Source organism: Sinomonas sp. B1-1 (assembly GCF_050474465.1).
GTDB lineage: Bacteria > Actinomycetota > Actinomycetes > Actinomycetales > Micrococcaceae > Sinomonas > Sinomonas flava.
The window spans coordinates 1-114551 of record NZ_JBCHVF010000007.1 but is presented as its reverse complement, the minus strand read 5'-3'; the positions used below and the strand labels follow the sequence as shown (position 1 = coordinate 114551).

The following is a 114551-nucleotide window of genomic DNA, read 5'->3' as shown; positions in this document are numbered from 1 at the left end:
AAGGACGGCGCCCAGGTCGGCGAGGTGACGTCGGGCCAGCCCAGCCCCACCCTCGGCTACCCGGTCGCGCTCGCGTACGTCGACGTGGAGCTCTCCGCTCCCGGCACGAAGCTCGACGCCGACCTGCGCGGCAAGGCCGAGCCCTTCGAGGTCGTCGAGCTCCCGTTCTACAAGCGCCAGAAGTAGCGCTCCACGCTTTCCCTTCAGAGAAGAAAAGGAAGACCACTATGAGCAAGGTCCAGACCGGCCTCCGTTACTCCGAAGAGCACGAGTGGCTCGACACCGACGGCGGCGCCGCCGCCAAGGTCGGCGTCTCCCAGGTCGCCGCTGACGCGCTGGGCGACGTCGTCTACCTCGACCTGCCGGAGGCCGGCAGCGAGGTCACCGCGGGCGCCACCTGCGGCGAGATCGAGTCGACGAAGAGCGTCTCCGACCTCTACTCGCCGGTCTCCGGCACGGTCGTCGAGGTCAACCAGGAGGCCATCGACAACCCGGCCCTGGTCAACGAGGACCCGTACGGCGCCGGCTGGCTCTTCACCGTCCAGGTCTCCGAGGAGGGCCCGCTCATGTCGGCCGAGGAGTACGCGGAGAAGAACGGCGGCGAGCTGTGAGCGCCCCCGTGCAGGGCGCAGCGCAGTTCGAGCAGGTCCGCTCGGAGTCGCTCGACGCCGACCTGGCCGCGCTCGACCCGGAGGTCGCCGCGAGCATCAACGCCGAGGCAGCCCGCCAGCGCGGCGGCCTCGAGATGATCGCCTCCGAGAACCACACCGCTGTGGCCGTCATGCAGGCGCAGGGCTCGGTCCTGACCAACAAGTACGCCGAGGGCTACCCAGGCAAGCGCTACTACGGCGGCTGCGAGCACGTCGACGTCATCGAGACGCTCGCGCTCGAGCGCGTCAAGGCCCTCTTCGGCGCCGAGTACGCCAACGTGCAGCCGCATTCCGGCGCTCAGGCGAACGCCTCGGTCATGCACGCCCTCATCAAGCCGGGCGACACGATCATGGGCCTGAACCTGGCCCACGGCGGCCACCTCACCCACGGCATGCGGATCAACTTCTCCGGCAAGCTCTACAACGTCATCCCGTACCAGGTCCGCGAGGACGACCACCGGATCGACATGGCCGAGGTCGAGCGCCTTGCCCAGGAGCACCGGCCGCAGCTCATCGTGGCCGGCTGGTCCGCCTACGCGCGCCAGCTCGACTTCGCCGAGTTCCGCCGGATCGCCGACTCCGTGGGCGCCTACCTCATGGTGGACATGGCCCACTTCGCCGGCCTCGTGGCCGCGGGCCTGCACCCGAGCCCCGTCCCGCACGCCCACGTGGTCACGTCGACGACGCACAAGACCCTCGCGGGCCCGCGCGGCGGCATCATCCTGACGAACGACCCGGACATCGCCAAGAAGGTCAACTCCGCGGTGTTCCCCGGCCAGCAGGGCGGCCCGCTCGAGCACGTCGTGGCCGGCAAGGCCGTGGCGTTCAAGATCGCCGGCTCGCCGGAGTTCAAGGAGCGCATGGAGCGTGTCCTGGCCGGTGCGAAGATCCTCGCCGAGCGGCTCACGCAGGATGATGTCAAGGCCGCCGGCATCGGCGTCGTCTCGGGTGGCACCGACGTCCACCTCGTCCTCGTCGACCTCCGCAACGCCGCCCTCGACGGGCAGCAGGCCGAGGACCTCCTCGCGGCGATCGACATCACGGTGAACCGCAACGCCGTCCCGTTCGACCCACGGCCGCCGATGGTCACCTCGGGCCTGCGGATCGGCACGCCGGCGCTCGCGACCCGCGGCTTCGGCGAGGCGGCGTTCCGCGAGGTTGCCGACATCATCGCCGAGGCCCTCATCGCCGGGCCCGAGGGTGACCTGTCCGGCCTCAAGGCCCGCGTCGAGGCCCTCGCCGCGGCGCACCCGCTCTACCCGGGGGTCTCCGACCTGGCGTGACCCCCCTGCGTGGGCCCGGCCATCCCGGGCCCACGCACCCCGAACTCTTTCAGGAAGGATCCCCGACATGGCCGTCGGCGTCTTCGAACTGTTCTCCGTGGGCATCGGCCCCTCCAGCTCCCACACCGTGGGTCCCATGCGCGCGGGCGCCGTCTTCGCACGCGAGCTGCACGAGAAGGGCATCCTCGATCGCGTCGCCTCGCTGCGCGTCGACCTCTACGGCTCGCTCGCCGCGACGGGCCACGGCCACGGGACCTTCACGGCCGTGCTCCTGGGCCTCGAGGGCTTCGAGCCGGAGGAGATCCTCCCGCACCAGGTCGAGGAGCGTCTCGCCGCGATCGACGAGACGGGCAAGCTCAACCTCGCGGGCGGGGCGCTCCTCGAGTACGGGGTGAAGGACATGGTCCTGCACCCGCTCACGGTCCTGCCCCGGCACACCAACGGCATGAAGTTCCAGGTGTTCGGCGCGGACGACGCCGAGGGGTCGCCTGAGCTGCTCCACGAGGCCACGTTCTTCTCCGTGGGCGGCGGCTTCATCGTGCGCGAGGGCGAGGAGGACTCCGCGCAGAAGGAGCTCGACGAGTCCAAGAAGGAGCTCCCCTTCCCGTTCCGCACCGCTGCCGAGCTGCTGGGGCGCTGCTCCTCGAAGGGCCTCTCGATCAGCGACATCATGCTCGTCAACGAGAAGGCCTCCCGGTCCGAGGACGAGATCCGCGACGGGCTCCTCCACATCTGGGCTGTCATGGAGGGCTGCGTCGAGTCGAGCCTCAAGCGCGAGGGGCTCCTTCCCGGCGGACTGAAGGTGCGCCGTCGGGCGCCTGACTGGCACGAGCGGCTGCTGAAGGAGGACAAGGACCGCGATCCCAAGTACTGGCAGGAGTGGGTCAACCTCATCGCCCTCGCGGTGAACGAGGAGAATGCCTCCGGCGGCCGCGTCGTGACCGCGCCGACCAACGGCGCGGCCGGGATCATCCCCGCCGTCCTCTACTACGCGCTCAACTATGCCCCCGGCATGGACAAGGCCACGCAGGAGGACAAGGACGACGTGGTCGTGAAGTTCCTCCTGGCCGCCGGCGCCGTCGGTGTCCTGTACAAGGAGCAGGCCTCCATCTCCGGCGCGGAGGTGGGCTGCCAGGGCGAGGTGGGCTCGGCGTCGTCCATGGCCGCCGCCGGTCTGGCCGAGGTGATGGGCGGAACCCCCGCCCAGGTCGAGAACGCGGCCGAGATCGCCATGGAGCACAACCTCGGCCTCACGTGCGACCCGATCGGCGGGCTCGTCCAGGTGCCCTGCATCGAGCGCAACGCGATCGCCGCCGCCAAGGCCATCAACGCCGCCAAGATGGCGCTCTGGGGCGACGGCACGCACCGCGTCTCGCTCGACGAGGTCATCGTGACCATGCGTGAGACGGGCAGGGACATGAGCCACAAGTACAAGGAGACCGCCATGGGCGGCCTCGCGGTGAACGTGGTGGAGTGCTAGGGGCCCAGCGGCTGAGAGCGTGCCGGGCCCCTGGGGGCGGCGCTCCTACCTGTGCTGGCCCTCGGCGATCTCCTCGAGCATCTTGCTGCAGAAGGCCTCGAGGTCGCCGGGGTTGCGGGAGGTCGTGAGGCCGTGGTCTGTCACGACCTCCTGGTCGACCCACTGCGCGCCCGCATTGGTGAGGTCGGTCTCGAGGGACGCGTAGGAGGTCATCGTCCGGCCCTTCACCACGCCCGCCTCGATGAGGACCCACGGGCCGTGGCAGATCGCGGAGATGGGCTTGCCGGCCTCGGCGAAGGACTTCACGAACGGGACGCCCTCCTTCTCGAGGCGCATCCTGTCCGCGTTCACGGTTCCACCGGGGAGCACGAGCGCGTCGTAGTCGTCCGGGTTGGCCCCGGAGAGCGGGACGTCGACAGGGAAGGAATCCCCGTGGTCCCAGTCGCCCTTCATCGCGGTGATCGTTCCGGATTCAGGGGAGACCAGGACCGGCTGGCCGCCCGCCTGCTCGACGGCCTTCCACGGCTCGGTGAGCTCGGCCTGCTCCACGCCGTTGGTCAGGAGGAACGCGATCTTCTTGCCGGTGATGTCATGTGCCATGCCTACCGGTTGCCCGATCCGCCGGGAGCGCAAACCGGCCCCGAGGGGAGGGCAGCAGCGCGGACTGACTAGACTGGCAGAGGCCCGCAGCCAGACCGAAGGGATCCCGCTTCCGTGACCAGCCACACTGTCACCTTCACCGCCCGCTTCGCGAACGACACCGAGATCGAGAACTGGGACAAGCACGTCACGGCCAACCCCAATGGCGGCAACCTGCTCCAGTCGGCGGCGTTCGCGGCCGTCAAGAGGAACTTCGGGTGGGACGTCCGGCACCTCGTGCTGGAGCCGCGCGGCAGCCACGGGGGAGAGGCCGGCGAGCATGAAGCACAGCCGAGCTACAACCTCGTGCTGGAGAAGTCCGTCCCCCTGCTGGGCCGCTTCTGGTACCTCATCAAGGGCCCGGACGTCGCGGCCGCCGAGCAGGTCCCCGCGGCCCTCGCCGCCGTGAAGGAGTTCGTGCTCCGGGAGCGCCTCGGCGTGTTCGCCGTCAAGATCGAGCCGGACATCGTCGACTCCGACTCCTCCCGCGCGCTCCTGGCCGGGGCCGGCCTCGTCAAGGTCCCCAACCTGCAGCCCAACGACTCGACGGCGATCCTCGACATCAGCACCGAGCCCCGCCTCATCCTCAAGAGCCTCCACTCCCGCGGCCGAAACGCCGTCCGCCGCGCCGAGCGCGAGGGGGTCGAGGTGGTCGAGGCGGAGCCCACGCTCGAGAACTACCGCACCATGCACGCGCTCATGACCGGGACGCTGAACTCCAAGTCGCGCACCGGCGTGCAGGTGCGCAGCTTCGACTACTACCGCCAGTTCTGGACCGAATTCACCCAGCGCGGCCAGGGGCGGCTCTACTTCGTCTACGAGAACGGCCGGCCCTCCGTCGGAGCCTTCGTCATCAACTACGGCCGCAAGGGCACGTACAAGGACGGCGGCTCGCTGCAGAAGCGGACCCAGTACGGCGACTCCCACCTCGTGCAGTGGACCGCGATCAACCGCGTCAAGGAGCTCGGCTGCACCGAGTACGACTTCTGCGGCACGCCCCCGGCGGACCGCCTGAAGGACACCTCCCACCCGTTCCACGGCCTGGGCCTGTTCAAGACCTCGTTCACCAAGACCGTGACTGACTTCGTGGGCTGCTGGGACTTCGTCATCGACCCGCTGCGCTACAGGGCATGGACGACGGCGGGCGAGCGGATCGCGCGCCAGCTCTATACGCGCCGCACGGGCCAGCAGTTCTACTGATCCACGAAAGGGTCCCGGGGGAGGGATACGCATGGCGGAGTCCGAACGCGCGGAGGGGCCCGGCGGGGACATCCCCGCCGGCGTGATTCCGCAGATCACACCCATCGCCTTCACCGACGCGCCTGCGGCGGCATCGGACAGCTCGGCGACCACTGCCGCCGGGGAACGCACGACGGCGGGCGGCCACGCGCCGTCGTCCGTCCCGCCCGCGCAGCACGCACCCACGCCGGCACCGGTCGCCCCGGTGGCCGTCACGCCGACGCCGGTCGCGCCCCCGGCAGCCGCTCCCGCGGTCGCACCGCCGCCCGCGGCGCCGGGGAACCCGGCCACCCAGCCGATCAGCGCCTCGCAGGTCCGCGCCAACGCCGCCGCGAAGCGCGTCCTCGCGCGGTTCATGCGGGGCGAGAACCCGCCCACGGCTCCGATGAGCATCGTGGACCGGCTTGCCGGCAGCCCGTACGAGAACCTCGCGATCCCATCCGGGCCCGACGAGTCTGCCCGGCGGACCCTCGACTTCGCACTCCTGCTGGCCGAGACGATGTTCCGCTACGGGGCAGGCGCCCTCGAAGTCGAGACCTCCATGATCGCTTCGACGGCCGCCCTCGGGCTCCGGCACATCGAGGTGGACATCACGAACCAGTCCGTGGCGATCAACTTCGCGCCGCAGGACGGGACGCCGATCACGCTCATGCGCGTGGTCCGCTCGTGGACGAGCAACTACGCGGGCCTCGTGCTCGTGCACCAGCTCGTCACCGAGATCGCCGCGGGCGGCGTCGGCCGCGACGAGGCGATGCGCCGGCTCCAGAGCATCTCGCGGCGCGCCAAGCCGTTCCCCAAATGGTCGGTGACCTTCGCGTTCGGCGTCTTCGCGGCGGCGTTCGTGGGAGTGATCGGCGGGGGCCAGCTCGCGTCCCTCATCGCCTTCGGCTCCAACCTGCTGATCTCGGTGGTGGCGCGGGTGATGGGCCGGTGGAGGATCCCGGACTTCTTCGTCACGCTCGCGAGCTCGTTCGTGGTGACGATGGTCGCGCTGCTGATGTTCGCCGCGCAGCTGCCGATCGCGCCGGCCATCGTTGTGGTGGGCGGCATCCTCCTGCTCCTGCCGACCGCCCGGCTCGTCTCCGCGACGCAGGACGCCATCAACGGCTTCCCCGTGACGGCCGCCGGCCGGTACCTCTCGGCGTTCCTCACGTTCGCCGCGCTCGTGGCCGGGATCGCCGTCGCCACGGCCGTGGGGGAGCTGCTAGGGATCGAGCGGATCGACGTCACCGAGACGTTCCCGCCCGCCTACCCGTACATCGTCCAGGTGCTGCTCATCGGGGCCGCCGTCGCCTCGATCGCCATCACCGAGCAGACCTCCCGGAGGCTCGTGCTGCCGACGGCTGCCGTCGGCGTCGTGGGGTACCTCGCCCTGACCGGGGTGGGGCTCCTCGGGGTCGGGGACAGGATCGCGCCCGCAGTGAGCGCCGTCGTCATGGGGTTCCTCGCGCGGATCGTGGCCCTCCGGCTCGGCGCGCCGCAGCTCGTGGTCGCGGTCCCGGCGGCGCTCATCCTCCTGCCCGGGCTGACGATCTTCCGCTCCATGTACATCGCGACGGTCGACGCCGAGCAGATCACCACGGGCGCCGGGGGCATGCTCACGGCGATGGCCATCATCCTGGGGGCGGCGGCCGGCGTCGTGCTCGGAGACAACCTCGCGCGGCCGTTCACCCGTGGTGGGGCCTCCCTCGAGCGGCGCCGCCGCTCCCGCCGGAGGTGACCCCCGGGAGGTGACCCCCAGAGTTACCCCGTGGGTGTGCCCCCGGGACGCCGGTTCAGATCTGGCCGATGGGGAGCTTCTTCTCCGCCTGGAACTGGTCCTCCGCTCGGCCCAGGGCCCAGTAGCCGGAGAGGGACAGTCGTTCGCGCGGCACCTCGCGCTGCTTGAACACGGCGCGGAGCTCCTTCATGGCCCCCCGCTCGCCATGGGCGAACACGTGGGGGATGCCCTCCGGCCACGTCGACTCGGCGACGGCCTCGGCGAGCACCAGGGTCTCGCCCGCGGGGAAGCCCTCGCGGGAGAGCCAACGGACATCGATCCCGGAGGGCGCGCGCAGCTCGATGACGTCGTCTCCGCTGCCGACTTCGAGGAACGCGATCCCGGTCGCGTCCGCCGGGAGGGCCTCGAGGGCCGCCCCGATCGCGGGAAGCGCGGACTCGTCTCCGGCGAAGAGGTACCACGGCGCGTCCGGGGCCGGGGAGTAGGCGCCACCGGGGCCGGTGCACACGAGCCGGTCGCCCGGCTGCGCGTTTGCGGCCCACGGCCCGGCGAGGCCCTCGTCGCCATGGACCACGAAGTCGATCGCGACCTCTCTGGCCGCAGGGTCGAACCAGCGCACCGTGTAGGTGCGGGACACGGGCCACTGCGCGCGCGGGAGGGACTCCTTGAGCGCCTGCAGGTCCACGGGCCCGTCCGGCCAGCGGCCCCCGGGCAGCGCCGTCGGGAAGGCGATCTTCACGTACTTGTCGGTGAAGCCGTTGTCCACGAAGGCGTCGAACCCGGGCCCGCCCACCACGACCCGGACCATGTGGGGGGTCAGCTGTTCGGTGCGCGCGACCACGAGGTCGAGCGTGGGCCGGGCCCTCTTCGCGGGGGCGGCGGCGGGTCCCTGCGGCGCTGGGCTCTCGGCGGGCGAAGTCATGCGCCCCAGACTACCGGGTGGCCCGCGCCGGCCCGGCTCCCGTGACGCGGGGCCTGGGTCAGGCCCAGCGGACGGGAGCGGCGCCCTGCTGGGCCAGGAGCTCGTTCGCCCTGCTGAACGGGCGCGAGCCGAAGAAGCCCCGCGACGCGCTCAGCGGCGAGGGGTGCGCCGAGGCGATGGTCGGCGTCGCTCCCAGGAGAGGCGCGACCGACTGCGCGTCCCTGCCCCACAGGATCGCCACGAGCGGTGCGCCGCGGGCGACGACCGCCCGCACCGCCGCGTCGGTGACCTCCTCCCAGCCGAGCCGGCGGTGCGACCCGGCCGCGCCGGCGCGCACCGACAGGACCCGGTTGAGCAGCAGGACGCCCTCCTCGGCCCACGGGGACAGGTCGCCGTCACTGGGGGCAGGCACGCCGAGGTCGGCGGCCAGCTCCCGGTAGATGTTGGCGAGGCTGCGGGGGAGGGGCCGGACGTGCGCGTCGCATGCGAAGGAGAGGCCGATGGCGTGGCCGGGCGTGGGGTACGGGTCCTGGCCGATAACGATCACCTTCACCTCGTGCAGCGGGCGGGCGAAGGCCCGCAGGAGGCGCGCGGGGGCTGGGAGGATGACGGCGCCGTCGTGCGCCTGGCGGGCCAGGGCGGAGAGCGCGGCGCGCAGCGTCGGCTCGCAGGGAGCGAGGGCCACCGCCCACTCGGGGTGCACGAGCTCGGCGAGCGGGGCGGCCGCCATCCGCTCGAACTCGCGGGCGGCCTCCTCGGACGACGCCGCGGGGTCGGCGGCGGGGGACCCGCCCGCTGCGGGGGCCGGCAGGTCGAAGAGGGGTTCGGCGTCCATCATCCACGCCAGTGTGCCAGAGGGAGCTCGGCGGCGCCCGGGAGACTACGCTCTGGGCGCAGCGCCGGGCGCGCCGGAATGACACTCCTGTAGTTCCCTCTTAAACTGGAACCCATGTCGGCAGCAGCGCACCAGACCCATGTCAGGGCCCAGGATCTCGAGCGGGCGGCGGCAGGCCGCCCCGTGGAGGGGCTCAGCGAGCGGGACGTGAAGATGCTGGCCCTCGAGCGCGGGTGGTGGAAGTACGCGGGCGCCAAGGAACAGGCCATCCGCGACCTCTTCGACCTCTCCGCCACGCACTACTACCAGCAGCTCAACACCCTCATCGACACCGAGGCCGCCCTGGCCCACGATCCGATGCTCGTGAAGAGGTTGCGTAGACTGAGGACGTCGCGGCAGCGCGCGCGCACCGCCCGCCGGCTCGGTGGGGGCGCCTGACGCTGCCCGCTGTCCCCAGCAGGCCACCGACAAGGACCCTGACCCAGGCATGAGAACGTACCCCCGCGACGAATTCGATGCAGTACCCGAGTCTCCCCGCAGGCAGGGCGTGCACAGGACGCGGGAGGGGGAGGAGCCGCAGCGGCGGTCGGGCCTCGGGTGGATCCTCGCCGCAGGCATCCTCGCCCTCGTGATCGGGGCGGTGGCCTTCTTCCTGCTCCCGCGCCTCGGGATCAGCGGCTCCGAATCCGCCGTGGCGTCGGCGCCGTCGACCTCGCAGGCCGCCCCCGAGGGCTCCCAGCCCGCGGCCTCCGCGCCTGCCCCGGCGCCGACTTCAGCGGCGCCCACCCCCACGCCTACCGAGAGCGCCAACAAGGCCCTCGAGGTGGGCGTGTACAACGCGACCGGCACGGCCGGGCTCGGCAACCGCGTCGCGACCACCGCTCGCACGGCCGGCTGGACGGTCACGGACGTGGGCAACTGGGCCGGCGCCCCCGTCAACTCGTCCGTGGTGTACTACCGCTCCGCGGCCGACGCCGGGTCCGCGAAGGCCCTGGCGGCGGACCTCGGGATCCAGACCGTGCTCGAGGCGCCGGCGCTCGGGCTGCCGCTGGCCGCCGTGGTGGGCCCCGGGTACGCCGGGTGAGGTGCCGCGGCACCGCACTGCCACGGCTTGCTGCCGTGGCCACCGCCGGCCTCGCGTCTCTTGCCCTTGCGGCCTGCGGCCCCAGCGGCGACGCGCGCACCGCCCAGCCGGCGCCATCCGGCGACGGCGTCCTGAGGCTCGGCCTCATCCTGGACTCCGCCGGCCAGTCCGCCTACCTGAACGACGCCCAGCGCGCCGCCGTCGTGCTCGCGGTGCAGCAGGCGAATGCCGCCGGCGGGTTCAAGGGGAAGCCGGTCGAGCTGCTGGACGCAGCCGTCGGCGAGGACGCGGGCAGTGGAGCGAAGCGCCTCGCGGAGGCCGGCGCCGACGTCGTCATCGGGCCCACGGATTCGAGCCGCGCGCCCGCCGCCATCGACGCGCTCGCCGCCGCAAAGGTCCCTCTCATCTCCCCGGCGGCAGCCGCTGCCAGCCTGAGCGACTACCGGAGCGGCGGCTTCTTCTTCCGCACCGCCGCGCCCGAGGGCGCCGAGGGCGCCGCCCTCGTCGAACTCGCCAAGCGCACCGGAGCCCACCGCATTGCGGTGCTGCACGAGGACAGCGCATACGGGAAGGCTGTCGCGGCCGGCGCGGCGGGAGCGGCCTCGGCCGCCGGGCTCGAGGAGTCCGGCAGCGCCGAGTTCGGACGCGGCGACGTCCGGTCCAAGGCCGCGGGAGCGAAGGACGCCGACGCCGTTCTCGTCGTCGCGCGCTCGGACGGCCGGTCGGTGCTCACCCAGCTCGCCGAGGCCGGGATCCCCGGGAGCAGGCTCCTGCTCTCCGACGGGCTCGTGGACCAGTACGGCTCGGCGCTCGCGAACGGCGTGCTCGACGGCGCCCACGCCGCCGTCCCGGGTGCCTTCCCGAGCATCGACTTCCAGACCGCGGTCCTCGAGCATGAGCCCGGCCTGAAGGACATGACTTTCGCGGCCGAGGCCTACGACGCCGCCGCCCTCGCGATCCTCGCTGCCGGTGCGGCCGGCGACGACGCCGGCGCCTCCATCGCCTCCGGACTGACCTCCGTCTCGGGCGGGGAGGCCGCCGGGCAGGGGCCGGGCCAGGCCGCCGGACGCGAGAAGTGCTCGGGCCTGGCCGCATGCCTCGCGGCGCAGGGCCGCGGGACCGCGGTGGACTACGAGGGGGAGTCCGGGCCCATCGACTTCGACGGGCACGGGGACGTCACCACTGGCCGGTTCATGGTGCTCGCCTTCCATGCGGACAACCTGCCCGCGCACGACGGCGAGGTGACCGTCGCGCGGTAGCCGCGCGCGCCGTCGTGCGCTGGCCGCGAACACGCCGGCGCGGGAGCGTCCGGGACGGGCTGTGCGCTTGCACTCGGGTGGGTCGAGTGCTAAACATTGACCTAGCACTCCCACGCTCTGACTGCTAACGCTGTCAGGCGCGGGGGACAGGAACACCTCGCTGGGGTGAGGCCTCCGCGGTCCGTCCATACGGGCCCGGGAGCCGGCCGTCGCGGGCGCTTCAGCAGGGTGGCCCACCGACAGACACGTCCCGAAAGGACCGAAGCCGTCATGGCCAAGATCATTGCATTCGACGAGGAGGCCCGTCGCGGCCTCGAGCGCGGCCTCAACCAGCTGGCCGACGCCGTCAAGGTGACCCTCGGCCCGCGTGGCCGCAACGTCGTCCTCGAGAAGAAGTGGGGCGCCCCCACGATCACGAACGACGGTGTCTCCATCGCCAAGGAGATCGAGCTCGACGACCCGTACGAGAAGATCGGCGCGGAGCTCGTCAAGGAGGTCGCCAAGAAGACCGACGACGTCGCCGGCGACGGAACCACCACCGCCACCGTGCTCGCCCAGGCGCTCGTGCGCGAGGGCCTCCGCAACGTCGCCGCCGGCGCCGACCCGCTCTCGCTCAAGCGCGGCATCGAGAAGGCCGTCGCGGCCGTCACCGAGGAGCTCCTCTCCTCCGCGAAGGAGATCGAGACCAAGGAGGAGATCGCCGCCACCGCGTCCATCTCCGCCGGCGACACCCAGATCGGCGAGCTCATCTCCGAGGCCCTCGACAAGGTGGGCAAGGAGGGTGTCATCACCGTCGAGGAGTCCAACACCTTCGGCCTCGAGCTCGAGCTCACCGAGGGCATGCGCTTCGACAAGGGCTACATCTCGGCCTACTTCGTCACGGACGCCGAGCGTCAGGAGACGGTCCTCGAGGACCCGTACATCCTCATCGTGAACTCCAAGATCTCCTCGGTGAAGGACCTCGTCGCGGTCCTCGAGAAGGTCATGCAGACCAACAAGCCGCTCCTCATCATCGCCGAGGACGTCGAGGGCGAGGCCCTGGCCACGCTCATCGTCAACAAGATCCGCGGCACCTTCAAGTCCGTCGCCGTCAAGGCCCCGGGCTTCGGCGACCGCCGCAAGGCCATGCTGACCGACATCGCCATCCTCACCGGCGGCCAGGTCATCGCGGAGGAGGTCGGCCTCAAGCTCGAGAACGCCACGGTCGAGCTGCTCGGCAAGGCCCGCAAGGTCGTCGTGACCAAGGACGAGACCACGATCGTCGAGGGTGCCGGCGACGCCGACCAGATCGCCGGCCGCGTGTCCCAGATCCGCGCCGAGATCGAGAACTCCGACTCGGACTACGACCGCGAGAAGCTCCAGGAGCGCCTCGCCAAGCTCGCCGGCGGCGTGGCCGTCATCAAGGCTGGCGCGGCCACCGAGGTCGAGCTCAAGGAGCGCAAGCACCGCATCGAGGACGCCGTCCGCAATGCGAAGGCTGCCGTCGAGGAGGGCATCGTCGCCGGTGGTGGCGTGGCCCTCATCCAGGCCGGCGCCAAGGCCTTCGCGAACCTCCAGCTCGAGGGCGACGAGGCCACCGGTGCCAACATCGTCAAGGTCGCCATCGACGCCCCGCTGAAGCAGATCGCCTTCAACGCGGGCCTTGAGCCGGGCGTCGTCGTGGACAAGGTCCGCGGCCTGCCCGCCGGCCACGGCCTCAACGCCGCCACCGGCGTCTACGAGGACCTCCTGGCCGCCGGCGTCAACGACCCGGTCAAGGTCACCCGCTCGGCGCTGCAGAACGCCGCGTCGATCGCCGGCCTGTTCCTCACCACGGAGGCCGTCGTCGCCGACAAGCCCGAGAAGGCCGCTCCGGCCGGCCCGGGTGCCGACGACATGGGCGGCATGGGCGGCTTCTAAGCCCCCCGTCTCGGGTACGGACAATCCGCGTATCTGACGTTTCGGGTACGCGGAGTGTCCGCCCGGCCACCCCACGCACGACGGCGGGGTCCCCACTTCTGTGGGGACCCCGCCGTCCGCGTTTCTGTCTCGGGTACGCGCGGTGCGTGCCTAGGAGCAGCCGTCGCCAGCGGGATTGACGTTGCAGTCGTCGGCGTAGCGTTTGACCTCCGAGCGCCAGATGCTCAGCGTGCGCGGGAGCGAGGGGACCTCGGCTGTGCCGACGATCGCCTGGAACGGGCCGCCGTTGACCGAGTATTCGCCGGTGAAGATCGTTGTAAGTCCGACGGCGACGGTGCCGGTAGCTGCGTAGGCGTGGCTAGTGACGGTCTTCTCGCCCCAGCGGCTCTCCGGGATGGGGCCACCCGGCGCTGTGGTGGTGAGGGCTGCGCCGTCGCCGTACGTCCACCGGTATTCTGCCGGACGGGCCCTGATGACGAAGCCATGGCCTGCGAGGGTGAGATTGAACGTCTGATCCTTGGCATCGGCGTAGATGTTGGTCTCAGCGCCCTTGAGCGTGTGCCGGCCGGGCTGGGACCCGATGGCCGCGGCGGCCAAAGGCAGCTCGCGGAACTCCTTCTGGGTGAAGGCAGGAATCGCAGCCGGTCCCTGCACCGGCACCGGCTGGTCCGGGAACTGGCATGTCGGGGCGCCCGACTTCGCATAGCGGGTGGGCGTTGTCCCCGGAACGGGCACCATGAGCTGCATCAGCTCACCATCTCCGCCGCAGCGATCCTGCTGAGGAAGGCACTTCGTGGCCACCTCGTTCGGGTCAGTCAGACACGCTCGGTCCCAGTAGGGTTGGGGGGCTTGAGGGCCCTCCACCATGCCAGCTGACCTTACTGACTCGCTCGAGCGCTCATCTCGACGAGAAAGCGCGCTAGACGTCTCATTGTCAGCTTCGGCGATGATGCTCCCACCACTGGCCCCGGCTCTGGTAGGGGGGCCGGTTGGATCAGGTGCCGGACGTTCCAGAGAAGCAGCGCGTGCCATCGTTATCGACGTCGGCGCCAAGAGACTAAGAGTGAGAGCTGTCGCGAGAACGGATGGACGAAATCGGCGCCCCATCATTTCTTTGCACCTTTCGGGGTGCCTAGGTCGAACATTCGCCATGCTCCCTCAGTGAACTCGCCGCGTGCGACTAACCCCTTCAATGGGCTGGGAGAAGTAGTTGCGAGTGGCCCGGTGGGTGCGTAATCAACGTAGGGCGCTTGGGTAAGCGAGAGGTATGCGAGCCAGATTGAGTCAATATCTGGAGACGCGTCGACAGAAATTTCTGAAGCCTGAAGCCTTCCCCCGACCAGCCAAGACTGGACACTGATAGTGCTGGCGTCCTTGGTTATCGTGTTGCACATATTGCAACCCGGGTCTGCCACCGCGAGGGCCGGCTTCGTGTCCCCGGTCTGGTAGGCGTAGTCCAGAAGGTCGATGTAGTGCCGGACGAAGGCTTCGAATCCCTCCCGCGTGTTCTGCTTCGCAGCTTCCGGCAGTGCAGGGACCGGAACGTTGCGTGCCGGTGCGGTGGAGCTTGCCGGCGTCGGCCGAGGGTCAGCTGTTGCGGCCTCTGAAGAGGGCCCTCCGGTCGGGCTCGGTCCGGCTGTTGCGCCGCCTCCGCAGCCTGAGACGAGTAGCGAACCGCTGAGAAGCAGCGCGGGCAGGGCATAACGAAGTGCGCGATGGTGCGCCATGGACATTCCCCCGAAGTCGTTGGTCGGCCGCCACACGGGCGACCGGTGCGATGGGGCCAGTCTATAGGCCTATGACACCGCCCGTCGCAAGTTATCCACAGGGTTAATCAGAGGCGTCTTTGGCGTACCCGAGATTCCCGAGCGGAAAGTTTGCCGTACCCGAAAGGTGGGTGGGAGGGGAATAGCTGTACCCGAAACCAGGGTGGGGAGGGCGGGGAGGGGAAGGGGCTCAGGATTCTGGGGTGCCCTGATGGAAGCGGAGGCGCCACCGGTCGTCGCTGCGCTGCCAGAGGGAGCTCCTCAGAGTCGCCCCCGCCGCCCCGACGGCGCGGTAGAGCACCTGGATCGCGTCCTCCGAAATGGGGGACGCGTCGATGAGCTCAAACCGGACCTGCAGGTCCGGCGCATCGACCAGTTCCTCGATCAGCTCCTCTCGGCCCCAGATCCGGCCAGACGAGCCGATCTCCCGATATTCCGGGTGGAGGAGGTAGGCGAGCTGGCCGTAGTCGGCCCGGACCTCCGGGTTGAGCAGTTCCTGCTCGAGTTCTACGACTGCGGTGACGTCACGGTCGTCCCCGCGGTCGGCCGGTTCGTCGTCGGGGCCGGCGAAGAGCTCGGGCTGGTCGATGGTCGGAGCCGCGGAGGCCGTAGCCTCCGGGCGGCGTGCAGCGGCAAACCCCGGCCCCTCAGCCGGTTCCGCTCCCGACTGGTAGGCGAGGGCAACGGCCCGCGCGCGCCCGTCGGCGGCCTCGTTCAGCTCGTGCCCGGCGTGGCCCCGCACCCACTCGAAGGTGTACTTCCGCCCGACCAGCTCGGCGTCGATCTGCCGCAGGAGGTCGACGTTGAGCACAGGCTTCCCGTCGGCCTTCTTCCAGCCGCGCCGCTTCCACCCCGGAATCCACTTCGTCACGCAGTTGATGACGTACTGGCTGTCGCACAGGACGTGGAGCGGCTCGTCCGGGACGTGGGCCGTGGACCGGAACAGGTCTAGGACGGCCATGAGCTCGCCCTGGTTGTTTGTCCCGTGCGGCCAGCCGCCCGCGTGCCAGCGCTCCTCGTCGATGTACCAGGCCCAGCCGGCCGGGCCGGGGTTGCCGAGGGCGGAGCCGTCGGCGGCGGCGGTGATGGTCATGGCCTCCATCCTGCCAGACACGGCCGACAGCCCGGGCGGCCCGTCCCCAGCTGTGGAGCGGGCCGCCGCGGAGGCAGGATCAGCCGGCGAAGCGCCGCGCGTTGTCGGTCTCGATGGTGCCGTAGGCCGACCCGGCGCTGCGCAGCGCCGCGCCGATCTGGCCGAGGGACGTCTCGACCTGCGCCTGGGTGCGCGCCCAGTCCCCGGCCAGGATCTGGAAGCTGTTCGACGCCTGGCCCTCCCAGCTCCCACGGAGGGCCTCGAGGTTGTTCCGCAGGGCCTGGACCTCCGCCCTCACCCGCTCCGAGGTCGCCAGCACCGTCTGGGCGCTCGAGTCGATCGCCTCGGTGTCCACCTTCATGATCGCCATCTCACTCCGCCTTCCGTCAGGATCCGCGGCCCTCGCCGCGCCTACCCTGCCGAGCCTAGGAAGGCCTGCCACGGGAGAGCAGCCCAAGGGACTCCTATGTGGACAGATGGGGCGAGCCCGGGCCTGTGGAGGACCAGTGGGAGGCGCGCTATGCGCCCCGGCTGCCACCCGCCGTCGTGCGCGGCGCCGTCCCGGGGCTGCCGCCCTCCTCGCGCGCGCCGCCGGCGGTGGACGTCGGCGGCTCGGCGGGGCGGTCGGGCACGACGACGTACGGCAGTTCGACCACGAACGTGGCACCGCCGCCGGGGGTGTCCTGATGCCGCACGGAACCGCCGTGCGAGGCCACGATGGCGGCGACGATCGCGAGCCCGAGGCCGGTCCCGCCGGTGTCGCGCGCCCTCGAGGTGTCGGCCCGGTAGAACCTCTCGAAGATCTTCGCGGCGTCCTTCTCGGCGATCCCGGGCCCGTGGTCCCTCAGCTCGACGGCGGCGACGTACCGGCCGCCGGTCGCACGTGTGCCGACGGCGATCTCGAGCGGCGAGCCGCCCGGTGTGTACCGGAGGGCATTCCCCACGAGGTTCCCGATGACCTGGCGGAGCCGTGCCTCGTCGCCCAGCGTCGGGGCGGCAGCCGGCCTCGCGCCGTCCTCGAGCCCCACGAGCCGGATCGCGCGCTGGCGGGCGGAGGCCTGTGCGTCCACGACGGCGTCGTGCGCGAGAGGCAGGAGGTCTACCGGGCGGAGCTGGAGCGGGCGCTGCTCGTCGAGGCGGGCGAGGGTGAGGAGGTCCTCGACCATGGTCCCCATGCGCTTCGCCTCGCTCTCGATGCGGCCCATCGCGGTGGCCACGTCCTCCTCCTTGGCGAGGGCCCCATGGCGGTAGAGCTCGGAGAAGCCGCGGATGGTCACGAGGGGCGTGCGCAACTCGTGGGAGGCGTCGGAGATGAAGCGGCGCATCCGGGCCTCGGAGGCCATCCGCGCCTGGAAGGCCACCTCGATGTGGGACAGCATCGCGTTCAGCGACGAGGAGAGCCGCCCCAGCTCGGTGCCGGGCGCCTCCTCGTCGACACGCTGCGAGAGGTCCCCCGCGGCGATCGCGGCCGCCGTCTTCTCGACCCGCCGTAGCGGCCGGAAGGCCCGGGTCACCGTCCAGGTAGCGATCACGAACGCCGTCGCAAGCGTGATGATCCCGACCCCCGCAGTGAGCGAGAGCGTGTGCGCCACGGCCTGGTCGACGCTGGTCAGCGGCAGGCCGATGATCATCGCCGCGGGCTGGTTGGTCTCGATGATCCGCACGGGGATTGCCGTGTAGCGCCAGTCGATGGAACGGTCGGTGCCGCGCGTCTGCAGCACCTGCCCCGACTTCTGGATGGCTGCGGCGTCCGCGACGCTCATCGCGGGCACGTCGGGCCGCCCCTCGGTGTTCTCAGGCTGGATGTACGTCTGCGGAGACCCGCCCTCAGGGTAGAGCACGAGGATGTAGTCCTGCGGGATGAGGGGGTTGACCTCGGTCAGGAGCTGGATGTTCTGGTTGTCCCGCGCGAACCCGGAGGCGGTAGCGAGCTTGAGGTCCAGCTGGCCGATCAGGTAGGTCTTCAGCTGCGTGACGGTGGCCGCGGCCGTGAAGAAGATGGCGCTCGTGAGCAGTACCATCATGATCGCGACGAGCTGCGTGCGCAGCGACGTCCTCTTCCACACGGCCAGCACAGTCAGCGCTTCTCCGCCGTCCGCAGCACGTACCCCACTCCACGCTTGGTCTGGATGAGGCTCGGCCCGTTCGCGTCGACCTTGCGGCGCAGGTAGGAGATGTACGACTCCACGATGGAGGCGTCGCCGTTGAAGTCGTACTCCCACACGTGGTCCAGGATCTGGGACTTGGACAGCACCCGGTTCGGGTTGAGCATCAGGTAGCGCAGGAGCTTGAACTCGGTGGGGGAGAGGTCGATCGTGACACCGCCGCGGCGCACCTCGTGGGCGTCGTCGTCGAGCTCGAGGTCGTCGACGCGGAGCACGGCGTCGTCGTCCAGCAGCGGCTGGGTGCGGCGGAGGACGGCCCGGATGCGCGCGACGACCTCGTCGAGGCTGAACGGCTTGGTGACGTAGTCGTCGCCGCCGACGGTGAGCCCCTGGACCTTGTCCTCCGTCTCGTCCTTGGCGGTGAGGAACAGGACGGGCACGTGGCGCCCGGCCGCGCGGAGTTTCCGTGTGACGGTGAAACCGTCCATGTCCGGGAGCATGACGTCCAGCACGACGAGGTCCGGAGCCTGCTCCTCCGCCGCGGTGAGCGCCTCCCGGCCGTTGCCGGCGGCGATGACCTCGAAGCCAGCGAAGCGCAGGGAGGTGGACAGGAGCTCGCGGATGTTCGGCTCGTCGTCGACAACGAGCAGCTTCGCCTCGGGTTCGGTCTTCTTCACGCTTCCCATGGTGCGTTCAGTTTCTGAGAATTTTCTGGATGCCCGCTGTGTGCTGATTGCGACTGGCCTAGGCGGCAGGTGCCGGCGGCGCCGGCGCTGCCGAGTTCGGCTCGGCGGGCGACGGCGCCTGGCTGAGGGCGGCGATCTCCTCGAGGGCGGCGCGCATCGCCGTGTACCGCTCGGCGCCGATCGACGCGCTCCATGCCGCCTCGATCTCGGCGACGGCGGCGAGGGCGTTCGACGCGATGCGGCGTCCCGCGGGCGTGCGGCGGACGATCTTGGCCCGGGAATCGGCGGGGTCGGCGAGGATCTCGACGAGCCCCTGCTCCTCGAGCGCGGCCGCGAACTGCCCCGCCCCGGCCTTGCTCATGCTGGCTCGGGCCGCCATGTCGCCCACCCTCACGCCGTCGTCCGGAACGAGGGTCAGGTAGCGCAGCTGCGACGACCTCAGTCCGCTGCGGTCCCTCGCGTAGAGCTCGGCGCGGAAGGCTTCGAAGACCGCCCCCAGGAGATTCGCGATGTTCTCGGCCATCCCCCTAGTGTAGGGGAAAGTAAACGTGCTTTACTTTCGGCATGGACGCCTCCCAGGAGGCTCAGGCGGCGAAGTTGGGCCGGGCACAGATCGACCTCGATGAGCTCGCGGCCATAGCGGCCCGCGCGGCGGGGACGCACGACGGCGCGCGGCAGATTGAGCGGCTGACGGTCGAGCCCGTGCCGGGCGAGGTCTACAACATGACCACCGAATGCCTCAACCGAGTCAGCGGGACCGTCGACGGACTCCCGTTCTCCCTCATCGTCAAGGTCTGCCGCAGCCCGCTCTACTGGTCCGGCATCGCACAGGTCCCCGAGGCTCTCCGGGCGTATCTCGCCAAGGTGATCAACTGGCGGACTGAGCTCGACGCCTATAACGGCCAGTTGGCCGCGACCCTCCCGGAGGGCATGGCCATGCCCGTCATCTATCTGGTCCGCGAACTGCCCGGGGAGTACGCCGCGATCTGGATGCAGGACGTCCTCGACGGTCCCGAGCCGTGGGAGGAGGCCCGTTTCGCCCGCGCCGCCTACCTCCTGGGCCGCTTCGCCGGCAGCCCCGACGTGCAGCGCCCACCGGAGCGGCCGCTCCGGTTCTTCTACGAGGGCGCGGCGCGGCACGTGTTCATCCCACGGCTCCTCAGCCGGGAGCCGGAGGACAACCCGGTCATCGCCCAGGCCGCCGACCCGGCGCTCCTGGCGGACCTGCGCGCCTTCGCACTCCGCGCCGAAGACTACCTCGCCGAACTCGAGGCCCTGCCGCGGCTCCGCGCGCATGGGGACGCCAGCCCGCAGAACCTCTTCGCGTCGGACGGCTCGATGACGGCCATCGACTGGGGCTCCTACTCGCTCCAGCCGGTGGGCTTCGACCTCGGCCAGCTGCTCGCGGGGCGCATCAACAGCGGCGAGCTCGGACCCGATGCCCTCCCGGCACTGGCTCCTCTCGTCCAGGACGAGTACGCCCGCGGGCTGGAGGATGCGGGCGCGAGGATCCCGCGCGCCGTCGTGCGCCGCGGCCACGTGCTCTCGATGGCGATCTTCAACTGCCTCTCCGCGCTCTCGCCGCGCGAGCTGGCCGACGGCGACTCGCCCGCCCTGCGCGAGCGCCTGCGCACGCGCGCGGGGATGGCCCGGTTCCTCCTCGACGCGGTGCGCGAGACCGCGTAGGCCGCGGCGCGCACTACTCCGGGCGGTTCGCGGAGCCGGCATCGTGCCGGAAGGGGGTCTCGACGCCGTCGTAGGCGAGGTGGAAGACCATCCCCTCGCGGGCGTGCTGCAGGTTGTGGCAGTGGTCCATCCAGATGCCGGGGTTGTCCGCAGTGAGGAGGACGGTCCAGATCTGGCCGGGCCGGACGTCGAGGCTGTCCATCCGCAGGTCCGCGGCGACTGCGCGGCCGTCGATGCTCAGCACGCGCACGTGGTGGCCGTGCGGATGCATCGGGTGGACCTCGCTGCTGCGGTTGACGACTGTGACCTGGACGCGCTCGCCCTCGCGGACCACCAGGGGCGGGATGTTCGGATACACCGCGCCGTCCACCGTGAACGCGAACCGGGGGACGCCGTCGACGAAGCGCAGGAGCCGGTCCACCGTGTAGGCCACGGTGCGGTCCGGTGCGGGTGCGGGCTGTGCCGCGGGCGCCCCGTACCCGGCCAGGTCGATCTCAGGCCCCTGGACGAACCGGGGCACGGAGGCGGGAGCCGGCGTCCCGTCCGGTGCGAGCACGAGGGCGCCGCCGCGTGATCCCTCCACGGCCATCTGGACCGGGTGCTCGGGCATGGTGAGCACGACGTCGTAGCGGCCTCCCGCTGCGAGCGGCAGGACCGTCTGGGCCAGCTCCGCGCCGCCGGGGAGTTCGCCGCCGTCGACTGCCGCGAGCCGGAAGGCGGCTCCCGCGACGCTGAAGCGCTGGGTGAGCTGGTCCGTGTTGATGAGCCGGACGCGCACCTGGCGGCCTGCAGCGACGGTCTCCGTCCACACGCCGGCATGGCCGCCGAACAGGGTGGCCCCGCCGATGGTGTGCACAGGAACGGCGAGGTCGGCGACGGAGGGGTCGCGCCCGTCGGCAGGGTCGACGACGAGGCTGCCGTAGAGGCCGAGCGGCTCGTTCGCGGCCGCGTTCTGGTGCGTGTGGTACCAGTAGGTGCCGGTCTGCACGGCCGGGAACTCGTAGGTGAACGACTGGCCCGGCATCACGGCGTCCTGCGTCACGCCCGGTACACCGTCCATGGCGTTGGGGACGTCGTAGCCGTGCCAGTGGAGCGTCACGCCGTCGGGGACGCTGTCGTTGACCAGGGTGACCCGGACCGTGTCGCCTTCGGTTGCGCGCAGTGCGGGGCCGGGGAGGGAGCCGAACGTGAGGGCGTCGACGGTCTGGCCGCTGTCGAGGGTGACCCGCTCGCTCCTGGCGTGGAGCGTGTAGTCGCGCACTGGCCCCTGCGGCGCCCCCGCGCGGAGTGTGTCGACGCCGCGCGGGGTTGCATCCGTGGATGTGGTGGTGGAGGCAAGGGTCGAGTGATGGGACCCGGCATGGAAGGCCGACGGCGCGGCCGCGCGGCTGTCCATCCACGCCACCGCGAGCGACCCGGCGATGAGGGCCACGCCGAGGACGCCCGCGGCCTTGATGGCGCGATGCCGCCAGCCTCGTGCGAAGCCCGTGGCCGCGGCGGCCGCGCCCAGGAGTGCGACCGCCGCCAGAACGGCGGCCGGAAGCCAGCCGGCCGGCGTCCCGAGTGTCACGACGGCGAGGAACCCTGCCGTCGTCAGGGTCGCCGCCAAGGCCAGGGCAGGGAGCTTCAGCTGCGGGGCCCACCGGGGGATCAGCGGCGGAAGCACGACGGCGGCGAGGCCGGTCAGGCAGCCCGGTGCGGTGAGCGCCGTCGCGCCAAGGAGGCGGTCGCCCACGAGCGCCGGGACGGCGGCCAGCAGGAGCCCGACACGCACCGACCCGAGGGACATCCCGAGAGCGGCGGCACCGGCCGAGGCCCAGGCGGGGAGCCAGCCCGGCGCCGTCGGGCTGCGTCTGAGCACCGCCGCGGCCAGCGCCCCGATCCACGCCGCCGCGCAGGCGGCCGCGAGGATGAGGTCGATGCCGAGGACGGCCGATCCGGCCATGGGATGCCTCCTGGTGCCGCCGGTCAGGCGGCGGCTGTCTCGGCGGGCGTGGCGGCCGGCCGAGGCGTGGCTCCCGTCTTGTCGAGACGGCGGGCCCGCAGCAGCAGCCAGTAGCAGCAGAAGATGATCAGCAGGCCCGTGACCGCGTGGGTCGCGACGGCCCACGCGCCGGCGATGGTGGGGTTGTCCGGGCCGGCGCCGGTGAGCAGGCCGCCGACGATGAAGACCAGCAGCTGGACCCAGGTGAGTGCGAAGATCCCGACGGTGAGCCAGATGGTGTTCTTGCCCGCCTTCGCGAGCGCGGCGCACAGGATCGCCACGAGTGCCAGGAGGCGCAGGACGACTTGCCCGTTGAACGCGTGGTAGTCGAAGGACTCGTGATTTGGGATGAGGTCCAAGGCGAAGGTGCCGAACGCGGCGAGGTAGAGCTGGGCAATGGTGTCGAGGAAGAGCAGGGCGGCGACAACGAGGAATGCCTTGCGCATGGGAGGCTCCAGGGGAGAGTGCGAGTGTCCGGTATGGGCCGTCGGCCGAGGCCTCGCGCTCCGGCCAGAGCGCTCATGACGAGGCCTCAGAACATTCCCAGCACCTTCAGGGTAGGCCTGCGGGTGCACGTTGTAAAGATGGTTTAGCTAATCGATTGAAGAAATGCGCTCGGCATGGCGGAGGCCCCGCTGCGGACAGCGGGGCCTCCTGGAGATCGAGACCTTCACGCTCAAGGCGCTATCACTGCGGAATCGTCACATTGCCGTCGTGCGAACCGTAGTTCCTCGGGCTGAACGTGGCTCCGCCGAGGCCGCACAGGTCGGCCTCGGTGACACCCTTCGCCGCCAGGGCCGAAGGCACGTCACTGATGGACGTCTTCTGATCCGGGCTGAAGGTGACACTGCTCCCGTAGAGCGAGTTGTCTGCGTTCTTGCAGACGAACGCGATGATCGTGAACTGCCGCGGATCGGTGAACGTCAGCGGCACGGTGGCCCCCGAGCCCACGGTCACGGCCTGCGGGGCCGCTGTCGTGTAGCCAGAAGGAGTCGTCGTCTCGACCACCCAGTACGCGCCCGGCACAACGTTCGTGAACGAGCAGTCGCCACTCGCGTTCGTCGTGCATGTCGCCCCGGTCGAGGTGTCCTCGGCGCCCGGAGCGGCGCCTCCGACGGGAGCGGCATCCGTGTAGAGAGTGAATACCGCGCCGGCCAGCGCTGCTGCGGGGCTCGAGTCATCCTGCTTGTGAACGTTGATCGTTCCGCGCTGACGGTTGGTGAACGTGCACGTCACGTTCTCGCCGGGCTGCAGGTTGAACGTCGCGGATGCGGTCGCGGTGTTCACGGTGCTCGCACCGCTGGTGTCAGTCTGGTCAGTGCAGGAGATGCCGGTCAGGTCCCACCCGCTCTTGGCGGTTTCGGACCATGTGTAGGTTCCCGGCGACAGGTTGGCCCTGGTGACCGGCGTGCCGCCATTCGTCGTCGAGCCCGAGTCGCTGTTGGGTCCGGTGAAGCTGAACGAGGTGGTCGTGTCGGTGGCTGGGTCAGTGACCTTGGCGATGTTCAACGTGGCCTGTGCAGTGTTCGTGTACGTGCACGTCACGTCGCCCTGGCCGACGAGGTTGACCGTAGCCTTAGTCCCGCTGTAGCTGAACGAGCTGACGGGCTTGTTGGCCGCGTTGGTGCAGGCGAGACTCGTGAACGTCCAACCGGTCGGGAGTGATGTCTCATCAAAGGTGTATGTGCCGTTGAAGAGGTTGGTGAACGACGTGCTCGCGGTGTTGTTCGTCGTCGTGAGGCTGAAGGTCGACGAGTTCGGAGCGGGCAGGCCGGTCGCGGTGTACCCGAACGTGCCGTTGGCGCCGACCGTGTTCTTCACGATCGTGATCTTGCCGCACTTGTTGAAGTTCACGGCGATTGGGGCAACGAAGTCCTTCAACGCGGACGTGAACGAATCGGACGAGCGGCTCTTGAGGTAAGCCTGGCCGATGCTCGTGCACGTGCCTGATGGAATGATTCCCGAGTCAGTGAGGTTGATCGCAGCTTCGCCGAAGGTGAACGGGTCAAGGCTCCTCGGTGCTCCCGGATTGATTGGATCGACAACTACTCCGGTAGTCGGATTGTCGGTCGGGTTGTTGACCGCAGCCTCGACGATCGTGCTTCCCTGAAGCGTCTGCTTGGACCCCCAGCATGGGTAGCTGTTGTTCTGCTCACAGGCGCCTTGGGATGCTGCAGTGCGCCAGATCGAGTACGAGATCGTCGGATGAGTACCGCCCTTCGACAGGTCGTACTGGATGAGGTAGTCGCCCGCAGTCCGCACAGGGGTCACGTTGTTGGTCGACTTCTGGGTCGATTGGTTGAGCTCGAAGTCCATATTGGTCGTGCCCGACGGGGCCTGGACGCGCTCCCACGCGAGATAGGCGTAGTCCTTGCCGTTCGCCTCAGTGACGATCTTCGCGTAGAAGCGTGTGAGGTCGCTCTTGTTCGGGGGGATGGATCCGGAGTCGATGACGGGCACCGCAGTGTCCTCGCTCGTTCCTTGCGTGAAGGAGTCATCAGCCGAGCCGCTGGCCTTGTCGAGGCCGCAGTAGGTGATCCCGGGCGGGTCGGTACAGCTGACGCCGGCGTTGGCCCAGTCTCCGGCCGGATCGGCGACCAAATTGCCGTCTGCGGCATTGATGGTCCCGCCGCCTAGCGTTGCCTGCGCTGATGTCGCGCCTGCCATGACCAGAGCTGCCACGGCCACGGCTGCACCCCACCGGGTGCGGTGAATGAGTTTCATGGGGGATGTGCTTTCGCGGTTGTCTTCACGAGAAGCAGTTCGGCCCCAGCCACCGTCCGTAGGACCGCCGAAGCGGTACGTCCCAGCCATCGGCCATCATACTCACCTGTGACGCAGCTCACAATGAGCTGGGAAAACGCCTGTTATGCAATCTCTCCGGCGTCGAGGATCCGGTAGGCGTACCCCTGCTCGGCGAGGAAGCGCTGCCGCTTCGCGGCGAAGTCTGCATCGAGGGTATCCCGTGCGACGAGCGCGTAGAACCGGGCGCCGCGGCCGTCAGCCTTGGGCCTCAGAAGCCGCCCGAGCCGCTGCGCTTCCTCCTGCCGCGACCCGAACGAGCCCGACACCTGGATCGCCACCGACGCCTCAGGCAGGTCGATGGAGAAGTTGGCCACCTTCGACACCACCAGCCGCCGCTCCTCGCCCGCCCGGAACGCGTCGAAAAGCCTCTGCCGCTCCTTGACACTGGTCGCCCCGGTGATCACGGGCGCGCCGATGCGCTCGCCGATCTCCGCCAGCTGGTCCAGGAACTGCCCGATCACGAGCAGCTGCTCGCCCTCGTGCTTGGCCACGAGCCGCTCGACGACGTCCGTCTTCGACTCGCTGGCTGCGCAGAGCCGGTACTTGTCCGCCTCCTCCGCCATCGCGTACGCCATGCGCTCGTCGCGCGGCAGGTCCACCCGCACCTCGACGCAGTCCGCCGGCGCGATGTACCCCTGGGCCTCGATGTCCTTCCACGGCGCGTCGTACCTCTTCGGGCCGATGAGGGAGAACACCTCGCCCTCGCGCCCGTCCTCGCGCACGAGCGTGGCCGTGAGGCCCAGGCGCCGCCGGGCCTGGAGGTCCGCCGTCATCCGGAAGATGGGCGCGGGGAGCAGGTGCACCTCGTCATAGACGATGAGGCCCCAGTCGTTCGCGTCCAGCAGCTCGAGGTGCGGGTAGAGGCCGCCGCGCTTGGCGGTGAGCACCTGGTAGGTCGCGATCGTGACCGGCCTGACCTCCTTCACCGCGCCCGAGTACTCGCCGATCTCGTCCTCGGTCAGCGTCGTGCGCTTGAGGAGCTCGTCCCGCCACTGCCGCGCCGAGACGGTGTTGGTCACCAGGATGAGCGTGGTCGTCGAGGACTGTGCCATCGCGGCCGCCCCCACGAGGGTCTTCCCGGCACCGCACGGAAGCACGACGACGCCGCTGCCGCCCGCCCAGAAGTTCTCAGCAGCCACCCGCTGGTACGGCCTGAGGGACCACCCGCCGCCCGCACGCGCGGACGACGCCGGCGACCCGCCGCCGTCGTGCGTCCCACCGGCGGCGTCGGTGCCGGGGGCGGCCGGCACGGTCTCGGTGAGCGCGATGGGATGCGGGGTCCCGTCCACGTACCCGGCCCGGTCCTCGGCCGGCCATCCGAGCTTGAGCAGCGCCTGCTTGAGCGCGCCGCGCTGGGAGGAGTGCACCACGGTGGTCTGGGGGTCGATCCGCGGGCCCAGCATGGGGGCGATCTTCTTGGCGCGGTGGACCTCCTCGAGCACGGGGAAGTCATCCGAGCGGAGCACGAGCCCGTGCACCGGGTCCTTCTCGAGCCGCAGCCGCCCGTAGCGCGACATCGTCTCCTCGACGTCGATGAGGAGGGCGTGCGGGACGGGGTAGCGCGAGAAGCGCAGGAGCGTGTCGAGGACCTGCTCGGCGTCGAGGCCCGCCGCGCGCGCGTTCCAGAGCCCCAGCGGCGTCAGCCGGTAGGTATGCACGTGCTCGGGCGCGCGCTCGAGCTCCGCGAACGCCGCGATCTCGTGGCGCGCCTCGGTGGCCTGCGGGTGGTCGACCTCGAGGAGGATCGTCTTGTCGCTCTGGACGATGAGCGGTCCGTCGCCCATGCGGGCCTCCTTCCGGCGATCGCGGCGGCGGCCCGGCGCCCGCGGCCGGTCAGGCCAGCTCGACGTCGATGATCCGGTGCACGCTCAGCACGCGTTCGGTCTCTCGTTCTGGGTCGAAGACGCGCACGCGGCCAGCAGAGATCGACACTGGCCGGAGCTCCTCGACGCTCGAATTGCCGAGCGCGTCGACGATGTTCAAGCGTACCGCCCGCTTGAGCCGGATCGCTTTCTGGAGCGTCTCGATGCCCATCAGCGGAGCTGCCTCGTCCCCGTTGAGGCCGACCGGGGACTGCGTGCGCAGGATCGCGAGCTGGGCCTCCACGGTTTCGCTGTCCGGCTGCTTCGGACGCGGCGCGGGCGTGGGGAGCGGGCTCACCGCGGTCCGGCGCCGCAGCCGGACCACCGGGTCCAGCGACGCGTCGACGGCGGGGGAGAGCCCCAGCTCGCGGAGCACCGCGGCGACCTCGCTCGGTGAGGCGTTGCTCACGACGACGGTCGGGGCGATCTGCGTCAGGCCTAGCGGGCGCGCAGCCGGGTCGGCGAGGAGGCCCGCGAGGGCTGCCTCGTCGTCACTGGCGATGAAGCTGCCCGCACGGCCGACGCGGATCCGCCCGTGGCGCGCTGCCGTGTCGTCCACGAGGTAGGCGAGGGGCTGGGGGACCGGGGTCGACGAGTGCTCGGCGAGGAAGGCGTGGATCGACGCCGCGTCCTCGCCCGCGTCGAGGGCCCGGCGCAGGCTCGCAGCAGAGAAGCGGTAGATCGTCGCGGGACCGCGTCCCTCGGGCACCGCCAGCAGCGCGAGGCGCCGCGCGAGGACGGGGTCGAGGTAGCCGGGCGCCACGGCGGTGAGGTCCGCCTGCAGCAGGACCTTGTCCACCCCGGCGGGCAGGAACTCCTGGAGGCACTCGCGTGCTGCGTCGAAGTCGTCCCGGAGCACGGCCTCGCCCACGGACGTGAGCGCTCCAGAGCCGGTGAAGCCTAGGAGCGCCGCCTCGCCCAGGACCATCTCGAGCAGGCCGCGCAGCCTGCGCCCCAGCCGCGGCTGGAGCCAGTCGATCCGCTGTCGCAGGGCCTCCGGCCCGGCCACCGTGCACCGGCCCCTGGCCTGCGCTGTGCCGCGCGCACCGGACTCGGCCGCGATCTGCGCCATGACCTCGAGCACGCGGCGCCGCACGACTGGGGCGTCCGGGCGCTGGCCCTCCCCGGAGAGCGGGGAGAGCTGGTCGCTGCCCTCGGCGGACATCGCGAGGGAGGGCACCCGGTGCGTGTCGAGCCAGACGGTCGCAAGGATGAGCCACTGCTCGGGCCGCGGCAGCGCGAGCCACGCCTCCGCGCCCGTGGCACGCCACGTCGAGGTGTCCGGATCGAGGCTGAGCACGCCGGCCTCCGAGGCGAGCTCGAGGGCGAACACTGCGGGGTCCGGATCAGTGCGCAGCGCCGTTGCCAGCCGCCGCAGCTCCCGCGTGCCGACACCGCCGGCGCGGAGTGTCTCGATGGGGCGCTCGGAGGCCTCGACCGCGAGCGCGCTCACCGTCCGCAGGACGTCTCCGATGGCCCCGAGGGCGGCGTTGCGGCGGAGCGCCTCGGTCGTGGTCGCGGTCTCCACGGGAGGCGGCGTGAGCGAGAGCCCGGGGACGATCCTGCCCCCGCGCAGCGCGAGGCCTACCGGGCGCGGAAGCTCCACGTGCTCGTCGTCGAGCGGGACCAGGAGGCCGCGGGAGAGGAGCCAGTCCACCGGGTTGTCGGTCCGGCGGCCGGGGCGGATACGGGCAAGCGCGTGAGGCACCGCGCCCACCGGCCAGTTCTCGAACTTCGCCAGGACCTCGGCGGTCCGCGGCGGAGCGCCCTCGAGGGCCTCCGGAAGCCCCGCCCACCGCTCGAGGGCGTACGCGGCCGCGATGTGGTGTTCCACAGGCTGCTGCTGGACGGCCCCGGGGATTGCGTTCACGATCGCGGCGGCCCGGTCCGAGAACAGGGCCGACGCCGTGGTCAGGTCCGTGTAGGAGCGGCCGAGCCCGGCCGGGTAGCTTCCGAGCACCTCACGGATCCTGGCGACGGGCAGGTAGTAGCGGCGCCGGCTCCCGGAGGCCGAGTGGATGGTGTCCGGGGGGTCCGCGCGATAGATGAGGGCGAGCTGGGAGAGGGCGGCCAGGACGGACTCGAGCGTCCCCAGCGTCGCGTTGCCCACGGCGTGGCGGAGCTCGACGGCGCTGCCGCTGCGGCCTTCGTCCTCGTTGGTGGTCAGCACGAGCGCCTCGAGCACCTGAAGCTCGGGCTTGGACAGCGCTTCGAGGGCGCGCTGCAGGCTGACCCTCGCGCAGGCCCGCGCGGCGAGCGCTGCGAAGTCCGGCACCCCGGGCATGATGAGGTCCGGCCGTGCCGCGAACAGGTGCCTCAGGGAATCGTTGCCCCGTGCGGAGAGCTCTTCGGCGAGCGCGCGGATCGAGGACATCTCAGCGCCGCTTCCTCTCGAGGACCGTCCAGACGACGGCCGCGGCCATGATCAGGAAGGCGACCGGCAGCCCGTACAGGGCGACCGACGCGACCCAGGCCGGCGCCGCGCTCCCGGACGCCGCCAGGCCGAGGGTCACCGCCCAGGCTCCCAGTGAGACGACCGCGAGGACTCCGCCGACCACGGTGAGGAGACGCAGCCGTCCGCGCACGTCGTCGTGCATTCCCGGGCCCGCCCCTGCCGGTCTGTCGGCGGGTCCCCCGTCCGAGTGAGAAGGCACCATGGCCTAAACCTAACAGTGAGTTGCCCGGCCGACGGGCAAGGGGCCTACTTTGCGCGCGTGAGCCAGTAACCTAGGAGCAGTACAGCAAGCGCCCGTGACGGGCCAGGGCAGGCCTCTGCGCCCGCCGACCCGCCGTGCCACGGCGGCGCTTTCCTTCGAGTCCTCATAGATGGGGGTTGTGGCAGTGCCCACTGGCAAGGTCAAGTTCTTCGACAAGGCGAAAGGCTTCGGCTTCATCGCCGGCGACGACGGTCAGGAGGTCTTCCTGCCGGGGTCCGCCGTGCCCGCCGACGCCGAGATCAAGACCGGGACGCGGCTCGAGTACGGCATCGCCGACGGCCGCCGCGGCCCGCAGGCGCTGTCCGTGAGGGTCCTCGAGAAGCTGCCGTCCGTCGCGCGGGCCAAGCGCATGCCGGCCCGTGAACTCGCCCCGATCGTCCAGGACCTGGTCAGCGTCCTGGACAACCTCTCCGGCCAGCTGTCCAAGGGCACGTACCCGGACAAGGGTGCCTCCATCGCCGCCGTGCTCCGCCGGGTCGCGGACCAGCTCGAAGCGTAGACATGGCCGACGCGAGGAGAACCGCCCCGAAGGGCCTGCCGACCACCGCCGATGGCATCCCGATCTGGCGGATCGGCAAGCCGGATGCCTTCCTGGCCGCCGCCGTGGGTGAGGCGCGCGCGGCCCTCGCCGACGTGGCCCGTCCCGAGGACATCGGGGATCACGTCGCGGCCAAGAGCGAGGGCGAGCGCGTGGTCACCCACCTGTTCGAATCGCTGCTGCCGGGCTACCGCGGCTGGCAGTGGTTCGTGACGGTCGCGCGCACCTCCCGCTCCAAGGTGGTCACGGTGAGCGAGGTCGGCCTGGTCCCGTCCAAGGACTCCGTCCTCGCTCCCGAGTGGGTGCCGTGGGCGGACCGCGTGCGTCCGGAGGACCGTGCCCGCGCCGAGGCGGAGGCCGCGGGGGCTGCCCCGGCTCCGAAGGAGCACGACGGCGGCGGCTCGCCCCAGACCGAGGGCTCGCCTGCCGCGGCCGGACCGGAGGGCGGCTCCGAGGAGGCCGCGCCTGACACCGAGGACTGAGCGGCCCCTACCCCGACGGACGGCGGGCCTCCACCTGCGAAGGTGGAGGCCCGCCGTCGTGCGTCGGACGGTGCTCAGCCCTGGAGCTGGCCCACGACCCAGTCGATGGACTGGGTGAGCTTGGTGACGTCGTCCGGCTCGATCGCCACGAACGTGGCGATGCGCAGCTGGTTGCGGCCGAGCTTGCGGTACGGCTCGGTGTCCACGATCCCGTTGGCGCGGAGGACCTTGGCGACCTGCGCGGCGTCGACCGAGTCGTCGAAGTCGACGGTCGCGATGACGTTCGAGCGCTCCTCGGGGTCGGCCACGAACGGCGTGGCGAAGGCGGAGGCGTCGGCCCAGGAGTAGACGCGGCCCGCGGAGTCAGCAGTGCGCTTGGCGGCCCAGTCGAGGCCGCCCTGGCCGTTGAGCCACTCGACCTGGGCGTTCAGGCCCACGAGGGTCGTGAGGCTGGGCGTGTTGTACGTCTGGTTCAGCTTCGAGTTGTCGATCGCCGTCTTGAGGTCCAGGAAGTCCGGGATCCACCGGCCGGAGGCCTTGACCTCCTCCGCGCGCTCGAGCGCGGCGGGAGAGAACAGCGCGAGCCAGAGCCCGCCGTCGGACGCGAAGTTCTTCTGCGGGGCGAAGTAGTACACGTCGCTCTCGGAGACGTCGACGGCGAGGCCGCCCGCGGCGCTCGTGGCGTCGATGACGACGAGCGAGCCGGCATCGGCGCCCTCGACCCGCTTCACGGGGGCGGCGACGCCGGTGGAGGTCTCGTTCTGCGGCCACGCGTAGACGTCGACGCCGGCCTCGGCCTTCGGGGAGGGGCGCGTCCCCGGCTCCGAGGTGATGATCGAGGAGCGCTCGAGGAACGGCGCCTTGTCCGTGGCCTTGGCGAACTTCGAGCCGAACTCACCGAAGGAGAGGTGCTGGGCCTTGGAGCGGACGAGGCCGAAGGAGGCGACGTCCCAGAACGCAGTTGAACCGCCGACGCCGAGGACCACCTCGTAGCCCTCGGGCGCCGAGAAGAACTCCTTGAGGCCCTCGCGGACGCTGCCGACGAGGTTCTTGACGGGCGCCTGCCGGTGGGAGGTGCCGAGCAGCTTCTCACCCGCCGCCGCGATCGCGTCGACCTGCTCTCGGCGCACCTTGGATGGACCTGCTCCGAAGCGTCCATCGGAAGGGAGGAGCTCGGCGGGGATCTGAAGCTGGCTGGATTCGGCCACGGTGAAGCCTCCTTGTGGGTCAGGGTGGAGGCGGAGGCCGTGCCCTTCGCCCCGGGTCAAGTCTGCCGCACCGGCATTGGTGTCGCGAACCATTGCGCCCGGGAGTCCCGTCTAATCTGAGCGGTTCAAAATAAGCTAGAATTGCGGCAGCGACGCCGTCCGCACCGCCCCACCGCCCGAGGAGCTCGAAGCACCGCATGTCCGACCTCATCGACACCACCGAGATGTACCTGCGCACCATCCTCGAACTCGAGGAGGAGGGCATCACCCCACTGCGCGCGCGCATCGCCGAGCGGCTCCGCCACTCCGGCCCCACCGTCTCCCAGACCGTGGCACGCATGGAGCGGGACGGCCTCGTGGTCGTCTCAGGGGACCGGCACCTGCAGCTGACCCTCGACGGCCGCAGGCGGGCGGTCGAGGTCATGCGCAAGCACCGCCTCGCGGAGCGCCTCCTCTCCGACGTGATCGGGCTGGACTGGCCCTACGTCCATGACGAGGCGTGCCGCTGGGAGCACGTCATGAGCGAGCGCGTCGAGCGCCGGCTGTACGAGCTGCTCGGACGGCCCACGGAGTCGCCCTACGGGAACCCCATTCCCGGCCTCGAGGCCCTCGGCGGCACCCCCTCCGAGGGGTTCGCCGACGGCGTCGTCACGCTCGTGGAGGCGATGGACACCTATGCCCCGGGTTCCCGGGTCGTGGTGAGCCGGCTCGCCGAGCCGATCCAGGTGGACCCGGAGCTGCTGGCACAGCTCGATGAGGGCGGCATCCGTCCGGGCGCCAAGGTCGCCCTCGAGCGGGTGGGGGACTACATCTCGGTGCGCGTGGCAATGGTCGACGGCGCGCTGGAGCTGCCGGTCGAGGTTGCGGCGCACGTCTTCGTCTCGGTGGCATAGCTGGCCCGCGAGCCGCGTAGTTACCGGGGAGTCGCACAAGGCCTCACACAAGAGGACAAAACCTCTACTCGGTGGAGTAACCCGCCAGACGCCAATTTGGCGTGAGCTTCCTCTCACTAAAGGTCACGAAAGCGTTACATCGGGTTTGAGTTCCTCTATGCTGGAGGACAAGCGCCGGGACTTCGGCGTGATCCCAGCCGCACGCCGAGCTCTGCCAGCGGACCGGGATGCAGCAATCCAAGGCAGAGGCGGGGGAACCACCAGCGGCGGCCGAGGCCGCCTTGGGGTGAAGCCCGCAGCACGCTCGGGACACTGGCACGCAGGATCCATCCGTGGATACCCGTGTGCCCAGACCCGCGCGGCTGGGCCGAGTCCGGACTCTCTGGCTCGAACCCGACAGCTAACTTCGCAGGCGCTTGACGAGAGAGGGAATTCGCTTGAGCCAGCAAGCTGTCCGCGGTCGACGTCGCGCCCAGTCGCCGTCGTTCGCCGATGTCGACCATGCCGCGGGCCTCCGCCCCCGAGACGCCAGCAGGCGCGGCCGCCGCGCCGCCGAGCGCCAGAGCCCCGTCCGCCAGCTCGCCGAGATCGCCTCGGTCGCCGGGGTCGGGCAGAAGGCCGGGGTGGCACTCGCCGCGACGGGCCTTGTCCTGACCGTGACGGTCCCCACCGCCACCGGTGCCATCGAGGCCGGCGCCGCCTCGAAGGCCTCCCAGGTCGTCGACACGGCCGTCCTGCCCGAGGTCACGGCGCCCGAGGACGCGTCCGTCGCCTTCAGCCGGGCCTCCGTGGGCAGTGCACTCAACCCGGACGGCCAGCTCCAGCAGATGCTCACGGCCGAGTCTGCCAAGGGTGTCACGCCGGCCCAGGCCCAGCACTCCCTCGGCGCCCCCCTCGACTCCATGGAGAAGACCTCTCCGTTCGGCTACCGCGTGAGCCCCATCAGCGGGTGGGCCGGCGAGTTCCACCGCGGGCAGGACTTCGCCGCCCAGTGCGGGACCTCCGTCAAGGCGGCCGCCGGCGGAACCGTGACCTTCGCCGGATGGCACCCCTACGGCGGCGGGAACCGGGTCGTGATCGACCACGGCAACGGGCTCGAGACCACCTACAACCACCTCTCCTCGTTCTCGGTCTCGGTGGGCCAGAAGGTGGACCGCGGGGCGCTCATCGCCCTCAGCGGCACGACCGGTGCCTCCACCGGCTGCCACCTCCACTTCGAGGTCATGGTCAACGGCGACGTCGTCGACCCCAACGGCTGGCTCTGAGCCGCGTTAGCGGCCCTCTCCAGCCCTCCAGGGCGCGTGCTTTCGGGCGCGCGCCCTTCGTCGTGTCCTTTTCGTGATCCTCGATAAACACACCGTGATCCGAATGTGACATATGGTCCGGTGTCCTGTAGGGTCGTTCCTGTTCCAGCTCCTACCAAGTTGGAACATTCGGAGAGAATGCCTAGCTCTGCCACTCTCCGAAGCCGTTCGCACACACCGCTTGGCAGAGGCGGGGGAACCACTTCTGGTCCTCCTCAGGGAGGGCCTTGGGGTTAAGCAGCCCGGCGCGAGCCGGGAGGCCGGATACTTCCAATCCGAACCCGACAGCTCACCTCGTAGGCACTGGGAGAGGCTACTTCTGTGTCGTCACGCACCATGACTGCGCGCCATCGCGCCGTACCGGTCCGCACCCGTCCGCTCGAAGCTGTCGCGCAGGCAGTGTCCGACAATGCAGGCACCATCGGCCGCCAGGCGGCCGTCATCGCCGCGGCGTCCGGGCTGATCATCAGCGCCGGGCTCCCCGCGCAGGCTGCAGAAGCCCAGCGCGAGGCTTCCGCCCTCTCCGACGTGGCCAGCACTGCTGTGCCGAGCGTCGTCGCGTCCACCGATGCCCAGGTCTCCTTCGAGCGCCCCGCCGTTGAGTCGGTCGCCGCGCCCGTCGTCGAGCCCGTCAAGACCCAGTCCACCGCTCCGGCCGCGCAGACGCAGACCGCTACCGCGCAGGCCGCGGTCGCGACGAAGTCGTCGCCCGCTGTGGACGCCACCGTGAACGCCGCCGGCTCGAGCCTCGCGGCGATCGCCTACACGGGCATCGGCCACCCCTACGTCTGGGGCGGCACCACTCCTGCTGGCTGGGACTGCTCGGGTTTCACCCAGTGGGTCTACGCCCAGGCAGGCATCAGCATCCCGCGTGTCCAGGCATGGAGCATCATGCGCCAGACCGCCACTCCGGCCCCCGGTGACCTCGTGGTCCAGAACGGCGGCGCCCATGTTGGCATCTACGTCGGCAACGGGATGATGATCAGCGCGCTCAACCCCTCGCAGGGCACGCTGCTCCACGCCGTGGCCGCGACCGGCTCGTCCGTCTTCTACACCCTCAGCTGAGAACCATCCACTTCCGGGCGCGGCGGTGACCCCCGCTGCGGCGCCTTCCGAGGGCCGTCCCCCTGCGGCCTGAGGGACACGAGAGAGAGAACTCACCCGTATGACCACCCGTGCAGGAATCGGGCGCCACCGCGCCGACAACACCTCCTCCCTTGCCATCATCGCCAAGGCTGTCACCGAGAACGCCGGCGGTGTCGGCCGCCAGGCCGCCGTCATCGCGGCTGCCAGCGGCCTCGTCCTGACCAGCGGCGTCGCCGCCAACGCTGCTGAGGTCTCGTCCCAGCGCGAGGCGTCGGCCCCGGTTGCCCTCGAGGTCGAGAGCGCCGTCCAGGCGCCGATCTCGGCCGAGACGACGGCCGCCGTCACCTTCGAGCGTCCCGCCGTCGAGTCCGTTGCCGCCCCGGTCGTCGAGAAGCCGGCCCCGGCCCCCGTCGCCCAGGCCGCCCCGCAGGCCCAGGCTCCGGCTCCCGCCAAGGTGCAGGCCGCCGCCAGCACCGCTGTGCAGGCTCCCGCCCCGGCCCCCGCCGCCGCGAGCGGCCAGGGTGCCGCCATCGCCGCCGCCGCGTACGCCCAGCTGGGTGTCGCCCAGGACTGCACGATGCTCGTGACCAACTCGCTGGCCGCCGTCGGCATCCACTACCACGGCTGGCCGGCCGGCTACCTCTCCCTCGGCCGCACGGTCAGCGCCGCCGAGGCCCAGCCCGGCGACCTCGCCTACTACGCCAACGGCGGCATGGGCCTGGCCCACATCGCCGTGTACGTCGGCAACGGCATGGCCGTCCACGGCGGGTGGAACGGCGGCACCACCGCGCTGTTCAGCGTGAACGTGGGCTCCGGCCCGGTCTTCATCCGCGTCGGCGGCTGATCCACACGACACCGCCCTCCCGGGCACTGCGAACGGCCCCGGGAACGCGCGCCTCAGGCGCCCCATACCGCGAGGAATGGGGCGCCTGAGGGTTTTAATCCGCGCCGGTCAGAACATGACGCGCGCGTGAACTTCGGCCGACGGTTGGGGCGCCGCATCCCGCCTGTTCGTTTAATCACTCAACCGTTCAGTACTCTTGGAGAGTCGATCCAGCCCGGCTACGCACAGGGCAGCCGGCCCTGTGCCCCTGACCGGGTGCGGCCGTGAAGAGGAACGCGCATGCGCACACTCGTTCTGAATGCTGGTTATGAACCGCTCGCGGTGGTCACGTTCCGCCGCGCCCTCGTGCTGGTGCTCGCCGGGAAGGCGAGCGTCGTGGCGGAAGACGGCGATCCAGTCGTCGGACCGCGCGAAGTGCTGGGGCGCCCGTCCGTGATCCTGCTGAACCGGTACATCAGGCCCCGCCGGACCTACACGACCGCCGTCAGCAGACGCGGAGTGCTCCGAAGGGACGCGCATGCCTGCGCGTACTGCGGCAAGTCAGCCCACACCGTCGACCACGTGCTCCCGCGCTCGCGCGGCGGAGCGGACTCGTGGGAGAACCTCGTGGCCTGCTGCCTGCGGTGCAACAACGTCAAGGGCGACCACACGCCCGCGGAGATGGGGTGGAAGCTGCGCTTCAGCCCCTCTCCGCCGGTGGGCGTGGTCTGGCAGATCAAGGAACTCGAGAAGCCGGCAGCCCAGTGGAGCCCGTTCCTCGTCCCGGAGTCGGCGGCCTGAGCCAGGAAGCCCCTCCGCCGTTCGACGCCGTCGTCCTCGCCGGCGGCCGCGCCACGCGCCTCGGCGGCTTCCCCAAGCCGCTCCTGGTGTTCGAAGGTGCCAGTCTCCTCGAGCGCGCCCTCGCGGCGGTCGCCGGCGCCCGGCAGACCGTCGTCGTGGGCCCCGGCCCGGGCGCCGACGGCGCGCCGCCGGCCGTGCGCTACGTCCTCGAGGAGCCGCGCTTCGGCGGCCCACTAGCCGCGCTCGGTGCGGGTGTCGAGGAGCTGGGGCGAGGCTCGCCGGACGGGGCGCCGTGGGTGGTCGTGCTCGCGGTCGACGTCCCCCGGTCCGCCGATGCGGTGCCCCTCCTCCTCGACGCCGCGGTGGGCTTCGCCCGGGCGGCGGCCGCTGCCGAGGGCGGGCGGGGGCCGGACGCGATCGTCGCGGAGGACGACGCCGGGCGCCTCCAGCCGCTCCTGGCCGCCTACCGCCGTGGGCCCCTCACGCGTGTGCTCGCGGGACTCGACTGCGAGGGCGGGCTCACCGACCGGCCGATGCGGGACCTCGTTGCTAGGCTGGACCTGCTGCCCCTGCGCCTCCCAGCAGGCCTCTCCGACGATGTCGACACGTGGGACGCCGCGGAGCGCTGGGGCATCGGACGCCCGGATGCCCCGGGCGGGACGGCACGGCAGGAGGACCTGTGATGACTGAGCCCTCGACAGCGGGCGGGCAGGAGGGCGGCCGCCAGGACGGTGCCCCGGACCAGGACGCCGTGCTGCGGACCTGGTGCGCCGAGCTCGCGCAGGCGCTGGGGCTCGAGATCGACGTCGACATCGATGCCGTGCTCGGACTGGCCGGGGTCGCGGCGCATTCGGTCGTCCGCCCGGCCGCGCCTCTGACCACGTACCTCGTGGGCTACGCGGCGGGCCTCGCCGCCACCAGCGCCGATGCCGAGCTGGGCCCGGAGGCCGAGACCCCCGGTGAGATCGCACTGCGGCTGGCCAAGGCACACGGGACGGCCGGGACCGAGGGATGACGCCCGGCCCGCAAGCGGCCGATCCCCACCACGCGCTCCAGCACTCCTGGGCCGAGGCCCGGGCAGCCGCGGCCGCGGCGGCAGGCCCGCTCCCGCCGTCGTCAGCCCCCCTCGCACGGGCCTCGGGCCGCACCCTCGCCGGGGACCTGGTGGCGCTGCGCGACATGCCGCACTACGCCTCGTCCGCGATGGACGGGTGGGCCGTGTCCGGCACCGGCCCGTGGATCCTGGCCGAGCCGGGCGAGCCGCTGCACGCGCACCAGGCGAGCACCATCGTGACCGGCGGCGCGCTCCCGCCCGGTGCGCGCGCCGTCCTCCGCCGCGAGCACGGTGAAGTGGCCCCGGATGACGACGGCCTCCCGCACCTCCGTCTCGGCCCCGCCGCGCCGCCCGGCTCGCCGACCGGCGGCGCGGACATCCGGCCCGCGGGGGAGGAAGCCCGCGAGGGCGAGGTGCTCCTCCGCTCCGGCACAGATCTCGGCCCGGCGCAGGTCGCGCTCGCCGCGCTCGCCGGCTACGATGAGGTCCCCGTCACGGGCCGTCCCCTGGTCAAGCTCGTGCGCACCGGCGGCGAGGTCACCGAGGCGGGCCTGCCCGGCCCGGGCCGTGTGCGGGACGTTTTCAGCTATCTCATCCCACCCCTTGTCGAGGCCTACGGCGGGATCCTCGCCGCCCACGAGAAGATCGGCGACGGCGCTGACGAGTGGGCGGCGGCGATGGCCGACACGCCCTCCGCCAGCGGCGCGCCCAGTGGGCACGACGGCGACGCCCCGCCGGCCGACGTCGTGATCACCACGGGCGGCACCGGGCTCGGCGGCTCGGACTACTTCCGTGCCACGGTCGCCGAGCTCGGCGGCCGGCTCCTCATCGACGGCGTGGCTATGCGTCCGGGGCACCCCACGGTCCTCGCCGAGCTCCCCGACGGCCGCTTCTTCCTTGGCCTGCCGGGCAACCCGCTGGCCGCCGTCGTCGGGCTCGTGACGGTCGGTGAGCCGCTGTTCGCCGCGCTGTGCGGGCGGGAGCCGCTCGCCGCCGTCGAGCTTCCCTCGGGGGAGGCGTTCGAGGCGGAGCTCAAGCGCACCCGGGTGCTCCCGTTCCGCCGGATGTACGGCATGGCCTCTCCGGCCACCGGCATCGGCTCGGGCATGCTGCGCGGGCTCGCGCGCGCGGACGGCTTCATGGTCGTGCCTCCGCACGGGCTCGAGCTCGCGGAGCCGGTGGCATGCCTGCCCCTGCCGTGGGGCCGGCCCCTCGACACGCCGGCCAAGCCCGCGGCTGCGAAGGGCAGACGGCGCTCCGCGGCGTCGAAGGAGCCCGTCGACTGGAGCGGCCTGGACGCCTGAGCGTGCCGCTGCCCGCATCGTGGGCTGCGATTCGCCTTCTCCTGTGGCGTACAGCACGATGGTGCCATGACCCACGACTCGCCGGTGACGGACATCAACGAGGATTCCCTGCACGTCGAGGCCCCCGAGACGGCGGCCGCCGGGCTGAAGGCGGTGACGGTCGCGCTCCAGCGCGGGCTCGAGCAGGCCGGCCCATGGCGCACCGCCCGTTCGCTGCTGCGCATCAACCAGCGCGGCGGGTTCGACTGCCCGGGCTGCGCCTGGCCTGAATCCGACGGCAAGCGCAAGACCGCGGAGTTCTGCGAGAACGGGGCGAAGGCAGTCGCGGAGGAGGCGTCGGTCTCCGCTGTGACCCCCGAGTGGTGGGGATCCCACCCGATCGAGACGCTGCGCGACAAGACGGACTACTGGCTCTCCAAGCAGGGGCGCATCACCGAGCCCGTCGTCCTGCGCCCGGGCGACGACCGCTACCGCCGCATCTCCTGGACCGAGGCGTTCGACCTCGTGGGCGAGCACATCCGGGCCACGACGCCCGACCGCTGCGTCTTCTACACCTCGGGCCGGACGGCGAACGAGACCGCCTTCATGTACCAGCTCTTCGCCCGCAGCCTCGGGACGAACAACCTCCCCGACTGCTCCAACATGTGCCACGAGTCGTCCGGCTCCGCGCTCAACCCCACCATCGGGATCGGCAAGGGCACGGTATCCCTCGAGGACATCCACGAGGCGGAGCTCATCCTCGTCGTGGGGCAGAACCCCGGCACCAACCACCCGCGCATGCTGTCCGCCCTGGCCGAGTGCCGCGCGAAGGGCGGGAAGGTCGTGGCCGTGAACCCGCTGCCCGAGGCCGGCCTCCTGCACTTCAAGGACCCGCAGAACCTCTCGGGCTATGTCGGCGAGGGCGCGACGATCTCGGACGAGTTCCTGCAGATCAAGGTCGGCGGCGACCTCGCGCTGTTCCAGGCCCTCGGCCACCTCCTCCTGGAGGAGGAGAAGCGCGCGCCCGGGACGGTCGTGGACCACGCCTTCATCGAGGCGCAGACCGAGGGCTTCGAGGCGTACGCGGCCGCGCGCGCCCAGATCGACTGGGATGAGACGGAACGGGCCACCGGCCTGTCCCGCCTCGAGATCGCCACGGTCGCGAACCTCCTCGCCAAGTCCAGGGCCACCGTGGTGTGCTGGGCGCTCGGCCTGACGCAGCAGCCGCACTCGGTGGACACGATCCGCGAGATCATCAACCTGCTCCTCCTCCAGGGCAACTTCGGCAAGCCGGGCGCCGGCGCGTGCCCGGTCCGCGGCCACTCGAACGTCCAGGGCGACCGGACGATGGGCATCTGGGAGAAGCCCAAGGAGTGGCTCCTCGCGGCGCTGGACAGGGAGTTCGGGATCGCCTCCCCGCGCGAGCACGGCTTCGACTCCACGGAGACGCTGCACGCGTTCGAGAAGGACGAGGTGGACGTGTTCGTGGCGCTGGGCGGCAACTTCGCCCAGGCCAACTCGGACACCGAGGCGCTCGAGGCGGGCATGCAGCGCGCCGGCCTCACCGTGCACATCTCGACCAAGCCGAACCGCTCCCACGTGGTGCACGGGAAGACCTCGCTGATCCTTCCGACGCTCGGCCGCACCGACCGCGACGACAAGCACCCGAAGGGCCGCCAGTTCCTCTCCGTCGAGGACTCCATGTCCATGGTCCACGCGACCCAGGGACGGCTCGAGCCCATCTCGGACCACCTGCTGGCCGAGCCCGTCATCGTCGCGCGCATGGCCGTCGCGGCCCTCGGCGAGGACCATCCCGTGGACTGGCGCGCCATGGCGGAGGACTACGACGTGATCCGCGACCACATCTCCCGCGTGCTGCCCGGCTTCGAGGACTTCAACGCCAGGATCCGCACGAAGAACGGCTTCGTCCTGCCGAACCCCCCGCGGGACACGCGGACGTTCGCCACCGACGCCGGCAAGGGCCAGTTCACGGTGAGCCCGCTCGAGTACCTCGAGGCGCCCGAGGGGCACCTGGTCCTCCAGACCATCCGCAGCCACGACCAGTACAACACGACGTTCTACGGGCTCGACGACCGCTACCGGGGCATCCGCGACGGACGCCGCGTGGTCCTCGTCCACCCCGAGGACCTCGCGGAGCTGGGCTTCGCGGACCGCGAGCTCGTCGACGTTGTGAGCGTGTTCCGCGGCGAGAAGCGCAGGGCCGAGCGGTTCCGGCTCGTCGCCTACCCCACCTCGAGGGGCTGCGCGGCGGCCTACTTCCCCGAGGCGAACGCGCTCGTGCACCGCGACAACGTGGCCAGGGAGTCCAACACGCCGGGCTTCAAGGCCATCACCGTCCGCTTCGAGCGCCACGCGGCTGCTGAGGACGAGGCACGCGCGGGACAATTGAGCTGACGCCGCCAGAACCGAGCTAGGAGGCCGTGATGGGCCGGTTGAGCCAGCGCCGCAAGGTGCACAAGTACGTCCTGGGCAGTGAGCACCCCGTGCGCCACAAGGAGGACGTGCTCGCGGTCGAGGAGCCGCTCGAGATCCGGCTGTCCACGCCGCTGGGCGGCATGACCTACAGCGTGACGATGCGCACGCCCGGGGATGACTTCGACCTCGTGGCCGGCTTCCTCGTCTCCGAGGGCGTCGTGTGGGAGTCCGGGCAGCTCGTCTCCGAGCGCTTCTGCGCGGGGGAGGACGCGCAGGGCCGGCAGACGTTCAACGTCGTCGACGCCCAGCTGCGCCCCGGCGTGCCGCTGCCCGCCACCGGCCGCAACGTGTACACGTCGAGCTCGTGCGGGATCTGCGGGACCGAGTCGATCGAGGCGGTGCGGCGCTCCTCCCACCACAGCCCCGCGGGCGACGGCGTGCGGCTGCTCCCCGAGCTCGTCGCCGGCCTGCCCGCCCGCCTGCGCGCGGCCCAGGCGCTCTTCGACCGGACCGGCGGGGTGCACGCCGCCGGGCTGTTCTCGGTCGGCGACGACGGTACCTCGGCTGAGCTGCTCTGCCTCCGCGAGGACGTGGGACGCCACAACGCGGTGGACAAGGTCGTGGGCTGGGCCCTCCGCGAGGGCCGGCTGCCGCTCGCCGGGACCGTCCTGCAGGTCTCCGGGCGCGCCTCCTTCGAGCTCGTGCAGAAGGCGGCGATGGCCGGTATCCCGGTCCTGGCAGCCGTCAGCGCTCCGTCGACGCTGGCGGTGGAGCTGGCCGAAGAGTCCGGGGTCACCCTCATCGGCTTCAGCCGTGGGGACGGCTTCAACGTCTACGCCGGACACGAGCGGCTGGTCGCCTCCTAGTGCCCCTCGGATCTGTACCGAAATGAGACCGGCCGTCCGTTCCACCGCGGGATACGGCGGAGTAGCTTTGATGTCCACAGGTTTGTCAACTGATTGGATATTCCGTGCATGACGACCGCCGGATCATCGAGGCGCGCATCGACAGGTTCATCCGGGAGCGCCTGCAGCGCGCCCTCTACCGCCGCTCGATCCCCCTGACGGCCGAACGCTGGGATGCCCCGGGCGAACCTGTGCCCGCCGCGCAGGCCCTCCGGCAGGCCTTCGTCCCGGTCGCAGAAGGAGCCCCGTGGGGTCCGCCGTGGAGCACGACATGGCTGCGCCTCACCGCCGAGGTTCCACCGGGGTGGGGAGGCCCGGGCACGGACCTCGAGGCCGTCGTCGACCTCGGATTCACCACCGAACTGCCCGGCTTCCAGTGCGAAGGGCTCGTATGGCGCGCCGACGGCACGACCGTCAAGGCGCTGAACCCGCGCAACCACTACGTTCCGCTCGCAGCGCTGGGAGGAGGGCGCGACGTCGAGTTCTACGTCGAGGCGGCGGCGAATCCTGACATCGCCCAGGGGTGGACGTTCCAGCCGACCCCGCTCGGCGACCCCGCCACTGCCGGCACCGAACCCCTCTACCGGCTCGGCCGCATGGTCCTCGCAGAGCGGGACATCACCGCGTGGGAGCTCCTCCAGGACGCCTCGGCCCTCAACTCCCTGATGCATGAGCTTCCCGACGACCGTCCGCGGCGGCACCAGATCCTGCGCGCGCTCGAGCGAATGACGGACGCGGTGGACCCCTCCGACGTCGCAGGCACGGCGCCCGCAGGACGCGACGCGCTCGCCGGCGTCCTCGCGCAGCCGGCGACGGCGAGCGCCCACCGGATCGTCGGCACGGGCCACGCCCACATCGACGCGGCCTGGCTGTGGCCGGTGCGGGAGACGCAGCGCAAGTGCGCCCGCACGTTCTCCAACGTGGTCGCGCTCATGGACGAGGACCCGGACCTGGTCTTCGCCTGCTCGCAGGCCCAGGAGCTGGCCTGGATCCGCGACGGCTACCCTCAGCTGTTCGAGCGGATCAAGGAGAAGGTGGCCGAGGGGCGCTTCGTCCTCGTCGGAGGAATGTGGGTCGAGTCGGACACGAATATGCCGGGCGGGGAGGCCCTGGCCCGCCAGTTCCTCGAGGGCAAGCGGTTCCTGCTCGAGGAGTTCGGGGCCGAATGCGAGGAGACCTGGCTCCCCGACACCTTCGGCTACTCGGCCGCGCTCCCGCAGATTGCCCGCTCGGCGGGCAACCGGTGGTTCCTGACCCAGAAGATCTCGTGGAACCAGGTCAACCGTTTCCCCCACCACACCTTCCTCTGGGAGGGGATCGACGGGACCCGCGTGTTCACGCACTTCCCGCCCGCGGACACCTACAACTCGGACCTGCGCGCCTCTGACCTCGCCCACGCCGAGCGGAACTTCCGCGAGCACGGACGCGCCACGGTGTCCCTCCTCCCGTTCGGCTACGGCGACGGCGGCGGCGGCCCCACGCGGGAGATGATGGCGGCCGCGCGGCGCTGGGAAGACCTCGAGGGCTCACCCCGCTTCGAAGTGGCCTCTCCGCGGCGGTTCTTCACCGAGGCCGAGGCGGACTACGCGTCTCCGCCTGTGTGGGTGGGGGAGATGTACCTCGAGAAGCACCGCGGCACCTACACCGCCCAGGCGCGCACCAAGCGGGGGAACCGGCGCTCGGAGCACCTCCTGCGCGAGGCCGAGCTGTGGTGCGCCACGGCGTCTGTCCGGGTGGGTGCGCCCTACCCGGCGCATGAGCTCCAGCGCCTGTGGCGGCTCACCCTCCTGCAGCAGTTCCACGACATCCTCCCGGGCAGCGCGATCGCATGGGTGCACCGCGACGCCGAGCGGAACTACGCCGCGATCGAGCGCGGCCTCGAGGGACTCATCGCGAGTGCGGCGGAATCGCTCGTGGGCGCGGGGGACCGCGAGATCCTGCTCAACGCCGCCCCCCGGGCCAGAGCGGGTGTCCCGGCTCTGGCCGCGGGCGCCGTCGTGCGCCCCGAGCGGCCGGCGACCCTCGCCGCGAGGGGCGGGGGCTGGGTCCTCGAGAACGGCGCGGTGCGCGCGGAGGTCAACGGCGAGGGGTTCCTCGTGGGCCTCGTGGACGCGGTGTCGGGGCGTGACGCGATCGCCCCGGGGGCGCGCTCGAACCTGTTCGAGCTGCACCGGGACACCCCCAACGAGTGGGACGCCTGGGACCTGGACGAGTTCTACCGCAACAGCGTCGAGGCGATCACGGGCGCGGACGCGGTGGGGCCGGGAGACGGGGCGGAGGGGGAGGCGGTGCTCGTGGTCGAGCGGTCCTTCGGCGCATCGCGGGTGCGCCAGCGCCTTGTGCTCGCCCCCGGCGCGACGTCCCTGCGCATCGAGACCGAGGTCGACTGGCACGAGCGCCAGAAGCTCCTCAAGCTCGGCTTCGCCCTCGACCTCCGCGCCGAGCAGAGCTCCTCGGAGACGCAGTTCGGCCATGTGCGGCGGCCCGTCGCGGTGAACACGTCGTGGGACGCGGCCAGGTTCGAGATCTGCGCGCACCGCTGGATCCACGTGGGCGAGCCCGGCTACGGCGTCGCTCTCGCGAACGATGCGACCTACGGCCACGACGTCACGCGCACGGTCCGCAGCGACGGGGGCACGACGACGACCGTGCGGCTCTCCCTGCTGAAGTCGCCGCTGTACCCGGACCCGGCGGCTGATTCCGGACTGCACCGGTTCACGGTCGTCCTCGCGCCGGGGGCGGGGATCGCCGACGCGCTGCGCGAGGGCTACGAGGTCAACCTGCCCGAGCGGACGGTGCGGGGCGCGCGCGACGTCGAGGCGCTAGTGTCCGTCTCGGAGTCCTCGCTCGTGGTGGAGGCCGTGAAGCTCGCCGCCGACGGTTCCGGCGACGTCGTCGTGCGGCTCTACGAGTCCCTCGGTGCCAGGGCGGAGGCCGAGGTCGCGGCGGGGTTCGAGTGCGCGGCGGTCGATGCGGTCGACCTGCTCGAGCGACCGCTCGCGCCGGGAGCGCCGTCGCCCATTGCGGGCGGGGGCGGCGGGACGGCCCGGCTCAGGGTGCGGCCGTTCGAGCTCGTCACGCTCCGCTTCCGCCGTCCGTGAGGCGCGGGTCCCCGTGTGAGCCTGCCCTGCCCTTAAATGGCTGAGTGGTGGCGGCCCGAAGGCCGCCGCCACTCATCCCCCCAATGAAGAACCACCCTGTCCCCCTGACAGGCCGTGTTCACACAATCATGATTGTGGCATGTCCTAATGAAAATGTGAATTCAGTTCCTCAAGGGGCTGGATTTTTACCTTGTGAGACGCCGCGGCGCGGATGCGGCACGTCGACGGGCCTGCAGGCTGGCGACCCAGATCACCGTCAGGCCGGCGAAGAGCAGCAGGAGCACGGAGTAGTTCATCGTCTGCATGACGGGCACCCAGGAGAGCGGCATGAGCGGGAAGAGGTTCGTGAAGATCAGCAGGGTGTAGCCCGCGCCGATCAGTCCGGCGGCAACGCGCAGCGCCGGCAGCGCAGCGCCGACCGTTGCCCGGAAGAGCGAGGGGATGAGCACCACGCCGGTGAACGTGGGGTACACGCGCCCCAAGGCGGCGTAGACGCCGAACCAGACCTCGTCGGTGCCCTCGTGCAGCCCCACGCTCGAGGGCTGCAGGCCCATCAGGAGGAAGGACGCCACCGTCCCCGCGGCCACGACCCCCAGCGCGCCCAGGCCCCAGGGGCCGTACAGGGCCGCCTCGGCCCCGCGGGACCCGAAGGCCCGCGCGATCCGCACGGCCAGCAGCAGGCACACGGCGTAGATGAAGAAGCGCAGGAGGAGGTTGGCGAGGTTCACCCCGCCGAGCAGGGCGTCGATGGCCAGGTAGGGCCGCTCGATGCTGAGGAGGATGGTGGCGGCGAACAGGGTGAAGAGCCACATCATGAGGCGGTTCTCCCCGCGGAGGGCGGCGGGGATCCGCACGACGGCGAGCAGGACGGCGATGCCGAACGTGATCCAGGCGAGCCAGGTCATCCGAGGTGCTCCCAGACGCGCGTCGCGGCGCGCTCGTCGGTGGCGGCGCGCCGCAGGTTCTTGCCCAGGGCCGCGAGCCGCTCGGAGGCCATGAGGACGAGCTCGGCGTCGGGGAGCCGCCTGAGCGCGCCCTCGGTGGCCTCGGGCGGCCATCCCGCCTCGCCTGCCGTCACCAGCCCCGTGACCACGAGGCCGTTGCGGAGGCCGACCCCGGCCTCCCTCGCCGTGCTGACGGCGAGCTCGGGGCTCAGGCGGTTCGCGCTCAGCTGGGCCGAGAAGTTCTGGGGGGCCACGCCGGAGGCGATGCTCACACGCTGGCGCAGCTCGCCGTCGTCGATCGCCTCGACCCACTGGCGCACTGCCGCGTCCGGATGGCCCGCCGCGCCCGACGCCGGGTGCGTGCCGTTGGGGGCCAGCTCGCCGCTGCGGACCAGCAGCTCGCGCAGGAAGCGGGCCGTGGGGACCTGGCTGAGAAGCTCGGCGTCGGTCGGAGGCGCGGTGCTCGCCGCGAGCTCGCGGTACGGGTCGAAGCGCGCGAGCCCGAGGACGGGGTTCTGCCCGTATGCGCGGGCGACGGCGACGACGGTCGCCTCGGGGACCTTCCCGCGGACCAGCTGCTGGGCGAGGGTGCTCCGCTTGACGCCTGACCTGCGGCAGATGTCGGCGGCGGACTTGCCCGGTGCGAGTTCCTGCATCCAGTGGCGGAAGTCCAACGCTGAGACAGGCACGGAACCCCTCCTTCCATTTCAGCCGCGCGAGAGCTCCCCGGGCGGGCGGCTTGGTCCTGCGTGTCGATTTTACGTTGTCCGGGGGCTGCCCTATGCTGGTCTTAGCCCGCCGGCTCGCGCACCCCCCAATCGCGAGTCGGCGGGTCTTTCACTTTCTCGGGAGAGTTCATGAGCAGCATGTACAGCGCGGCGTGGAGCTCGCTGCATCAGATCACGCGGGCCACGGACGGCAGGAACCCGTTCAACCGCGAGACCCTCCGTCGGGTCCTCGGCTTCGCGAGGCCGCACCGCGGGCGGCTGGTCGCATTCGTGCTCGCCTCGGTCGTCGCGGCAGTGCTCGCGGTGGCGACCCCGGTCCTGGCCGGGCAGGTGGTCGACGCGATCGTCGCTCGCGAGGACGTCTCCACCGTCGTGTGGCTCGCCGTCCTCATCGCCGTCGTGGCGGTGGCCGACGCCGGGTTCGGGCTCCTGACGCGGTGGCTGTCCGCGACCATCGGCGAAGGCGTGATCCTCGACCTCCGCCGGGCCGTCTTCGACCACGTGCAGAAGATGCCCATCGCGTTCTTCACCCGGACTCGCACCGGCGCGCTCGTGAGCCGGCTCAACAACGACGTCATCGGGGCCCAGTCGGCGTTCGCGGGCACCCTCTCCGGCGTCGTCAGCAACGCTGTCGCCCTCGTCCTCACCGTCGCCGTCATGGCACAGAAGTCCTGGCTCGTGACGGTCCTCGCGCTCATCCTCCTGCCGATCTTCCTCGTCCCCGCACGGCGCATGGGCGGCCGGGTCGCCGACCTGCGGCGCGAGGCCGCTGCGCACAACGCCGCCATGAGCACGCAGATGACCGAGCGCTTCTCCGCCCCCGGCGCCACGCTCATCAAGCTGTTCGGCCGCCCCGACGAGGAGTCCCGCGAGTTCGCCGTGCGCGCCAGGCGCGTGCGGGACATCGGGATCCGCTCCTCGATGCTCACCTTCACGTTCATCACCGCGCTCACCCTGGTCTCCTCGCTCGCCCTCGCGCTCGTCTACGGGGTGGGCGGCTGGCTCGCGATCGGCGGACAGCTCGCGGCGGGCGACGTCGTCGTGCTCGCCCTGCTCCTGACCCGCCTGTACGCGCCGATCACCAACCTCTCCAACGCGCGCGTCGAGATCATGGGCGCGCTCGTGAGCTTCGAGCGAGTGTTCGAAGTGCTCGACCTCGCCCCGCTCATCACTGAGAAGCCCGACGCCAGGGCGCTGCCCTCCGGCGCGGTGCCCGTCGAGTTCGACGATGTCCGCTTCGCCTACCCGAGCGCCGAGAAGGTCTCCCTCGCGTCCCTCGAGGAGGTCGCGGTGCTCGACACGCGCGGCGGCGAGGAGGTGCTCCACGGCATCTCGTTCCGGGTTGATCCGGGGCAGACGGTGGCGCTGGTCGGCTCCTCGGGCGCGGGCAAGTCCACGGTCGCCCAGCTCTTGGCCCGGCTGTACGACGTCGACTCGGGCGCCGTGCGCATCGGCGGCGTCGACGTGCGGGACACGACCTTCGAGTCCATGCGCGGCACGGTCGGGATGGTCACCCAGGATGGGCACCTGTTCCACGAGACCATCGCCGAGAACCTGCGGCTGGTCCGCCCCGGTGCCTCCGACGAGGAACTGTGGGAGGTGCTGCGCAGGGCGAGGCTCGAGGCCATGGTGCGCTCGCTGCCCGACGGCCTGGGCACGATCGTCGGGGAGCGCGGCTATCGGCTCTCCGGCGGCGAGCGCCAGCGGCTGACGATCGCGCGGCTCCTGCTCGCGGCGCCGCACGTCGTGATCCTCGACGAGGCCACCGCCGCCCTGGACTCGACCAATGAGGCCGCCGTGCAGGCGGCCCTTGCCGAGGCGCTCGAGGGGCGCACCGCCGTCGTGATCGCCCACCGGCTCTCGACGGTCCGGGCCGCGGACCAGATCCTCGTGGTCGAGGACGGCCGAATCGTGGAGCGCGGGACGCATGCCGAACTCCTCGCGGCCGGCGGCCGCTACGCCGAGCTGTACACGACCCAGTTCGCGGAGGCATCCGCGGTGGCGGACGAATTCGCGCAGTAGCCCCGGTTGAGGGGTCATGTCCCTGCGCCGAGGGCCATCGCCCTGCGCCGAGGGCCATCGGATAGTCTCTGACTGTGCCTGCCCGGATCACCGTCTCTGCCGTGTGCGTCTACTCGCCGGAGGGGCGCCTCCTGACCGTCCGCAAACGGGGGACCGACCGCTTCATGCATCCGGGCGGAAAGCCCGAGCCGGGCGAGTCCGCGGCGGAGGCCGCGAGCCGTGAGCTGTCCGAAGAGGTGGGCATCGACGTCCCGGCCGAGGACCTCGTGCTGCTGGGCGCCTGGACTGCGCTCGCCGCGAATGAAGCCGCCACCGACATCGAGGCGACGGTGTTCACCGCGCCCGGGGAGCACAATCCGAGCGAGGTCCATCCCGCTGCCGAGATCGAGGAGCTCCGCTGGATCGATCCCGCCGCCGAGCCGTCGGCGGATCTGGCGCCGCTCCTGACCGACCACGTCCTTCCCCTGCTCGTGCGGCAGGGACGCGACCCCTCAACGCAGGGACATGACCCCTCGACGCGGCCAGCCTCCTGAAGCTGGGAGCAGCGTGGGAAGTCGGTGAACCAGACGTGAACACTCGTTGAAGTCCGGCGCCCTACGTACTACCCGGCGGTAACTTGGTGGGCCGTGACCACTACCCGCCGCAGCTTCCTCTCAGCAGCGTCCCTCGCCGCCCTCGGCGCCGCCGCCCTCACCGGGGCCGCCGCGCCGTCCGCCGCCCGGGTCATCGCGCCTTCCGCCCTGCCCGCCGACCCTGCCGCGTCCGGGATCGACCACATCATCGTCGTGATGATGGAGAACCGTTCCTTCGACCACTTCCTCGGATGGCTCCCTGGCGCCGACGGGAAGCAGAGCGGTCTCACCTACACCGACCGCTACGGCATCCCGCACGGCACGCACCACCTGGCCGACTACCAGGGGTGCAGCCACCCCGACCCCGACCACTCGCAGGAGGGCGGGCTGATCGAGTTCAACAACGGCAGGTGCGACGGCTGGCTCCGGGCCGGCGACAACGACGACTTCGCCATCGGCTACTACACGGACGCCGACCTCGCGTTCTTCGCCCAGGCCGCGCCCGGCTGGACCGTCTGCGACAACTACTTCGCTGCGGTGATGGCAGAGACGTACCCGAATCGCTTCTACCAGCACGCCGCCCAGACAGACCGCATCCACAACTCCTCCGCGAACGCGACCATCCCCACCATCTGGGACCGTCTCGCTGCCGCCGGGGTCAGCGGGAAGTACTACTACTCCGACGTGCCGTTCCTCGCGCTGTGGGGGACCAAGTACATGCCGATCTCCTCGCCGTACTCGGCGTTCCTCAGCGACTGCGCCGCCGGCACCCTGCCGTCGGTGAGCTTCGTCGACCCGCGCTTCATGGACGAGGGCTCGGGAACGTCCGGCGACGACCACCCCCACGCGGACGTCCGCTCGGGAGAGCTCTTCCTCAACGAGGTCTACCGCGCCGTGACGACGTCCCCGGCGTGGTCCCGCACCATGCTCGTGGTCAACTTCGACGAGTGGGGCGGCTTCTACGACCACGTCGCGCCGACCACGGCGCCCGACACCAGCCAGACGACGGCGCTGCGAGGCTTCCGCGTCCCGGCCCTCGTCGTCTCGCCCTTCGCCCCCCGTGGGGCCGTCGCCTCCGGCACCTACGACCACACCTCGGTCCTCAAGGCCATCGAGTGGCGCTGGAACCTCCAGGCGCTCACCCCGCGCGACGCCAACGCCGCCAACATCGCCGAGGTCCTCGACTTCGCCTCGGCGCCCAACCTCGCCGCCCCGGCCTACACGGTCCCTCCCTTCGCCGCCGGCCCACCCTGCACGCCCCTCCCCGGCGGAGACCCGGAGGACGAGTGGCACCCGCTCAAGAACCGCGCCATCGCGGAAGGATGGAAGCTCGCATGAACCGCCCACAGCTCGCCCCTGCCGCCCCTGCCCTCTCCGCACGACGGCGCCCGCTCGCCGTCGTGCTCGCAGCCCTCGCCGTGCTGGTGCTCGCCGCCGTCGCGCTCGTGCGCACCGGAGCAGGCCAGGAGGCCAGCGCGGCCGACACCGCTCCCCAGTACCTGCCCTCGAGCTCGCACGTGTTCGTCATCAACCTCGAGAACAAGGGCTACGACGAGACCTGGGGCCCGTCCTCGCAGGCGCCCTACCTCTCGCAGACGCTGCGCTCGCAGGGGGTCCTGCTGAACAGCTACTACGGCACCGGCCACAACTCCCTGGACAACTACATCTCCCACATCTCGGGCCAGGGCCCGAACAGCCAGACCCAGGCGGACTGCCAGACCTACTCGCCGTTCGTCCAGACCGGCACCGCGGCCCAGGGCCAGGCGGTGGGCAGCGGGTGCGTGTACCCGTCCGGCGTGCCGACGGTCGCGGACCAGCTCACCGCGGCCGGCAAGACGTGGAAGGGCTACATGGAGGACATGGGCACGCCCTGCCGCCATCCTCAGCTCGGCGCGGTGGACGACACCCAGAAGGCCCGGGTCGGCGACCAGTACGCGGCGCGCCACAACCCGTTCGTGTACTTCGCGGGCATTACCGGCTCCCTGGACTGCGCCAAGAACGACGTCGACCTGACCGCCCTCAGCGGCGACCTCGCCTCGGCCTCGACCACCCCGGCAGTCTCCTTCATCACCCCCAACCTCTGCCACGACGGGCATGACTCGCCCTGCGTGGACGGCCAGCCCGGCGGCCTCGTCTCGGCCGACGCGTGGCTCAAGCAGTGGGTGCCCGTCATCACGAACTCGTCCGCGTTCACGAAGGACGGAGTGCTGGTCATCACGTTCGACGAGTCGGACGGCCCGCAGCAGGACGCGAGCGCGTGCTGCGGCGAGGGCCCGGGTCCCAACGCAGCACTGCCCGGCATCACCGGGATGGGCGGCGGCCGCGTCGGCGCGCTCGTGCTCTCGCCGTTCACCGCCGGCGGCACGTGGTCCACGACCCCGTACAACCACTACAGCCTGCTCGCGAGCATCGAGGACCTCAACGGCCTGCCCTACCTCGGGTACGCCGGCACCCCGGGCCTCAACCGCTTCGGGCTCGACGTGTACAACAAGGGCGTCTGAGCCCCTCAGCGTGAAGGGACGGCAGGCTCAGCGGGTCCGGCGCAGGACGCTCTCCAGGAGCAGGTCCTTCGCCGGGCCCGTGACGTCCCACGTCCAGCGCAGCTCGTCGGGGCCCGCCGCCTCGTAGCGCACGCGGTAGTCGTCGGGGGAGCACCAGTGGGTGCCGTCGGAGGCCGCGCCGGTGAGGTCGACCGAGTGGAAGGGCCGCCCGTCGGGGAAGAAGACCTCCATCGCGCCCGGGTGCGCTCCGGGCCGCCATACGTACTCCCGCGTCGCCGGTCCCTCATGGGCACCCCAGCGGACGGTGCCCTCCTCGCGCTGCTGCAGGGCGCCGTCGTCCGCATCGGTGCTGAGGGGGGCGAAGGTGACCGTGCCCGAGAAGCGGCCCCGCGCGCCGGTCGCGCGGTCCAGCATCGTCCGTTCGACGGACCACGTGCCGCGGAGGAACGCGTGCAGGTCAGGCACTGGATACGACAAGTGCCCCCGACCGGAATCGAACCGATGGCCTGCCCTTTAGGAGAGGGCCGCTCTATCCTACTGAGCTACGGGGGCCCGCCCGCGAGAGCGGGCACGCACCAGCATACAAGGTCGTGAGGCTAGGCTGGCGACGTGGCACAGGCACGGTCTCGGCAGGATTCGGGCGACGGCGGCCGGACGGAACGCATCCGGCTCTACCTCGGCGCGTGGTCGGCCGTGAGCGTCGTGCAGTTCTTCGCCGCCGAGGCGGCCACGATCGCCCAGTGGGCCGGACCCGCGCCGTACAGCCGCAGGCTCGGCTTCATCTCGGACCTCGGCCAGGTCAGCTGTGGCCTCCACGGCACCCGTGAGATCTGCTCGCCCCTGCACGCCCTCATGGACGTCTCCTTCGTGCTGCAGGGGATCGGCATGGTCATCGCCGCGCTGCTCCTGACGTCCCCGGTGCTCCGGGTCGCCGCTGAATGGCCGGCCGTGCTCGCCGAGCGCCGCCTCACCGCCGCCCTGATGCGCACGACGCCGTCGCCCGCCTCCCACGCGAGGGTCGCCGTCCCGCGGCTCGCCACGCTCGCGGTCCGGCTCCTGCTCGGGGCCGCGGGGATCGGGGTGGCGGTCGTGGGGCTCTTCCCGCAGGATTCGGTGGAGGCCGTCCATCTGGCGGGCGCCACCGCATACTTCCTGGGCGGCTCGTGCGCGCTCGTGGTCCTCGGACTCCTCTGGCTGCGCCGCACGGCCGCCGCCTGGCCGGTCCTGCTCCTGGGCGCGACTGCGCTCACCTCGACCCTTGTGGGCGGGGCGCTGCAGATGCGTGTGCCCGAACCCGGCACGCTCGAGCGGCTCATGGGCTACCCGGTCACGATCGGCATCGCCCTCGTGGGGGCCGTCCTCGCGTGGCGGCTGGGCGTGCCCGCCCGGGCCGCGCGGGCGCTCGCCAGAGCCCGCGCCTGAGGTGGCCGGACCGCGGCGCCGGGATCACGCCGTCGTGCGCTGCCTCCTGGCCAGCAGGACGGCCGCGGCGGCCGCCGCGAGCATGAGGACCAGCAGCACCCACCCGGCCACGACGAGCACCGACGCGAGCACCGCCGCCCCGGTGTCGGTGGGTGAGCCCAGGGCGGTGTCGATGGCCACGTTGCCCCCCAGGCGCACGACGACGAACGCGGCCACGAGCGCGAACGCGGACCACCGCCGGGCCTTGGCCTTGAGCCAGGAGCCGAACACCAGCAGGAACGTGAACCCGGCCGCGAGCGGGAAGATGGTCCCCGCGGTCTTGTGCACGTAGTTGAGCTGGCCGAGGGCGTCGTCGTCCATCGCCCCGCGCAGTTGGGAGATGTAGTCGGGGGAGAATCCGCCGATGAGCGAGTCCGGCATGGCCAGGCCGCCCGAGAGCTGGGTCATCTGCGTCAGGGTCAGCAGGTGCAGGTACCAGAACATGAAGACGCTCGCCACGAGGCCTGCGATGATGATGAGCTTCGCGTTGCCCTGGGCCTGCTCGGGCGTCCGCTGGGTCGTCGGGTTCACGGGCTGGCCGGCACGGGCGCCCGGCGCGGCCGCAGCCCGGTCGCCGTGCTTGCGTGCCCGCTGGGCGGGGGTCTTGGACATGGTCCCATTATCGCCTCCCGGGGGGCGGCGGACTGGGCGCCGGTAGGCTGGGGCCCGTGGCTGAGATGAGCGAGCACCTCGATTCCCTTCCCGACCTCGACCCCGGTCTGAATGACGCGGACCTGGCTTCCGCCCTCGTGCGGGCCGCCGGCGGCCTGGCGCTGCGGATGCGGCAGGACGGGCTCGACGCCGAGCGCAAGACCTCCGTCTCGGACATCGTCACCGCAGCCGACAAGGCCGCCGAGGCCTACGTCCTGGCCCAGCTGCGGCGCTGCCGCCCTGACGACGGCGTGTTCGGCGAGGAGGGGGCCCAGGTTCCCTCGGCCTCGGGGCGCACGTGGGTGATCGACCCCGTGGACGGGACGCTCAACTTCTTCACGGGCTCGAGCTACTGGTGCTCGGCGCTCGCCCTGCGGGGCGAGGCGGCCGACGGCGACGCCGACCCGGAGTCCCTCCTCGGCGCGATCTACCAGCCCCAGGAGGACAAGCTGTGGGTGGGGGGCGACGGAACGCCGGCGACCCTCAACGGCGAGGCGCTCGCCGGGCCGGCCGACGCGCGGCTCGGGCTCCTCGGCGCGGCGACGTCCATCCAGCCGCGTTGGCTCGAGCAGCCTCTGTCTGCGATGCCCTGGCACGCCGCGGCCGTCCAGGCCGCGTCGATCCGCATCCTCGGCTCCGGCTCGTGCGACCTCGCCCGGGTCGCCACCGGCGAGATCGGCGTCTGGTTCCAGCACTCCTGCCCGCAGTGGGACTGGCTGCCTGGCAAGGCGATCGTGACCGCGGCGGGCGGCTCGACCGCCACCGTGGAGGTCAACGGGCTCACCTGGTTCGCGGCGGGGGGCACGACGGCGGTGCGGGAGGTCGTGGCAGCGCTCGCCTCGGCGCGGCTCGGCTGAGGCGGGGCCGGCCGCCCGAACGGGCGGTGGCGCGTCCATTGCAGCCCCTGTGAGGCGGCGGGACAATGGACCCAAGGACTGAGGCGGACGCCCCGCAAGAAGTGCCAACAGGCTTCGCGCCCGCCGCACGCCAGCTGGGAGGCGACGGACTGCCATGTTTGAGCACTTTTCCGAGGCCCATGAACTCTTCGTGTACCGGATGGGCATCGCCCGGGGAACCACCCGGCGGGCGATCGTGACCCTGGGGACCCTTGAGCAGCACGCGCAGCGCGCGGAGGTCGGGGCCCTCATGCGGGACCTGTCCGAGGAGGCCAGGGCCCATACTGCCGCCCTCGAGGACCTCTTCGCCGAACTCGAGCGCAACGTCGCCGTTCCTGTTGCGCATACCGCGGACGGGCTCGACAAGGAGGTCCACTCCGTGGTCCGCAAGACCGACGAGGGCATCCTCGACCTCGCGGTCCTGCCGCTCGCGCTCGAGATCCAGTACGCGGCCATCGCGGCGTACGAGCCGCTCGCCGTCTACGCCAGGGAGTGGCTCGAAGGGGACGTTGCGGACCGCCTCGAGAAGTGCGTCGCGGAGCAGCTCGCCTCACGCAACCAGGTGCTCGGGCTCATGCGCACCGTCTTCGCGAGCGGGGACACCGTCCAGGCCAGGCCGGACTGAGACGGACTGAGCGGGGCCGGCCGCACCAGTGAACGGGGGAGCCACGACGGGAGGAACGATGAGACACCACAACGAGAACCAGCACGAGCCAGGCGCCCCGGAGACACGCGTCAGCACGTTCATGCGTGTCATGGGCCGGCTGCGGGACGTCTACGGGCCCGCGAACCGGCGCATCGCCCAGGAGGAGCTGCGGCACCGGCCCAACCCGGAGGACCTCAGGACCCAGCACGAGGTCGACGGGATCGAGGTCGAGGTGGACAGCGAGGGGCACCGGTACGGGGTGCGCAGGGACGGCGCCGGCGGGTGATCCCGCACGCTGCCGCTCCGCCGGCACCGGCGGCCTAAAATAGAGGGATCATGGATATGCTCTTCGATCCCTATGCCCACGTGCCCAAGCCCGGTGTGCCCGGGGGCGCGCAGGAACCGGATCCCGACGAGCTGCCGCCGGTGCCCGACGAGGAATACGGCGCGCCCGAGGACATGCCTGCCGGCTGGCTGCCGGCCTCCGACCCCGCCGAGGACGCCCGGCGCGAGGCCGAGGAGTCGGCGGCCGCCCTGCTCGAGGGCCTCAACCCCCAGCAGCTCGAGGCCGTGACCCATGCGGGGAGCCCCCTGCTCATCGTCGCCGGCGCCGGCTCGGGCAAGACGCGCGTGCTCTCGCACCGCATCGCCTACCTCATCGCGACGCGCCGGGCGCACCACGGCGAGATCCTCGCCATCACGTTCACCAACAAGGCCGCGGCGGAGATGCGCGAGCGCATCGAGGCGCTCGTGGGCGAGCGGGCCCAGCGGATGTGGATCTCGACCTTCCACTCCTCGTGCGTGCGGATCCTGCGCCGCGAGGCGAAGTCCGTGGGCCTGAACTCCAACTTCTCGATCTACGACTCGGCGGATTCCCTCCGCCTCATCACCCTCGTGCACAAGGGCCTCGAGCTCGACCCCAAGAAGGTGGCCCCCAAGGCCGTCCAGCACAAGATCTCCTCGCTCAAGAACGAGCTCATCGACGCGGACGACTTCGCGGGGCGCGCCAACCTGAACGACCCCTTCGAAGCCGGGGTGGCCGAGGTCTACAAGGGCTACACGCAGCGCCTGCGCCAGGCCAACGCGATGGACTTCGACGACCTCATCGCCGAGACCGTGTACATGTTCCGGGCCTTCCCCGCGCTCGCGCAGATGTACCGCCGCCGCTTCCGCCACGTCCTCGTGGACGAGTACCAGGACACCAACCACGCCCAGTACGCGCTCGTCCGGGAGATCGTCGGGGAGGGGGACGAGGCGTCCGAGCTGACCGTGGTCGGCGACTCGGACCAGTCGATCTACGCCTTCCGCGGCGCGGACATCCGCAACATCGTCGAGTTCGAGAAGGACTACCCCGAGGCCCGCACCATCAAGCTCGAGCAGAACTACCGCTCGACCCAGACCATCCTCTCCGCCGCCAACGCGGTGATCTCGCGCAACCCGAACCGGCCCGAGAAGCGGCTCTGGACATCGGAGGGCGACGGCGAGAAGATCATCGGCTACGCCGCCGAGAACGAGCACGAGGAAGCGCGCTTCATCGCCAAGGAGATCGACCGGCTCACCGACTCCGGCGAGTTCCGCCCCGGCGACGTCGCGGTCTTCTACCGCACCAACGCCCAGTCCCGCAGCCTCGAGGAGATCCTCATGCGGGTCGGGCTGCCGTACAAGGTCGTGGGCGGCACGCGCTTCTACGAGCGCAAGGAGATCAAGGACGCGCTCGCCTACCTGCGCGTGCTCGTCAACCCGGACGACGACGTCAACCTCCGCCGCGTGCTCAACGAGCCGAAGCGCGGCATCGGCGAGCGGGCCGAGGGGACGATCGCCGCGCTCGCGGAGCGGGACCGCGTCTCGTTCATGGCGGCGATGCGGCGCGCCGACGAGGCGCCCGGTATGGCGACCCGCTCGCTCAACGCGGTGAACGCCTTCGTCAAGCTCCTCGACGACCTCGCCGCCGTCGCGGAGGGCTCGGGCGCCGCCGAGGCGCTCGAGGCTGTGCTCGAGCAGACGGGGTACCTCGCCGGCCTCCGTTCCTCGACGGACCCCCAGGACGAGTCGCGCGTCGAGAACCTGGCCGAGCTCGTCGCCGTCGTGCGCGAGTACGAGCGCGAGAACCCCGAGGGCAGCCTCGAGGAGTTCCTCGAGCAGGTCTCGCTCGTGGCGGACGCGGACCAGATCCCGGACACGCCCGACGGCGCCTCCCAGGCCGAGGTCGACGCGGCGGTGGCCGAGGCGAGGCGGCAGGGCGTCGTGACGCTGATGACCCTCCACACCGCCAAGGGGCTCGAGTTCCCGGTGGTGTTCCTGACGGGCATGGAGCACGGCGTGTTCCCGCATCGTCGCGCGGCCACGGACCCCGACGAGCTCGCCGAGGAGCGGCGCCTCGCGTACGTGGGCCTCACCCGGGCCCGCAAGCGCCTCTACCTCACGCGCTCGGAGGTCCGCAGCCTCTGGGGCCAGAGCGAGTACTACCCGGCGAGCCAGTTCCTCGGCGAGGTCCCGGCCGAACTCATCCAGTGGAAGCGCGAGGGCTCCAAGCGGCCCCCGGCCGTGGGCACCGCCGGAGACGGCTTCAACGGCCGGTACGGGGGCGCGGGGTCCCGGTACGGCGGCTCGTCGTGGGGCGCCGGGGCGAGCCGGAACGCGAGCTTCGCCACGATCTCGCCCGCGTCCGCGGCCACGACGAAGGGCCGCGTGCAGCCGCAGAAGGAGGTCATCTCCGTCAGCGTGGGGGACAAGGTCAACCACACCGCGTTCGGGAACGGCACCGTGATCGGGGTCGAGGGCGCGGGCGACAAGACCGTCGCGAAGGTGAGCTTCGACGTCGGCGAGAAGCGACTCCTGCTGCGGTACGCGCCCCTGACGAAGGTGGGCTGAGGCGGCACGCCCCGCGGCCCTTCTCACGGGCGCAGACCCGGCCTACCGTAGGAGTGGTCTCTGGGCGTGAACGGAGCCGTGCCATGAAGATCCTCTTCGCCAGCCTCACCCAGGACGGCCACTTCAACCCGCTCACCGGGATCGCCGCGGCCGCCCAGGACGCGGGCCACGAGGTCGCGTTCTACACCGGAAGCCTCTACGCGGGGAAGCTCGGGCGCATGGGCGTCCGGCATGAGCCCTACCGGCGGGCCGTCGAGATCACGGCGGAGAACATCAACGAGGTCTTCCCCGAGCGCGTGAAGCTCAGCGGGCCTCGGCAGATCGCCTTCGACGGCCGGGCCATCTTCGCCGACAACGTGGGCCGGTTCTTCGAGGACCTGCGCGAGATCCACGGCGAGTTCCCCTTCACGGTCCTTGTGCACGACACCGGGTTCTTCGCTGCCGAGCTCGCCGTGCGCCTGCTCGGCGTCCACTCTGTGCCGGTCAACGTGATCGGGGACATCGAGAGCGACCCGGACGTGCCCCCGATGTTCTTCGGCTTCGGGCAGGCACGGAACCGGCTCGACCGCGCCAAGCACGCAGCTGCGCGCTACGTGTCCAACCAGGTAGTGTTCCGCCCGGCCAAGGTCCGCTACCGCGAGATCCTCGCGCAGCACGGGGTGCCCTTCAGCCTGCGGACTGTCATGACGGACCTGCCCTATCGCTACGCGACCGCCGTCATCCAGACCGGCACGCAGAGCCTCGACTTCCCGCGCAGCCGCGTCAATCCCAAGGTGCGGCACGTGGGTGCGCTCCTGCCGTGGCGGGACCCGGGCGGAGACCGGGGCGCCGATGTCCCGCTCGGCGGGTACCGGCGTCGGGCGCTCATCTCGCAGGGGACCATCGACACCGCGGACTTCGCCAAACTCGTGTACCCGGCCGTCGAGGCGCTGCGGGGGAGCGGCATGCAGCTGGTCGTGTCCACGGGACGGCAGCCGGCGGCGCCGGTGCGGGAGCGGATCGGCGGACCGGACGTCGTGGTCGAGGAGTTCGTCGACTTCGACGCTGTCCTGCCCGCCTCCGACGTCTACATCACCAACGGCGGACAGGGCGGGGTGCTCATGGCGATCGCGCACGGCGTGCCGATGGTGGTCGCCGGGCTCAACGAGGGCAAGGGGGACGTCAACGCGCGGCTCGCCTTCCGCGGCCTCGCCGAGGACCTGCGCACCGAGCGCCCGCGCGCCGAGGCGATCCGGGCCGCCGTCGACCGTGTGCTCGCCGACGACGCGATGCGCGCCCGCGTCGCGGCCGTGCGGGCCGAGCTCGCGGCGCACGACCCGCTCGCGGAGAGCATCGAGGTCATCGAATCCGTCGGCTCCCGCCTACAGCACCGCCCCTGATTTCTACCAATTGTAGAGCTGTGCGGTTGGTCACGAACGGCTCCCGGGGCGGACTGGTGCAGCGCGGAGGGACTAGAGTTGCCCCTTGGAGCATCAGGCCCGCCGTGGGGAGGCTCTCTGCGGCGCGTGCTCCGAGTCAGAACTACTTCGACGTAGAGGACACTGAACCGTGGACCTGTTTGAATACCAGGCGCGCGATCTGTTCGAGGCACACGGCGTTCCCGTGCTGGCCGGGATCGTTGCGCACACCCCCGAGGAAGCCAAGGCTGCTGCCGAGAAGATCGGCGGGGTTACCGTTGTCAAGGCCCAGGTGAAGATCGGCGGCCGCGGCAAGGCCGGCGGTGTCAAGGTCGCGAAGACCGCTGACGAGGCATTCGAGCACGCCACCAACATCCTCGGCATGGACATCAAGGGCCACACGGTCAAGAAGGTCATGATCGCCGCCGGTGCGGACATCGCCGAGGAGTACTACTTCTCGGTCCTCCTCGACCGCGCGAACCGCAACTACCTGGCCATGTGCTCGGTCGAGGGCGGCATGGAGATCGAGCAGCTCGCCGTCGAGCGTCCCGAGGCCCTGGCCAAGGTTCCCGTCGACCCGGCCGTCGGCATCGACGCCGCCAAGGCCGCCGAGATCGTCGAGGCCGCCGGCTTCGCCCCCGAGCTGCGCGAGAAGGTCGCGGCTGTCCTGGTCAAGCTGTGGGACGTCTTCAAGGGCGAGGATGCCACGCTCGTCGAGGTCAACCCGCTGGTCAAGACTGGTGCCGGGGACATCATCGCCCTGGACGGCAAGGTCTCCATCGACGAGAACGCCGGCTTCCGCCACCCCGAGCACGAGGAGCTCGTGGACAAGGAGTCCGAGGACCCGCTCGAGGCCAAGGCCAAGGCCCTGGACCTGAACTACGTCAAGCTCGACGGCGAAGTCGGCATCATCGGCAACGGCGCCGGCCTCGTGATGTCCACCCTCGACGTCGTGGCCTACGCCGGCGAGCGGCACGGCAACGTCAAGCCCGCGAACTTCCTGGACATCGGCGGCGGCGCCTCGGCCGAGGTCATGGCCAACGGACTCGGGATCATCCTCGGCGACGAGCAGGTCAAGAGCGTCTTCGTGAACGTCTTCGGCGGCATCACCGCGTGCGACGCCGTCGCGAACGGCATCGTGGGCGCGCTGGACAAGCTCGGCGACTCGGCGAACAAGCCGCTCGTCGTGCGCCTCGACGGCAACAACGTCGACGAGGGCCGCCGCATCCTCCACGAGGCGAACCACCCGCTGGTGACCCTCGCCGAGAACATGGACCAGGGCGCCGACAAGGCCGCCGAGCTCGCCAACTCGGGCGCTGCGAAGTAAGGGACGAGAGAAAAATGTCGATCTTCCTCAACAAGGACAACAAGGTCATCGTCCAGGGCATCACCGGCGGCGAGGGCTCCAAGCACACCGCCCGCATGCTCGCGGCCGGCACCAACATCGTGGGCGGCGTGAACGCCCGCAAGGCCGGCACCACGGTCTCCCACCACGACCAGCACGGCAACCCCGTCGAGCTGCCCGTGTTCGGCTCCGTCAAGGAGGCCATGGCCGAGACCGGCGCGGACACCTCCATCGTGTTCGTCCCGCCGGCCTTCACCAAGGACGCCGTGGTCGAGGCCATCGAGGCCGAGATCGGCCTCGTCGTGGTCATCACCGAGGGCGTGCCCGTGCAGGACTCCGCCGAGTTCTGGGCCCTCGCCCAGGCCACCAAGGACGCCGAGGGCAACCAGACCACGCGCATCATCGGCCCGAACTGCCCCGGCATCATCACCCCGGGCGAGGCCCTCGTGGGCATCACCCCGGCCAACATCACCGGCAAGGGCGGGGTGGGCCTCGTGTCCAAGTCCGGCACCCTGACCTACCAGATGATGTACGAGCTCCGCGACCTCGGCTTCTCCACGGCCATCGGCATCGGCGGCGACCCGGTCATCGGCACCACCCACATCGACGCGCTCGCCGCGTTCGAGGCCGACCCGGACACGAAGGCGATCGTCATGATCGGCGAGATCGGCGGCGACGCCGAGGAGCGCGCGGCCGAGTTCATCAAGAACAACGTCACCAAGCCGGTCGTCGGCTACGTGGCCGGCTTCACCGCACCCGAGGGCAAGACCATGGGCCACGCCGGCGCCATCGTCTCCGGCTCCTCCGGCACCGCCCAGGCGAAGAAGGAGGCCCTCGAGGCCGCTGGCGTCAAGGTCGGCAAGACGCCGTCCGAGACCGCCCACCTCCTCCGCTCGGTCTACCCGGTCCACCTCCCGGACAGCAACCTCTGAGGTTCTGACCCGGCCCACGACGGCGGCCGGTCGCCTTCCCGCGCGGAAGGTGACCGGCCGCCGTCGTGCTTCCTCGCCAGACCCGTCTGGGGGTCACGTCCTGAGGGGCACATCACGTGACTTTCAGGAGGTGACCTTCGGATGGGCTCCGCAGCTCAGGCGGGGCTGCGGCTCAGGCGGGGGCGAGGGTGCGGGCCGCGATCTTCTCCGCGACGAGTCGGGCGTCCCTGCCGACGCCGCCCACGAGGTGCGAGTACAGTCCGCGCTGGAAGAGGAGGCCCACGAAGAAGAGGCCCGGGATGCCGTCGGCCGCGCCGTCGGCCTGCAGCGGATAGCCGTCCGGCCCCACGGCGAGGGAGCGGACGAAGGAGTAGTCGTGGGTGTACCCGGTGCACCACAGGACGTTGGCCACGTCGAGCACCGTCCCGTCGTCGAGCTGGGGCTTGCCGTCGGCCACGCCCACCGTGCGGGCCTGCACGCGGTGGACCCCCGCGGCGTCGAGGTCGGCGCGCTTCGTGCGCACGAGCGGAGCGCTGCCTGCACGGATCGCGGGGCGCGCCTTGCGCCCTACCGGAGTCCGGAGTGTCAGGACGTAGTTCGCGAGGAACCAGAAGAGCGGCCCGCGGACGCGCTCGCCCCCCGGGATCTCCCCGGGATGGCGGCCGGATAGCCACGTCTCGTGGCCGGCCCGGACGGACTCCAGGGCGAGGTCCGCGCCCGAGGTGCCGGCACCGACCACCAGCACGGGCCCGGGCAGCAGCTGGCCGGCATTCCGGTAGCCGCTCGAGTGCATCTGGCGGATCCCGGGGTCGAGGGTCGCCGCGATGGCGGGAACCTTCGGCACGGCGTCGGCGCCGGTCGTGATCACGACGTTGTCCGCCCGCAGCTCGCCGTCGCTTGTCGCCACGCGGAACCCGCCGCCGTCGAGGGCCTCCACCGAGGTGACGCGGACGCCGGTGCGGATGCGGCCGCCGAGCGACGCAGCGTACGACTCGAGGTAGTCGCCGAGCTCGCGGCCGGTGGGGAAGGCCGACTTGGTCCCGGGGTACGGCATTCCCGGGAGGCCGTTGACGCGGGCCGGTGTGAAGAGCCGCAGGGAGTCGTAGCGCTCGCGCCACTGGTCGCCGATGCGGTCGCGGGCCTCGAGGACCACGCAGTCGAGGCCGGCGTCGGCGAGCCAGTGTGCCGTGGCGAGTCCGGCCTGGCCGCCGCCGACGATCACCGTGCCGATGCGGTGCTCCGCGGTGCTGGCTGCCGGGGCTTGGGTGGGGATGCGGGGCTGGGTGCTGGTCATGCCTCGACGGTACGGCCGCGGATGGGGGCGCCGCGTCGGGCGGATCGTGTATCCGGGAGGCCGGCGGTATGGGCATTTGTGTGCAGGGACGGGACCCCGCAACGGGTGGGACGGGACCCCGCAACAGGGGAGGGGAGGTCTAGACGAGGGAGTGGTCGTAGGCGTAGGCCGTGGCGGCCGCGCGCGAGGCGATGCCGAGCTTGGCGTAGATGTTCGCGAGGTGCCGGGCGACCGTCTTCTCGCTCAGGACGAGTTCCTTCGCGATGGCGCGGTTCGTGAGCCCAGCGGCCACGAGGCGCACGACCTCGACCTCCCGCTCGGTCAGGGGTACGGGCGACGGCGCGCGGCGCCACCCGCGGCCGGCGTCCGGCAGCGCCGCGAGGTCCGGCTGCGCGCCGAGCCGTTGGAAGGCCTCCCGTGCTGCGTCCACCTCGAGGGCTGCCGCCTCATCGTCCCCGAGTGCGGCGTAGCAGCGGCCGAGCGTCGCCCGCACGCGAGCTTCGGGATAGGGCATGCCGAGGTCGTGCCACGCGAGCGACGCGTCCCGCAGGCTCCGCACCGCCTGGGCCGCCTCGCCCGCGGCACAGCACACCGTGCCCTCCGCGGTGAGCGCGCGGGCGCGGGACAGGGCGGCAGCCGGCCCACCCGAGGGCCCGGCCCTCTCGGCCATGGCGGCAATCTCGGCCGCGCCGGCCCGAGCGGCATCGATGTCTCCGACGGCGGCCATGACCTCCACGTACGCCGGGAGGAACTCGGCGCGCTCGGACCGCCGCGTGAGCTCGAGGCTCAGCCGGCGGGCCGAGACGGCTGCCGCGTCCGCCCGCCCTTGGGCCAGGCGCAGGAGCATCAGCCCCGGCTCGGGGCGGCGCCCTGCGGAGTTCGCGAGGCGGTAGGCGTCCTCGGCGTCAGTGAAGCGCCCGGTGAGCCGGTGCATTTCTCCGAGCTGGTAGCCCGCCAGACCCGTGTCGGCGGGAAGGAGCCGCTGCACCGCCCGGTCGGCCTCTTCGAGTGCGCCGGACCAGTCGCCGTCGAGCATCTTCACCTGGGAGCGGTGCACGAGGCACTGCCCGCGGAAGGGCACGAGGTCGGGGTGCTGGGCGCACCAGTCGGTGGCGGCGGTCGTCCACTCGCGGGCGCGGGCGAGGTCCTCGGACCGCAGCGAGGCCGAGATCACCGAGCAGTAGGCCACTCCGTTCACGATCGGCGTGTTCACCTCGCCCGAGGTCACGGTCGCCATGGCCTCGTCGAGCTCGGCGAGGCCTTCGCCGGTGCTGCCGAGCCGCAGGAGGGCCCAGCCGGCGCTCAGGCGCGAGAAGACCTCCGTGTCCGTGTCCCGGGCGGGGCGTGCGAGCGCAATGGCCTCGCGCGACAGCTCGAGCGCGCGGCGCGTCTCGGCAGGGTCCGGTGAGGCGAGGGACCGGTGACCCAGGCCCGAGAGCAGCAGGGCGCGCTCGGCGCCGAGCCGGGACTCATCGACGATCCCCGCGAGCCGCCGGCCCCACGCCTCGGCGCGGGCCCGGTCCCCGCGGGTGTCGTGCGCGAAGGAGAGCCAGAAGGCGGCGCGGGCGGCAGCGGCGGCGTCGTCCGTCCCGAGGAAGTCGCGGAAGGCGCGGCCGAAGAGGTCGATGCTGCGGTCCTCGCGCCCCAGGAGGTAGGCGCTGAACGCGGTCAGCATGAGGTCGCTGCCGGGAAGCGGTGTGTCCGAGTCGGCGCGCTCGAAGGCCTCGAGGGCACGGGTCCAAGACCCTGCCTCGTACAGCCGCCGGCCGTCGGCTGCGAGCGGAACGGAGCTGGGGACCGCCACGCTTCGAGGATAGATCGGAGTAGGTTGGAGCTGAACTGCCGAGCCGGACCGCCGGGCTGATCCGCCGGGCTTCGCCCCGGTGCCCCCACACGACCAAGGAGCATCCATGCGCGCCACCATGATCCACGGAACCCGCGACATCCGGGTCGAGGACCGCCCCGACCCGGAGGTGCTGCTGCCCGGCGACGCCGTGGTCCGGGTGACGGCCGCGTGCGTGTGCGGCTCCGACCTCTGGCCCTACCGTGGAGTGCGCGAGGTGACGGAGCCGAAGCCGATTGGGCACGAGTTCGTCGGCGTCGTCGAGGCGGTCGGCGACGAGGTGACTGCCGTGAAGGCCGGCGACTTCGTCATCGCGCCCTGGGCCGTCTCCTGCGGGACGTGCCCGCCGTGCCGCAACGGCGTCCAGGTCGCGTGCGAGCACCGCGCCGCATGGGGCGGCAGCGACGAGCAGGGCCTCCCGGTGGACGGCGGACAGGGCGAGCGGGTCCGCGTTCCCTTGGCGGACGGCACACTCGTGGCCGTGCCGGGCGTGACCGACCCCGACGAGGCGCTCACCAAGAGCCTGCTGACGCTCTCCGACGTCATGGGCACCGGCCACCACGCGGCGGTCGCCGCCCACGTCGGGCCCGGCCGCAGCGTGGTGGTGGTGGGCGACGGCGCCGTCGGCCTCTCCGGGGTCCTCGCGGCCAGGCGGCTGGGCGCCGAGCGGATCATCGCAATGTCCCGGCACGAGGACCGCGCCGAGCTCGCGCGCCAGTTCGGCGCGACCGACGTCGTCGCCGAGCGTGGCGCGGAGGCGGCCGAGAAGGTCCGCGAGCTGCTCGGCGGAGTGCTCGCCGACTCCGTCCTCGAATGCGTGGGCACGAAGGAGTCGATGGACCAGGCGCTCCGCTGCACCCGCCCGGGCGGAAGCCTCGGGTTCGTCGGCGTTCCCGCCGGCGGCGCGGAGCTGCCCATCGGCACCCTGTTCTCGAAGAACATCTCCGTGGCCGGTGGCGCCGCCTCCACCCGTCACTACCTGCCCGAGCTGCTCGAGGACGTGCTCTCCGGAGACATCAACCCGGGCCTCGTGTTCGATTCGGTCATGCCGCTCGAGGAAGCCGCCGAGGCCTACAAGGCCATGGACGAGCGCCGCGCGGTCAAGGTGATGCTCGTCCCCGGGCTGCAGCGGTGACGCGCGACATCGGCTTTGAGGCGGCGCTCGAGGCTGCCCGGGCTGGGCTCGCGGAAGGTGGCATTCCCATCGGCGCCGCCCTCGTCCGCGGGGGCGAGGTCCTCGCCGTCGGGCGCAACGAGCGGGTCCAGAACGGGGACCCGATCGCGCACGGGGAGATGTCCGCGCTCCGTGCCGCGGGCCGGCAGGCCACCTACCGCGACACCGTCCTCTACACGACCCTCGCGCCGTGCGCGATGTGCGCAGGGACCATCGTCCAGTTCAAGATCCCGCGCGTCGTGGTCGGGGAGCAGCGCACCTTCCCCGGCGAGCTGGAGCTCCTGCGCTCGCGCGGGGTCGAGGTCGAGGTCCTCGACGATCCGCGGTGCGTGGAGATGATGGAGGCGTTCCAGCGGGATCAGCCCGCGCTCTGGGCCGAGGACATCGCCGAGTAGCCCGGTCCGCGACCGCGGGGTTCTCGCCGGTCCAGCGGGAGGCTGCCGTAGCAGTGTCCTAGCTGGCCGCAGCCGCGACCGGGCTGCCTCCGAGGCGCCGCGTGATGTCGCGGGCAGCCTGGGCGCACGCCTCCCCGAGCACCTGCAGGTGCTCGGGGGAGATGCGGAAGCGGGGGGCCGAGATGAGCACGGCGGCCACGACGTCGCCCCGGTGGTCGAAGACCGGTGCGGAGACGCCGACCTCCTCGACGGAGGTCTCGCCGTAGTTGAGGGCATACCCCCGCTGGGACACCTCGGCGAGGCGGCGCGCGAAGGCGTCCAGGCCGGCGTCGTCCGTCTCGGCCAGCGCGACGGTGCCCGCGCGGAGGAGCGCGCGTGCCCGTTCGGGCTGCTCCGCCGCGAGGAAGACCTGCACCGAGGCGGACACGGCGGTGCTGTAGCGGGTCCCGAGCGTCGTGGTGTGCTTGACCTGGTGCGGGCTCGGGATCTGCTCCACGGAGACGGCCTCCTGGCCGTTCCACTTCAGCAGCGCGCTCGTCTCCCCGGTCCGCTCCGTGAGTTCCCGCAGCACCGGGTACGCCACGCGGCGCTCGTCGAGGTCGGCCAGGAGGGGACCGGCGACGGCGATGAGCCCGAGGCCGAGCCGGTACCGCCGCGTCGGCTCGTCGCGCTCCACGAGCCCCTCCGACTCGAGCGTAGCCAGGATGCGGGAGACAGAGCTCTTGTGCAGCCCGACGCGGGCGGCGATGTCCGTCACCCCGATGAGGGGCTCGTCGACGCTGAAGCAGCGCAGCACCGCGATGGCATTCGAGATGGGGGACGACCCGCGCGCCTCAGCGGCCTCGCCGTTCACGCTTTCGATCATGGGACAACACCTTAGGGAATGAGGGATGCCTGGGGCCACACGGCGGGTGCGCGCACGACGGCGGGTGGGAGACCGCCGTCGTGCGCGCACCCGTTCTCAGGCACGTCAGTGGGCGAGCGGCCTGTTCGATGTCTCCTTCGCGCACAGGACGGCGACGAGGGAGACGGCAGCCGCGGCCACGAGGTACCACGCCGGGGCGAGCTTGGTGTGCATCATCCCGATGAGCAGGGTCGCCATGAACGGGGCGGTGCCGCCGAAGACCGCGTTGGACAGGTTGAAGCTCACCGCGAAGCCGGAGTAGCGGATGCGGGTGGGGAACAGCTCGGCGAGGAAGCTCGGGAGCGTGCCGTCGTTGAGGGTGAGCATCGCGCCGAGGGCGATCTGGACGAGGAGCACCATCGCGAAGCTGCCCGTGTCCAGGAGCATGAACGCCGGGACGGTGAAGAGGATGAACGCCACCGAGGCGGTCAGGAGCACGCGCTTGCGGCCGAACCGGTCCGACGCGAGGCCCGTGAGGAAGATGAAGCCGATGTAGGTCGTCAGCGCGATCGTCGTGGCGAAGAACGACTCCGTGGAGCCGAAGCCCAGCTCCTCGGAGAGGTAGGTGGGCATGTACGAGAGGATCACGTAGAAGCCCACGGCGTTCAGGAGCACCGCGCCGACGGCCAGGAGCAGCGCGCGCCAGTGCTTGGAGAACATGTCCTTGACCGGCGCGTGGGTGGTCTCGGCCTGGTCCTCGATCGCCCGGAATGCCGGGGTGTCCTCGAGCTTGGTGCGGATGTAGCGCCCGATCAGCCCCATCGGGGCCGCGAGCAGGAACGGGAGGCGCCAGCCCCACTCCGTCATCTGCTCGGGAGTCAGGACGATGGACAGGAGCGCGGCCAGGAGGGAGCCGAGCAGGAGGCCGGCGGCCGTGGAGGCGGGCACCACGGCGGCGTAGAGGCCGCGCCGGTTCGCGGGGGCGTACTCGACGAGGAATGCGGAGGCACCGGCGTACTCGCCTGCGGCGGAGAAGCCCTGCACGACGCGGACGGCCAGGAGCAGGATTGGCGCCCCCACACCGATCACCGCGTAGGACGGGATGAGCGCGATGCAGAATGTCGCGCCGCTCATGATCAGGATCGACAGGGACAGGGCGGTGCGGCGTCCGAGCCGGTCCCCGATGTGGCCCCAGACGAATCCGCCGAGCGGGCGGATGAAGAAGGAGATCGCGAAGACCGCGAACGTTGCGAGGAGGGCTGTCTGACGGTCCGTCTCCGGGAAGAAGGCCTGGGAGATCGTCGCCGCGAGGTACCCGTACACCGCGTAGTCGAACCACTCGACGAAGTTGCCGAAGAAGCTGCCCCACAGGACGCGGCGGCGTGCGTCTTTGCTGATGCCGTCGGCCTGCTGGATGTCGGAGGGGGCTGTGGAGTTCTCAGTGCTCAAAGGAAACCACCAGTATCTTGGGGTTGCGTTTAGCGCAACTCGATTGCACCAATGTAGGCTTCCCCGCGTCTGTGGTCAAGATCACCTGGCCATGTGACGCGTGAAACGCACCTCGGTTGCCTGCACGTACGACGACGGCGCCGCACCCCGCATGGGCGGGGTGCGGCGCCGTCGTGCGTGCCGGATCAGGCCTCGATGATGTTCTTCTCCGGGCCGAACGGGAACTTGGTGATGTTCTCGACCGAGTCCTCGCCGATCACGAGGATGTCGTGCTCGCGGTAGCCGCCCGCGCCCGGGAGGCCGTCGGCGACGGTGATCATCGGCTCCATGGAGACGACCATGCCCGGCTCGAGCACCGTGTCGATGTCCTCGCGGAGCTCGAGGCCCGCCTCGCGGCCGTAGTAGTGCGAGAGGACGCCGAACGAGTGGCCGTAGCCGAACGTGCGGTTGGGGAGGAGGCCGTAGCCGATGTAGATCTCGTTGAGCTCCGCGGCGATGTCCTTGCAGACGGCGCCCGGCTTGATGAGCTCGAGGCCGCGGCGGTGCACCTCGACGTTGATGTTCCACAGGCGCAGGCTCTCCTCGTCCGGCTGGCCCAGGAAGAGGGTGCGCTCGAGGGCCGTGTAGTAGCCGGAGGTCATCGGGAAGCAGTTCAGCGAGAGGATGTCGCCCTTCTCGAGCTTGCGGGTCGTGGCCCAGTTGTGGGCGCCGTCCGTGTTGATGCCCGACTGGAACCACACCCAGGTGTCGCGGACCTCGCGGTGCGGGAACGTCTTGGCGATCTCGTGGACCATGGCCTCGGTGCCGGCGAGGGCGACCTCGTACTCGGTGATGCCCTCGCGGATCGCGTTGCGGATGGCCTCGCCGCCCAGGTCGCCGATGCGGGCGCCGTGCTTGATGACCTCGATCTCCTCGGCGGACTTGATCATGCGCTGGCGCATGGCGTCCTGGGAGACGTCCAGGAGCGCGGCGCCGGGGAACGCGGCGGCGATCTTCTCGCGGGTCAGGGTCGGGAGCGCGTCGTCCTCGACGCCCAGGCGGGTGGCCCGGACGCCGCGCTGGCGCAGGGCCTCCTGGAGGCCGAAGTAGAAGTTGTCGCGGCGCCAGTCGGTGTAGACGATGTTCTCGCCGTAGGAGGTGCGCCACGGCATGCCCGCGTCGATGTTCGCGGTGACGGTGACCGAGTCGTCGGCGGTGACGACCAGGGCGTAGTTGCGGCCGAACGTCGTGTAGAGGAAGTCGGAGTAGTACTTGATGCCGTGGTAGCTCGTCAGGATGACGGCGTCGAGCTCCTTGGCGGCCATGATCTGGCGGAGGCCGCCCAGGCGGCGCTCGAACTCCGCGTCGGAGAACGTGAGCTTGCCCTTGGTGCCGTTGTGGAGCACCTTGAGGCGCTCGAGCTCGGCGACGCTGGTGGCGGACGTGGAAGCCGTGTCGACGGACATGGTGTCTCCTTCTCAGGGATCGTTGCGTGGTTGCGAGAAAGCCTTCGGTTGCGTTGATCGCAACCTCGTTGCATCAGACTAGCTGTGGTGGGCGTCACGGTCAAGCGACGTGCACTTTAGTTGCGATGAGCGCAACTTCGCGGTGGTCAGGGCCGGCTGACCTCGGCGGCGATGGACTCCGCGAGGGCCTTGGACGTGCGCTCGAGCAGGAGCTGCCCCGCCGCCTCCGAGGCGGCCTTGGCCGAGGACAGGCAGCCCGAGGCCGGGGTGAGCTCCGGCCGGACAGGGAGTACGTCGTATCGGGGCAGCTGGGCCGCCGGAAGGTCCATGACGCGGTCCAGCTGGACGAGGTGCGGATAGAGATGGAGCATGAGCGAGGTCTCCAGGACGCCGCCGTGCTCGACGTCCCAGCCCGGGAACGAGCCGCGGTAGATCTCCTCGATCGTCTCCTCGTCGACGAAGTCCCAGTAGGAGAGGAGGACGGCCGAGAGGTCCTGGCCGCGCAGGCCGAGCTCCGCGGTGGCCTGCTCGACTCCCTCGTAGATGAACTGGTAGTTCTCGAAGTGGCCGTTGAGGAAGATGATCCGCCGCGCCCCGTGCCGGGCGAACTCGAGCGTGAGCGTTCTGGCGATCGAGATGAGCGTTGTGCCGTCGAGGCTCGTCGTTCCGCCCAAGTGGTTGCCGCCGCCGGAACGCTGTTGCGACTTGTAGCCGTACACGATCGGGGCGGCGACGAGGCCTCCCAGCGAGGCCGCGAGGCGCTCGCCCATGGCCTTCGACAGCAGGACGTCGGTGTTGAGCGGCAGGTGCGGCCCGTGCTGCTCGATGGATCCGACGGGGACGATGACGGGGGCGCCCGAGGCGATTGCCTCCCGGTAGCTGAAGGCGTCGAGCTCCTCCATGAAGACGCTGGTGGCCATGGTTCCTCCTGGGTGCAGGGTGTGAAGGCGTGCTGAAGGGCGCCGGCGGCGGGGGTCGTGCCCCGCCGCCGGCGGAAGGTGGTGTCGCGGGACGCTAGGGGACCGTCGGTGCGGTGACCGGCGCGGTGGCCGGCACCTCGGGCGAGGTCGCCGACGACGCCGGGGACTCGCCGTCGTGCGCGGCGTTGCCGTGGGCCTCGAGGTACTCCTCGTCACGGATGTCGGTGCGGATGCCCAGCGGGACGCCGTGGTGGATCCGGTCGCGGAAGCGCGGGTAGCCGAGTGCGAAGTAGGTGCCGCCGGCGACCACGGTCCCGGCGAGCCAGGAGAGGTCGACGCCGCCCATCGCGGTGGCGATCGGGCCCTGGAAGATCGGGATCGCGCCGTACATGAAGAGCCAGGTCGCGAAGAGGCCCAGGGCGAAGGCGATGAGTGCGGACGGGTTCACCGCCTTGAGGTGGGTGTCGCGGGGGCTCATGAAGAGGTAGTCGAACTTCTTGTGGCGGCGCTCGAAGACGAAGTAGTGGACCGCCATGATCCCGCCCCAGGTCGCGACCCACGCCGCGATCGCGATGACCCAGGTGTCCAGGAGGGTTGCGAAGTCCTCGGCGAAGAGGAAGAGGATGACCGCGCACATCGAGAAGCAGCCGACGATGACCGAGATCTTCTTGCGGGAGATCCTGATGTCGAGTGCCTGGGTCGCGACGCCGAACGTGTAGAGGTTGATGATGTTCGTGGCGATCGGGCCGTGGATCACGAGCAGGATCACCGGGATGGCCATGGCGCCGAAGCTCTTGACGATGAGCTCGCCCGGGTCTGCGGTGCCGTTCATGGTCGCGAGGCTCGCGCCTAGGAGGCCCAGCCAGATGACCGGCAGGAACTGGCCCAGGACCGAGGTGAGGTAGAGCTTGCGGGCCGGGATCTTCTTGGACACGAACCGCGAGTAGTCGGGGGCGTAGGTGAACCAGCCGATGCCCCAGCCGATGCCGATGGCCGTCATGATCCCGGACATCGCGGCGATGCGCTCGCCGCCGGTGAGGACGGCGCCGGCGGGGCCCGCGTAGGACCAGTCGATGGGGAGCTGCGTCCACGCGATGATCGACATCGCGACGAGGACCAGGAGGGTGGGCGGCATGGTGATGCGCTCGAACTTGGCGATCGCGCCGTAGCCGCGGTAGCAGATGCCCACCTGGACGCTCATGATGATGGCTGCGACGGCGATCTTCCAGACGAGGTTCTCCTCGGCCGGGTCGACCCAGCCGATCATGCCGAACAGGGCCATGACGAGGTCCAGGATGACCCAGGTGTTCACTGCGGACCAGCCCACGGCGACGATCGCCTGGATGGCCGCGGGAATGTAGGCTCCGCGGCGGCCGAAGGCGCCGCGGGCCAGCAGCATGCCGGTCGCGCCGGTCTTCTGGCCGAGGAGGACGAAGAATCCGAACCCGACCATGCCGATGATGTTGCCGAGGACGAGCACGGTCATGGTGTCCGCGAGGCCGAGGCCCATGTTGATGCCCAGGGCGCCGAGGATCCAGTTGATGGGGGCTACGTTGGCCCCAGCCCAGATCCAGAACTGCCCGGAGACCTTGGTGGTGCGAGCGGACTCGGGGACGGGCTGCAGCACGTCTTCGACGACGTGCGTGGCGTCCTCAGTCTTGCTCTGAGTGCGAAGGCTCATGTGAGACTACTTTCTCGAAGGTATCGCTTGGGGGAGCGAGTAGCCGGCTGCCTTCAAGCGTAGATGTGCCCCACGTCACCACCTAGACTCGTTCTGTCGCCTGCAGTGCCTGTTGCGGGGGACACTCTGTCTCCTTCCGATGGGATTTGCCGTGGCCCTGCCTCTCACCGAAGTCCTCGCCAGCAGCGTGCTCGCCGTCGGCGCGCCGGTCGTGGTGGGCGGCGGTGCCGCGGTGGAGCAGGCACGCGTCCGATGGGTGCACTCCTCGGAAGTCCTCGAGATCGCTCCGCTCCTCTCTGGCGGCGAGCTCCTGCTCACCGGCGGGTCCGCCCTCCTCGCGCTCAAGCCGGCCGCGCAGTCCGAGTACATCTGGAGCCTGTCGAACCGGAGGGTCGCGGCGCTTGCCGTGCAGACGGCGGGAACCGGCAGGCGCCTGCCGTCCGAGCTCGTCGCTGCTGCGGACGAGGCGGCCTTGCCGCTCATCGAGCTCAGGCAGGTCGTGCCCTTCGTCGAGGTGGCCGAGTCCGTCAACCGGCGGATCGTCTCGGGCCAGGTCACGGCCCTCCAGCTCGCGGACAGCCTCTCGCAGGCCCTCACCGAGCGCATTGCCAACTCCGGCGCGCTGCTCGGCCCGCTCGTAGCGCTCATCGCCGAGACGATGGGGGTGTACGTGCGGGTGGTCGACACGCGGGGCGCCGTGCTCGCATCGGCCGGCCAGGAGCCGGGCGAGGGCGCGCACGGTCCCGACACCGAGCTCGCCGTCGGCGGGATCGGTGCAGCCCGGCTCGAGCTCATCGGGGGCCGCGACGCCGACGACGAGCTTCTCGAGACCGTACTCGCGCGGGTCCGCAGCATCGTGGCGCTCGCCCTGGCCCAGCAGCACCGCCCGAGCCTCGCGCGCCTCGCCGAGGACGAGCTCCTGCGGCTCATCGACGCCGGCGGCGGCGGCGACCGGCTGCTCGAACTCAGCCAGGCCGCCGGCATCCCTCCCGAGCAGCCGCTCGTCATGGCCGTGGTCCGCAGACCCGTCGACCGGTCCGCCGACATCGAGCAGCGGGCCCGCACCGCCCTTCCGTCGGCACTGCTGGCCGTCGACGGCGACTGGGTCGACATCCTCATGACCCTGCCGCCGGGCGCTGGGTCGCAGGACAGGGAGCGGGTGCTCGCAGTCCTGCGCGAGGCCGTCACGCCGCGGGGGCTCACGGGAGCCCTCGGCCCCACCGCCCCGACCATCCGCCAGGCGGCCTACTCCCTCGCGGAGGCCAGGGCGACGTGGCGGATCGGCCGGTCCTCGAAGTGGACCGACGCGATCCACGACGCGTCCGACTTCCTGGTGGAGCGGATGGCCGAGCGCTCGCTGTCCCGCGGGGCCGTCGACGCCATCGTGGAAGAGTCCATCGGCGAGCTCATCCGCCTCGACCAGCGCAACGGCGGCGAGCTCGTGCGGACGCTCGACGTGTGGATCACCACCGGGTGCAACGCCACTGAGGCGGCCGAGCTCCTCTTCCTCGAGCGCCAGTCGCTCCACAAGCGGCTCCGGCGGATCTTCTCGGCGCTGGGCGGGGACCCGCGGGGGCGGGGGAAGCTCGGGGCGCTCGCGTTCGCCGTCAAGCTGGTGCGCGGCAACGCCCAGCTCCGGGACGACGCCCGTCCCTGATCCCCCGCCGAGGTCACCCCGTGTGGGGTCGAGGTCACCCCGTGGGGAGCTGAGGTCACCCCGTGGGGAGCTTCAAGGTGTGACTTCGCCGTCAGAGGGGGTGACTTCGGCGGGGGTGTGCGCGGCCGAGGCGCGCGACGTCGTCGACCATCAGGACACCGATCCGCGGATCGAGCTCGAGCACCTCCCGCTCACCCTCGTGCCGGTCGTCGTGGCGCACGACGGCGCGGCGCTGCAGCTCCCGCTCGACGACGCCCGCGCGCTGGCGGCGGCTGAGCGGGAGGGCGTGAACCTGGAGGCGAAGGCGCGCGAAGCCCAGGCATGCGGCGAGCAGCCGGTCGCGTCAGGGATGGGGCGTGCCGTCTGACCCGACGGAGCGCGAAGACACTACGGTCTGGCCGTTCAGGAGCGATCCTGGGCGGCCGGACCTCCCATGAGTTCAGTGATCTCCTCGCCCGCGGCGATCACGGCCTTGACGAGCGCGGGGTCGGCGTCCGGGTCGAAGCGGAACGCGGGCCCGGAGATGCTCACGGCCCCGATGACCTCCCCGGTGTGCCCGAACACGGGCGCCGCGATCGCGTTGAGGCCCTCCTCGAGCTCGCCGCGGGTGGCGGCGTAGCCGAGCCGGATGATCTCGGGGAGCTGCTCGTCCAGCTGCTGGCGTGTGAGGGTGCGCGGTGTGAGCGCCTCGGGAGGGGCATCCCGCAGCACGTCGTCGCGCAGGCCCGGGTGCATGTAGGCGAGGAAGACCTTGCCGCTCGAGGTGGCGTGCAGGGGCGTGAGGTTGCCGATCCAGTCGAAGCTCGCGAGGTTGGTGGGGCCCATGGCCTGGTCGACGTTGACCGCGTACCCGCCGCGGAGCACGGCGAGGTTGACCGTCTCGCCGTACTGCTGCGCGAGGTCCTCGAGGACGGGCCTGGCTGCGTGGACGAGGCTGAGGCGGCGCGGGATCGAGCTCGCGATCCGCAGGAGGCCCACGCCCAACTGGTACTTCCCACGGCGGGAGCTCTGCTGCACGAAGCCGTGGGCCTCGAGCGCGCCGAGGATGCGCGACGCCGTCGACTTGTGCACGCCGATGCGGTCCGCGACGTCGCCGACGGCGGCGCTGCCCTCCCTGGCGAGGATCTCGAGGGCCTGGACGACGCGCTCTACCGCTTGGACGCCAGTGGCTGAGCGGCCCACTTCCGGATCATCGTCGCCGGATGTTCTGCTCATGGCCTGATTCTGCCAGACCTGTCGAGCTGGCCCCCGGAGTGCCGAGGTCACCGGGTGTGGTGCCGAGGTCACCCCCGTGTGGTGCCAGCCGAGATTTCCACGCTGCACTCAGCCCACGCACGACGACGGCCGGCACCTTCCGCGGGGAAGGTGCCGGCCGTTGTCCCTTGGTTCAGGTCGTTCTGGGTGCGGGCAAGGGGTGACCTCGGGCCCACACGGGGTGACTTCGGGCCCACACGGGGTGACTTCGGGCCCACACGGGGTGACCTCGGCGTCAGAGGGGGTGACGTCGGGTCAGTGGCCCCGGTCGATCCACTCCTGCAGGTGCGGGGCCTCGTCGCCGATCGTCGTCGAGTCGCCGTGGCCGGTGTTCACCACGGTCTCGGCCGGCAGCGTGAGCAGCCGGCCCTTGATGGACTCGATGATCGTTCCGAAGTCCGAGTAGGACCGCCCAGTCGCGCCCGGGCCGCCGGCGAACAGCGTGTCGCCGGTGAAGACCGTCCCGAGCGCCTCGGCGTAGAACGACACCGAGCCGGGCGAGTGGCCCGGCGTGTGCAGGGCGCGCAGCTCGGCCCCGCCCACGCTGAAGACCTCGCCGTCGGCGATCTCCGCGTCCGGCGCGGTTCCCGGGTACACGTCCTCCCACAGCATGAGGTCGCCGGGGTGAAGGAGTACGGGCGCCCCGACCTTGTCGGCGAACTCCCGCGCGTGGCGGATGTGGTCGTCGTGCCCGTGCGTGAGCAGCACCGCGGTCACGGTGCGGCCCGCGACGGCGTCGGCGACAGCCCCGGCGTCGTGCGCGGGGTCGATGACGATGGCCTCCGCGTCGTCGCCGACGATCCAGACGTTGTTGTCCACATCCCACGTGCCCCCGTCGAGCGAGAAGGTGCCGGAGGTGACCAGTCGCTCGATCCGAGCCGTCACAGCTCGACCACCGAGCGCAGGACCTCGCCGCGGTGCATCTTCTCGAACGCGGCCTCGACGTCGTCGAGCCCGATCCGCTCGGTCACGAACGCGTCCAGCGGCAGGCGGCCGAGCTTGAACTGCTCGACGAGCATCGGGAAGTCGCGGCTCGGGAGGCAGTCGCCGTACCAGGAGGACTTGAGCGAGCCGCCGCGGCCGAACACGTCCAGGAGCGGCAGCTCGAGGGTCATCTCGGGCGTCGGCACACCGACGAGGACCACGCGGCCGGCGAGGTCGCGCGCGTAGAACGCCTGCTTGTACGTCTCCGGGCGGCCGACGGCGTCGATCACCACGTCCGCGCCGAATCCGTTGGTGAGGTCGCGGATCGCCTCGACCGGGTCGGTCTCCTTCGACACCACGCCGTGCGTCGCGCCGAGGCCCTTGGCGAGCTCGACCTTGGCGGGGTCGAGGTCGACGGCGATGATCGTCGTCGCACCCGCGAGCTTGGCGCCGGCGATGGCGGCGATGCCCACGCCGCCGCAGCCGATGACGGCCACGGACTCGCCGCGCTTGACCTCGCCGGTGTTGATCGCGGCGCCGATGCCCGCCATGATGCCGCAGCCGAGGAGGCCGACTGCGGCGGGGTCGACGTCGTCGTCGATCTTCGTGCACTGCCCGGCGGCGACGAGCGTCTTCTCGGCGAAGGATCCGATCCCGAGGGCAGCGGTGAGCGGCGTGCCGTCCTTCAGGGTCATCTTCTGCGTCGCGTTGTGGGTCGCGAAGCAGTACTGCGGCTGGCCCTTGGCGCACGCGCGGCACTGGCCGCACACCGCGCGCCAGTTCAGGATGACGCGGTCGCCCGGCTTGAGGTCGGTCACGTCCGGCCCGACCGCCGAGACGACCGCGGTGGACTCGTGGCCGAGGAGGTAGGGGTAGTCGTCCCCGATCCCGCCGAGCTTGTAGTGCAGGTCCGTGTGGCAGACGCCGCAGGTGAGGACGTCGACGAGGGCCTCGCCCGGCCCCGGGTCCGGGACGAGGATCGTCTCGACCGTGGCGGGCGCGTTCTTCTCGCGCACGACGACGGCCCTCACCTCGTGCAGCTGCGTTCCGTGGGCGGTGGTGGTCATGAATGAACCTCCAGGTGGGTCTGAGGGACGGTGCCACAACGACCATAGCCGGTCGGGCGCGGGCGCATCGGCGCTCACGCCCCAGGTACACGTCTGATATATCTGACCAGCCTAGGGAGCCTTTGGCCTCTGGTCAACGCCCTGGCCGCAGCCCGTGTTTCGCGCCCGTGACATTCTTCTCCGGCCTCGCGAAAACGCTTGACAGCCCTCTGTGAAGCAGATCACTGTTGTGCATGCCGAAGCTTGTTGCATCTTTTGCAAGTGATGAAGGAGAAGGCATGCCCGCTGGAAAGAAACCCCCGGTTCAAGGAGCTGCGCACATCATGTCAGGCAAGCAGTACGACTACATCATCGTCGGCGGTGGCAGCGCCGGCTCGGTCCTGGCGGACAGGCTCAGCGCGGAGGGGGACCGCACCGTTCTCGTCCTGGAGGCGGGGCGCAGCGACTACCCGTGGGACCTGTTCATCCAGATGCCGGCGGCGCTGACGTTCCCCAGTGGGAACCCGCTGTACGACTGGCGCTACGAGTCCGACCCCGAGCCCTTCATGGGCGGCCGCCGCGTGGCCCATGCCCGCGGCAAGGTCCTGGGCGGGTCCAGCTCCATCAACGGGATGATCTTCCAGCGCGGGAACCCGCTGGACTACGAGCGCTGGGGCGCCGATGCGGGCATGGAGTCCTGGGACTTCGCACACTGCCTGCCCTACTTCAAGCGCATGGAGACCTGCCTCGCCGCAGCCCCGGAGGACCCGTACCGCGGCCACGAGGGCCCGCTGATCCTCGAGCGCGGCCCGGCGGAGAACCCGCTGTTCCAGGCGTTCTTCGACGCCGCCGTCGAGGCCGGCTACCCCCGCACCGAGGACGTGAACGGCTTCTGCCAGGAGGGCTTCGGCCCGTTCGACCGCAACGTGCACCGGGGCGAGCGCTACTCGGCCTCCCGCGGCTACCTCCGCCCCGCGCGCCGCCGGCCCAACGTCACCGTGCAGACCCTGTCCTTCGTCACCGGGATCGTCATGGACGGCACGCGCGCCACCGGCGTCCGCTACCGCCGGGGCCGGCAGGAGCACGTGGTCTCGGGCGGGGAGGTCATCCTGTGCGGGGGCGCGTTCAACACCCCGCAGCTGCTCCAGCTCGCAGGCATCGGCGACCCGGAGCACCTGCGCTCGGTCGGGGTCGCGCCCCGCGTCGCACTGCCCGGGGTAGGGGAGAACCTGCAGGACCACCTCGAGGTCTACATCCAGCACGCGTGCCTGCAGCCCGTCTCCCAGCAGCCGTCCCTGGACCTGTGGAGGATGCCGTTCATCGGCCTCCAATGGCTCCTGGGCCGCACCGGCCCGGCCTCGACCAACCACTTCGAGGGCGGCGGTTTCGTCCGCTCCAACGACGAGGTGGGCTACCCCAACCTCATGTACCACTTCCTCCCGGTGGCCGTGCGCTACGACGGGAAAAAGGCCGACGTCCAGCACGGCTACCAGGTCCACGTGGGCCCGATGTACTCCGACGCCCGCGGCCACCTGAGGATCCGCTCCGCCGATCCCGCCGAGCGCCCCTCCATCCTCTTCAACTACCTTTCCACGGAGCAGGACCGCCGCGAGTGGATCGAGGCCATCCGCGTCTCCCGCGAGATCCTCCGGCAGCCGGCCATGGCCCTGTTCAACGGCGGGGAGATCTCCCCCGGCGCCGCGGTCACCACCGACCAGGAGATCCTGGACTGGGTCGCCCGCGACGCCGAGACCGCCCTCCACCCCTCGTGCACCGCCAAGATGGGCCCCGACTCCGACCCCATGGCCGTCGTGGACCCCCTGACCATGAAGGTCCACGGCACCGAGGGCCTTCGCGTCGTGGACGCCTCCGCGATGCCCTACGTGACCAACGGGAACATCTTCGCCCCCGTCATGATGCTGGCCGAGAAGGCCGCAGACCATATCCTCGGACGCGCCCTCCCCGCCGAGGACCTCGCCTACCACCGCCACGAACTGGCCCAGACCGAGGAGGCAGCATGAGCGCCACCGTCCTGGATCCCGCCGCGACCGGACGCCACGCCGCCGCGGGCCGGGACTCCCGAGAGCCCGCGCTGAAGGTCGAGGGGCTGTGGAAGATCTTCGGGGCGAAGGCGGACAGGATCATCGGCACGCCCGACGAGCATCTGGGCCGCAAGGAGCTCCAGGCCAAGACCGGGTGCCTGGCGGCGGTGAAGGACGTCTCGTTCGAGGTCGCCCCTGGCGAGGTCTTCGTCGTCATGGGCCTCTCCGGCTCGGGGAAGTCCACGCTCGTGCGCCTGCTGACCCGGCTCATCGAGCCCACCGCGGGCACCGTCACGATCGACGGCGAGGACGTCACCCGGGCGGGCAGGGCCAGGCTGCGCCAGATGCGCCGGAACCACATGGCCATGGTCTTCCAGCAGTTCGGCCTGCTGCCGCACCGGAAGGTGATCGACAACGTGGCCTACGGCCTCGAGGTCCGCGGGGAGTCGAAGCCGAAGCGGCTCGCGAGGGCCCAGGAGATGGTGGACCTCGTGGGCCTGTCCGGCTACGAGGGCTCCTTCCCAGACCAGCTCTCTGGCGGCATGCAGCAGCGCGTCGGGCTCGCCCGCGCGCTGGCTGTGGACCCGCAGGTCCTCTTCTTCGACGAGCCGTTCTCGGCGCTGGACCCGCTGATCCGGCGCGACATGCAGAACGAGGTCTGCCGGCTGCACGAGGAGGTGGGCAAGACGATGGTCTTCATCACCCACGACCTCCAGGAGGCGCTCAAGCTCGGGGACCGGATCCTGATCATGCGCGACGGCGAGGTCGTCCAGATCGGCACGCCCGCCGAGGTCGTGGCGAACCCCGCCGACGACTACGTGCGCGACTTCGTCTCCGACGTGCCCCGCTCGCACGTGCTCACGCTGCGCTACGTGGTCCGGCCCCCGCGCGCCGGCGAGTCCCTCGAGGGCCCGGTCATGCAGGCCGACTGCGTGGTGCGGGACGCAGCCAGGCAGGTCCTTGCCTCGGCGCTGCCGGTGAGGGTGTTCGAGGGGGAGCGGTTCCTGGGCGTGGTCGACGACGAGGACGTCCTCCGCGTCGTCGTCGCCGAGGAGCCCGCCGTCCTGGGCGGCGCTGCGGCGGCCGCGGCCGGGGGTGCGGCATGAGCACCGTCACCACGGACCGCGCGGACGCGGCGGTGCCGGCGCCCGCCGGTGCGCGGGAGCGCGCGGCCGAGCCCGCCACGCGGCCGCCGGCACGCACCGGCGCGCTGCGCCGCCACTGGCGCGCGGCCGTCCTGGGCGCCGTCGTCCTCGCCTGGCTCCTGACGTGGGCGGCCCTGCGGGGCACCCAGACCCTCGAGCTGGGAGGTGCCGAGCGGACCGATGTCCACACGTGGCTCAACGGCCTCCGGGACAGCTTCGACGCCGCGCGGGGCACCTCGGCCGTGTTCGAGTACCTCATCCAGCCGGTCACCGACGGACTCAACGGTGCCGTCGCCTTCCTCCAGCACCTGCTCAGCCAGCCCTCAGCGGTGCGGCCCGTGCCCGAGATCGGCTGGCTCGGCGTCGTCGCGCTCCTGGCCTGGGCGACGTTCGCGGCCGCCGGCATCCGCTCGATGCTGCTCGTGGCGGCGTGCGTGCTGCTGTTCGGCTTCTTCGGCTACTGGCAGCAGAGCATCGACACGCTCATCGTGACGTTCGTTGCTGTCGCCATCTGCGCGGTCGTCGGGCTCCCGCTGGGCGTGCTCATGGCCCGCAACCGCAGGGCCGCCGCGGTCGTCACCCCGGTGCTGGACCTCATGCAGACCCTCCCCTCGTTCGCGTACCTGGCCCCGCTCGCCCTCGTGTTCGGGATCGGCCCCGCCGCGGCCATCGTGACCACGATCATCTACTCGCTGCCGCCGCTCGTGCGCATCACCGAGCACGGCATCCGCGCCGTCTCCCCGGTCACGCTCGAGGCCGTGGAGTCCATGGGCGGGACCGCATGGCAGACCCTGCTCAAGGTCCAGCTGCCCATGGCGCGGCGCACGATCGTCGTCGGGATCAACCAGTGCACGATGGCCGCGCTCTCGATGGCCACCATCGCGACGCTCATCAACGGCCCCGGACTCGGAGGACCCGTGATCCAGGCCCTGCAGTCCCTGGACGTCGGTTCGGCGTTCGTCTCGGGGCTCGCGATCGTGCTGATGGCGATCATGCTGGACCGCACGACGACGGCCGCCTCCGAGCGCTCGGGGATCGAGGCCCGCGTCCAGCGCGGGACGGCCGCGACCGGGATGCGCGGCCGGCGCGGGAGGAGGATCGCCGTCGTCGTCGGGGCCGTGGTCGTGGCCGTCGCCGTCTACCTCTCCCGCACCTACCTCGCGTTCGCCCAGTTCCCCGCCTCACCGGACCTCGGCGGCCCGCTCGCCAAGGCGGTCTCGGGCGCGACGGACTGGACGGTCGGGACGTTCTCGGGCTTCACGAACTGGCTCCGGGAGGCCGTCACCGCGGCTCTGGTCAACCCGCTCGAGTCGCTCCTGGCGCAGTCGCCGTGGTGGGCGATGGCGCTGGTGCTGCTCGCGCTCGCCTTCACCCTCGGCGGCTGGCGCCCGGCAGCCGTGACCGTGGCCTGCGAGGCCGTGATCCTGGGCACCGGGCTGTGGAACGAGAGCATGAAGACCCTCGCCACCACGCTCGTGGCCACCCTGCTCGTGGTCGTCGCCGCGGTCGCCGTGGGCGTCTGGATGGGCAGGAGCAGGCTCGTCGACTCGGCCATCCGCCCCGTCCTGGACGCGTTCCAGACCATCCCCCCGTTCGTGTACCTCGTCCCCGCCCTGGCCCTGTTCGGCCCGACCCGCTTCACCGCCATCGTCGCCGCCCTGGCGTACGGCGTCCCGATCGCTACCAAGCTGGTCGCCGACGGGATCCGGGGGGTCTCCCCGGTCACCGTGGAGGCTGCCGAGTCCATGGGAACGACCGGGTGGCAGATGGTCTCCCGCGTCCAGCTGCCCATGGCCCGCGCCGCGGTCGTCCTGGCCGCCAACCAGGGCCTGCTCTACGTCCTCGCGATGGTCGTCGTCGGCGGCCTCGTCGGCGGCGGGGGCCTCGGCTACCTCGTCGTCTCCGGCTTCTCCCAGGGCCAGCTCTTCGGCAAGGGCCTGGCCGCCGGAATCGCCATCACCGCACTCGGAGTCATGCTCGACCGCATCGCCCAGCACGCCGCCGCCCGCTACGGCCGCGTCTAGTCCCACAGAACTCCCCCCACGAAGGAAACCCCATGAAACCCTGGATCAAGCACTGCCCCCGCCCGCTCAAGCGCACCGGGTCCGCGAAGGCCGCCGCCGCCGTCGTCCTCGCCGCGACCCTGTCCCTGACCGCCTGCGGCGGGGACATCTCCTCAGCCTCGACCGCCTCCTCGGGCGGGGCCGCCCCGTGCGGGACGTTCAACATGGCCGTGAACCCCTGGGTCGGCTACGAGGCCGACGCCTACGTCGTCGGGACGCTGGCCAAGGAGAAGCTCGGCTGCACGGTGAACTACAAGACCCTCAAGGAAGAGGTCGCCTGGCAGGGCTTCGGCAGCGGCGAGGTCGATGCCGTCATCGAGAACTGGGGCCACCCCGACCTGACCGAGAAGTACATCAAGCAGCAGAAGACCGCCGTGGACGCCGGCCCGACCGGCAACACCGGAGTGATCGGCTGGTTCGTCCCGCCATGGATGGCCAAGCAGTACCCGGACATCACCGACGGGGCCAACCTGAACAAGTACGCGGACCTCTTCAAGACCTCCGAGTCCGGCGGCCAGGGCCAGCTCCTGGACGGTGACCCCTCGTTCGTCACCAACGACGAGGCCCTCGTGAAGAATCTCGGCCTGAACTTCAAGGTCGTCTACGCCGGCTCCGAGCCCGCCCTGATCCAGGCCTTCCGCCAGGCAGAGCAGAACCACACCCCCCTCATCGGCTACTTCTACGACCCTCAGTGGTTCATGGCCGAGGTCCCCCTGGTCAAGGTCAACCTTCCCGCCTACACCGACGGCTGCGACGCCGACGCCGCCAAGGTCGCCTGCGACTACCCGAAGTACGACCTGAACAAGATCGCCTCCACCAAGTTCGCCAACTCCGGCAGCCCCGCCTACAAGCTCGTGAAGAACTTCACCTGGACCAACGAGGACCAGAACACGGTCTCCGGATACATCGCCCGCGACGGCATGGACCCGGCTGCCGCCGCCAAGAAGTGGATCGACGCCAACCCCGACAAGGTCGCGGCATGGCTGAAGTAGCGACGGCGCCCGAAGAGGCTGGGCCCGACGCGGCCGCCGGGCCCGCAAAGGGCCTGTACGTGGACGGGGCCTGGCAGGACGCGCACGACGGCGCCACCTCCACCGTGCGCTGCCCGGCAGACGGGCGGGAGGTCGCCGTCGTCGTCTCGGCCGGCGCCGTGGACGCCGAACGGGCGATCGCCAGTGCCCGGGCCTCCTTCGACCACGGCCCGTGGCGGCGCCTGACGGACACCCAGCGCGGGGCAGTCATGCTGCGCGTCGCGGACCTCCTCGAGCGGGACAAGGCCGCCTACGCCCGGGCCGAAGCCCTGGACACCGGCAAGCGGCTGGTCGAGGCCGAATACGACCTGGACGACATCGCCGCGTGCTTCCGGTACTACGGCAAGGTCGCCGGACTCGACGCCGGCCGGGTCGTGGACACCGGAAGGCCGGGGGCGATCAGCCGGGTCGTGTACGAGCCGCTGGGCGTGTGCGCGCTCATCGCCCCGTGGAACTACCCCCTGCTTCAGGCGGCGTGGAAGGTCGCCCCGGCCCTGGTGGCGGGGAACTCGTTCGTCCTCAAGCCCAGCGAGCTCACGCCGTCGACCTCGATCCTGCTCATGGAGACCCTCGCCGAGGCCGGCGTGCCGGCTGGCGTGGCGAACCTGGTCACCGGGCGCGGATCGGTGGTGGGCGGCCCGCTGAGTGCGGACCCGCGCGTGGACCTTGTCTCCCTGACCGGCGGGCTGTCCACCGGGCAGACGATCATGGCCGCCGCCGCGCAGACCGTGAAGCGCGTGGCGTTCGAGCTCGGCGGGAAGAACCCCAACGTCGTCTTCGCCGACGCGGACTGGGACGCCGCCGTCGACAATGCCCTCACCGCCGTCTTCCTGCACTCCGGGCAGGTCTGCTCGGCGGGCGCCCGGCTCGTGGTGGAGGAGTCGATCGCCGAGCGGTTCGTCGCCGAGGTGGTCCGGCGGGCGAGGCTGATCCGGCTCGGCGGGCCGTTCGATCCCGAGGCCGAGGCCGGCCCGCTCATCTCCGCGAGGCACCGCGAGCAGGTGCACGCCTATGTCCAGGCAGGCCTCGCCGAGGGGGCGGAGCTCCTGTGCGGCGGGTACATCCCCGACGAGGGTGCCCTGGCCGACGGGTTCTTCTACCCGCCCACCGTGCTGGGGAACTGCCGCCGCGGGATGAGGGTGGTCCGCGAGGAGTCCTTCGGGCCCGTGCTCACGGTCGAGACCTTCCGCGACGAGGCCGAGGCGATCGCGATCGCCAACGACACCGAGTACGGCCTCGCCGGGGCCGTGTGGACCTCGGACGCCTCACGCGCCCAGCGCGTCGCGGGGGCGCTGCGCCATGGGACGGTGTGGATCAACGACTACCACCCCTACGTGCCCCAGGCGGAGTGGGGCGGGTTCGGCAAGTCCGGCATCGGCCGGGAGCTCGGCCGCGCCGGCCTCGACGAGTACCGCGAGGCCAAGCACATCTGGCAGAACATCGCCCCGGCCCCCAGCGGGTGGTTCGGGGGTTCGGCCCCCGCCTGACCACGGTTCAGGCCCGGGCGCCGCTCTGCCGGGCCTCGGCAGCGACGGCGATCGCCTCGGCCCGCGAGCCCACAACCGAGCTTCCTCGCCGTCACCGCCGTCAAGGAGGCCCACCCCACGAAGGTGGTCTTCGCGGACCTGAAGACGATGGACGCCGGCGAACCCGAGGCCGAGATCGCGTTCGAGGCCGGAGCCGACCTCGTCTCGGTCCTGGGCAGCGCCGACGACTCCACGATCGCGGGCGCCGTCAAGGCCGCCTGCGCAGACGATAAGACGCCCTGTCGCGGAGCGGAGCGCCTGTAGGCGTTCCGCTCTGCGGCAGGGCGTCCGTCGTGCTGTGCCGCTCAGGCGCGATCGTGGACCGGGGTGTGGCGCGCCGTCACACGTCCGTCGAGCGGGCGGTGCGCCGTCTCGGGCAGCAGCCACGCTGCGATCAGTGCCCCCGCAGCGATCACCGTCAGGTAGATCGCAGGTGCCATGGGGTTGCCGGTGGCCGCGATGAGCCATGTCGCGACGAACGGGGCGGTCCCGCCGAACACGGCGTAGCTGACGTTGTAGGTGATGGCCGACGCCGTGTAGCGCACCTCTGTGGGGAAGACCTCCGACAGAAGGACGGCGGTCACGACGTTCGCCGTCACCGCGCCGACCGCGAGCAGCGCCTGTCCGCCGAGTGCCATGCCGAAGGACCCGCCGGAGGCCAGCAGGTACGCCGGCACCGCGAGCGCGCCGAGCAGCACGGACGACGCGACCATGGTGGGCTTGCGTCCGATCCGGTCGCACACGCGGCCCAGGACCGGGGCGAGCGCGGCGGCGAACGCGAGGGCGATGACATTGCTGAACAGCACGAGGTCGGCGGGCATCTTCACCACCTCGCGCAGGAACGTGGTCATGTAGGTCGAGAACGTGTAGAAGCTCAGGGCGGTGAGGGCGATGTATCCGCCCAGGACGAGCATGGGCCGCCACTGGAGGGCGAACGTGCGTCGGAGCGGAGCGTGCTCCTTGCCCCGCTGGGCCTCGAGGGCCTGCTGGAACACCGGCGACTCGTCGAGGCGGCGCCGGATGTAGAACGCGACGATGCCGAGCGGCGCGGCGACGAGGAACGGGATGCGCCAGCCCCACTCGTTCATGGCTGCTGGGCCCATTCCTGCCGTGAGGCCCCAGCACAGCAGGGCAGCGCCCGAGAACGAGCCGAACGTGGCGGCGGGCATCCAGGAGGAGTAGCGCGAGCGCTGGTCGGCGGGCGCGTGCTCGATCACGTACGCGACGGCGCCGGCGTACTCGCCACCGGCGGAGAGGCCCTGGACGCTGCGGGCGAGGGTCAGCAGGAGAGGCGCGAGGACGCCCACGGCACCGAACGTCGGGAGGAGGCCGATCGCCATGGTGGCACCGGACATGAGGAGGACGGTCAGGGCGAGCACGCGCTTGCGCCCGATCCGGTCGCCGAGGACTCCGAACACGGCCCCGCCGATGGGCCGGAGCGCGAACGCGACCGCGAACACGGCGAAGGTCTGGAGCAGGCCGACGACGTCGTCGCCGGCGGGGAAGAAGGCGTGGGCGAGCTGCGTCGCGAGGAAGCCGTACACGGCGAAGTCGAACCATTCGACGACGGTGCCCGCGGCTGCGGCGCCGGTGACCTTGCGGAGCACGGACTGGGGGACGGGGGCGGTCGCGCCGCCAGGGGTGGAGGGGACTGCGGGGTTCATGGGGTGCTCCCGGGGAGGGTGGGGATCGTTCGGGGGCGTACGAGGTCCTCGACGCCATTATGCGGAGCGCCCGCCGTCGGACGAAGACGGCGGGCGCTGTACGGCACGAATCAGGCCGGGTCCGCGGGGGCCGCGACCTCGGGCTGGCGATCCGCGAGGGTCTTCGGGACCGTGTCCTCGAACTGCGGGAGACGGTTCAGATACTCCACCACCGAATCCGTGGATTCCACGTCGCCGAACTTGTTGTCGATGTCGTAGAGGTTCCACTGCACGACGCCCGGGACGCGGTCGCCGATGGTCTCCCTGGCGATGATCGGGCGGAAGCCCTTCGCGATCGCGTCCTCGACGGTGTGGCGCACGCACCCGGCGGCGGTCGCGCCGGTCACGATCAGGGTGTCGATGCGATTGGCGGTCAGGAAGAGCTCGAGGTTGGTCCCCGGGAACGCCGAGGCGCGGTTCTTCTCGATCACGACCTCGCCTTCCGCGGGCGCGATGCGGTCGTCGATCTGGGCCCAGTAGGAGTCCGCAGGGAGGGTCTCCACGGGGATCTTCGAGTACCACAGACCCATGTCGTTCGTCCCGGAGGAGGCGTCGCGGTTGCGGTACACGTTGGTGGTGTAGAAGACCGGGACCCCCTTGGCGCGAGCGGCCTCGTTGATCCGCTGGACGTTCGGGATGATCGTCTCCATGCCCGGGCAGCTGAACGGGTGGCCCGGACGGGTCCAGGCGTTGGCGAGGTCGATATGGATGACGGCGGGGCGGTTGCCGTAGCCGACCCGACGCTTGAAGCCACGCTCGTTGTAGATGTCTGTGCCGGCTTCGAAGGCCTCCTCCAGCACTGCTGCAAGGCGGGCTTCGATGTCCTGGTTCACTGCGACGTCCTGGCTCATGGTGTACTCCTTCATTTTGCTGTGTGTGGTAGGCATTTGCTGGCTTAGCAACAACTGGCAATCATGTGATCTGCACCTCATGTGTTGCTGTGTAGCCAATATATTTGCTTATACAGCAACGCACAAGAGGTGTGGAGGACTTTTCTTCTTGCGGCCGGGGGCTAGTCCTGGCGGACGGTGCGGGGGTTGACGTTCCTCGCGGCGAGGATGAGCAGCCCGGAGGCGAAGATCGGCACACAGCCGATCCAGAAGGCCGCGGTAGTCCAGCTCCAGCCGGCACCCAGGGCGAGCGTGATGAGGAAGCTGCTGAGGATGGCCCCGACCTGCCCCCCGGCGTTGATGATCGAGCCGCCCGTGGCACGGGTCCGCACCGGGAAACTCTCGCCGTTGAAGAACAGCAGGGCGGAGAACGGGCCGATGAGGAAGAACAGGCCTGCGCTGTAGAGGGCGACGACGATCCCGAAGTTGCCCGAGGGCGCGAGGAGCATGGCCGTGAACGACGCGCCGCACAGGATCCAGCCGAGGGCAATCGTGTTGCGCCGGCCGATCCTGTCGCCCAGCCAGCCGTGGAACACGTAGCCGGCGAATGCGGTGGCATTGGAGACGACGAGGATCACCAGGGCGTTCGTGAACGGGATGTCCTTGCCGTCCGGGGCGCTCAGGAGGGACGTGCCGAGGATGGCGAAGACGAGGACGCCGACCCAGTTGAGCAGGAAGGACAGGCCGATCACCACAGTCGAGCGCAGGGACTCGCCCCGGAACGCCTCGGCGAGCGGAGACCCTCCGCCCGTGTTCGCGTGCCGGTGCGCCTCGAACTGCGGGCTCTCCTTGAGCCAGCGGCCCGCGATGACGATGAAGATGGCCGGGAAGGCGGCGACGATGAAGCACAGCGCCCACCCGCCCACGGGGAACAGCAGGTAGATCGACGCCGCCGCGAGCACCGAGCCGATCGGCCAGCCGGACTGCACGAGGGAGTAGATCAGGCCGCGGCGCCTTGCCTTCTTGGGGTCGGTGTAGGCGTGGGCGAAGAGCTCGTTGAGGTACGCCGCGTTGACCGACTGCTCGGCGTAGCCGAGGCCGGCGGCCGAGCGCACGAGGATGAGGAGCACGACCCCGAGCCCGCCCACGACGCCGACGGCCCACCCTGCGACGGCCGTCAGGAGCGAGGCGATCGCCGCACCGATCACGGAGATCAGGATGCCCTTGCGGCGCCCGATCCGGTCCACGAGGGGGCCGACGGCGAATGCGACGAGGGCTGTCCCGGCCGTCACCCAGGTGTTGACCTCCGTGGACTGTGCGGGGGCCCAGCCGACCTCCGCCGCGAGGACGGGCAGCAGGTTGCCGAACAGGACGAAGTCGTACACGGCGAACGTCCACGCGAAGAAGCAGATCCAGGTGGCGATGCGGACGTCGCGCGCGGTGAGCTCTCCTGCGGGGGGAGGCGCCGCCGTCGTGCGTGTGCGCGGTGACCCAGACGCCGTCGTCGGGTCGAGGGTGCTTTCCATCGGTTCCATGAGTACTCCTGGGGTGAGGCGGTTATGGGTGGGAGGTGGGCATAGAAAGGGGCGGCCGGGAGGGACGCTGTGCGCCCCCCGGCCGCCCCAGTGAGTGGATTCAGTGCGGTACTGCTGGGTGTTGCTTTCCTAGAACGCGCTCAGGAAGCGGCGTGGACCGTCGCCGCGGAGCGGCGCTGCGCCGTGCGTGCGGCGTCGACGGTCATCGTCGCGGCATCGATCACGACGCCGTAGTCGCGCTCGGCGAGCTCGAGCGTCGTGAAGCCGTCGAGGACGTCCGAGAGGACCTGCTCCGGGCTGCGCTTGAGCGGGTCGCCGTAGCCGCCGGAGCTCGGGACCGTGATCTCGAGCGAGTCCCCTGCGTGCAGCTGGCGGGCGGTGACCTTGGACGGCCAGCTCTCCTCGCCGGCGCGCCCCGGGTTCTTCGTCAGCGAGCCGTTGAGCCCGTCGCGCCCGCCGAAGACGCCCCACGGCTCGTCGGACTCGTGCCGCTCGCCCTCGCACGTGACCACCGTGTCGGTGAGGAACGTGTTCTCGCGGACGATCCCGATCCCGCCGCGGAATTCGCCCGCGGCCGCGGGGTCGCTGCGGAGCTCGTAGCGGTCCGTGCGCATCGGGAAGCGCCACTCGAGCTCCTCGATCGGGTTGTTGCGGGTGTTCGCGATGAGGTTGTCCACGGAGTCCAGGCCGTCGCTGTCCGGCCGGCCGCCGTACGAGCCCTCGTTGACCTCGAGGTACACCCAGTACTCGCCCGCCTTCTCGCTCCAGCCCGAGTAGGAGATGAAGTGGATGTGGGCCGAGTTGCCCGCGGTGACCTGCTGCGGCAGGACTGGGGACAGTGCGCGGAGGGCGAGGTCGACGGCGCGCTGCACCTGGGCGAAGCGGGCGAAGCACGCCGCCGGGTACGTCGGGTTGAAGATCGTGCCCTCGGGGGCGATGACCTTGACGGGCTTGAGCATGCCCTCGTTCTGCGGCACGAAGACCTTGTGGGCCACCTCGTCGAGGAAGATCATGCGCGTGATGAACGTGAACGCCGAGACCGTGGTGCCTTCGAACGGGCAGTTGTACGCGGTGGGCACCTGGGGGCTCGAGCCGGTGAGGTCGTAGGTGATCTCGTCGCCCTCGATGATGACCTTGACCTTGATCGGCAGCTTCTCGCCGTAGTTCTTGCCGTCGTCGTCGAGGTAGCCGACCTCCGTCTCGTACACGCCGTCCGGGACCTTGGCGATCTCGGCGCGGAGCATCTTCTCCGAATAGTCGATCCAGCCCTGGCCCGCCTGCTCGATGGCCTCGCGGCCGTACCGGCGCGTGAGGTCGAGGAAGCGGCTCGTGGCGAGCTCGCACGCGGCGATCATGGCCTCGAGGTCGCCCGCGTTGTGGGTGGGCGTGCGCGTGTTGCCGAGGATGTGCTTCAGGAGCGACTCCTGCCGCACGCCCTTCTCCTGGATCTTGAGCGCCCGGAAGATCTGGCCCTCCGCCTTGTTGTCCACGATGTCGATGGCCAGCCCGGGGAACGCGCCGCCGATGTCGAGGAGCTGGCCGGACGCGCCGGCGAACCCGATCCGCTCGCCCTCGTGGAAGATCGGCATGATGATCGCGACGTCGGGGGAGTGGGTCGCCCCGAGGTACGGATCATTGTGGAGGATGATGTCGCCCTCGTGGATGTCGTCGCCCAGGACGCTGATGACGCCGCGGACGATCTTGGGCATGGCGCCCATGAACATCGGCGTGGAGTCGGATTCCGCGAGCACGTGCCCCTCGGCGTCGAAGATGCCCGCGCCGAGGTCCTCGGACTCGCGGATGATCGACGAGTAGGACATCCGGAACAGGACCGAGGCCATCTCCTTGGCCATGGAGTTGAACGCGCCGCCGATCACGCGCATGAGGATGGGGGTCGCAAGCTCGCCGCCTTCTGCGTCGGCCGCGGCCTTCTTCGGGCAGTCGATGACGATGTTGCCGTGCGGATCGATCGCGGCCGAGAAGTGCGGCGGCACGACGACGGTCGAGTCGTACTGCTCGATGATGGCAGGGCCCTCGATGCGCACACCCGCGCCCAGCTTGGAGCGGTCGTAGTACGGGGTGTCGAAGCCGACGGCCTTCCCGCCCTCGTCGAAGACCACCGACTGGCGGTCGACGATCGCTTCGGCGAGCGCCGTCGTCGTGCCCTCAGCCTTCGGTGCGGGCAGCTCGTCCATGGTGCCGATGCCCTCGACCCGGATGTTGACGATCTCGACGCCGCCGGTGGCGAAGCGGTGCCCGTACTCGGCCTCGTGCGCCTCGTGGAAGAGCTCGACGAGGCCCTCGAGCCACTCGGGCGTGACCTCGCCGTCGGGGACCTCGAAGCGGACCTCGTAGCCCTGGCCCTCGTAGCGGCCGTCCGCGAGGCGGCGCAGCTTCTGCCGCTCGGCGGGGACGCCGTCGGCGGAGAGCTGGTGCTTGGCCTCGAGCGCGAGGGAGTCGAAGCGGGACTGGAGGCCGGCGGCGTCCGCGTCCGGCAGCGAGTAGCGCGCAGTCGCGACGAACTCGTACTTCTGGTCCGTGGCCAGCAGGCCAGTCGCGGCGATGATGCCGGGGTGGGCCGGGACGAGGACATGCGGGATGTCGAGCTCGGCTGCGATCTCGCAGGCGAAGAGGGCCCCGGCGCCGCCGGCGGCAACGAGCGTGAAGTCACGGGGGTCGTAGCCGCGGCGCACGGAGTTGAGCTCGATGGCCTGGCTCATGCCGAACTTCTGGATCTGGAGCGCTCCGAGGGCCGCCTCCTCGATGCTCATGCCGAGCCGGTCCGCGACCTTGGACATCGCGTCGCGGGCCAGGTCGACGTCGAGCTTCATGTCGCCGCCCGCGAGGCTGCGCCGCGCCCGGAGGCGGCCGAGGACGAGCTGCGCGTCCGTCGAGGTCGGCTCGGTGCCGCCGTGCCCGTAGCAGGCGGGGCCGGGGCGGGCGCCCGCGGACTGCGGTCCGACGCGGAAGATGCCGCCGTCGTCGACGAACGCGATCGAGCCGCCGCCGGCGCCGATGGTGTCGATGTCCACCATCGGCACCATCGCCTGGTAGTCGCCGACCTTGGTGTCGAGAAGGTGGCGCATGCGCAGGGTGCCCTGCGGCGCGACGCCGATGTCCGCCGAGGTGCCGCCGATGTCCAGTGTCACGACGTTCTCGAAGCCCGCCTGCTGGCCGGCCCAGATGCCGCCGATGAGGCCGCCGACCGGTCCGGACATGAGGAGGTTGACGGGCTGCCTGGCGGCCTGGGAGATGGGCGTCATGCCGCCGGAGGACTGCATGAGCAGGACCTCGCGCTGGTAGCCGAGCGCCTTGACCTCGTTCGCGAGGCGGTCGAGGTACTTGGAGACCTTGGGGCCGACATAGGCGTTGAGTGCGGTCGTGGAGAAGCGCTCGAACTCGCGGTAGAGCGGGACGACCTCGCTCGAGACCGACAGGTACGCCTCGGGGAACTCCTCCGCGACGATCTGCTTGATCGCCTGCTCGTGCATCGGGTTGAGGTAGGAGTGGAGGAGGCACACCGCGATGGCCTCCACGCCGGCGTCCTTGAGCTGCCGGACGCGCTCGCGCACCTCGGCCGGGTCGAGCGGTACGAGGATGTCGCCGTTCGGAACGGTGATCCGCTCCTTGACCGTGAGGCGGTTGCGGCGCTTCACGAGAGGATGCGACTGCCACGGGAGGTCCTGCTGGAGCGAGAAGTTGAAGGGCTTCTTGTGCCGGGCGATGTGGAGGATGTCGCGGAAGCCCTCGGTGGTGATCATGCCGACCTCGGCACCGGTGTGCGTCAGGGCGATGTTCGTGGCCACCGTGGTGCCGTGGACGAGCTGGTCGATCTCGGCCAGGCTCGTGCCGGCCTTCGCGACGAGCCGGTTGAGGCCGTCGATCACCGCCCGCGAGGGGTCGTCGGGCGTGGAGGGGACCTTCTCGATGACGACAGCCCCGACTTCATCGTCGGAGAAGTAGAGGTCGGTGAATGTGCCGCCGACGTCAACGCCTATACGCTTCATGTGGCTTTCCTTTCGATGCTGCCGGTCGTGGGCTGATCGGCACGTAGCGAGTTGCTCACTCCACAAGGTATTTGCGCAGAGAGCAACGTAGGTTTCGGGCAGGTAAGACATTTCGCACCGTGAGGTGCATCACACATGATGTTGCTGTGAGACCAAAGTAGTTGCTGTCCTAGCATCGGACAAGGGTTGCGGCGAAGATGATCGTGGACTCTAAGATGGTTCAGCCGAGCCGACCGTTAGGAAGTGCATTGTGGTAGGACGCCCCCGCACGAGCGATGAGGCCCCCCAGGGGGCGGCTGCATCCCTGCTCAACGGCCTCGGCGTGCTCGAGGCCTTCTCGATCGAGAAGCCGGTCCTCGGCGTCACCGAGATCGCGCAGCGCGTAGGGCTGCACAAGAGCACCGTCTCGCGGATCCTCGCCGGCCTCGCGGAGGCGGGATACGTCCAGCGCGACGAGGCCAGCGGCCGCTACCGCCTCGGGCTGGGACTCCTCGCGCTGTCCGGCCCCCTGCTCGCGGATCTCGACGTCCGCCGCGCCGCCCTGCCCTACCTCGAGGAACTCACCGAGCGGACTGGGGAGACCAGCGCGCTGGCGGTGTGGAACGGCGAGGAGGCGATCGTCGTCGAGCAGGTCCCCAGCCCCCATCAGGTCAAGCACACAGCGTCGATCGGTACGCGCTACAACAAGTTCGCCTCGTCCTCGGTCCAGGTGTTCCTCGCCGGGCTCACCCCGGACGCGGCGCGCGACCTGCTCGCCTCGGGTGCCGTGGTGCTGCCCGGGGCGCACGACGGCGGCCCCCAGACTGCCGCCGCCCGCCGGGCGCTGGATGTGCTCACCACGGTCGCGGCGGATGGCGTCGCGGTGAACGACGGCGCCACAACGCCGGAGGAATTCGGCGTGTCGGCCCCAGTGTGGGACTACCGCGGGCGCATGGTCGGCTGCGTGACGGCGTCCGCCCCGCGCTCGCGGGCCCAGGGCGAGGTTGCCGAGCGGCTGGCTGAGGCCGTCGTCGAGACTGCCGGGCGGGTGTCCGCGCGTCTCGGGTACGGGGCCAAGCGCGCCGAGGCCTGACTTCCGCCGGGCTGCCGCCCGATGCCGCGATTCGGGCCTCCGAGCGGGTGGGGTCTGGTCTACGGGATGGGCATCGGCCGACGTGGCAAGTGCCGTCGGCGTGGACAAGTCGTCGAAACGGCGACTTGTGGATGGGAACCGCACTTCCGACCGCCTAGGAGCGAGGCCGGGATGCGGCGCTGGCATCACACGCCCCGACCTCGCCGCGACAGGGGGTGACGTCGGCGCCAGAGGGGGTGACGTCGGGCCCACGCGGGGTGACGTCGGGCCCACGCGGGGTGACGTCGGCGCCAGAGGGGGTGACGTCGGCGCCACACGGGGTGACGTCGGCGGGTCAGAGGGCCTGGCGGATCGTGGTCTCGAAGCTCGTGACGTGCTCGAGGGCCATGCGGCCGGCGGCCTCCTCGTCACCGTCTGCGATCGCGCGCAGCAGGTCGGCGTGCTCCTTGACGTGCCCAGCCACCGAGGGCACCTTGTCCAGGACGAGGCACCAGATGCGCGTGGCGAGGTTGTCGTACCGGATGAGCGTGTCGGTGAGGTGCGGGTTGCCGGCGGCCTCGTAGATGAGCCGGTGGACCGTGATGTCGTAGCGCATGAGCTCGCGCTGGTCGAGGGGCTCCGACAGTGACTCGATGCGGTCGGCGGTCTCGCGCAGCTTTGCGCGCATGGCCGGCGATGCGTCCCGGGCGGCGCGGCGGGCCGCGAGCGGCTCGAGCTGCTCGCGGATCTCGGAGACGTCGGCGAGCTCGGTGATGTCCACGATGGTCGCGAACGTGCCGCGGCGGGGGTAGGACACCACGAGGTGGTCCACCTCCAGCCGCTTGAGCGCCTCGCGCACGGGTGTCCGGCCGACCCCGAGTTCGGCGGCCAGGGCGGTGTCGTTGATGGGGTCGCCGGGCTTGATCTCAAGCATGATGAGGCGGTCCCGCACGGTCAGGTACGCCTGCTCGGCGAACGAGGCGGCGGACGCCCCGGCCGTCTCGGCATGGGCTGTGATGGTCACCTTTCGCCTCCTTCCGGGGTGCGCTTGACTCCCCTGTGATGTGAACCATAGTATCGATGCCAGAACTAATATATCAGTTGACGATTAGTTAGATATCAATTCCGGTATCAAGCAGACGACAGACCAAGGAGGCACCGTGGAGAACCTTCTCGACCTGCCGCTCGTCCAGGCCGACCCCGAGGTCGCGGCAGCCATCGCCGCCGAGCTCGGGCGCCAGCAGGGGACGCTCGAGATGATCGCGTCGGAGAACTTCGCCCCGACGGCCGTCATGGAGGCGCAGGGTTCGGTCCTGACCAACAAGTACGCCGAGGGCTACCCGGGCAAGCGCTACTACGGCGGCTGCGAGCACGTTGACGTGATCGAGCAGCTCGCGATCGACCGGGCCAAGGCCCTCTTCGGCGCGGAGTACGCGAACGTCCAGCCGCACTCCGGCGCCCAGGCGAACGCCGCCGCGATGCACGCGCTCATCCAGTCCGGGGACACGATCATGGGCCTCGACCTGGCGCACGGCGGGCACCTGACCCACGGGATGAAGATCAACTTCTCCGGCAAGCTCTACAAGGTGGTCCCGTACCAGGTTTCCGAGAAGGACCACCGGATCGACATGGCGGAGGTCGAGCGGCTCGCCGTCGAGCACCGGCCCCAGCTCATGATCGCGGGCTGGTCCGCCTACTCCCGCCAGCTCGACTTCGCCGAGTTCCGCCGCATCGCGGACAAGGTCGGGGCCTTCCTGCTCGTGGACATGAGCCACTTCGCGGGACTCGTCGCCACCGGCCTCCACCCGAACCCCGTCCCGCACGCCCACGTCACCACGACGACGACACACAAGACGCTCGGCGGCCCGCGCGGCGGGATCATCCTCACCAACGACCCCGTCCTCGCCAAGAAGGTCAACTCCGCGGTGTTCCCCGGCCAGCAGGGCGGCCCGCTCGAGCACGTGATCGCCGGCAAGGCCGTCGCCTTCAAGTTCGCCGCGACCGAGGAGTTCCGCGACCGTCAGCGCCGCACGCTCGAGGGCGCCCGCATCCTCGCCGACCGCCTCACGCAGCCCGACCTCACGGAGGCGGGGATCGGCGTCGTGAACGGCGGCACCGACGTCCACCTGGTCCTCGTGGACCTGCGCCACTCGGAGCTCGACGGGCAGCAGGGCGAGGACCGGCTCCACCGGATCGGCATCACGGTCAACCGCAACGCCGTCCCGTTCGACCCGCGCCCGCCGATGGTGTCCTCCGGCCTGCGGATCGGCACGCCCGCCCTGGCCACCCGCGGCTTCGGCGCCGCAGAGTTCACCGAGGTCGCCGACATCATCGCCGCCGCCCTCAAGCCCGAGTTCGACGACGAGCTGGCCGCGGCGCTGCGGTCCCGCGTCGCCGTCCTCGCCGACAAGCACCCCCTCTACCCGCACCTGACCCCGGCCGAGTCCGGGGCCGCAACCGAGAACGGAGCCCAGTGATGGCGGACCTCCTGCCCGAACACCCGGACTTCCTCTGGAGGAACCCGGACCCGAAGCCCTCGTACGACGCCGTGATCGTCGGCGGTGGCGGCCACGGCCTCGCCACCGCGTACTACCTCGCGGCCCACCACGGCATGACCAACATCGCCGTGCTGGAGCGGGGCTGGCTCGCCGGCGGCAACATGGCCCGCAACACCACGATCATCCGCTCGAACTACCTGTGGGACGAGTCCGCGGCCATCTACGAGCACTCCCTCAAGCTGTGGGAGGCCCTGCCCGAGGAGCTCGAGTACGACTTCCTCTTCAGCCAGCGCGGCGTCATGAACCTCGCCCACACGCTCCAGGACGTGCGCGAGTCCGTCCGCCGCGTCGGCGCGAACAAGCTCAACGGCGTCGACGCCGAATGGCTCGACGCCGACCAGGTCAAGGAACTCTGCCCGATCATCAACACGAGCGAGGACATCCGCTACCCGGTCCTCGGCGCGACCTACCAGCCGCGCGCGGGCATCGCCAAGCACGACCACGTCGCGTGGGCCTTCGCCCGCAAGGCCGACGAGCTCGGCGTCGACATCATCCAGAACTGCGAGGTCACCGGCTTCGTCAAGGACGGCAACCGCGTGGTCGGCGTCCAGACGAACCGCGGCACGATCAACACCGGCAAGGTGGCGCTCTGCGCCGCCGGCCACTCCTCGGTCCTGGCCAAGCTCGCCGGCTTCGACCTGCCGATCCAGTCGCACCCGCTCCAGGCGCTCGTCTCCGAGCTCCACCACAAGGTGCACCCGACGGTCGTCATGTCGAACCACGTCCACGTGTACGTCTCCCAGGCGCACAAGGGCGAGCTCGTCATGGGCGCCGGCATCGACTCGTACAACGGCTACGGCCAGCGCGGTGCGTTCCACGTCATCGAGGAGCAGATGGCCGCCGCCGTCGAGCTCTTCCCGATCTTCGCCCGCGCACACCTGCTGCGCACTTGGGGCGGCATCGTCGACGTCACGCTCGACGCGTCCCCGATCGTGGGCAAGGCCCCGGTCGAGGGCATGTACGTCAACTGCGGCTGGGGCACGGGCGGCTTCAAGGGCACCCCGGGCGCCGGCTGGACCATGGCCCACACGATCGCGACCGACGAGCCGCACGCCCTCAACGCGCCCTTCGCCCTCGAGCGCTTCGAGACCGGCGCCCTCATCGACGAGCACGGCGCCGCCGCCGTGGCCCACTGAGCCCCAGGCTCAGACAGACACAGAAAGGAGCACGAGCATGCTGCTCATCACCTGCCCCAACTGCGGGCCGCGCGACGAGACCGAGTTCCACTACGGCGGCCAGGCCCACGTGGCCTACCCCGAGAACCCCGCCGAGCTGACCGACGCCGAGTGGTCCCGCTACCTCTTCTACCGCGAGAACCCGAAGGGCGCCTTCGCGGAGCGCTGGGTCCACACCGGCGGCTGCCGCAAGTGGTTCAACGCCATCCGTGACACCGTCACCTACGAGTTCAAGAGCATCTACACCGGCGCCGCGCCAGCGGCAGCCACCGCAGCACCTGCGCAGACCGGCGCATCCGCGACCACGAATGGAGGCCAGAAGTGACCAGCCAGAGCCACCGTCTCCCCGCCGAGAAGGCGCCGGGCTCGCGGATCGACCGCGACGCCGTCGTGCGCTTCACGGTCGACGGGACCGAGTACACGGGCTTCGCCGGCGACACGGTCGCCTCGGCCCTCCTCGCCAACGGCGTCGTCGAGACCGGCCCGTCCATGTACCTGGGCCGCCCGCGCGGCATCCTCGCCGCAGGCGTCGAGGAGCCCAACGGCCTGATCACCGTCAAGGACCGCGGCGCCGGCGGCGTCGACGAGACGATGCTCCCTGCCACGATTGTCGAGCTCACCGAGGGCCTGACGGCCACGTACCTCTCGGGCCTGGGCACCCTCGATCCGCGCACCGACGAGGCCGTCTACGACAAGAAGCACGTCCACACCGACGTCCTCGTCATCGGCGGCGGCCCCGCCGGCCTCGCCGCGGCCCGCGAGGCCGCGTCCACCGGCGCCCGCGTCATCCTCATCGACGACCAGCCCGAGCTGGGCGGCTCGCTGCTCTCCTCTCCGGGGGAGACGGTCGACGGCGTCCCCGCACCCGAGTGGATCGCGGCCGCTGCCGCCGAGCTCGCCGCCGGGGACGAGGTCACCGTGCTGACCCGCACGAACGCGTTCGGCTCCTACGACTCGAACTACATCGTGGCCCTCGAGTCCCGCACCGATCACCTCGGCGCTGAGAAGGCCCGCGAGCTCAGCGGCCAGGGCGTCTCCCGCCAGCGCCTGTGGCACATCCGCGCCGCCCAGGTCGTCCTCGCGACCGGCGCGCACGAGCGTCCGGTCGTCTTCGCGGACAACGACCGCCCGGGCATCATGCTCGCCTCCGCGGCCCGCACGTACCTCAACCGCTACGGCGTGCGCCCGGGCTCGTCCGCTGTCGTCTTCACGACCAACGACTCCGCCTACGCGACCGCCACGGACCTGGCCGCCGCAGGCGTCCCGGTCGCGGCCGTCGTCGACGCCCGGGACGAGAAGACCGAGGCTGCCCTCGCTGCCGAGGCCGCCGGCCTGCGCGTCATCGCCGGCTCCGTGGTGGCCGGCACCGAGGGCTCGCCCGAGAGCGGCAGGGTGAGCGCCGTCGTCGTGCGCGGCCTTGCCTCTGACGGCTCTCTGGCCGACGACGCCGAGCGCATCGAGGCGGACCTCCTGGCCGTCTCGGGCGGCTGGAGCCCGGTCGTGCACCTGTTCAGCCAGCGCCAGGGCAAGCTGCGCTGGGACGAGGACCTCGCCGGGTTCGTGCCGGCCGGCACCGTCACCGGCCAGCAGATCGTCGGCTCGGCCCGGGGCTCGTACCTGACCTCCGACGTGGTCTCCGAGGGCGCGCACGCGGGCGCGGTGGCCGCGTTCAACGCGGGCTTCGTGACCGAGGCCGGCGAGCACGCCACGGCGGTCTCGTCCCGCCCCGCCGTCGCCTCCGCCCCGACCCGCCAGGTCTGGCTCGTCCCGGGTGAGACCGGCGAGCCCGCGGACTGGAACACCCACTTCGTGGACCTCCAGCGCGACCAGACCGTCCACGACGTCCTCCGCGCCACCGGCGCCGGCATGCGCTCTGTCGAGCACGTCAAGCGCTACACCTCGATCTCGACCGCCAACGACCAGGGCAAGACCTCGGGCGTGAACGCGATCGGCGTCATCGCGGCGGCGCTGAAGGGTGAAGGTTCCGCCGCCGGCATCGGCGAGATCGGCACGACGACGTTCCGCGCCCCGTACGCGCCCGTCGCCTTCGCTGCGATGGCCGGCCGGAAGCGCGGGGAGCTGTTCGACCCCGAGCGGATCACCTCGATCCACCCGTGGCACGTGGCCCACGGCGCCAAGTTCGAGTTCGTCGGCCAATGGCTGCGCCCGTGGTACTTCCCGCAGGGCGAGGAGACCATGGACGAGGCCGTGCTGCGCGAGTGCGCCGCCGTGCGCGAGTCCGTGGGCTTCATGGACGCCACCACGCTCGGCAAGATCGAGATCTGGGGAGCGGACTCGGGCGAGTTCCTCAACCGCATCTACACCAACGCGTTCAAGAAGCTCGCCCCCGGCATGGGACGCTACGGCGTCATGTGCGGCCCGGACGGCATGATCTTCGACGACGGCGTGACCCTGCGCCTGGATCAGGACCGCTACTTCATGACCACCACGACCGGCGGTGCCGCGAAGGTCCTCGACTGGCTCGAGGAGTGGCACCAGACCGAGTGGCCCGAGCTCGACGTGAACTTCACGTCCGTGACCGAGCAGTGGACCACGGTCGCCGTCGTGGGCCCGAAGTCCCGCGCGGTCATCGCGAAGGTGGCCCCGGAGCTCGACGTCGACAACGACGCGTTCCCGTTCATGGCCTGGCGCGAGACCACCCTCGCCTCCGGCATCCCCGCCCGCGTGTGCCGCATCTCGTTCTCCGGCGAGCTCGCCTTCGAGATCAACGTGGCCGCCTGGTACGGGCTGCAGGTGTGGGAGGACGTGGCCGAGGCCGGCGCGGAGTTCAACATCACCCCGTACGGCACCGAGACCATGCACGTGCTGCGCGCGGAGAAGGGCTACCCGATCGTCGGCCAGGACACCGACGGCACCGTGACCCCGCAGGACGCGGGCATGGAGTGGATCGTGTCCAAGGCCAAGGACTTCGTGGGCAAGCGCTCCTACTCCCGCCTCGACACCGCCCGCACCGACCGCAAGCACATGGTCTCGCTGCTCCCCGTGGACCCGTCCTTCCGCCTCCCGGAGGGCACGCAGGTGATCGAGCAGCGGATCTCCACGAACCCCGCGTATGGGCCCGTGCCGATGCAGGGCCACGTCACGTCGAGCTACCACTCGGCGGCGCTCGGGCGCTCGTTCGCGCTCGCGCTCATCAAGAACGGCCGCAACCGGATCGGCGAGACCCTCACCGCCGTCGCCGGCGACCGGCTCGTGGATGTCCTGGTCGGTGAGACCGTCCTCTTTGACCCCGAAGGGAAGCGCCGTGATGGCTGAGACGATTGAAGTGACTGCACCTGCTCCCACCGCCCTCCGCGGAGACGCCGCGGCCCTGCGCCGCAGCCCCGCCGCCCAGCTGGCGGACGCCTTCGCGGCGGCGACGGTCCAGGGCGAGCGCGGCGTGGCCGTGCGCGAGATCCCGTTCCTGACCCAGCTCGGCGTCCGCGCCGTCCCCGGGTCCGCCGGCGCCGCGGCCGTCGAGTCCGCTCTCAGCGCGTCCCTGCCCTCGGGCCACGGGCGCACGACGACGGGCGGCGGCTACACCCTCCTGTGGGTTGGGCCCGACGAGTTCCTCGCGGTGGCGGACGAGACGCCGACCTCCGCCTTCGAGGACCGCGGACCGGCCGAGGCGGCCCGCGTGGGCGACGCGCTCGGCGAGGCCGGCGCGCGGGCCGCGGGCGCCGTCGTCGACCTCTCCGCGAACCGGACCACGTTCGAACTCAGCGGCCCGAGCGCGCTCGCGGTGCTCGAGAAGGGCATCTCCTACGACCTGCACCCGCGCCGCTTCGACGTGGGCACGGCCATCGCGACCGTCCTGGACCACGTGCCGGTGATCCTGTGGAAGACCGGCGAGGACACCTACCGGGTGCTCCCGCGGGCCTCGTTCGCGGACCACGTGGGCCGGTGGCTCGTGGACGCGATGCGCGAATTCGCGGTCAGCGGCGCTGCGGCAGCGGGCGTACGGTGAAAGCATGACTACCGAATACGTCCTGACGCTGGACTGTGCCGAGGGGCCGGGGATCGTGTACGCGGTCTCCGGGTTCCTGGCCGAACGCGGGTGCGACATCATCGACATCAAGCAGTTCGGCGACCGCCGCGGCGGCCACTTCTACATGCGGGTGCACTTCGAGGCCCCGGGTGACGAGCAGGGGAGTGCCGACGCCGCCGACCGCCTCCGGGAGGAGTTCGCGCCGGTCTCCTCGAAGTTCGGCATGGAGTGGACGCTGCGGCCGGCAGGGGAGAAGACCCGCGTCCTGCTCATGGTCTCCAAGTTCGGGCACTGCCTGAACGACCTCCTGTTCCGGGCCCGGGTCGGGGAGCTGCCGGTGGAGATCGTGGCTGTCGTGTCGAACCACGAGGACCACCGCGGCCTCGTCGAGTGGCACGGCATCCCGTACCACCACATCCCCGTCACGAAGGAGAACAAGCCCGAGGCCGAGGCGAAGCTCCTGACGCTCGTGGACGGGTACGGCGTGGAGCTCGTGGTCCTGGCCCGCTACATGCAGGTCCTGTCCGACCAGCTCGCGACGAAGATGTCCGGACGGGTGATCAACATCCACCACTCGTTCCTGCCGTCGTTCAAGGGCGCCAAGCCCTACCACCAGGCGTGGGAGCGGGGGGTCAAGACGGTCGGCGCCACGGCGCACTACGTCAACGCCGAGCTCGACGAGGGGCCGATCATCGCCCAGCAGGTCATCGAGGTGGACCACACCCACTCGCCCGAGGACCTCGTGGCCGTGGGCCGCGACGCCGAGTGCAAGGCGCTCTCCAATGCGGTGCGCTGGCACTGCGAGGGACGCGTGATCCTCAACGGCAACCGCACGGTGGTGCTGCGCTAGCAGCCCGCTCCTCCTCCCCTCCCTCTAGGGGTCACCTTCTGGGGGTCACCTCCTGTTGGTCTTTGTCACGACATTGACCATCAGGAGGTGACCCCCAGACGTGCTTAGGTGACCCGCCAGACGTGCTCAGGTGACCCGCCAGACGTGCTTAGGTGAGCGGCCAGACGTGCTCAGGTGAGCGGCCGGGTCATTCGGCCGCGGCCACGTGCAGGCGCCAGGGGACGGCAGGGAGCGGGACGGTCCGCGCCACGCCGCCGTCGGGGGAGAAGATGTCGCCGACGAGGCTGCCCGAGTTGGTGGCGATGACGACGTCCATCTGGTCCACGATGCACGAGCCGGCCGGCAGCGCTTCGAGGAAGGGCGCGAACTCCTCCTGGATGCGGGAGACCAGGATGTCGGCCGCTGCCACGCCGACCGACCTGCCGTCCTTCACCACCCGCTTGCTGAACGTGACGAGGTACGCGTTGGAGCCGAGCGCGTCGACGTACGAGTAGCTCGCCTGCACCGCGCCCTTCTCATCCTTGGGCCACCATGGGGAGCTCGAGTAGTCGTAGTACTGGAGGTCCATCTCCAGCCGCTCGGGGGCCGGCCGGCCAACGGGCACATAGGACCACACGATTCCCGTGTCGCCGAAGTAGGCCGCATCGGCGAGGAAGCCTACCCCGTAGAGCACCGGACGGGCCGCGACCAGGGAGTCCAGGGTCACGTCGTAGATGGCTTCGAGGGCGGCGAGCCCCTTGTCCGGCGCGGCGTCGAGGGCCGCCAGGACGGCGTTGTCGACAGCGCGGATCGCGGCGACGGCGCGCTTCTCGATCTCGACGGCCAACGACTCGATGCCGGCGACCGCCTCGGACTCGGCGCTCTCGGCACGGCGCTGCCGCGGGGCCATCGGTGCCGAACCGTCCATGGACATGCGCAGGTCGATGAGGGCGTTCATCTCGTGCCGGACATGCTCTTCCGCGCGCACGCGTGCCTCGGCGGGCTGGCCGAGCCGGATCGCCTCGACGATGGCGGCATGCTCCTGGGCGGCCCGGACGCCGCTGCCCGCGGCGCTCGTCCAGATCAGCGGCCCGACCTCGGCCTGGAGCGCCATCTCCTGGCGCGTGAGGCGCACGGAGCGTGACGCTGCCGCCAATTCGAGGTGGAACCTGCTGTCCGCCCGGGCCATGCCGGCGGGCTCGGCGGCCGATTCGACCATGGCGCCGAGCGAGGCCAGACGCGCCACCGAGATCTGCTGCGGCCTCGCCGCTGCCGCTGCCGCCGCCGAACCGGCCAGGACGGCGCGGTACTCGCGGATGTCGCGCAGGTCGTCCAGCGTGTAGGCGGCGAGCGTTTCCCGCCGCGCCCGGGCGAGCTCGCCGGTGTTCGCCTTGACGAAGCTCCCACCGCCGCGCCCGCGGCGGGTCTCCACGAGACCCAGATGGCGCAGTTCGGCAAGCGCGGTCCGCAGTGTCTGCGTCGAGACGCGCATCATTGCGGCCAGGTCGTTCTCGCTCGGCAGCTGGGCCCCGTCCTCGAGGACTCCCAGCTCGATGGCGTGGCGGATCCGGCGCCCGATCTCCTCGCCGCGCTCGCCGGTCTCCAAAGGGGCGAACGCGAGCTGTTCCCTCCAGCTGGTCATGATCCCATCCTCCTCCCGCGGAATGTCTTCAGTATAACTCTTGACATGTGATCTCACAGGTTTAGAGTTTAAATATCAGCGGAAAGGGATCGACGTCCCGGACCGACCGCCACAGAGAAGGACCGAAGGAGGCGGGGGCCATGGTGGATGTCAACGAAGTCGTCCATGTGTGGAGCCGCGCCGGTCACGGAACTCCGGATGACCGACTGGGCCGCTACGCCCAAGCACTCACTGCCGATCGTCCCGTCGGTCCGTACCGGGCCCTCGACGACGCCCAGGAGGACCAGGCGATCCTCGCCCTCTACCGAGTGGACCGCCCGCAGGCCACGATCGCGGACCTCCACCAGATGCCGCCGCTCGCGCTGTCCAGCTACCACCAGATGCTCCACGACCTGGCCCGCGAGGGGCTCGGCCCGATGCGGGACTCCCGCCCGTTCCCGATCGGGGGACTGCGGTGAAGCGCCGCATCCCGCGGGCTCCGCACGGCCTCGGAAACCCGGTCCCGCCCCGCGCCCACGGCGCGGCGCCGCTGCCGGATCAGGTCCTCGAGGAGGAGCGCGAACGGCTCATCCGCCGGCTGGACGTGGAGATCATCGTCGCAGACTTCGTCTGACGCCCTGTGGAGCGGCCCTTCCCCGGCCGCATTCCCGCCCAGCTGCCCGCGAGGACGAGCAGGCCGCCGACCGCCAGGCCCGGGGTGAGGGGCTCGGCGTCGATGAGGGCGGACAGCACGACGGCGGGGATCGGGATCAGCAGGAACTGGTACGACGTCGCGGAGGCGCTCCATCGCCGCAGGACGAACAGGAATGCCGCGAAGATCGCCACCGTCGACACGACCAGGAAGCCGAGGGCCACCCATGTCGAGGGAGCGGCAGGAACCGCCCAGCGCTCGCCGCTTGCCACGGAGGCGATGGCGAGGAGGCCGGCACCGACCGCCATGCCGATGGCATTGAGGGCGGCGATCGGCAGGGGCGGGAACCGCTTGACGACGACGGCTCCCGCGCCGACCGACACCGCGGCCGCGGTGATCGCGACCACGCCGGGGATCGAGAACTGGGGCGCGCCGCCTGTGCCGATCCCACTGACGACGGCGATCCCCCCGAGCGCGACGACGGTGCCGAGCACCCGGCGCCAGCTGAAGACCTCGAGCCCGAAGGCTGCGGCGAGGAGGATCGTGGCCAGGGGCACCGAAGCGAGGATGATCTGGGCGAGGCCCGCGTGGACGGTGCGCAGTCCCTCGTAGATGAATCCGTAGGCGAGCCCGAAGTTGAGCAGCCCGTACAGGAGGGCCCCGGCAAGCTGCCGACCGCGCGGCCAGGCCTTGCCGCTGAGGGCCATGATGACCACGAACACGAGTGCTGCGGCGGCGAACCGTGCTGCCGCCCCGAAGAGGGGATCGAGCTCCCGGTTGCTGACGCGGATCGCCACGGCGTTGCCTCCCGTGACGACCACCGCGCCGGTGAAGACCAGGGCGGTCAGCACGCCGCCGCGGCGTGCGCTGTGGCCGCTGTCCAGGGGCCCAGAGGTCTCCGCGGGTTCGGCGGTGTCCATGGGGACAGTGTGCGCCGATGCCGCCCCCGCCGCCATCGCGCGAACGCGCGCCCGGGTGCCCGGGCGCCCGGGTGCGTCAGCGGTACTCGGGGTTGGGGTGGTCCTTGTTGGACAGGTCCCAGTTCGAGATCACGTTGCCGTGGGCCGGGATGCCGCCGGCATCCTTGAGGCGCCGGGCCGTGTGCAGCATGTTCCACGCCGCGAACACCGCGTTCCGGGTGGTCCAGTGGTTCTGCGCGCCCCGGTTGTCGTCGAGGTACGACGGGCCCGGGCCTGCCTCCCCGTTCCAGTAGGCGTCCGCCTGCGGAGGGATCGTGAAGCCGATGTGGCTCAGCGCGTAGAGCAGCTGCGAGGCGCAGTGCTTGCCGCCGTCCTCGTTGCCGGTCACGATGACGCCGCCCACCTTGCCGTAGTAGGCCCACTGCCCCTTCTCGTTGGCCTCGCCGGAGTAGCCGTACAGCCGCTCGACCATCAGCCGGGTGACCGAGGACTGGTCGCCGAGCCACGTCGGGGTGGCGAGCACGACGATGTCCGCGGGCTCGATGAGGGAGTGGTAGAGCTCCGGGAAGGCGTCCGTGGGCCAGCCGTGCTCGCGCATGTCGGGGTAGACCCCCGGCGGGATGTCGTGGTCCACCGTCCGGATCTCGTCCACGCGGGTGCCCACGCCCTCGACCACCCGCCTGCTGACCGCTATGAGGCCGTCGGTATGGCTCTGCTCGGGGCTGGGCTTGAGCGTGCCGTTGATGTACACCGCCCTCAGGTCTGAGAAGTCCGTGGTGCTCGCCGCGACCTCGGCGTCGATGAACGCCCGCACTGACTCCGGCAGCATGGCGGCTCCTTCCGTTGTGGGCCGTTCCCGCTCTCGTCCACACGATGCTAGGCGCGCCGGGGGCAGGAGGGGAGGGGCGGCGTCGTGTGTCAGCGCGTGCGGATCGCCGCGAAGCCGCTGGCAGCCATGACGAGGACGGCGCCGAGGATGAGGGCGAGCGGCGCGGTCCAGCCGCCCGCCCAGGCACGCAGGCCGCCCATCACGATCGGGCCCGACGAGGCGACGGCGTAGCCGACGGTCTGGATGAGGGCGGTCATGCGGCGGTTCTCGTCGAGCGTGCGGGCCCGCTGGATCACCACCGTGAACACGACCGTGAATGTCCCGCCCTGGGCGATGCCGCCGAGGACGGCCCAGACCAGCCAGGCGCCCGGCGCCGCGAGCAGGCCCGCCGGAAGGGCCACCCAGCACGCGGCGACGAGGGCGAAGAGCCGGGTCGGGCCCCAGGAGAACGCGTGCGCGAGTCCCGGGACGAGCAGCGGTCCTGCGATGGCGAGCACCTGGAACAGGCTCGCGGCGAGGCCGGCCTCGGGCGGCGTCATGCCCCGGGTCTCGACCAGGAACGTGGGGAACCACAGCGTGACGGCGTAGTAGCCCAGATTGTGCATCCCGAACGTGACGGTGAAGAGCCACATCATGCGCCTGTTCGCCGGGCTCACCTGCGCCCGCGGGACCGTCGGCGTGGGTGCGGCGTGCGCACGACGGCGCGCGGCCGCCCGGGCGAGCGGGCCGGGGAAGTCTGCGTCCGACCACCGCGGCCCGTCCTTGCCGGGCGGGAAGACGAACAGCCAGGCGCCTGCCGCGACGGCTGTCACCGCGAGCCAGGAGGCGAGCGAGGCCTGCCATCCGACCACAGCTGCGAGGGGCGCTGTGAGCGCCGAGGCGAGGGTCGTGCCCACGTTGACCGCCGCCGTCGTGAGCCCCGTCATGAGCGCCGCACGGTGCGGGAAGTCGCGGCCCACGAGCAGGGGAGTGGCGACGTTGACGATGGTCATCGCGGCTCCGATCGCCACTGTTCCCGCAAGTGCTCCGTCCGCCCCGCCGTACGAGCGCAGCAGGATGCCCGCCGCGAGGCCGCCGAAGAAGTACAGGAGTGCATGGTTGATCCCGATCCGGCCGATGAACCAGGCCGCCGCCGGCGTAATGAGCCCGAAGCACAGGACGGGAATCGCGGTGAGGAGCCCGACGACGGCGGCCCCTAGGCCGGTGCCGCTCTGGATGTCCGCCAGCACCGGGCCGAGCGCGACGAGCGGCGCGCGGGCGTTGAGCGAGACGAGGCCGACGGCGAGCAGGGCCAGCGCCGCGGCGCGGCTCATCCGGCTGGTCACGGGGAGTCCTTTCGACGGGGGATGGCCGGCGGGCTCCCACGTCGAATGCGGTTCCGGGCGGCGTTCCCACTCTCTCACGGCCGGGAGGAGGCGCCTCATCATTTGTCAGGACAAAGTATTGCAGGGAGAGCCGATTCAGTATATTGTCGTTATGTCAGGACAAATTGCTAGCAAAGGATCCCAGCGCATGCCCCTCATCCGCATCGACGTCGCCGCAGGCCGCAGCCCCGAGGAGCTCGCAGCCATCAGCCGGGCCATCCACGACGCGGTCCTCGCCGAGTACCGGATCCCCGAGCGCGACTACTTCCACATCATCACCGAGCATGCCCCGGGCCAGATCGTGGCGCAGGACGCCGGGCTCGGCTTCGACCGGACCTCCGGGGTCGTGATGATCCAGATCTTCACCCAGGGCGGCCGGGCGCAGGAGGCCAAGGAGGGCCTGTTCGAGGCGATCGCCCAGAATCTCGGCGAGGCGGGCGTGCCGGGCGAGGACGTGTTCATCGGGTACGTCGAGAACACCGCCGGGGACTGGTCCTTCGGCTTCGGCCGGGCACAGTACGTGACCGGGGAACTGGCCGTCCCCGCGCGCTGACGCCGCTGGATCAACAATGGCAACTTGTCAGTACAAACCTTTGACAGGACATTAATTCTGTAGCAGAGTGGACCTGTGGCCGCCGCCACAGGCAGCGAAGCCGGCCCGGGTCACCGGGCTCCCGAGGAAAGGCACGCAGTAGTGACCTACGACGTTCTCACGATGGGGCGCATCAGCGTCGACATCTACCCCAACGACATCGGCGTCGGCCTGGCGGACGTGACGAGCTTCGGCAAGTACCTGGGCGGTTCGCCGTCGAACGTCGCCGTCGCAGCTGCGCGCCATGGGCGCGCCACCGCCGTCGTCACCCGCACGGGCGACGACCCCTTCGGCGAGTACCTCCATCGCGAGCTCGCCAAGTTCGGCGTCGACGACCGCTTCGTGACCCCGGTTGCGGGCCTCCAGACTCCGGCGACGTTCTGCGCGATCATGCCCGCCACGCATGATTTCCCGCTCTACTTCTACGGCAGATTCCCCACCGCCCCGGACCTGCAGATCCGGGCCGACGAGCTCGACCTCGACGCCATCAGGGATGCGCGCATCTTCTGGTCCACGGTCACGGGCCTGTGCCAGGAGCCCAGCCGGTCCGCGCACATCGCCGCGCACGAGGCCCGGCCGCGCGCCGGCCTCGCAGAGGCCACCGGCACAGCGGGCCAGTTCACCGTCCTCGACCTGGACTACCGCCCGATGTTCTGGGATTCCGAGGAGGCCGCCCGCGAGCAGGTCGCCAAGGTCCTGCCCCACGTCACAGTCGCGATCGGCAACGAGGAGGAGTGCGCGGTCGCCGTCGGCCACGGCACCCCGGACGAGCAGGCGGACCGCCTCCTCGCTGCGGGCGTCGAGATCGCCGTCGTCAAGCTCGGTCCTGAGGGCGTCATGGCCAAGACCCGCACCGAGCGCGTCGTCTCCGCCCCTGTCCCGGTCGAGACCCTCAACGGACTCGGCGCCGGCGACTCGTTCGGCGGCGCGTTCTGCCACGGCCTCCTGGCCGGATGGCCGCTCGCCCAGGTCCTCGACTACGCCAACGCCTCGGGGGCGATCGTCGCCTCCCGCCTCGCCTGCTCCGACGCGATGCCGACGCCGGAGGAAGTCACCGCGCTGCTGGCCGAGCGCGGCCGCCTCGTCCCCGAGGCGGTGGCCCAGTGACCGCCGCCTCCGCCACCGCCGCCGGGTCCCCGTCGGCTGCCCTCGCCAACCCGCACGACGACGACCCGCGCCGCTACGAGCACCTCACCAAGATCCGGCTCGAGGACCCGCAGGCGGTGGCCCGCGCGGCGGCCTCCCGCCGCCGCCACCCGGGCGCCGTCCTCGGGAAGCAGAACTTCATCGTCGCGGCCGACCACCCGGCCCGCGGGGCGCTCGCGGCGCAGGGCCAGCCCGAGGCCATGGCCGACCGGCGGGAGCTCCTCGACCGCCTCCAGATCGCCCTCGCGAACCCGGCCGTCGACGGCGTGCTCGCGAGCCCGGACATCATGGACGACCTGCTCCTGCTCGGGGCGCTCGAGGGCAAGCTCGTCTTCGGCTCGATGAACCGAGGAGGCCTCGCGGGGTTCGTCAACGAGCTCGACGACCGCTTCACGGGCCACACCGCCGAGGCGCTCGCGGCCCTCGGAGCCGACGGCGGCAAGATGCTCACCCGGATCGCGCTCGGCGACCCCGCCACGGCGTCGATCCTCGAGAACACGGCCAAGGCCGTGGACTCGCTCGCGGCCCACGGCCTCATCGCGATGGTCGAGCCCTTCCTCTCGAGCTGGGTCGATGGCAAGGTCAAGAACGACCTCTCCACAGAGGCCGTCATCAAGTCCATCGCGATTGCCTCCGGCCTGGGCTCCACGAGCGCGTACACCTGGATGAAGCTGCCGGTGGTGCAGGACATGGAGCGCGTCATGGCGGCGACGACCATGCCGACCGTGCTCCTCGGCGGCGACCCGGCCGGCCACCAGGACGAGGTCTTCGCCTCGTGGGGCCGGGCGCTCGCCCTCCCCGGCGTGCAGGGACTCACGGTGGGGCGCACCCTCCTGTACCCGGCCGACGGCGACGTGGCCGGCGCCGTCGCATCCGCGGCATCGCTGCTGCGCACCGAAGAGATCACCCCCGCTGCGGCGGCCAAGCCAATGGAGGCATCGAAGTGACATCCACCCGCACGATGACGGTCGCCCAGGCCCTCGTCGAGTTCCTCGGCCGCCAGTACACGGTGGACTCGGTGGGCGGCCCTGACGGTGGCGCCTACCGCGAGCGGCTCATCCCGGGCATGTTCGGCATCTTCGGGCACGGCAACGTGGCCGGAGTGGGCCAGGCGCTCAAGCAGTGGCAGGTCGTCGACCCCACGCTGATGCCGTACTACCAGGGCCGCAACGAGCAGGCGCAGGTCCACCAGGCCGTCGGCTACGCCCGCCACACGCGCCGCCGCCAGACCTTCGCGGTCTCGACGTCGATCGGCCCGGGCTCCTCGAACCTGCTCACCGGCGCGGCCCTCGCGACGGCGAACCGCCTCCCCGCGCTGCTCCTGCCGAGCGACACCTTCGCGACCCGCGCGGCGGACCCGGTCCTGCAGCAGCTCGAGCAGCCCCACGGCTACGACCTCACCGTCAACGACGCGTTCCGACCGCTCTCGAAGTACTTCGACCGCGTCAACCGGCCCGAGCAGCTCGTCTCCGCGCTCCTGCACGGCCTGCGCGTCCTCACCGACCCGGCCGAGACCGGAGCCGTGACGATCGCCCTCCCGCAGGACGTCCAGGCCGAGGTCTTCGACGTCCCCGAGGAGTTCCTCGCCGAGCGCGAGTGGCGCATCCGCCGCCCCGAGCCCGAGTCCGAGGACATCGCCGAGGCCGCCCGCCGCATCCGCGCCGCGAAGCGCCCGGTCATCATCGCCGGCGGCGGCGTCCTCTACGCCTTCGCCACGGACCAGCTCCGCGCGTTCGCCGAGACCACCGGCATCCCGGTCGGGTGGACGCAGGCCGGGGTCGGCTCCCTCGCCTGGGACCACCCCCAGGCGCTCGGAGCGGTCGGTTCCACGGGCACCACGGCCGCGAACGCCGTCGTGCGCGATGCGGACCTCGTCATCGGCATCGGCACGCGCTACGAGGACTTCACCACGGCCTCGCGCACCGCGTTCCAGGACCCGGACGTTCGGTTCGTGAACATCAACGTCGCCCCCATCGACGCCTACAAGCACGGCACCTCGCTGCCGATCGTCGCCGACGCGCGCAAGGCCCTCGCGGCGCTCACGACGGCGCTGGGCGGCTACCGCGTCGGCGCGGAGCTCGAGCGCGTGGTCGCCGACGAGAAGGCCCGCTGGGACGACACGGTGGACGCCGCGTTTGCCCAGGACCACCAGCCCCTCGTGTCCCAGAACGCCATCATCGGCGCGGTCAACCGCGCGATGGACCCGCGCGACGTCGTGATCTGCGCCGCCGGTTCCCTCCCCGGCGACCTGCACAAGATGTGGCGCATCCGCGACCCGTTCGGCTACCACGTCGAGTATGCCTTCTCCTGCATGGGCTACGAGATCCCCGGCGGCCTCGGGGTCAAGCGCGCGGCCCTCGACGAGGCGACGCGTGGCCAGGGCGGCGGGGACGCGCCGCGCGACGTCGTCGTGATGGTCGGCGACGGCTCCTACCTCATGATGCACACGGAGCTCGTCACGGCGGTCGCGGAGGGCATCAAGCTCATCACCGTGCTCATCCAGAACCACGGCTACGCCTCGATCGGCGCACTCTCGGAGCAGCTCGGCTCGCAGCGCTTCGGCACCAAGTACCGCACGCTGGACCGGCAGCACCACACGTTCGACGACGGCGAGAAGCTCCCGATCGACCTCGCCACGAACGCCGAGAGCCTCGGCGTGACGGTGTACCGGATCGAGCCGGGGCCTGACGCCATCGCCGACCTCGAGGCCGCCATCGGCAAGGCCAAGGCCGCGCCGGAGGGCTCGGGCCCGATCGTGATCCACATCGAGTCCGATCCGCTCGTGGACGCCCCGAGCTCCGAGTCCTGGTGGGACGTTCCCGTCTCCGGCGCCTCCGAGCTCGAGTCCACCAAGCGGGCCTTCGCCACCTACATCGACCACAAGTCCCGTCAGCGGCCGTTCCTCGGCTGATCCCTCAGAACGAACCGCGAAAGCCCATCAGGAGTACACGAGATATGAGCATCAAGACCATTCCGCATTTCCTCAATGGTGAGGAGTCCAACGGTGTCGGGGAGCGGACGCAGCCGGTGTTCAATCCGGCCACGGGTGAGCAGACCGGGGAGCTGCGCCTGGCCGACCGGCAGGATCTGGAGACCGCGGTCGCGAACGCGCGCAAGGCCGCCGAGGCGTGGGGGGAGACCTCCCTGGCCAAGCGGACCGCGGTGCTGTTCCGGTTCCGCGAGCTCGTCGCCTCCCATGTGGACGACCTCGCACAGCTGGTCACGGCCGAGCACGGCAAGGTCCTCTCCGATGCCAGGGGCGAGATCGGGCGCGGCCTGGAGGTGATCGAGTTCGCCTGCGGGATCCCGCAGCTGCTCAAGGGCGCCTACTCCGACCAGGCCTCCACCGGCATCGACGTGTTCTCCTACCGCCAGCCCGTCGGGGTCGTGGCCGGGATCACCCCGTTCAACTTCCCCGTCATGG

General features: G+C 71.0%; 98 protein-coding genes, 1 tRNA gene, 1 pseudogene and 2 riboswitches (1 of these 102 running past the window's edge). Of the genes and pseudogenes, 59 read left to right on the top strand and 41 right to left on the bottom strand.

The features are described from left to right. The 4 genes from gcvT to ACQ5BE_RS11795 form a co-directional block, all read left to right on the top strand. Positions 1-186 carry the final stretch of a glycine cleavage system aminomethyltransferase GcvT gene (gene gcvT / locus ACQ5BE_RS11810; RefSeq protein WP_430297199.1) on the top strand. The gene continues 999 nt to the left of window position 1, outside the view, so 186 of the gene's 1185 nt are visible here — the last part of the coding sequence; its start codon lies beyond the left edge, outside the window; it ends in the stop codon at positions 184-186. Between the two features lie 41 nt (positions 187-227). After that, a complete protein-coding gene (gcvH, locus tag ACQ5BE_RS11805; RefSeq protein WP_208711690.1) occupies positions 228-611 on the top strand; it encodes a glycine cleavage system protein GcvH in 384 nt (127 codons plus the stop codon). Further along, positions 608-1933 (top strand): serine hydroxymethyltransferase, encoded by a 1326-nt coding sequence (glyA, locus tag ACQ5BE_RS11800; RefSeq protein ID WP_413250002.1) that lies wholly within the window; start codon positions 608-610, stop codon positions 1931-1933. Before gcvH ends, glyA (ACQ5BE_RS11800) begins: the two co-directional genes overlap by 4 nt. Positions 1934-2000: 67 nt before the next feature. Then, a complete protein-coding gene (locus ACQ5BE_RS11795; protein WP_430297198.1) occupies positions 2001-3413 on the top strand; it encodes an L-serine ammonia-lyase in 1413 nt (470 codons plus the stop codon). A gap of 45 nt (positions 3414-3458) precedes the next feature. Here ACQ5BE_RS11795 and ACQ5BE_RS11790 read toward each other — a convergent pair whose 3' ends face one another. Then, complete coding sequence (locus ACQ5BE_RS11790; protein ID WP_430297197.1) at positions 3459-4013, bottom strand: type 1 glutamine amidotransferase domain-containing protein; 555 nt, start codon at positions 4011-4013, stop codon at positions 3459-3461. A 114-nt stretch (positions 4014-4127) separates the two neighbouring features. On the opposite strand from ACQ5BE_RS11790, the gene ACQ5BE_RS11785 reads away from it, so the two are divergent. Further along, positions 4128-5252: a lipid II:glycine glycyltransferase FemX gene (locus ACQ5BE_RS11785; RefSeq protein WP_430297196.1), complete on the top strand. Its 1125-nt coding sequence runs from the start codon at positions 4128-4130 to the stop codon at positions 5250-5252. Between the two features lie 31 nt (positions 5253-5283). Next, complete coding sequence (locus ACQ5BE_RS11780) at positions 5284-7011, top strand: threonine/serine ThrE exporter family protein (RefSeq protein WP_430297195.1); 1728 nt, start codon at positions 5284-5286, stop codon at positions 7009-7011. A 55-nt stretch (positions 7012-7066) separates the two neighbouring features. Here the strand turns inward: ACQ5BE_RS11780 and ACQ5BE_RS11775 are convergent, their stop codons facing one another. Next, positions 7067-7933, bottom strand: a complete 867-nt coding sequence (locus ACQ5BE_RS11775; protein ID WP_430297194.1) for a siderophore-interacting protein — start codon at positions 7931-7933, stop codon at positions 7067-7069. 58 nt (positions 7934-7991) lie between these two features. Next, positions 7992-8771, bottom strand: coding sequence for a uracil-DNA glycosylase (locus ACQ5BE_RS11770; protein WP_430297193.1), 780 nt, complete (start codon positions 8769-8771; stop codon positions 7992-7994). 210 nt (positions 8772-8981) lie between these two features. On the opposite strand from ACQ5BE_RS11770, the gene ACQ5BE_RS11765 reads away from it, so the two are divergent. The 4 genes from ACQ5BE_RS11765 to groL all read left to right on the top strand — a co-directional run bounded on the left by ACQ5BE_RS11765 (position 8982) and on the right by groL (position 13010). Further along, positions 8982-9206, top strand: coding sequence for a DUF3263 domain-containing protein (locus tag ACQ5BE_RS11765; protein WP_369802316.1), 225 nt, complete (start codon positions 8982-8984; stop codon positions 9204-9206). Between the two features lie 49 nt (positions 9207-9255). Continuing rightward, positions 9256-9852, top strand: a complete 597-nt coding sequence (locus tag ACQ5BE_RS11760; RefSeq protein WP_430297192.1) for a LytR C-terminal domain-containing protein — start codon at positions 9256-9258, stop codon at positions 9850-9852. Between the two features lie 35 nt (positions 9853-9887). Beyond that, the gene (locus ACQ5BE_RS11755) at positions 9888-11111 is read left to right on the top strand and encodes an ABC transporter substrate-binding protein (protein WP_430297191.1); all 1224 of its coding nucleotides are present in this window, start codon (positions 9888-9890) and stop codon (positions 11109-11111) included. Positions 11112-11381: 270 nt separating this feature from the next. Then, the gene (gene groL, locus ACQ5BE_RS11750) at positions 11382-13010 is read left to right on the top strand and encodes a chaperonin GroEL (RefSeq protein ID WP_413250010.1); all 1629 of its coding nucleotides are present in this window, start codon (positions 11382-11384) and stop codon (positions 13008-13010) included. Between the two features lie 150 nt (positions 13011-13160). Here groL and ACQ5BE_RS11745 read toward each other — a convergent pair whose 3' ends face one another. From ACQ5BE_RS11745 to ACQ5BE_RS11715, 7 genes are all read right to left on the bottom strand, one after another. Then, positions 13161-13757, bottom strand: coding sequence for a hypothetical protein (locus ACQ5BE_RS11745; protein WP_430297190.1), 597 nt, complete (start codon positions 13755-13757; stop codon positions 13161-13163). A 359-nt stretch (positions 13758-14116) separates the two neighbouring features. Beyond that, positions 14117-14737: a DUF6318 family protein gene (locus ACQ5BE_RS11740; RefSeq protein ID WP_430297189.1), complete on the bottom strand. Its 621-nt coding sequence runs from the start codon at positions 14735-14737 to the stop codon at positions 14117-14119. Positions 14738-14966: 229 nt separating this feature from the next. Further along, a complete protein-coding gene (locus tag ACQ5BE_RS11735) occupies positions 14967-15869 on the bottom strand; it encodes an RNase H family protein (protein WP_430297188.1) in 903 nt (300 codons plus the stop codon). 79 nt (positions 15870-15948) lie between these two features. Then, a complete protein-coding gene (locus tag ACQ5BE_RS11730) occupies positions 15949-16239 on the bottom strand; it encodes a WXG100 family type VII secretion target (RefSeq protein WP_430297187.1) in 291 nt (96 codons plus the stop codon). Between the two features lie 148 nt (positions 16240-16387). After that, positions 16388-17935 (bottom strand): sensor histidine kinase, encoded by a 1548-nt coding sequence (locus ACQ5BE_RS11725; protein WP_430297186.1) that lies wholly within the window; start codon positions 17933-17935, stop codon positions 16388-16390. 11 nt (positions 17936-17946) lie between these two features. Continuing rightward, a complete protein-coding gene (locus ACQ5BE_RS11720; RefSeq protein WP_208711704.1) occupies positions 17947-18660 on the bottom strand; it encodes a response regulator transcription factor in 714 nt (237 codons plus the stop codon). Positions 18661-18718: 58 nt separating this feature from the next. Then, positions 18719-19183 carry a MarR family winged helix-turn-helix transcriptional regulator gene (locus tag ACQ5BE_RS11715; RefSeq protein ID WP_430297185.1) on the bottom strand — a complete coding sequence of 155 codons (465 nt, stop codon included), beginning with the start codon at positions 19181-19183 and terminating at the stop codon, positions 18719-18721. A gap of 41 nt (positions 19184-19224) precedes the next feature. Here ACQ5BE_RS11715 and ACQ5BE_RS11710 point away from each other — a divergent pair, with 41 nt between their 5' ends. Beyond that, the gene (locus ACQ5BE_RS11710) at positions 19225-20346 is read left to right on the top strand and encodes a hypothetical protein (RefSeq protein ID WP_430297184.1); all 1122 of its coding nucleotides are present in this window, start codon (positions 19225-19227) and stop codon (positions 20344-20346) included. Between the two features lie 13 nt (positions 20347-20359). Here ACQ5BE_RS11710 and ACQ5BE_RS11705 read toward each other — a convergent pair whose 3' ends face one another. The 6 genes from ACQ5BE_RS11705 to ACQ5BE_RS11680 form a co-directional block, all read right to left on the bottom strand. Further along, positions 20360-22291: a multicopper oxidase family protein gene (locus ACQ5BE_RS11705; protein ID WP_430297183.1), complete on the bottom strand. Its 1932-nt coding sequence runs from the start codon at positions 22289-22291 to the stop codon at positions 20360-20362. 23 nt (positions 22292-22314) lie between these two features. Further along, the gene (locus ACQ5BE_RS11700; RefSeq protein ID WP_208711708.1) at positions 22315-22776 is read right to left on the bottom strand and encodes a DUF6220 domain-containing protein; all 462 of its coding nucleotides are present in this window, start codon (positions 22774-22776) and stop codon (positions 22315-22317) included. Between the two features lie 241 nt (positions 22777-23017). After that, positions 23018-25144: a prealbumin-like fold domain-containing protein gene (locus ACQ5BE_RS11695; RefSeq protein ID WP_430297182.1), complete on the bottom strand. Its 2127-nt coding sequence runs from the start codon at positions 25142-25144 to the stop codon at positions 23018-23020. Between the two features lie 53 nt (positions 25145-25197). Continuing rightward, entirely contained in the window at positions 25198-26919 is a 1722-nt protein-coding gene (locus tag ACQ5BE_RS11690) for a DNA repair helicase XPB (protein WP_430297181.1), read from the bottom strand. Between the two features lie 49 nt (positions 26920-26968). Continuing rightward, positions 26969-29371 (bottom strand): helicase-associated domain-containing protein, encoded by a 2403-nt coding sequence (locus ACQ5BE_RS11685; protein WP_430297180.1) that lies wholly within the window; start codon positions 29369-29371, stop codon positions 26969-26971. Position 29372: 1 nt separating this feature from the next. Then, positions 29373-29654 carry a hypothetical protein gene (locus ACQ5BE_RS11680; RefSeq protein ID WP_430297179.1) on the bottom strand — a complete coding sequence of 94 codons (282 nt, stop codon included), beginning with the start codon at positions 29652-29654 and terminating at the stop codon, positions 29373-29375. 184 nt (positions 29655-29838) lie between these two features. Between ACQ5BE_RS11680 and ACQ5BE_RS11675 the strand changes: the two genes are divergently transcribed. Continuing rightward, a complete protein-coding gene (locus ACQ5BE_RS11675) occupies positions 29839-30213 on the top strand; it encodes a cold-shock protein (protein WP_413250939.1) in 375 nt (124 codons plus the stop codon). Between the two features lie 2 nt (positions 30214-30215). Beyond that, positions 30216-30734: a DUF3027 domain-containing protein gene (locus tag ACQ5BE_RS11670; RefSeq protein ID WP_430297178.1), complete on the top strand. Its 519-nt coding sequence runs from the start codon at positions 30216-30218 to the stop codon at positions 30732-30734. 74 nt (positions 30735-30808) lie between these two features. Here the strand turns inward: ACQ5BE_RS11670 and serC are convergent, their stop codons facing one another. Beyond that, positions 30809-31942: a phosphoserine transaminase gene (gene serC / locus ACQ5BE_RS11665; RefSeq protein WP_430297177.1), complete on the bottom strand. Its 1134-nt coding sequence runs from the start codon at positions 31940-31942 to the stop codon at positions 30809-30811. Between the two features lie 197 nt (positions 31943-32139). Between serC and ACQ5BE_RS11660 the strand changes: the two genes are divergently transcribed. From ACQ5BE_RS11660 to ACQ5BE_RS11610, 11 genes are all read left to right on the top strand, one after another. Further along, positions 32140-32835, top strand: coding sequence for a metal-dependent transcriptional regulator (locus ACQ5BE_RS11660; protein ID WP_413250025.1), 696 nt, complete (start codon positions 32140-32142; stop codon positions 32833-32835). Positions 32836-33053: 218 nt separating this feature from the next. Beyond that, positions 33054-33266, top strand: a riboswitch (cyclic di-AMP (ydaO/yuaA leader). 6 nt (positions 33267-33272) lie between these two features. Then, the gene (locus ACQ5BE_RS11655) at positions 33273-34100 is read left to right on the top strand and encodes a M23 family metallopeptidase (protein ID WP_430297176.1); all 828 of its coding nucleotides are present in this window, start codon (positions 33273-33275) and stop codon (positions 34098-34100) included. A gap of 191 nt (positions 34101-34291) precedes the next feature. Continuing rightward, a riboswitch (cyclic di-AMP (ydaO/yuaA leader) is annotated at positions 34292-34456 on the top strand. A gap of 19 nt (positions 34457-34475) precedes the next feature. After that, on the top strand, positions 34476-35204 hold the full coding sequence (locus ACQ5BE_RS11650; protein ID WP_430297175.1) for a C40 family peptidase: 729 nt from the start codon (positions 34476-34478) through the stop codon (positions 35202-35204). Between the two features lie 100 nt (positions 35205-35304). Continuing rightward, positions 35305-36069, top strand: a complete 765-nt coding sequence (locus ACQ5BE_RS11645) for an NlpC/P60 family protein (RefSeq protein WP_430297174.1) — start codon at positions 35305-35307, stop codon at positions 36067-36069. Between the two features lie 279 nt (positions 36070-36348). Beyond that, positions 36349-36849 (top strand): HNH endonuclease, encoded by a 501-nt coding sequence (locus tag ACQ5BE_RS11640; RefSeq protein ID WP_208711718.1) that lies wholly within the window; start codon positions 36349-36351, stop codon positions 36847-36849. After that, positions 36813-37532 carry a molybdenum cofactor guanylyltransferase gene (gene mobA, locus ACQ5BE_RS11635; RefSeq protein ID WP_430297173.1) on the top strand — a complete coding sequence of 240 codons (720 nt, stop codon included), beginning with the start codon at positions 36813-36815 and terminating at the stop codon, positions 37530-37532. The genes ACQ5BE_RS11640 and mobA overlap by 37 nt, the downstream gene beginning before the upstream one ends. Beyond that, a complete protein-coding gene (locus ACQ5BE_RS11630; RefSeq protein WP_430297172.1) occupies positions 37532-37864 on the top strand; it encodes a DUF6457 domain-containing protein in 333 nt (110 codons plus the stop codon). Before mobA ends, ACQ5BE_RS11630 begins: the two co-directional genes overlap by 1 nt. Next, positions 37861-39207: a molybdopterin molybdotransferase MoeA gene (locus ACQ5BE_RS11625; RefSeq protein WP_430297171.1), complete on the top strand. Its 1347-nt coding sequence runs from the start codon at positions 37861-37863 to the stop codon at positions 39205-39207. The genes ACQ5BE_RS11630 and ACQ5BE_RS11625 overlap by 4 nt, the downstream gene beginning before the upstream one ends. Positions 39208-39273: 66 nt before the next feature. Then, a complete protein-coding gene (locus ACQ5BE_RS11620) occupies positions 39274-41601 on the top strand; it encodes an FdhF/YdeP family oxidoreductase (protein WP_430297170.1) in 2328 nt (775 codons plus the stop codon). Between the two features lie 29 nt (positions 41602-41630). Beyond that, positions 41631-42488 (top strand): formate dehydrogenase accessory sulfurtransferase FdhD, encoded by an 858-nt coding sequence (fdhD, locus tag ACQ5BE_RS11615; protein ID WP_430297169.1) that lies wholly within the window; start codon positions 41631-41633, stop codon positions 42486-42488. A 104-nt stretch (positions 42489-42592) separates the two neighbouring features. Further along, positions 42593-45628: a glycoside hydrolase family 38 C-terminal domain-containing protein gene (locus tag ACQ5BE_RS11610; RefSeq protein WP_430297168.1), complete on the top strand. Its 3036-nt coding sequence runs from the start codon at positions 42593-42595 to the stop codon at positions 45626-45628. A 185-nt stretch (positions 45629-45813) separates the two neighbouring features. Here ACQ5BE_RS11610 and ACQ5BE_RS11605 read toward each other — a convergent pair whose 3' ends face one another. Together ACQ5BE_RS11605 and ACQ5BE_RS11600 are read right to left on the bottom strand one after the other, a co-directional pair. Continuing rightward, a complete protein-coding gene (locus ACQ5BE_RS11605; RefSeq protein ID WP_430297167.1) occupies positions 45814-46533 on the bottom strand; it encodes a hypothetical protein in 720 nt (239 codons plus the stop codon). Then, positions 46530-47261 (bottom strand): hypothetical protein, encoded by a 732-nt coding sequence (locus ACQ5BE_RS11600; protein ID WP_413250035.1) that lies wholly within the window; start codon positions 47259-47261, stop codon positions 46530-46532. The genes ACQ5BE_RS11605 and ACQ5BE_RS11600 overlap by 4 nt, the downstream gene beginning before the upstream one ends. Before the next feature lie 168 nt (positions 47262-47429). On the opposite strand from ACQ5BE_RS11600, the gene ACQ5BE_RS11595 reads away from it, so the two are divergent. The 4 genes from ACQ5BE_RS11595 to ACQ5BE_RS11580 all read left to right on the top strand — a co-directional run bounded on the left by ACQ5BE_RS11595 (position 47430) and on the right by ACQ5BE_RS11580 (position 52395). Then, a complete protein-coding gene (locus ACQ5BE_RS11595; protein WP_430297166.1) occupies positions 47430-49322 on the top strand; it encodes an ABC transporter ATP-binding protein in 1893 nt (630 codons plus the stop codon). Between the two features lie 74 nt (positions 49323-49396). Beyond that, entirely contained in the window at positions 49397-49855 is a 459-nt protein-coding gene (locus tag ACQ5BE_RS11590) for an NUDIX hydrolase (protein ID WP_430297165.1), read from the top strand. Positions 49856-49948: 93 nt separating this feature from the next. Next, positions 49949-51232, top strand: coding sequence for an alkaline phosphatase family protein (locus ACQ5BE_RS11585; protein WP_430297164.1), 1284 nt, complete (start codon positions 49949-49951; stop codon positions 51230-51232). Further along, positions 51229-52395, top strand: a complete 1167-nt coding sequence (locus tag ACQ5BE_RS11580; RefSeq protein ID WP_430297163.1) for an alkaline phosphatase family protein — start codon at positions 51229-51231, stop codon at positions 52393-52395. Before ACQ5BE_RS11585 ends, ACQ5BE_RS11580 begins: the two co-directional genes overlap by 4 nt. 27 nt (positions 52396-52422) lie before the next feature. Here the strand turns inward: ACQ5BE_RS11580 and ACQ5BE_RS11575 are convergent, their stop codons facing one another. After that, a complete protein-coding gene (locus ACQ5BE_RS11575; RefSeq protein ID WP_430297162.1) occupies positions 52423-52860 on the bottom strand; it encodes a DUF6314 family protein in 438 nt (145 codons plus the stop codon). Positions 52861-52873: 13 nt separating this feature from the next. Beyond that, a tRNA-Arg gene (locus ACQ5BE_RS11570) sits at positions 52874-52947 on the bottom strand. Positions 52948-53004: 57 nt separating this feature from the next. Here ACQ5BE_RS11570 and ACQ5BE_RS11565 point away from each other — a divergent pair. After that, positions 53005-53817 (top strand): DUF998 domain-containing protein, encoded by an 813-nt coding sequence (locus ACQ5BE_RS11565; RefSeq protein WP_430297161.1) that lies wholly within the window; start codon positions 53005-53007, stop codon positions 53815-53817. A 24-nt stretch (positions 53818-53841) separates the two neighbouring features. Here ACQ5BE_RS11565 and ACQ5BE_RS11560 read toward each other — a convergent pair whose 3' ends face one another. Next, complete coding sequence (locus ACQ5BE_RS11560; protein WP_430297160.1) at positions 53842-54468, bottom strand: hypothetical protein; 627 nt, start codon at positions 54466-54468, stop codon at positions 53842-53844. 65 nt (positions 54469-54533) lie between these two features. Between ACQ5BE_RS11560 and ACQ5BE_RS11555 the strand changes: the two genes are divergently transcribed. The 7 genes from ACQ5BE_RS11555 to sucD all read left to right on the top strand — a co-directional run bounded on the left by ACQ5BE_RS11555 (position 54534) and on the right by sucD (position 62594). After that, positions 54534-55364, top strand: a complete 831-nt coding sequence (locus ACQ5BE_RS11555; protein ID WP_430297251.1) for an inositol monophosphatase family protein — start codon at positions 54534-54536, stop codon at positions 55362-55364. 154 nt (positions 55365-55518) lie between these two features. Beyond that, positions 55519-56028, top strand: a complete 510-nt coding sequence (locus ACQ5BE_RS11550; RefSeq protein WP_430297159.1) for a DUF892 family protein — start codon at positions 55519-55521, stop codon at positions 56026-56028. Between the two features lie 58 nt (positions 56029-56086). Beyond that, positions 56087-56335 carry a hypothetical protein gene (locus ACQ5BE_RS11545; RefSeq protein WP_208711732.1) on the top strand — a complete coding sequence of 83 codons (249 nt, stop codon included), beginning with the start codon at positions 56087-56089 and terminating at the stop codon, positions 56333-56335. A 50-nt stretch (positions 56336-56385) separates the two neighbouring features. After that, the gene (gene pcrA, locus ACQ5BE_RS11540) at positions 56386-58920 is read left to right on the top strand and encodes a DNA helicase PcrA (RefSeq protein ID WP_430297158.1); all 2535 of its coding nucleotides are present in this window, start codon (positions 56386-56388) and stop codon (positions 58918-58920) included. 83 nt (positions 58921-59003) lie between these two features. Beyond that, a complete protein-coding gene (locus ACQ5BE_RS11535; protein ID WP_430297157.1) occupies positions 59004-60299 on the top strand; it encodes a glycosyltransferase in 1296 nt (431 codons plus the stop codon). Between the two features lie 169 nt (positions 60300-60468). After that, positions 60469-61644: an ADP-forming succinate--CoA ligase subunit beta gene (gene sucC / locus ACQ5BE_RS11530; protein ID WP_344300678.1), complete on the top strand. Its 1176-nt coding sequence runs from the start codon at positions 60469-60471 to the stop codon at positions 61642-61644. A 14-nt stretch (positions 61645-61658) separates the two neighbouring features. Then, the gene (gene sucD / locus ACQ5BE_RS11525) at positions 61659-62594 is read left to right on the top strand and encodes a succinate--CoA ligase subunit alpha (RefSeq protein WP_430297156.1); all 936 of its coding nucleotides are present in this window, start codon (positions 61659-61661) and stop codon (positions 62592-62594) included. A gap of 172 nt (positions 62595-62766) precedes the next feature. Here sucD and ACQ5BE_RS11520 read toward each other — a convergent pair whose 3' ends face one another. After that, positions 62767-63888 (bottom strand): flavin-containing monooxygenase, encoded by a 1122-nt coding sequence (locus ACQ5BE_RS11520; protein WP_430297155.1) that lies wholly within the window; start codon positions 63886-63888, stop codon positions 62767-62769. Positions 63889-64027: 139 nt separating this feature from the next. Next, positions 64028-65692 (bottom strand): helix-turn-helix transcriptional regulator, encoded by a 1665-nt coding sequence (locus ACQ5BE_RS11515; protein WP_430297154.1) that lies wholly within the window; start codon positions 65690-65692, stop codon positions 64028-64030. Positions 65693-65798: 106 nt separating this feature from the next. Between ACQ5BE_RS11515 and ACQ5BE_RS11510 the strand changes: the two genes are divergently transcribed. After that, the gene (locus ACQ5BE_RS11510; protein WP_430297153.1) at positions 65799-66866 is read left to right on the top strand and encodes a zinc-dependent alcohol dehydrogenase family protein; all 1068 of its coding nucleotides are present in this window, start codon (positions 65799-65801) and stop codon (positions 66864-66866) included. Continuing rightward, a complete protein-coding gene (locus tag ACQ5BE_RS11505) occupies positions 66863-67300 on the top strand; it encodes a nucleoside deaminase (RefSeq protein WP_413250051.1) in 438 nt (145 codons plus the stop codon). Before ACQ5BE_RS11510 ends, ACQ5BE_RS11505 begins: the two co-directional genes overlap by 4 nt. Positions 67301-67358: 58 nt before the next feature. Here ACQ5BE_RS11505 and ACQ5BE_RS11500 read toward each other — a convergent pair whose 3' ends face one another. The 5 genes from ACQ5BE_RS11500 to ACQ5BE_RS11480 form a co-directional block, all read right to left on the bottom strand. Beyond that, positions 67359-68165 (bottom strand): IclR family transcriptional regulator, encoded by an 807-nt coding sequence (locus ACQ5BE_RS11500; protein WP_208711741.1) that lies wholly within the window; start codon positions 68163-68165, stop codon positions 67359-67361. A gap of 105 nt (positions 68166-68270) precedes the next feature. Next, positions 68271-69593: an MFS transporter gene (locus ACQ5BE_RS11495; protein ID WP_208711742.1), complete on the bottom strand. Its 1323-nt coding sequence runs from the start codon at positions 69591-69593 to the stop codon at positions 68271-68273. 185 nt (positions 69594-69778) lie between these two features. Continuing rightward, positions 69779-71038, bottom strand: a complete 1260-nt coding sequence (locus tag ACQ5BE_RS11490; protein WP_430297152.1) for an aminopeptidase P family protein — start codon at positions 71036-71038, stop codon at positions 69779-69781. Between the two features lie 146 nt (positions 71039-71184). Continuing rightward, positions 71185-71958 (bottom strand): creatininase, encoded by a 774-nt coding sequence (locus ACQ5BE_RS11485; RefSeq protein WP_430297151.1) that lies wholly within the window; start codon positions 71956-71958, stop codon positions 71185-71187. 94 nt (positions 71959-72052) lie between these two features. Then, positions 72053-73639 carry a purine-cytosine permease family protein gene (locus tag ACQ5BE_RS11480; protein WP_430297150.1) on the bottom strand — a complete coding sequence of 529 codons (1587 nt, stop codon included), beginning with the start codon at positions 73637-73639 and terminating at the stop codon, positions 72053-72055. A 151-nt stretch (positions 73640-73790) separates the two neighbouring features. On the opposite strand from ACQ5BE_RS11480, the gene ACQ5BE_RS11475 reads away from it, so the two are divergent. Both ACQ5BE_RS11475 and ACQ5BE_RS11470 read left to right on the top strand, forming a co-directional pair. Continuing rightward, positions 73791-75296 (top strand): PucR family transcriptional regulator, encoded by a 1506-nt coding sequence (locus ACQ5BE_RS11475; protein WP_344300688.1) that lies wholly within the window; start codon positions 73791-73793, stop codon positions 75294-75296. A 79-nt stretch (positions 75297-75375) separates the two neighbouring features. After that, positions 75376-75663 carry a hypothetical protein gene (locus ACQ5BE_RS11470; protein ID WP_430297149.1) on the top strand — a complete coding sequence of 96 codons (288 nt, stop codon included), beginning with the start codon at positions 75376-75378 and terminating at the stop codon, positions 75661-75663. 35 nt (positions 75664-75698) lie between these two features. Here ACQ5BE_RS11470 and ACQ5BE_RS11465 read toward each other — a convergent pair whose 3' ends face one another. The 3 genes from ACQ5BE_RS11465 to ACQ5BE_RS11455 form a co-directional block, all read right to left on the bottom strand. Beyond that, positions 75699-76511 carry an IclR family transcriptional regulator gene (locus ACQ5BE_RS11465; protein WP_430297148.1) on the bottom strand — a complete coding sequence of 271 codons (813 nt, stop codon included), beginning with the start codon at positions 76509-76511 and terminating at the stop codon, positions 75699-75701. Positions 76512-76805: 294 nt separating this feature from the next. Next, positions 76806-77435 (bottom strand): MBL fold metallo-hydrolase, encoded by a 630-nt coding sequence (locus ACQ5BE_RS11460; RefSeq protein ID WP_430297147.1) that lies wholly within the window; start codon positions 77433-77435, stop codon positions 76806-76808. Continuing rightward, on the bottom strand, positions 77432-78541 hold the full coding sequence (locus ACQ5BE_RS11455; RefSeq protein WP_430297146.1) for an S-(hydroxymethyl)mycothiol dehydrogenase: 1110 nt from the start codon (positions 78539-78541) through the stop codon (positions 77432-77434). The genes ACQ5BE_RS11460 and ACQ5BE_RS11455 overlap by 4 nt, the downstream gene beginning before the upstream one ends. A 323-nt stretch (positions 78542-78864) precedes the next feature. On the opposite strand from ACQ5BE_RS11455, the gene betA reads away from it, so the two are divergent. The 6 genes and pseudogenes from betA to ACQ5BE_RS11425 form a co-directional block, all read left to right on the top strand. Continuing rightward, on the top strand, positions 78865-80541 hold the full coding sequence (gene betA / locus ACQ5BE_RS11450) for a choline dehydrogenase (RefSeq protein ID WP_430297145.1): 1677 nt from the start codon (positions 78865-78867) through the stop codon (positions 80539-80541). Beyond that, the gene (locus ACQ5BE_RS11445) at positions 80538-81668 is read left to right on the top strand and encodes a quaternary amine ABC transporter ATP-binding protein (RefSeq protein WP_430297144.1); all 1131 of its coding nucleotides are present in this window, start codon (positions 80538-80540) and stop codon (positions 81666-81668) included. The genes betA and ACQ5BE_RS11445 overlap by 4 nt, the downstream gene beginning before the upstream one ends. Then, positions 81665-83731, top strand: a complete 2067-nt coding sequence (locus tag ACQ5BE_RS11440; protein WP_430297143.1) for an ABC transporter permease subunit — start codon at positions 81665-81667, stop codon at positions 83729-83731. Before ACQ5BE_RS11445 ends, ACQ5BE_RS11440 begins: the two co-directional genes overlap by 4 nt. A 32-nt stretch (positions 83732-83763) precedes the next feature. Further along, positions 83764-84762, top strand: coding sequence for an ABC transporter substrate-binding protein (locus ACQ5BE_RS11435; RefSeq protein WP_430297142.1), 999 nt, complete (start codon positions 83764-83766; stop codon positions 84760-84762). Then, positions 84750-86288, top strand: a complete 1539-nt coding sequence (locus tag ACQ5BE_RS11430) for an aldehyde dehydrogenase family protein (RefSeq protein ID WP_430297141.1) — start codon at positions 84750-84752, stop codon at positions 86286-86288. Before ACQ5BE_RS11435 ends, ACQ5BE_RS11430 begins: the two co-directional genes overlap by 13 nt. A gap of 87 nt (positions 86289-86375) precedes the next feature. Beyond that, positions 86376-86561, top strand: a pseudogene (locus tag ACQ5BE_RS11425) (orotidine 5'-phosphate decarboxylase / HUMPS family protein); the annotation flags it as partial. Positions 86562-86632: 71 nt separating this feature from the next. Here the strand turns inward: ACQ5BE_RS11425 and ACQ5BE_RS11420 are convergent. From ACQ5BE_RS11420 to ACQ5BE_RS11405, 4 genes are all read right to left on the bottom strand, one after another. Next, complete coding sequence (locus tag ACQ5BE_RS11420) at positions 86633-87991, bottom strand: MFS transporter (RefSeq protein ID WP_430297140.1); 1359 nt, start codon at positions 87989-87991, stop codon at positions 86633-86635. Between the two features lie 110 nt (positions 87992-88101). Further along, positions 88102-88881: an N-carbamoylsarcosine amidohydrolase gene (locus ACQ5BE_RS11415; RefSeq protein WP_430297139.1), complete on the bottom strand. Its 780-nt coding sequence runs from the start codon at positions 88879-88881 to the stop codon at positions 88102-88104. A 161-nt stretch (positions 88882-89042) separates the two neighbouring features. Continuing rightward, entirely contained in the window at positions 89043-90395 is a 1353-nt protein-coding gene (locus tag ACQ5BE_RS11410) for an MFS transporter (RefSeq protein WP_430297138.1), read from the bottom strand. Between the two features lie 140 nt (positions 90396-90535). Then, positions 90536-94402 (bottom strand): hydantoinase B/oxoprolinase family protein, encoded by a 3867-nt coding sequence (locus ACQ5BE_RS11405; RefSeq protein WP_430297137.1) that lies wholly within the window; start codon positions 94400-94402, stop codon positions 90536-90538. Positions 94403-94652: 250 nt separating this feature from the next. Between ACQ5BE_RS11405 and ACQ5BE_RS11400 the strand changes: the two genes are divergently transcribed. Continuing rightward, the gene (locus ACQ5BE_RS11400; protein ID WP_430297136.1) at positions 94653-95474 is read left to right on the top strand and encodes an IclR family transcriptional regulator; all 822 of its coding nucleotides are present in this window, start codon (positions 94653-94655) and stop codon (positions 95472-95474) included. A gap of 334 nt (positions 95475-95808) precedes the next feature. On the opposite strand, the gene ACQ5BE_RS11395 is transcribed toward ACQ5BE_RS11400, so the two are convergent. Then, positions 95809-96477: a GntR family transcriptional regulator gene (locus tag ACQ5BE_RS11395; RefSeq protein ID WP_413250074.1), complete on the bottom strand. Its 669-nt coding sequence runs from the start codon at positions 96475-96477 to the stop codon at positions 95809-95811. A 136-nt stretch (positions 96478-96613) separates the two neighbouring features. On the opposite strand from ACQ5BE_RS11395, the gene glyA (ACQ5BE_RS11390) reads away from it, so the two are divergent. Genes glyA (ACQ5BE_RS11390) through purU form a run of 6 tightly spaced genes read left to right on the top strand, consistent with a single transcriptional unit; the run spans position 96614 to position 104024 of the window. Continuing rightward, positions 96614-97930 (top strand): serine hydroxymethyltransferase, encoded by a 1317-nt coding sequence (glyA, locus tag ACQ5BE_RS11390; protein ID WP_430297135.1) that lies wholly within the window; start codon positions 96614-96616, stop codon positions 97928-97930. Then, positions 97930-99147: a sarcosine oxidase subunit beta family protein gene (locus ACQ5BE_RS11385; RefSeq protein ID WP_413250076.1), complete on the top strand. Its 1218-nt coding sequence runs from the start codon at positions 97930-97932 to the stop codon at positions 99145-99147. Before glyA (ACQ5BE_RS11390) ends, ACQ5BE_RS11385 begins: the two co-directional genes overlap by 1 nt. A 37-nt stretch (positions 99148-99184) precedes the next feature. Further along, entirely contained in the window at positions 99185-99511 is a 327-nt protein-coding gene (locus tag ACQ5BE_RS11380; protein ID WP_344300711.1) for a sarcosine oxidase subunit delta, read from the top strand. Continuing rightward, on the top strand, positions 99508-102462 hold the full coding sequence (locus ACQ5BE_RS11375) for a 2Fe-2S iron-sulfur cluster-binding protein (RefSeq protein WP_430297134.1): 2955 nt from the start codon (positions 99508-99510) through the stop codon (positions 102460-102462). The genes ACQ5BE_RS11380 and ACQ5BE_RS11375 overlap by 4 nt, the downstream gene beginning before the upstream one ends. Then, positions 102455-103153 carry a sarcosine oxidase subunit gamma gene (locus ACQ5BE_RS11370; RefSeq protein ID WP_430297133.1) on the top strand — a complete coding sequence of 233 codons (699 nt, stop codon included), beginning with the start codon at positions 102455-102457 and terminating at the stop codon, positions 103151-103153. The genes ACQ5BE_RS11375 and ACQ5BE_RS11370 overlap by 8 nt, the downstream gene beginning before the upstream one ends. Positions 103154-103157: 4 nt before the next feature. Continuing rightward, on the top strand, positions 103158-104024 hold the full coding sequence (gene purU / locus ACQ5BE_RS11365; RefSeq protein ID WP_430297132.1) for a formyltetrahydrofolate deformylase: 867 nt from the start codon (positions 103158-103160) through the stop codon (positions 104022-104024). Positions 104025-104211: 187 nt separating this feature from the next. On the opposite strand, the gene ACQ5BE_RS11360 is transcribed toward purU, so the two are convergent. After that, on the bottom strand, positions 104212-105645 hold the full coding sequence (locus ACQ5BE_RS11360; RefSeq protein WP_430297131.1) for a GntR family transcriptional regulator: 1434 nt from the start codon (positions 105643-105645) through the stop codon (positions 104212-104214). Positions 105646-105785: 140 nt separating this feature from the next. Between ACQ5BE_RS11360 and ACQ5BE_RS11355 the strand changes: the two genes are divergently transcribed. Beyond that, on the top strand, positions 105786-106103 hold the full coding sequence (locus ACQ5BE_RS11355) for a hypothetical protein (protein ID WP_208711769.1): 318 nt from the start codon (positions 105786-105788) through the stop codon (positions 106101-106103). Positions 106104-106182: 79 nt separating this feature from the next. On the opposite strand, the gene ACQ5BE_RS11350 is transcribed toward ACQ5BE_RS11355, so the two are convergent. The 3 genes from ACQ5BE_RS11350 to ACQ5BE_RS11340 form a co-directional block, all read right to left on the bottom strand. Further along, positions 106183-107196, bottom strand: a complete 1014-nt coding sequence (locus ACQ5BE_RS11350) for a DMT family transporter (RefSeq protein ID WP_430297130.1) — start codon at positions 107194-107196, stop codon at positions 106183-106185. 76 nt (positions 107197-107272) lie between these two features. Then, on the bottom strand, positions 107273-108025 hold the full coding sequence (locus ACQ5BE_RS11345) for a flavodoxin family protein (protein WP_430297129.1): 753 nt from the start codon (positions 108023-108025) through the stop codon (positions 107273-107275). An 89-nt stretch (positions 108026-108114) separates the two neighbouring features. Continuing rightward, positions 108115-109350, bottom strand: coding sequence for a CynX/NimT family MFS transporter (locus ACQ5BE_RS11340; protein ID WP_430297128.1), 1236 nt, complete (start codon positions 109348-109350; stop codon positions 108115-108117). A gap of 187 nt (positions 109351-109537) precedes the next feature. Between ACQ5BE_RS11340 and ACQ5BE_RS11335 the strand changes: the two genes are divergently transcribed. From ACQ5BE_RS11335 to ACQ5BE_RS11315, 5 genes are all read left to right on the top strand, one after another. Then, entirely contained in the window at positions 109538-109942 is a 405-nt protein-coding gene (locus tag ACQ5BE_RS11335) for a tautomerase family protein (protein ID WP_430297127.1), read from the top strand. Positions 109943-110083: 141 nt separating this feature from the next. Beyond that, complete coding sequence (gene iolC / locus ACQ5BE_RS11330) at positions 110084-111088, top strand: 5-dehydro-2-deoxygluconokinase (RefSeq protein WP_430297126.1); 1005 nt, start codon at positions 110084-110086, stop codon at positions 111086-111088. After that, positions 111085-112074, top strand: a complete 990-nt coding sequence (locus ACQ5BE_RS11325; RefSeq protein WP_430297125.1) for a Cgl0159 family (beta/alpha)8-fold protein — start codon at positions 111085-111087, stop codon at positions 112072-112074. Before iolC ends, ACQ5BE_RS11325 begins: the two co-directional genes overlap by 4 nt. Positions 112075-112088: 14 nt before the next feature. Next, the gene (gene iolD, locus ACQ5BE_RS11320; protein WP_430297250.1) at positions 112089-114038 is read left to right on the top strand and encodes a 3D-(3,5/4)-trihydroxycyclohexane-1,2-dione acylhydrolase (decyclizing); all 1950 of its coding nucleotides are present in this window, start codon (positions 112089-112091) and stop codon (positions 114036-114038) included. Positions 114039-114082: 44 nt separating this feature from the next. Then, the coding region (locus ACQ5BE_RS11315) for an aldehyde dehydrogenase family protein (RefSeq protein WP_430297124.1) at positions 114083-114551 on the top strand (469 nt) is incomplete at its 3' end.

Coding starts and splice junctions, on each gene's coding strand:
- gcvH (WP_208711690.1), top strand. CDS start 228: ATGAGCAAGGTCCAGACCGGCCTCCGTTACTCCGAAGAGCACGAGTGG.
- ACQ5BE_RS11795 (WP_430297198.1), top strand. CDS start 2,001: ATGGCCGTCGGCGTCTTCGAACTGTTCTCCGTGGGCATCGGCCCCTCC.
- ACQ5BE_RS11790 (WP_430297197.1), bottom strand. CDS start 4,013: ATGGCACATGACATCACCGGCAAGAAGATCGCGTTCCTCCTGACCAAC.
- ACQ5BE_RS11780 (WP_430297195.1), top strand. CDS start 5,284: ATGGCGGAGTCCGAACGCGCGGAGGGGCCCGGCGGGGACATCCCCGCC.
- ACQ5BE_RS11775 (WP_430297194.1), bottom strand. CDS start 7,933: ATGACTTCGCCCGCCGAGAGCCCAGCGCCGCAGGGACCCGCCGCCGCC.
- ACQ5BE_RS11770 (WP_430297193.1), bottom strand. CDS start 8,771: ATGATGGACGCCGAACCCCTCTTCGACCTGCCGGCCCCCGCAGCGGGC.
- ACQ5BE_RS11765 (WP_369802316.1), top strand. CDS start 8,982: ATGCTGGCCCTCGAGCGCGGGTGGTGGAAGTACGCGGGCGCCAAGGAA.
- ACQ5BE_RS11760 (WP_430297192.1), top strand. CDS start 9,256: ATGAGAACGTACCCCCGCGACGAATTCGATGCAGTACCCGAGTCTCCC.
- groL (WP_413250010.1), top strand. CDS start 11,382: ATGGCCAAGATCATTGCATTCGACGAGGAGGCCCGTCGCGGCCTCGAG.
- ACQ5BE_RS11745 (WP_430297190.1), bottom strand. CDS start 13,757: ATGCAGCTCATGGTGCCCGTTCCGGGGACAACGCCCACCCGCTATGCG.
- ACQ5BE_RS11740 (WP_430297189.1), bottom strand. CDS start 14,737: ATGGCGCACCATCGCGCACTTCGTTATGCCCTGCCCGCGCTGCTTCTC.
- ACQ5BE_RS11735 (WP_430297188.1), bottom strand. CDS start 15,869: ATGACCATCACCGCCGCCGCCGACGGCTCCGCCCTCGGCAACCCCGGC.
- ACQ5BE_RS11730 (WP_430297187.1), bottom strand. CDS start 16,239: ATGGCGATCATGAAGGTGGACACCGAGGCGATCGACTCGAGCGCCCAG.
- ACQ5BE_RS11720 (WP_208711704.1), bottom strand. CDS start 18,660: ATGGGAAGCGTGAAGAAGACCGAACCCGAGGCGAAGCTGCTCGTTGTC.
- ACQ5BE_RS11715 (WP_430297185.1), bottom strand. CDS start 19,183: ATGGCCGAGAACATCGCGAATCTCCTGGGGGCGGTCTTCGAAGCCTTC.
- ACQ5BE_RS11710 (WP_430297184.1), top strand. CDS start 19,225: ATGGACGCCTCCCAGGAGGCTCAGGCGGCGAAGTTGGGCCGGGCACAG.
- ACQ5BE_RS11705 (WP_430297183.1), bottom strand. CDS start 22,291: ATGGCCGGATCGGCCGTCCTCGGCATCGACCTCATCCTCGCGGCCGCC.
- ACQ5BE_RS11700 (WP_208711708.1), bottom strand. CDS start 22,776: ATGCGCAAGGCATTCCTCGTTGTCGCCGCCCTGCTCTTCCTCGACACC.
- ACQ5BE_RS11695 (WP_430297182.1), bottom strand. CDS start 25,144: ATGGCTGGGACGTACCGCTTCGGCGGTCCTACGGACGGTGGCTGGGGC.
- ACQ5BE_RS11690 (WP_430297181.1), bottom strand. CDS start 26,919: ATGGGCGACGGACCGCTCATCGTCCAGAGCGACAAGACGATCCTCCTC.
- ACQ5BE_RS11685 (WP_430297180.1), bottom strand. CDS start 29,371: ATGTCCTCGATCCGCGCGCTCGCCGAAGAGCTCTCCGCACGGGGCAAC.
- ACQ5BE_RS11680 (WP_430297179.1), bottom strand. CDS start 29,654: ATGGTGCCTTCTCACTCGGACGGGGGACCCGCCGACAGACCGGCAGGG.
- ACQ5BE_RS11670 (WP_430297178.1), top strand. CDS start 30,216: ATGGCCGACGCGAGGAGAACCGCCCCGAAGGGCCTGCCGACCACCGCC.
- ACQ5BE_RS11660 (WP_413250025.1), top strand. CDS start 32,140: ATGTCCGACCTCATCGACACCACCGAGATGTACCTGCGCACCATCCTC.
- ACQ5BE_RS11650 (WP_430297175.1), top strand. CDS start 34,476: ATGACTGCGCGCCATCGCGCCGTACCGGTCCGCACCCGTCCGCTCGAA.
- ACQ5BE_RS11645 (WP_430297174.1), top strand. CDS start 35,305: ATGACCACCCGTGCAGGAATCGGGCGCCACCGCGCCGACAACACCTCC.
- ACQ5BE_RS11640 (WP_208711718.1), top strand. CDS start 36,349: ATGCGCACACTCGTTCTGAATGCTGGTTATGAACCGCTCGCGGTGGTC.
- ACQ5BE_RS11630 (WP_430297172.1), top strand. CDS start 37,532: ATGACTGAGCCCTCGACAGCGGGCGGGCAGGAGGGCGGCCGCCAGGAC.
- ACQ5BE_RS11625 (WP_430297171.1), top strand. CDS start 37,861: ATGACGCCCGGCCCGCAAGCGGCCGATCCCCACCACGCGCTCCAGCAC.
- ACQ5BE_RS11620 (WP_430297170.1), top strand. CDS start 39,274: ATGACCCACGACTCGCCGGTGACGGACATCAACGAGGATTCCCTGCAC.
- fdhD (WP_430297169.1), top strand. CDS start 41,631: ATGGGCCGGTTGAGCCAGCGCCGCAAGGTGCACAAGTACGTCCTGGGC.
- ACQ5BE_RS11605 (WP_430297167.1), bottom strand. CDS start 46,533: ATGACCTGGCTCGCCTGGATCACGTTCGGCATCGCCGTCCTGCTCGCC.
- ACQ5BE_RS11595 (WP_430297166.1), top strand. CDS start 47,430: ATGAGCAGCATGTACAGCGCGGCGTGGAGCTCGCTGCATCAGATCACG.
- ACQ5BE_RS11580 (WP_430297163.1), top strand. CDS start 51,229: ATGAACCGCCCACAGCTCGCCCCTGCCGCCCCTGCCCTCTCCGCACGA.
- ACQ5BE_RS11560 (WP_430297160.1), bottom strand. CDS start 54,468: ATGTCCAAGACCCCCGCCCAGCGGGCACGCAAGCACGGCGACCGGGCT.
- ACQ5BE_RS11555 (WP_430297251.1), top strand. CDS start 54,534: ATGAGCGAGCACCTCGATTCCCTTCCCGACCTCGACCCCGGTCTGAAT.
- ACQ5BE_RS11550 (WP_430297159.1), top strand. CDS start 55,519: ATGTTTGAGCACTTTTCCGAGGCCCATGAACTCTTCGTGTACCGGATG.
- ACQ5BE_RS11545 (WP_208711732.1), top strand. CDS start 56,087: ATGAGACACCACAACGAGAACCAGCACGAGCCAGGCGCCCCGGAGACA.
- pcrA (WP_430297158.1), top strand. CDS start 56,386: ATGGATATGCTCTTCGATCCCTATGCCCACGTGCCCAAGCCCGGTGTG.
- ACQ5BE_RS11535 (WP_430297157.1), top strand. CDS start 59,004: ATGAAGATCCTCTTCGCCAGCCTCACCCAGGACGGCCACTTCAACCCG.
- sucD (WP_430297156.1), top strand. CDS start 61,659: ATGTCGATCTTCCTCAACAAGGACAACAAGGTCATCGTCCAGGGCATC.
- ACQ5BE_RS11520 (WP_430297155.1), bottom strand. CDS start 63,888: ATGACCAGCACCCAGCCCCGCATCCCCACCCAAGCCCCGGCAGCCAGC.
- ACQ5BE_RS11510 (WP_430297153.1), top strand. CDS start 65,799: ATGCGCGCCACCATGATCCACGGAACCCGCGACATCCGGGTCGAGGAC.
- ACQ5BE_RS11500 (WP_208711741.1), bottom strand. CDS start 68,165: ATGATCGAAAGCGTGAACGGCGAGGCCGCTGAGGCGCGCGGGTCGTCC.
- ACQ5BE_RS11490 (WP_430297152.1), bottom strand. CDS start 71,038: ATGTCCGTCGACACGGCTTCCACGTCCGCCACCAGCGTCGCCGAGCTC.
- ACQ5BE_RS11485 (WP_430297151.1), bottom strand. CDS start 71,958: ATGGCCACCAGCGTCTTCATGGAGGAGCTCGACGCCTTCAGCTACCGG.
- ACQ5BE_RS11480 (WP_430297150.1), bottom strand. CDS start 73,639: ATGAGCCTTCGCACTCAGAGCAAGACTGAGGACGCCACGCACGTCGTC.
- ACQ5BE_RS11465 (WP_430297148.1), bottom strand. CDS start 76,511: ATGAGCAGAACATCCGGCGACGATGATCCGGAAGTGGGCCGCTCAGCC.
- ACQ5BE_RS11455 (WP_430297146.1), bottom strand. CDS start 78,541: ATGACCACCACCGCCCACGGAACGCAGCTGCACGAGGTGAGGGCCGTC.
- betA (WP_430297145.1), top strand. CDS start 78,865: ATGTCAGGCAAGCAGTACGACTACATCATCGTCGGCGGTGGCAGCGCC.
- ACQ5BE_RS11445 (WP_430297144.1), top strand. CDS start 80,538: ATGAGCGCCACCGTCCTGGATCCCGCCGCGACCGGACGCCACGCCGCC.
- ACQ5BE_RS11440 (WP_430297143.1), top strand. CDS start 81,665: ATGAGCACCGTCACCACGGACCGCGCGGACGCGGCGGTGCCGGCGCCC.
- ACQ5BE_RS11435 (WP_430297142.1), top strand. CDS start 83,764: ATGAAACCCTGGATCAAGCACTGCCCCCGCCCGCTCAAGCGCACCGGG.
- ACQ5BE_RS11430 (WP_430297141.1), top strand. CDS start 84,750: ATGGCTGAAGTAGCGACGGCGCCCGAAGAGGCTGGGCCCGACGCGGCC.
- ACQ5BE_RS11420 (WP_430297140.1), bottom strand. CDS start 87,991: ATGAACCCCGCAGTCCCCTCCACCCCTGGCGGCGCGACCGCCCCCGTC.
- ACQ5BE_RS11415 (WP_430297139.1), bottom strand. CDS start 88,881: ATGAGCCAGGACGTCGCAGTGAACCAGGACATCGAAGCCCGCCTTGCA.
- ACQ5BE_RS11410 (WP_430297138.1), bottom strand. CDS start 90,395: ATGGAACCGATGGAAAGCACCCTCGACCCGACGACGGCGTCTGGGTCA.
- ACQ5BE_RS11405 (WP_430297137.1), bottom strand. CDS start 94,402: ATGAAGCGTATAGGCGTTGACGTCGGCGGCACATTCACCGACCTCTAC.
- ACQ5BE_RS11385 (WP_413250076.1), top strand. CDS start 97,930: ATGGCGGACCTCCTGCCCGAACACCCGGACTTCCTCTGGAGGAACCCG.
- ACQ5BE_RS11380 (WP_344300711.1), top strand. CDS start 99,185: ATGCTGCTCATCACCTGCCCCAACTGCGGGCCGCGCGACGAGACCGAG.
- ACQ5BE_RS11370 (WP_430297133.1), top strand. CDS start 102,455: ATGGCTGAGACGATTGAAGTGACTGCACCTGCTCCCACCGCCCTCCGC.
- purU (WP_430297132.1), top strand. CDS start 103,158: ATGACTACCGAATACGTCCTGACGCTGGACTGTGCCGAGGGGCCGGGG.
- ACQ5BE_RS11360 (WP_430297131.1), bottom strand. CDS start 105,645: ATGACCAGCTGGAGGGAACAGCTCGCGTTCGCCCCTTTGGAGACCGGC.
- ACQ5BE_RS11355 (WP_208711769.1), top strand. CDS start 105,786: ATGGTGGATGTCAACGAAGTCGTCCATGTGTGGAGCCGCGCCGGTCAC.
- ACQ5BE_RS11350 (WP_430297130.1), bottom strand. CDS start 107,196: ATGGACACCGCCGAACCCGCGGAGACCTCTGGGCCCCTGGACAGCGGC.
- ACQ5BE_RS11345 (WP_430297129.1), bottom strand. CDS start 108,025: ATGCTGCCGGAGTCAGTGCGGGCGTTCATCGACGCCGAGGTCGCGGCG.
- ACQ5BE_RS11335 (WP_430297127.1), top strand. CDS start 109,538: ATGCCCCTCATCCGCATCGACGTCGCCGCAGGCCGCAGCCCCGAGGAG.
- iolD (WP_430297250.1), top strand. CDS start 112,089: ATGACGGTCGCCCAGGCCCTCGTCGAGTTCCTCGGCCGCCAGTACACG.